The organism is Kitasatospora sp. NPDC023385 (assembly GCF_055664045.1).
On sequence record NZ_JBVOOL010000017.1, the window covers coordinates 54,921 to 168,839 of the forward strand.

A 113,919-nucleotide genomic window follows, 5' to 3' on the forward strand; every position below is an offset into this window, starting at 1 on the left:
GGCATCTACCTGCTGCCGCACGGCCTGCTGTTCGCCCTGATCGCCCTGATGGCCAGCGCCGCCTGGGCCGGCCGGGCCCCCAGGACGCCGCCCGCCCCGCCCACGCCGGACGTCGCCGACGTCAAGTTGAGCGCCCTCTACGCCGCGCTCACCCCGTACCTGTGCGGCCCCGAGGACGTCAACCCGCTGTACCGCTTCGAGGGCAGCTACCAGGACGCCTTCGGCGCCTGGGAGTTCGACGGCGAGGGCCGGCTCTCCCGGCTGGAGCTGACCTACCCCGCGTACTTCACCGACACCGAGCCGGCCGCCCGGGCCCGGATCGAGCAGGTCGTCCAGGGCAAGGCCGGCCGGGCCCGGGAGTACCGCTTCGACTGGGACGAGGAGTCCAACCGGCTGCGGATCGCCTCGCTCGCCCCGCTGCCCACCGACATCGTCGCCCAGCGCTTCGTCGCCGCCCCCGGCGAGATCGTGCTGGGCTTCACCGACGAGGACGGCAGCGCCCGCACCATCCCGGTCAGCCAGGGCGGTACGACCGTGCAGCAGCCGCCGGTGGTCTGGCGCACCGGCCCGCGCTCCTCCGAGCCGCACCTGCTGGCCCTCGGCGTCACCGGCTACGGCACCTCCAGCCTGCTCCGCTCGGTCGCCCTGCAGGCCCTCCCGTACGGCGACCTGGTGGTGGTCGACGGCGCGGGCACCGGCGAGCACGCCTGCCTGGTGAACCGGCCCGGCGTGCACACCGTGGAGACCAGCCTGCACGGCGCGCTGGCCGCGCTGGAGTGGGCCGCCCAGGAGACCCACCGGCGGCTCACCGCGCTCAACGCCGCCCGGCACGCGGGCAGCGCCCCGCCCGAGGACGCCGTCCGGCCGCTGTGGCTGCTGCTGGACCATCCGACCGAGCTGAGCGAGCTCGCCCAGGCCGAGGGCCGCCCCGACCCCCAGGACCTGCTGGAACTCCCGCTGCGGCACGGCCGGGCCGCCCGCGTCACCGTGGTGATCGCCGACGACATCGAGGCCAGGGACCGGATCACCCCGACCGTCCGCGCCACCACCCGGGCCCGCGTGGTGCTCGGCCCGGCCGGCCCGGACGAGGGCCGCGCCGCGCTCGGCGCGCCGCTGGACATCGTGCCCGCCGCCCACGCCCCGGTCGGCCGCGGCTACGCCCGGATCGGCACCGGCACCCCGGTCCGACTGCAGGTGCCCGCCACCGTCGACCCGCTGGACGACGAGGCCGCCGCCCAGCTGCGGGACGCGGTGATCGCCCTGCTGCCGCACCGGGACACCCGCACCGAGGCGGCGGCCGGTGCGCCGCCCCGCCCGGAGCGCCCCCCGGTGGTCGCGCCCGGCGAGCCGGCCCCGCCGGCCCGCCCGGTCGACCTCGCCAAGGGCGAGCCGATGATCCGCTCGCGTCCGATCTCCTGACCGCGCGCTCCCGCTCTCCTCGGCGCCCCTGCGGCGGCCTCCCGGGGCGCTCCCCGGCGGAACACCGGCCGGGGACCGGGGTCGGCGACCGCTGTCGAAAGCCGTCCCGGTACGCTCGTCACAGAAAGTCCGCACGATCACCAGATGTGAAATAGGTGACACCTAGGGTGATATCACCGGTCAGATGTGACAAATCGGGCGCAGGTGGGTACAAACAGGGGCGGCACAACAAGACGACGCATGTCCCGGGACGGGAATCTTCGTCGGAAGCCGAGCGTTGACCGAACGACGAAGAACAGCGACCACTAGTCCTGTGGGCCATAAGCCCGGGAGGCACGATTCATGAGCGAGCGAGCTCTCCGCGGCACGCGACTCGGGGCCACTAGCTACGAGACCGACCGTGGTATCGATCTGGCTCCCCGCCAGACCGTCGAGTACGCATGTCAGAACGGACACCGATTCGAGGTTCCTTTCTCGGTCGAGGCAGAGATCCCCGCCACCTGGGAATGCCGCTTCTGCGGCCAGGAGGCGGCACTTCTCGACGGCGACGAGCCGGAGGAGAAGAAGGTCAAGCCGACGCGCACCCATTGGGACATGCTGATGGAGCGCCGGACGCGCGAGGAGTTGGAGGAGGTGCTGGCCGAACGGCTGGCCGTGCTCCGCTCCGGTGGGATGAACCTCGCGGTGCACCCGCGGGACACCCGTAAGAGCGCCTGATTTCGCTCCCGCTCCGAGCGGGAGACACGAAAAGGAACCCTGGTCTCCAGGGTTCCTTTCGCGTTGTCGGGGGCGGCCGGATCGGCCGGGCCGGTCGGGCCGGTCGCCCGGCCCGCCGGCCCGCGTCAGCCGTTGAGCGGCGGGCGGTAGGTGGTGTCCGGGCCCTGCGGGCCGCTCGGGCCGGCCTCCGGGTCGACGACCTCGCCCTGGACCACCTTGCCGTCCGGGCGGTGGATCCGCAGCTGCTCCTGCAGCCGCATCGCGTCCGCGAACGGGTCGGCGCCGGCGGGGGAGGCACTGCGCAGCGCCTTGTCCGCGACCCTGCGCCCGCCCATCCGCCACAGCGCCCGGGTGGGCGGGAACAGCAGGGTCAGGGCCACCAGGTCCGACACGAAGCCGGGGACGATCAGCAGCAGGCCGGCCAGCACCGTCATGCTGGTGCCGGTCTGCGGCTGCTGGGACTGAGGGTTCCTGCTCTGCTCGATCGCCGCCGACAAGGCCTTCAGCCCGGCCCGCTTGATCAGCGAACTGCCGATCACGGCGCCCGCGACGAGCAGCAGCAGGACGACCAGGCCGCCCAGCCACGAGCCGACCTGGACCAGCAGCCAGATCTCCAGCACCAGCCAGGCGGTCATCAGCAGCGGCAGCACTCGGCGGAGCTTTCCGCGCGGGGCCGGACGGGTGGGGGTCGCTTGCTGGGTCACGGTACGAATCCACTCCAGGCGGTGCTCTGCGCGCCGCACGGGAGGTCCGGGCCGGCTACGGCACCAACTGGTCCAACGATTCCTGCTCGGCGGGTGTTCCGGCGGCCGGTCGGTCTGCGGCCTTGCGACGCCGTCCGACCAGCACCGCAGCGCCGCAGGCCAGCAGGCCTCCGATCGCCAGCGTCCACTCCGGGACGGCGCCGACCCGGTCGGCCACCGTGGTGCCGTCGCGCAGCGGGACGGTCGCCGACAGCTCTGCCGCCGTCAGCTCCCGGGTGCGCTGCTGGACGGTGCCGTCCGGGGCGATCACCGCGCTGATGCCGCTGGTGGCGGCGATCAGCACCGCCCGGCCGTGCTCGACGGCCCGCAGCCGGCTCATCGCGAGCTGCTGCTCGGGCTGGCCGGTCTTCGCGTAGGTCGCGTTGTTCGTCTGGACGACCAGGACGCGGGCGCCGCTGTCCATGGTGTCGCGGACGATCTCGTCGTACGCCACCTCGAAGCAGATCACGTCGCCGATCCGGGCCGGGCCCAGCTGCATCACGCCGTTGTGGTCGCCCGGGTAGAAGTCGCGGGCGACCCGCTGGAGGCGGGTGATCACCTTCATCAGCTGGGCGCGGAACGGCACGTACTCGCCGAACGGGACGGGGTGCTGCTTGGTGTAGGAGGCGCCGGGGCCGGTCTGCGGATCCCAGACGATGCCCTCGTTCTGGACGTGCTGCGCGTCCGGGCCGTCCACCAGGGTGCCGACCAGGGTGGGCACGCCGACCGCCCGCACGGCCTCGTCGATGCGCTCGCGGGCCAGCGGATCGCTGAACGGGTCGAGGTCGGAGGAGTTCTCCGGCCAGATCACGACGTCCGGGCGCGGGACCTTGCCCGCCTCGATGTCGGCGGCCAGGCGCTCGGTGGCCGAGGCGTGGTTGTTGAGGACCATCATCGGGCGGCCGAGGAAGTCCATGCCCGGGTTGGGCACGTTGCCCTGGACGATGGCGACCTTCAGGGTGTCGGCCGCGGCGGTGGGCACCGGGACGAGGTAGCCGGCGAGCAGCGCGGCCACCGCGCTCAGCGCCGCCAGCGCGGCGGTCTTCGGGGCCCGGCCCGGCCCGCGCAGGCGCAGCGCCGCCCAGGCGAGCAGGCCGCCGGAGAGGGCGACCGCGAACGTCACCAGCGGCGCGCCGCCGAGCGCGGCGAGCGGGGTGTACGGGGTGGCGGTGTTGGCGAACGCGAGCCGGCCCCAGGGGAAGCCGCCGAGGGGCAGCCGGTCGCGGGCCCACTCCTGGGTGATCCACAGGCAGGCCCCCCAGAGCGGCCAGCCGGGCAGCCGGGAGGTCATGGCCAGGCCGCCGCCGAGCAGGGCCAGGAACAGCGCCTCGATGACGGACAGGCCGACCGTGGCGTCCCAGCCGACCACCCGGAGCCAGCTGAGCAGCATCAGGAAGAACGGCAGACCGAAGGCGAAGCCCGTCCACAGGCCCTGGCGGAAGGTGCGGCCCCGGGTGAGCAGCGCGAGCGCGGCGACGCCGAGCAGCGACAGCGGCCACAGGTCGTACGGCGGGAAGGCGAGGGCGAGCAGCAGGCCGGCCAGGGCCGCGAGGCCGGTCCGGGGCAGTCCGGCGCGGACCTTGGTGAGCCCCCGGGCGCCCCGACCGGGCCGGGGCACCGGCTCCTGCGGATCGGGAGTGACGGGAATGGCCACCGGCGCACCATCTTCCTGAAGCTTGCTGTTCGGACGCTGTGCGAAGAAGGTACCCCGGAACGCCGGTGGGGCGTGAGGTGAGGGTGGTGGGGCGTCCCGGCTGGTCAGCGCTCCGAATAGCGGACCCGGCCGAGCGGCCAGTCCTCGGAGAGCCAGGTGGAGACGGCGCGGTACAGCGGGGCGTCCAGGTGGGCGCGGTCGGCCCGGACCCAGGAGCTGACCGAGACCACCGACGGGTCCTCACGGTCCGGGTAGATGTAGACGCAGCCGATCACCTCGTCCCCCTCCGGCTCCAGGACGGTGTAGGTGAAGCCGGTGCGCTCGGCGAAGTCGGCGGCGTGGCGGCGCAGGTCGGCGAGGTTCTTCTCCGGCGGCATGCCGTCGGTGGGCGGCCAGTGCCGGCCGACGAAGCCGGGGGTGGCGCGGATGTGGTCGATGCTGCCCGTCCAGGCGGCGTGGTCGGAGGCGTTGTGCTGCTCGCCCAGGGGCTCCAGGCGGAACTCCGGGGCGAGCAGCTCACGCGGGACGGCGAAGTCGGCGGGTACCAGCGGATCGGTCATGGTGGTCAACCTACGGTCCGGTGGCCCGCCGCTTCATCCGGTTTAGCGCTGGTGCACGGTGCGGCCCCGGACGACGGTGCGCAGGCAGGTCGGCAGCGGGGTGCCCGGGGTGAGGTCGGGCAGGCCGGGGGTGCCGGAGCGCGGATCGGTGGACCAGCCGGCCACCCGGGAGTCGGGGGCCTGGACGACCAGTTCGCCGGCCGCCCAGATCGCGTAGCTGGCGACCGCGCCGGGCACCAGCACGCCGTCCTGGTCGCGGCCGATCGCGCGCCAGCCGCCGCGGGTGTGGGCGGTGAAGGCGGCCCGGACGGAGATCCGGTGCTCCAGGGTGCGGTGGAAGGCCGCCGCGCGGACGGTGCCCCACGGGTCGAGCGGGGTGACCGGGGCGTCCGAGCCGAAGGCCAGCGGGACACCCGCGCGCAGCAGGGCGGCGAACGGGTTGAGGGCGGCGGCCCGCTCGGCACCCAGGCGCTGGACGTACATGCCCTCCGGGCCGCCCCAGGCGGCGTCGAAGGCGGGCTGGACGGAGGCGGTGAGGCCGAGCTCGGCGAAGGCGGCGATGGACTTGTCGTCCAGGGCCTCGGCGTGCTCGACGCGGTGGCGCAGGGCCTTGACCCGGCCGGCGCCGACCCGCTCGCCCGCGGCCCGGACGCCGTCGATCACGGCGGTCACGGCCGCGTCGCCGATGGCGTGGAAGCCGGCCTGCAGCCCGGCCTCGGTGCAGGCGGCGACGTGGTCGGCGACCTGACCGGCGGTCAGGTAGGCGGTGCCGGTGTGCCCGGCGTCGGCGTACGGGGTGTGCAGGCAGGCGGTGCGGGAGCCGATCGCGCCGTCCACGAAGAGGTCGCCGCCGGCGCCCACCGCGCCGAGCCGGCGGGCCGTCTCGACGCCGCCCGACTCGCCCCAGTAGCCGAAGACTTCGGGGCCCTCGCCCTCGGCGGCCAGGGCCAGCAGGGCGGCCAGGTCCTGCTCGGAGGAGATCTCCGGGCCGGCGCACTCGTGCAGGGCGCCGATGCCGAGTTCGGCGGCGCGGGCCAGGGTGGCGCGCTGGGCGCGGCGGCGCTGCTCGGCGGTGAGGCGGGCGAGCGCCGCCCGCCGTACGGCGTGGTGGGCGTCCTTGGTGAGCGGGCCCTCGGGGTCGTACCCGGGCCGCTCGGCGAGGCCTTCGGTGCGGGTGCGCAGCGCGGTGGTGGCGAGCGCGGAGTGCACGTCGGTGCGGGAGAGGTAGAGCGCGGCGCCGCGGGCGGCGTCGTCGAGTTCGGCGAGCGTGGGCGGGCGGCCCTCGGGCCAGCCGCTCTCGTCCCAGCCGTGGCCGATCAGCACCCCGCCGGGCTCGCTCCGGGCGTCGACGAAGGCGGTGACGGCCGCCAGGGTGGCGGCCAGTGAGGGGCTGCCGGTGAGGTCGAGGCCGGTGAGTGCCAGGCCGGTCGCGGTGGCGTGCACGTGGGCGTCCACGAAGGCGGGGGTGACCAGCGCACCGTCCAGCTCGACGACCTCGTCGGCGGTCGCGGCGTACGCCTCGGCGGCACCGTCGCTGCCGACCCAGGCGATGTGTTCGCCCTCCACGAGCATCGCGGTGGCGAAGGGGTCGGCGGGGCTGTAGACGGCGCCGCCGCGCAGCAGGACGGTCCGGGGGCCGCTCCGGCCCGGGGGCGGGCAGGAAGGGAGGGTGCGTTCGGTCATGCCGCCAAGTCTGCACCGTGCCCCGTGCGCCGCTGCGCGCCGCCCTGACCTCAGAGCTTCGGGGGGCGTGCCTCGTACGGGGTGGAGAGGACGACGGTGGTGCGGGTGGAGACCCCGGCGGCGCTGCGGATGCGGGCGAGCAGGTCCTCCAGGTCGCCGGGGGCGCCGACCCGGACCTTGAGGATGTAGTTCTCGTCGCCGGCCACGCTGTGGCAGGCCTCGATCTCGGGCAGGCCGGCCAGGCGGTCGGGGGTGTCGTCGGGGGCGCTGGGGTCGAACGGCTTGACCGAGATGAACGCGGTCAGCGCCAGGTCGACGGCGTCGGGGTCGATGATCGCGGTGTAGCCGCGGATCACCCCGCGCTGTTCGAGGCGGCGCACTCGCTGGTGCACCGCCGAGGTGGACAGGCCGGTGGCCTTGCCCAGGTCCGTGTAGCTCATCCGGCCGTCCTCAAGGAGCAGCTGGACGATGCGTTGGTCGAGATCCTCCACGGTCCGCAAACCTACCCGGTCGGGAGCACGGGGGGCGCACGAGGTGGCACGGGAAGGGATCGCAGGTGTCAGGAGGCACGTGCCGGGTGAATGTGGCAGTGGATGTGGCCAAGGACACACCCGGTGCATCACGGTGCGGAACGGCGCAGGATTATGAGTCCGGATCACAGGGAAGTGCTGGTTGTGGCCCTGGATGACCACGCCGGGCCCGATCCTAGGGGGATCCTCATGCCTGCTACTGACCAGCGTGTGCTGGGCGCCGACGAGACCGACGATATGACCGGCCGCGACGACTTCGCGGTCGCCCCCACGCCGGGCACCGATCCTGGCGAGGCCGAGACCTGGGACATCTTCCGGGTCCACTGCCCCGAGTGCCGCCGCCCGATCGCCCTGGTGGCGGACGAGGAGCGGCTGCCGCAGCACGCCGTGCTGCCGACCGCCTGGAACCCCTTCACCCCCGCGGTCTGCCCCGGATCGGGCACGCCGACCGACGACCTCGCGGAGGTGGAGGCCCCGGCGGACGCCGAGTCGACCGCGCTCGAGGCGCTGTTCAAGCTCCCGACCGGACTGGACTGGCGCACCCAGCCGTTCTCGCACATGGTCGCGCACTGCCCGGTGCGGATCACCACCGTCGGCCTGGCCGGGCCCGTCATCCCCTCGGCCCCGACGGTCTCCGCGCTCCGTGCCATTCCGGAGCAGCGCCGCCGCCTCGTCCGGCGCTGACCGCCCGGCCGGCACCGGCCCTCGTCCCGCACCGACCCCTCGTCCGCCTGCGGCCGCCCGCCCCGCGCGGGCGGGACCGCACACCGCCAGGAACGCCTCCGGCCGTCACTCCGCACCCTGGAGTGACGGCCGGAGGCCGTGTAGGGGGAAGGCGTCAGGACGGCGCGGCGCGTCCGGCCCTCCCGGGGCGTCAGCCGTTCGTGAGGTGGCGGCCGATCACCAGGCGCTGGATCTGGTTGGTGCCCTCGACGATCTGCAGCACCTTGGCCTCGCGCATGAACCGCTCGGCCGGGAAGTCCTGGGTGTAGCCGTAGCCGCCGAGCACCTGGACGGCGTCGGTGGTCACCCGCATCACCGTGTCGGTGCAGAACAGCTTGGCCATCGCCGCCTCCTTGGAGAACGGCCGGCCCGCGTCCTTCAGGCGCGCGGCGGACAGGTAGAGCGAGCGCCCGGCCTCGATCTGGGTGGCCATGTCGGCGAGCATGAAGGACAGGCCCTGGAACTCGGCGATCGGGCGGCCGAACTGGCGCCGGGTGCGGGCGTAGTCGACCGCGAGGTCGAGCGCGGCCTGGGCGACGCCGATCGCACAGGCGGCGATGCCGAGGCGGCCGGAGTCCAGCGCGCCGAGCGCGATCTGGAAGCCCTGCCCCTCCTCGCCGATCAGCCGCTCGCGGGGCACGCGGACGCCGTCGAAGTGCAGCTGCGCGGTCGGCGAGGAGTTCATGCCCATCTTGTGCTCCGGCGGGGCCGCGGACAGGCCCTCCTGGGTGCCGGGGACGAGCAGGCAGCTGATGCCCCTGGGGCCCTGCTCGCCGGTGCGCACCAGCGCGCTGTAGAAGTCGGCCCGGCCGCCGTGGGTGATCCACGCCTTGGTGCCGTTCACCACGTACGCGTCGCCGTCGAGGTCGGCGCGGGTGCGCAGGGCGGCGGCGTCCGAGCCGGACTGCGGCTCGGAGAGGCAGTAGGCGCCGAGCTGCTCGCCGGAGAGTATGCCGGGCAGCCACGCGTCGCGCTGCCCGTCGGTGCCGAAGGTGGCCAGCGCGTGGCAGGACAGGGTGTGCACGCTGACGCCGAGGCCGATCGCCAGCCAGCCGGCCGCGAGCTCCTCCAGCACCTGCAGGTACACCTCGTAGGGCTGGGCGCCGCCGCCGTACTCCTCGTCGTACGGGAGGGAGAGCAGGCCGGCCTCGCCGAGGGTGCGGAAGACCTCCCGGGGGAAGCGGCCGGCGGCCTCGTCCTGCGCGGCGCGGGGCCGGAGCTCGCGCTGGACCAGGTCCCGGGTGAGGTTCAGCAGCTCGCGGGCCTCCTCACTGGGCAGCTGGCGCTCCACGGCTTTCACAGGGGAGGGGGTCATGGCGGCGGTCGCCTCCTCGATCGGGCGCAGGACCGAGATGGTGGCCGGTCCGGCGCGGGTGTGGCAGGTCGGCCCGACCGGCACCGGATTGCGGTGAACGGCCGTTCACAGTCGTGGCGAAGGCGAGTATGCCCGAAACCCGCGCCGCCGTCACGACCTGCACAGATGAACTGGCCGCAGTGGTGGGCTACGGGACCGTAGGGTTGACGTTGTGGCTGCTTCCGGAACCCTCCGCTCCCCCGCTCGGCACACCCCCGACGACGGGCTGGACACGCTCGCCGCGGAGCTGCGCGCACTGCCGCCCTCCTGCGGGCCGGTGCGACTGGTCGCGGTGGACGGGCACGCGGGCTCCGGCAAGACGACCTTCGCCGGGCGGCTGGCGGCGGCGCTCGGCGGGGCGCCGGTGGTCCACCTCGACGACCTGGCCACCCACACCGAGCCCTTCGAGTGGACCGGGCGGCTGCGCGAGCAGGTGCTGGAGCCGCTGGCGGCCGGCCGGGACGCCGCGTACCGGGTGTACGACTGGACGCTGCGCCGCTTCGCGGGCACGGCCGGGGTGCCGGCCGCCCCGGTGGTGCTGGTCGAGGGGGTCGGCTCTGGGCGTCGGGCGGTGCGGCCGTGGCTGGCCCGGGTGATCTGGATGGAGTTGGACGCCGATTCGGCCCGCCGGCGCGGCGAGGAGCGGGACGGTCCGGATCTGGCCGGGTTCTGGGCGGGCTGGGCCCGGGCCGAATCGGCGCATTTCGCCGTCGACCCGAGCCGCCCGTACGCCGCGACCCGGGTCGACGGGGTGACCGGCCGGATCGTGCCGGGCACGGTGGGTGAACCTTCAACAAGCGCCTTGACCTGCGACATCACCAGGATTTAGGTTTTCCTCAGCCGCCGGAACGAAAACGTCCGGCCGCCTCGGACCCGACGTCCCCGGCTTGTTCCCCCGTGAGCCGGGGGCGTCGTCCGGTCCCCTTCCGAATCTCGCTCCCGCGCCGCCCGTTTCGGCACCCGGCCGCTCAACAGCCGCCCGCGCGATCGCATTTGACCCCCTGAGGCACCCTTCCGGATCAGCCGGGCGCCGGTACGATTCCTGGTGGGCGCATATGCGCCGCAGGGGCTCGACGACCACCGGCCAGGCTGCGCGCAGGCGACCGCCGGCCGAGCCCCGGGCCACACCGCGGGGGGCGTGAGTGACGACGGTGGACAGTTCGGACAGCACGGCGGGCGGCCCGGACCAGCTCGCCGACCGGGCCTGGCTGCGCGCCATGGACGCCTACACGGCCGGCGCGTACGCCCGGGCCGAGGAGGAGTTCCGGGCAGCCGTCCGGCTCGACCCCGGCATGGCCGACGCCTGGCTCGGCCTGCACGCGCTGCGCAGCGACACCTCGGCGGCGCTGCTGGCGATGTACCGCCACCAGAAACGGTTCGGCGAGCAACGGCGGCTGCACCGACGGTCGCTCAGCTCCTGGTACTGGCTCGGCTGGTGGGTGCAGCCCGTGCTCGAGGACGCCCGCGACCTCGCGCTGGCGCACGCCTCGCACTGGCTCGACGGCCGCCACCTGGCCGAACTGGACCGGGCGTTGGAGCAGTGCCCGGCACCCAGCGAGGACCCGTCCGCCCGGTTCCTGTACGCCTGCCGCTCCTACCTGCTCAAGGACTGGGAGCAACTGATCCGGGACACCGACCGCCTGCTGGACGACCCCGCGCTCGGCATCGAGGCCGGACTGTTCGCCGGCATGGCCCGGGTGCGGCTGGACATGTGCGCGCAGGCGCAGGCACCACTGGCCGCCTCACTGGCCCGCTGCCGCTCCGAGCAGCCGCAGCGCAAGGAGCTGCGGTACTGGCTGGCGCGGGCGTACGAGGGCGCCGGGCGCAGCGCGGCGGCGCTGCCGCTGTACCGGGCGGTGCACCGGGCGGATCCGGCGTTCATGGACACCGCGGCGCGGCTGGCGGCCATCTCGGCCGAGGACGGGCTGGCGGACGGGCTGGCGGACGGAGTGGTTGACGGACTGGCCGACGGGGCCGCGGACGGGCTCGTGGACGGCCTCGTCGACGGGCTGCTGACGGGCGGGCGCTCGGGCGGGGCGGAGAACGCCGGGCCGGGGCCGGAGAGCGAGTTCCCGAACGGCGGCGGCTACGACGAGGAGTTCGCGGACGTGGCCGGACAGGGCGGCGCGACCGTCTCCGGTGACGGGGTGCTGAGCGACGGGGTACTGAGCGACGTCGCGCCGAATGGCGGCGTGCTGAGCGGCGGGCCCTCGGTGGACGCGGGTCCGGTGGATGCCGGCCCGGTGGACGGCGCCCCGGTGGACGACATTGCGCCGCAGGCCGCCGGGGAGCGCTCCGGCTCGGGCGCCCCGGCCGGGCCCACCGTGCCCCCGCCGCTACCCGTTCGCGGCCGGGCGCAGCCCCGGACGGCCGCCGCACCCGCCCCCCGGCCGGACCGCGACGAGCGCGAGCTGGACGCCGCCCTGGCCGAACTCTCGCTGATGGTCGGCATGGAGCCGGTCAAGCGCCAAGTGCGGGCGCTCTCCGCTCAGTTGAGAATGTCGCGGCTACGGGCCGAGCAGGGCCTGCCGGTCCAGCCGCCCAAGCGCCACTTCGTCTTCTCCGGCCCCTCCGGCACCGGCAAGACCACCGTGGCCCGCATCCTCGGCCGGGTCTTCCACGCCCTCGGCCTGCTCTCCGGCGACCACCTGGTGGAGGCCCAACGAGCCGACCTGGTCGGCGAGTTCCTCGGCCAGACCGCCGTCAAGGCGAACGAGCTGATCGACTCCGCCCTGGACGGCGTGCTGTTCATCGACGAGGCGTACAGCCTCTCCAACTCCGGCTACGCCAAGGGCGACGCGTACGGCGACGAGGCGCTCCAGGTGTTGCTCAAGCGCGCCGAGGACAACCGGGACCGGCTGGTGGTGATCCTGGCCGGCTACCCCGAGGGCATGAACCGGCTGCTCGCCACCAACCCCGGCCTCAACTCCCGCTTCACCACCCGCGTCGACTTCCCGAGCTACCGCCCCGGCGAACTGACCGCGATCGGCGCCGCACTGGCCGGCCGGGACGGCGACGGCTGGGACGAGGACGCCGCCGAGGAGCTGGCCAGCATCTGCACCCACGTCGTCCGCGAGGGCTGGATCGACGAACTGGGCAACGGCCGGTTCATCCGCACCCTGTACGAGAAGTCCTGCGCCTACCGGGACCTGCGGCTGTCGCTGCTGCGCGAACCGCCGGGCCGGGACGACCTGGCCACCCTGCGCCTGCCGGACCTCGTCCAGGCGTACGGGGAGTTGATCGACGGCCGCGGCTGAACCCCGGCCCCGGCCCCCGGCCCGCGGCTCCCTGCTCGCGCCGCCCCGCTCGCTGGCCGGAGGGTCAGCCCTTGAGCAGCGCGGCCTCCCGTTCGGGGTCGAGCCCGACCGTGATCCGGTCGGAGCGCTGGGGGGCGACGCCGCCGATCGACCGCAGCCAGGCCCAGGTGTCCTCGACCGTCTCCGCGACCGGACGGCAGCGCAGCCCGGCGCCGACGGCACGATCGACCGAGCCGGTGTGCAGGAAGTCGTACAGCTCGCCGGGTGCCAGCCAGATCGGCAGCTCGGTCCACGGCTCGATGCCCGCCGCGAGGATCCGCTCGGGATCGGTCCAGCGCAGCTCGGCATCCGAACCGGTGACCGTGACGCAGGCCTCCAGGAGTTCGCCCGTCGTGGCGTGGCCGGACGGGCTGACCACGTTGTAGGGGCCGCTGAGACGGGCCACCGCGGCGTCCAGCGTCCACCCGGCGAGGTCGCGGACGTCGATGTACTGCAGCGCCAGCCCGCGCGGCCCGGGGGCGAGCACCGGGCCGCCCCGGGCGATCCGGTTCAGCCACCAGGGCAGCCGACCGATGTCCTCGTGCGGGCCGAGGATCAGCCCGGCGCGGGCCAGCAGGGCCTGCCCGCCGAACTCCGCTTCGAGGGCCAGTTCGGCGCCGCGCTTGGCCTCGGCGTAGGGCACCTCGCCGGTGAGGTCCGGCGAGGAGGCCACCATCGGCGCCGACTCGTCCGCGTGGCCGACCAGCGGGTACTCGTACACCGACCGGCTGGAGATGTACGAGTAGTGGCCGACCCGGCCCTTCAGGGCGCGGGCGCTGTCGCGCACCGCCGCCGGGGCCCAGGACCAGGTGTCCACGACCGCGTCCCACTCGCCCGCGCCCAGCGCCGCGAGTCCGTCCTCGGCCGTGCGGTCGCCCTTCACCACGGTGACGCCCTCGGGAGCGGGCTGTGTGCCCCGGTTGAGGGCCGTCACCTCCCATCCCCTGGCCAACGCCTCCTCGGCGATGACCCGTCCGACGAACTTGGTTCCACCCAGCAGGAGAAGTCTCATGCCGACCACCCTGCTCCGAGGATGGCCGGCATGGAACAGCTGAATGCTCTGGGCAGAATCGCCGGGAGCGAACACGCCCTCAGCGAAAACGGGAACCCCGGGGCCCGGGGTTCCCGGCCAGGCGCTTGTGCGGTCGCGCGGTCGCGCGGTCGCGCGGTCATGCAGTCATGCAGTCATGCAGTCATGCGGCTACGCAGCTAGGCCGTTTCGCGGTCGTGCGGCTATGCGGTCGCGCGGTGGTCCGGGTCGTGCATCTCGCCGACCAGCTCCTCCAGGACGTCCTCCAGCATGACCACGCCGAGCGTGCGCCCGTCCTGGTCCAGCACGGCGGCCAGGTGGCAGGTCGCGCGGCGCATCGCGCCGAGGGCGTCGTCCAGCGGGAGGCCGCCGCGCAGCACCGTGATCGGCCGCCACAGGCCGGCCGGGATCGGCGCCGACGGGTCCTCCACGTCGAGGATGTCCTTGAGGTGCACGTAACCGAGGTAGCCCTGGCCCGCAGGGTCTCCGTCGGTGACCGGGAAGCGCGAGAAGCCGGTGCGCAGGGCGAGCTCCTCGACCTCGGCGGCGGTCGCCTTGGTGTCCACGGTGACCAGTTGCTCGGGCTTGAGCAGCACCTCGGTGACCGGGCGGCGGCCCAGCTCCAGGGCATCCTCCAGGCGCTCCTGGCGCTTCTCGTCGAGCAGGCCGGCGTCCCGGGAGTCGACCAGCAGGTACATCAGCTGCTCGGTGGTGAACACCGACTCCACCTTGTCCTTGGCCTCGACCCGGAACAGCCTGAGGATGCCGTTGGCGAAGGCGTTCAGCAGCCGGATCACCGGGGTGAGCCAGCGGGCCAGCCGGTCCAGCGGCGGGCCGAGCCAGAGCGCGGCCTTCTCGGGGCCGGCCATCGCCATGTTCTTCGGCACCATCTCGCCCATCACCATGTGCAGGAAGACCACGACGGCGAGCGAGATCCCGTACGAGAGCGGGTGCATCAGGCCGGACGGGACGCCGATCGCGTGGAACGGGCCCTCCAGCAGCGCGGCGATCGTCGGCTCGGCGAGGGCACCGAGGCCCAGCGAGCAGACGGTGATGCCGAGTTGGGCGGCGGCCAGCATCGCGGACACGTTGGAGAGCGCGTGCAGCACCGTGCGGGCGCGCTTGTGGCCGGCCTCGGCGAGCGGCTCGATCTGGCTGCGGCGCACGGACACGACGGCGAACTCGGCGCCGACGAAGAAGGCGTTGCCCAGCAGGAGCAGGAGGGCGACGGCGAGTTGGAGGGCGGTCATCGGACGTCGCCCCCGTCCTCGTCGAACATCCCGGGTGCGACGGTGCGCTCCACCCGGACCTGGCTGGTGCGGTGGCGGTCGACGCCGGTCACGGTGAGCCGCCAGCCGGGCAGCTCGGCCTGCTCGCCCACCTCGGGGAGCTTGCCGAGCAGGTCGGCGACCAGGCCGGCCAGCGTCTCGTACGGTCCGTCGGGGGCGTTCAGGCCGATCTTCTCCAACTGGTCGATCCGGGCACGGCCGTCGGCCTCCCAGACCGGCAGGCCGTTGACGGGCGGCAGCGGGAACAGCTCGGGGTGGTCGTCTGGGTCGTGCTCGTCCTGCACCTCGCCGACTATCTCCTCGACGATGTCCTCGACGGTGACGACGCCGGCGGTGCCGCCGTACTCGTCGACCACGATGGCCATCGGCTGGAGGCGGCGCAGCCGGTCGAGCAGCCGCTCGGCGGGCAGGGTCTCGGGCACCAGCAGCGGCGGGGCGGCCAGCTCGCCGACCCGCACCATGCCGCGGCGGGCGGCCGGGACGGCGAGGGCGTCCTTGAGGGTCACGATGCCGGTGACCTCGTCCAGGCTGTCGGCGTAGACCGGGAAGCGGGACAGGCCGGTGGCCCTGGTCAGGTTGATCACGTCGGAGGCGGTGGCGTCGCGCTGGAGCGCGGACACGGCGAGGCGCGGGGTCATCACGGACTCGGCGGTCAGCTCGCTCAGGCCCAGAGTGCGGACGAACAGGGTCGCCGACTCCTCGTCTATCGCGCCGGCCTTGGCCGAGTGCCGGGCCAGCGAGACCAGCTCGGCCGGGGTGCGGGCATGACCCAGCTCCTCCTGCGGCTCGATGCCGAAGGCCCGGACGGTGCGGTCGGCGGCGCCGTTGAGGAAGCTGATCAGCGGGCGGCAGACGAACGAGAAGGCCATGTGCGGGGCCGCGACCGCGCGGGCCACCTGGAGCGGTCGGGAGATCGCCCAGTTCTTCGGGACCAGCTCGCCGATCACCATCTGGACGACGGTGGCCAGCACCATGCCGACGACCACGGCCACGCCGCGGGCAGCCGAGTCGGGCACGCCGAGGCCGGACATGACGGGCTCGAGCAGGGTCGACAGGGCCGGCTCGGCGAGCATGCCGACCACCAGCGAGGTGACGGTGATGCCGAGCTGGGCGCCGGACAGCTCGAAGGAGAGGTGCCGCAGGGCCTTGGAGACGCGGCGGGACTGGGCGTCGCCCGCTTCCGCGGAGCGTTCCACCGAACCGCGCTCGACGGTCACGAAGGCGAATTCGGCAGCCACGAACAGGCCGTTGGCGAGGATCAGGAGAACGGCTGCGAACAACAGCAGCCAGGCGGTGATCACAGAGCCGCCCGCCTTCCGGGGGCCGGAAGTGGGGCGGCGCAGGTACTACCGGACGGATCGTCCATCGAGGGGGAGTGTCACTCCTCAAGTCAGTGCGGTCGGTCGCATGTCGGGCCGGGCGGCTTTGCCCCGCTTTTACCAGCGTAGACCATAGCCGGACGGACCCGGGAAGCCAGTTCGGACCCGCCGGACACCGGAACCCGCAGGTCCGGGGCCGTGCACCCCCGGGTGTCAGACCTTGGCGTGGAGCTCGACCAGGTCGCGCAGCGCACGGGCGTCCGCGATCGCCTGCGCCTTGCCGAGACCGGACTGGATGCCGACCACGGCGAGCGAGGTGCCGTCGGCCAGGTCGAGGCTCGCCCACGGGTCGCCCTGGCGGAAGTTGACCCGGACGATCTGCGCCCAGGCGAGCCGACGGCGGCGGACGAAGTTGACCACCGTCACACCGTCCCGGTCGGCGCTCACCCGGGGGCGGGCCAGCATCAGGCCGACCGCGGCGAACAGCACGCCGCTGCCCGTCATCATGATCCGGTCGTTGAGCTGCCAGTTCTCCGGGAGCAGCACGGCCAGCACGGCGAACAGCACCACCAGCAGGAGGCAGACCGGCAGCAGCAGGGCGCGGGTGCGGCGCGGCGCCCAGGTGACGGGGAACTCGACGGGCGGCGTGGACACGTGGATCTCCGGACGGTTCTGGACGGCTCTGGATGGTTCGGGATGGTGCTGGATGGTTCGGGATGGCGCTGGGTGGTTCTGGATGGCTCTGGGTGCGGCGGCAGCACGATGGGGTGGGGACGCCGGCCGACGTCCCCACCCCATTGAACCGTTCTTTAGCCGCGAGCCCGCGAGCGGGTCAGAGGCGGCAGGCGTGGATGTTGGTGACCAGGATGGCCCGGGCGCCGATGCCCCACAGGTCGTCCATGATCCGCTGGGCCTCCTTGCGGAGCACCATCGCGCGGACCGCGACCCAGCCCTCGGTGTGCAGCGGCGAGACGGTCGGGGACTCCAGGCCGGGGGTGAGCGCCACGGCGGCGCCGACGCTCTCGGCGCGGATGTCGTAGTCCATCAGCACGTAGCGGCGGGCCACCAGCACGCCCTGGAGGCGGCGCAGGAACTGCTCCACCCGCGCGTCCTCGCCCGCGCCCTTGGGGCGGATCACCACGGAGTCGGACACCAGGATCGGCTCGCCGAACACCTCCAGGCCGGCGTTGCGCAGGCTGGTGCCGGTCTCCACGACGTCGGCGATCACGTCGGCGACGCCGAGCTGCACCGCGGTCTCGACCGCGCCGTCCAGCTTGGTGACCGTCGCCTTCACCCCGTGGTCGGCCAGGTGCTGCTCGACCAGGCCGGTGTACGAGGTCGCGATCCGCAGGCCCTCCAGGCCCTTGACGTCCTCCACCGCCACGCCCTCCGGACGCGCGAAGCGGAAGGTCGACCCGGCGAAGCCGAGGGCGAGCACCTCCTCGGCGTTGGAGTGCGAGTCCAGCAGCAGGTCGCGGCCGGTGATGCCGACGTCCAGCCGGCCGGAGCCGACGTAGACGGCGATGTCGCGGGGGCGGAGGAAGAAGAACTCCACGTCGTTGTTGGGATCGACGAGGACGAGCTCCTTGGGGTCCTTCCGCTGGCGGTAGCCGGCCTCATGGAGCATCTCCGCCGCGGGACCCGAGAGCGAACCCTTGTTGGGGACGGCGATGCGCAGCATGGGAGGTTGCTTCCTTACCTGTCGGGAGGGGGGTGCTCCGCGGAGCGGGAGTCGTTCGGGGTGCTCGGAAATCAGAGGTACTTGTAGACGTCGTCGAGCGTCAGCCCACGGGCGATCATCATCACCTGAAGGTGGTAGAGGAGTTGGGAGATCTCCTCCGCGGTCTGCGCGTCCGACTGGAACTCGGCGGCCATCCAGACCTCGGCGGCCTCCTCGACGACCTTCTTGCCGATCGCATGGACGCCCTGCTGGACGAGCTGCGCGGTGCGGGAGGACGAGGGGTCGCCGGCGGCGGCCTTCTGCTGGAGCTCGGCGAAGAGCTCCTCGAATGTCTTCGAAGCCATGATGGGGCCACCTTACGGCGTGCGGGCGGGCGGACGGTAAACGGTCCCGGACCGTGGACAGTCCGGTGGACGTCCACGGTCCGGGACCGTACGGGATGCCGTCAGAGCGCGGCGCGCAGCACCGCGGCGGTGGCGACGGCGGCGGTGACGGCCTCGTGGCCCTTGTCCTCGGCGGAGCCCGGCAGCCCGGCGCGGTCGATCGCCTGCTCCTCGTTGTCGCAGGTCAGCACGCCGAAGCCGACCGGGACGCCGGTGTCGACGCTGACCTGGGTGAGGCCGACGGCGGCGGCCTGGCAGACGTAGTCGAAGTGCGGGGTGCCGCCGCGGATGACCACGCCGAGGGCCACCACCGCGTCGTAGCCGCCGTCGGCGAGGCGCTTGGCGGCGACCGGCAGCTCGAAGGTGCCGGGGACGCGCAGCACGGTCGGCTCGGCGATGCCCAGCTCCTTGAGCGCGCGGTGGGCGCCGTCCAGCAGGCCGTTCATCACCTTGTCGTGCCACTGGGCGGCGATGACGGCGACCTTGAGGTCGGCGGCGCCTTCGATGGTCAGCTCGGGGGCTCCGTGGCCGCTCATGTTCCGGGTCCGTTCTCTCGTGCGGTGTGGGTCGTGCGGGGTGCGGGGTGCGGGTGTGGGTGTGGGTGTGGGTCGTGCCGGTGAGGGGTCGTCGTGCGGGTGTGGGTGTGGGTGTGGGTGTGGGTCGTGCCGGTGAGGGGTCGTCGTGCGGGTGTCGTGGGTTCAGGAGCCGAGGCCGGGCAGGTCGTGGCCCATCCGGTCGCGCTTGGTGCGCAGGTAGCGCAGGTTGTGCTCGCCCGGCGTGATCTCGACCGCCTCGCGCCCCTTGACCTTGAGGCCGTGCTCGGTGAGCGCGGTCAGCTTGTGCGGGTTGTTGGTGAGCAGGTGGAGCGAGCGGACGCCCAGGTCCACCAGCATCTGCGCCGCGATGCTGTAGTCGCGGGCGTCGGCGGGCAGTCCGAGGTCCAGGTTGGCGTCGACGGTGTCGCGCCCCTGCTCCTGCAGCTCGTACGCGCGCAGCTTGTGGGCCAGCCCGATCCCCCGGCCCTCGTGGCCGCGCAGGTAGAGCACCACGCCGCGGCCGGCCTCGGCGATCCGCTCCAGCGAGGCCTCCAGCTGCGGGCCGCAGTCGCAGCGCAGCGAGCCGAAGACGTCGCCGGTCAGGCACTCGGAGTGGACCCGCACCAGGACGTCCTCCCCGTCCGGCAGCCGTCCGGCGGCCTCCAGGCCGCCGGCCACCAGGGCGATGTGCTCGACGCCGTCGATGGTGCCCTGGTAGCCGACGGCGGTGAACTCGCCGTACGCGGTGGGCAGGGCGGTGACGGCGGCCCGGTCGACGTGCAGCTCGGTGCGGCGGCGGTAGGCGATCAGGTCCTCGATGGAGATGATCGCGAGGCCGTGCTCGCGGGCGAAGGCGAGCAGTTCGGGCAGTCGGGCCATGGTGCCGTCGTCGTTGACCACCTCGGCGATCGCGCCGGCCGGCGCCAGCCCGGCGAGCCGGGCCAGGTCGACGGCGGCCTCGGTGTGGCCGGGGCGGACCAGCACGCCGCCCTCGACGGCGCGCAGCGGGAACACGTGCCCGGGGCGGGTGAGGTCGCCGGGCTCGGTGCCCGCCGAGGAGAGCAGCCGGACGGTGCGGGCGCGGTCGGCGGCCGAGATGCCGGTGTCGACCCCCTCCCGGGCGTCCACCGACACGGCGTACGCGGTGCCCTTGCGGTCCTCGTTGACCTGGGTCATCGGCGGGAGCTTGAGGCGGTCCAGCTCCTCGCCGGTCATCGGGGCGCAGATCACGCCGGAGCTGTAGCGGATGGTGAAGGCCATCAGCTCGGGGGTGGCCGCGGAGGCGGCGAAGACGATGTCGCCCTCGTTCTCGCGGTCCTCGTCGTCGACCACGATCACCGCGCGGCCGACGGCGATGTCGGCGATCGCCCGCTCGACCGGGTCGAGGACGAGCTCGGCCTCGGTGGTGCCCTTGTCGGACTGGTTCTCGGTCATGCCGTGGCTCCCTGCGGGACGGTGGCGGACGTGGCGCGCGGCTCCCGGGTGCTCAGCCACCACGAACGCAGGCCGAGCAGCACCAGGACGAAGTACACGGAGTAGGTCAGGCCGGAGAAGGTGTAGCCGCTGTCGAAGGCGAACGGCACGCCGACCACGTCGACGGCGACCCAGGCGAACCAGAACTCCACCCAGCCCCGCGCCTGGGCCACCATCGCGGCCAGCGTGCCGACGAAGATGTAGGCGTCCGACCAGGGGCTCCAGGACAGGCTGGGGAAGGACGTGAAGAGCAGGGCGAGCGCGACCGTGCCGACCGCGGTGCCGGCCGCCAGCGCGAGCCGCTCGGGCCAACGGGCGAACCGTACGGCGATGGTGCCGCCGTCGCGGCGGCCCCGCCGCCACTGCGACCAGCCCCAGGCCGCGGTGACGATCACGATCAGCTGCTTGCCGATCAGGCCGGGGACGTGGCCCCCCAGGTACGCGGCGATCAGCACCGCGCCGGACAGCAGCTGGACCGGCCAGCTCCAGACCGAGCGGCGCCAGCCGAGCGCCAGGCCGGCGAAACCGAGCAGGTTGCCGAACATGTCGGCCCACTTCACGTGTTCACCGAGAACGGTGAACGCCTCTCCACTGAGCCAGCTCACTTGGACTCCCCCGGGGTTCCGTCGATCGTCAGGTCGGGCAGGATGCGGGACTCCAGGAGGCGCTCGACGTACTTCGCGAGCACGTCCACCTCCAGGTTGACGCTCTCGCCGACCGCCTTGGCGCCGAGCGTGGTCAGCGCGAGGGTGGCCGGGATGAGGCTGACCGTGAAGCTGTCCCGGGCGGCCTCCACCACGGTGAGGCTGACGCCGTCGACCGTGATCGAACCCTTCTCCACCAGGTAGCGGGAGATGGTGCCGGGCAGCGAGAACCGCAGCACCTCCCAGCGCAGTTCGCCGTTCGCGTCGCGCTCGCCGGGCTCGCGGCCCAACAGCCGCCCGGTGGCGTCGACATGGCCCTGGACGAGATGGCCACCGAGCCGGGCGCCGAGTGCCATGGCGCGCTCCAGGTTGACCCGGGAGCCGGGCGCCAACTCGCCGAGGCTGGAGCGGTGCAGCGTCTCGGCCATCACGTCGGCGCTGAACTCTCCGGTGCCCGCGGCCAGTTCCTCCGGGGCGTCGACGACGGTCAGGCAGACGCCGTTGACCGCGATGGAGTCCCCGTGACCCGCGTCCGAACAGACCACCGGGCCGCGCAGGCGGATCCGCGAGGAGTCGCCGATCTCCTCGATCGACACGACCTCGCCGAGCTCTTCGATGATGCCGGTGAACACCCGGGTTCTCCTCGCGCTTGGGGCGCGGACTCCGGGGCGGCAGAGGGAGATGACACGGACGGGCAACGGCGCACGGGCCGACGGCACAACCCGTCGCCGGGATGCCGAGGCCGCCGGGAGATTCCTCACCCGGCCGGGAGACACCGCTCCCGTCGTCCACCTGACCGTGGTCCGGTCCGGTAGTGATGGACCACGGGTACTGCTCTTCGTCCGCCCGCGCACGCCTCCCATCCGGACTTTAACCGTCGGTCCAGGAATTTCACCTGGTCAACCGGCCGCTGGCTGCGGACGGGTCGCGGACTGTAACCGCCGGTTCGGATTTTCACCGACCCCGGAGTGCGCTGAACGTCACTGCTGTTGCCGTCATTCTGCCACGGTCGGCGCAAGGGCAGGGAGAGCCTTTCGCTGTGGCCTGTTTCACGGACTTGCGGGGAATGCGCGGCGGAGTGCTGCTGTCCGCTGCCGTCCGCGTAAGGGCGACGGCCGTCCGTCGACGAGCGGCGACCGGGTTCAGAGCGTGGCGGGTGCGGAGACCTGCAGGAAGTGGCTGACCTGCGGGGGATGCGCGAGGTACCGCAGCTCGCCCTCCGACCAGACCGGCCGGATCCGCCACATCGGCCCGGCGTAGCCGAGCAGGGCCTCCTCGTCCCGCCAGCGGCTCACCACCAGCACGTGGTGCCCGTCCTCGGTCACCGAGCGCAGCAGCTCGCCGCCGAGGCAGCCGTCCGTCCGCCCCAGCTGCGGGATCACCTGGTCGCTCAGGTGCGCGCAGAACTCCTCGATGCGGCCTGCCAGGACCTGCCCGGCCCAGATTCTGACGATCACGACCACTACCTCCGCCCGGCTGGAGTCCGGTCCATGGCCCCATTATGAGCGGAAAACTGCTGGTGGCGAGGGGTACGGCGGAGCTTCTGCGGAAGGCTCCGAGTCGGCCGACCGGAGGGGCGCCGAGGGCCCTCCGCTAGATTTCCGGTATGACCACCACACCGGAAACTGTCGTTCCGTCAAGCACCGGCCCGGACCGGCCGGGCCGCCTGTTCGACGCCCTCAGCGCGGGATCCCTGACCGATCCCGCCCAGCTGCGGGAGATCTACGAGCAGCCCGGTGACCACGCGCGCCGCAAGCAGGTCGGCCACCTGCACGAGGTCGCCCAGCGCCTGATCGCCTGCTCCCCGCTGGTGTTCGTCGCCAGCACCGACGCCGCCGGGCGCTGCGACGTCTCACCGCGCGGCGGCCCCGCCGGCCTGGCCTCGGTGCTCGACCAGTACACGCTGGCCATACCGGACGCCACCGGCAACAAGCGCTTGGACACCCTGCACAACATCCTGGAGAACGGCCGGGTCGGCCTGCTCTTCGTCGTCCCCGGCCGGGACACCACGCTGCGCGTCAACGGGCGGGCCTGCGTCTCCACCGACCCGGAGCTGCTGCGGCAGCTGACCGCCGTCGGCAAGCCGCCGCGCAGCGCGATCGTGGTCGCGGTCGAGGAGGTGTACGCGCACTGCCCGAAGTCCTTCCTGCGCTCCTCGGCGTGGAAGCCGGAGAACTGGCTCGCCAAGGACGCGCAGCCGACTTCGGCGGAGGTCACGCTCTCGCACCTGCGGGACGACTCGCTGACCATCGAGATGATCGAGCAGAGCGAGCGGGAGTCCCTGCTGTACCGGTACGAGTGAGGCGGCGGCGCTGAGCGGGTCCTCGGCGTTGCGCGGGTCGGCGGCGCTGGGCAGGGGCCGGCGCTGCGCCGGGGTGCCGGGAGGGCCGCGGGTGGCTTGAATGGACGGGTGGACTGCGTCTTCTGTGCGGTGGTGGCGGGCCGGGAGCCCGCGCACCGGGTGCTGGACGACGAGGCGGCCGTGGCCTTCCTGGACCGCCGGCCACTGTTCCCCGGGCACGTCCTGGTCGTCCCGCGCTCCCACCACCGGACCCTGGCGGACCTGCCGGCGGACCAGGTGGGGCCGTTCTTCCTCCGGGTGCAGCGGGTGGCGGCGGCCGTCGAACGGGGGCTGGGCGCGGCGGGCAGCTTCGTGGCCGCGAACAACCGGATCAGCCAGTCGGTGCCGCACCTGCACGTCCACGTGGTGCCGCGCAATCCCAAGGACGGGCTGCGCGGGTTCTTCTGGCCACGGGGGAAGTACCCGGACGAGGCGGGGGCGGCCGAGGTCGCGGCCCGGCTGCGGGCGGCGCTGGAGGGGTGAGCGGGTGCCCTGCCTCGTCCTCCCGTCCCGTGCCGCCGCCCGAGCCCTGCCCCTCGGGACCTACCGTGCCGGGCGCAGCCGGACGTACTCCTGTGGGAGCATCGGGAGCTGCCGAAATCCTTTTCCAGGCTGACGAACTGGCAGGTCGGAGCGCCTAGGCTCACCGTCATGAACGAACTCGCGCGCGTCGTGCAGGACACGGCCGACCGGCTCGCCGACCGGCACGTCGGCGCGGTGGTCGTCGGGCTGGCCGGCGGTGCCACGGAGATCCACGGTGTCGGGCGGACCGGGCCGGGGGGCGGTGTGCCCGGGCCGGACACGCTGTTCGAAGTCGGTTCCGTCACCAAGGTGTTCACCTCGCTGGCGCTCGCGCGGCTCGCGCTGGACGGCGCGGTCCGGCTCGACGAGCCGCTGGCCGAGGTGCTCGCCGGAGCTCGGAGCCATCCTGCCGTCGTCCCCACCAGGGGCGGGCAGCAGATCACGCTGCGGCACCTGGCCACGCACTCCTCCGGGCTCCCCCGACTGCCCCGGGGCATGCTGGCGAAAGCACTGCTGAGGCCCAACGATCCCGATCCGTACGCCGGTTGCACCGCCGGGTACGTACTGGACGGGCTCGCCCGGACGAAACTGCGGACCGTACCCGGGCGCGGCTTCCGCTACTCCAACCTCGGCGCCGGGCTGCTCGGCTTGGCCCTCGCGCACCGGAGCGGCACCGGGTACGAGGAGTTGGTGGCGCGCGAGGTCTGCGGGCCACTGGCGCTGACGGACACCCACGTGCGGTCGGACGCGGAGCAGTCCGGCCGGCTGGCGCACGGGCACACCACGGGCGGACGGCCGGTGCCGTACTGGGACTTGGCGGCCATACCCGGCATGGGCGCGCTCCGGTCGACGGCCGCCGACCTCGCGATACTCCTGCGGGCGCAGTTGGCCGCCGGCCGCGAGCCGGACGCGCCGCTGGCGCCCGCGATCACACTCACCCGGGAGACCAGGCACCGGGTCAACCCGTTCGCCTGGATGCACCTGGGCTGGCTCGGCCACCGGCTGCACACCCAGCAGGGTGGCCACCTGCAGATCTGGCACAACGGCGGCACCGGCGGGTTCCGATCGTTCGTGGCCTTCGACCCGGAGAAGCAGGTGGGGGTCGTCGTGCTGGCCAACACCCGCCGGTCGGCCGATCCGGCCGGCACGGCGCTGCTGCGCAGGCTGCAGAAGGACTTCGCGACGACGGGGTGAGGGCGGGAAGGGGAAGGGATGCGGGGCGAGGCGGGCGGCGGCGAGCGGTGGTGGTGGAGCCAGCAGTCGGCCTGGCGGGCGGGCGGCGGTCTGCTCTGGTCGCGGTTGCCCCCGGCGACGGCGGAGTCCGGGCGGGGCGCGATGATGGCAGGGTCTTTTCGGGCCAAAACCTGCCGATTGGCACTGTTGCCGAAGGCGGCGGACGGTCGATGCTGAGGTCCGGCAGCTGCGGTTCCGATTGCGGAGTCGCCGAGTGAAAGGGGGCCGACGTGGCGGTGGCGTGGTCGCCGACGCGGGCACGGGCGGTCGACCCGGCCGGACCGAGCAGCCCGGCCCGGCCGGTCGACCGGCTCGGGCCGCCGGTCCGGGTGTACCGGCGGTTCCGGCCAGTGCCCCGACGGGCGCTGGCGTGGCTGGGCGTGTGCACGGCGGCCGTCGCGATGGCGGTCTGTCTGGCGCTCGGCGAGTGGTGGCCCGCGCCCGTGGTGGGGGCCGTCGCGGTGGTCGTCGCGAGCGGGTTCGGCCGGCTGCGGCCGGTGCCCGGACTGCGGGCCGTGCGGGTCCACGAGGGCGGCCTGGTGCTGGTCGCGGCCGGCGGCGGCGAGCGCTCGCTGCCGTGGAGTGCGGTGGAGGCCACCGAGTACTCCCCCGGTGGGCGGCGCGGGGAGGGCGAACAGGGGCGAATATGGCCGGCCGGCGCGGCAGAGCCGGTGGTGCTGCGGCATCTGCGCGGGTCGGGTGGGCTGGGCGGCCTGATCCGGGAGTTGGAGGAGCGCCTGTCCCCCGGGCTGCGGGCCGGCCTCCACGACACGCTGCGCAGCGAGGGTGGCGTCCGGTTCGCCCGGGGGCGGCTCACGGTGACGGCCGGCGGGCTGCTCCACCGGCCGCCGCACCCGCTCGCCGCGACCGAGGCCTACCGGTGGGCGGAGGTGGCGTCGGTCCGGGCGTCCGGCTTCGGCGAGTTGGAGATCCGGACCCATTCGGCGGGTCTGCCGCTCACCCTTCCGGTGTCCAACGCGTCGGCGGCAGCGGACTTCCTGGAGGAACTCCGGGCCGCCACCCCCGGCTGACCGGACGGTGGCCGGCAGACCCCTAAGGGGCGCGGCCGGTCCTTCCCGGAGGGGACCAGTACGCCTCTGAGTGGACGTCAGTTCCGCTGCCCGCGACCTACCGTCGCTGACATGAGCCGACTTCGCACCACCGCTGCCGCGGCCGCCCTGCTGCTCGCACTGCCGCTGTCCGTCGCCGTCGCCGCGCCGGCCCTGGCAGCGCCCTCGTCGACCGGTTCCACCGCACTCGCCAGCGCCTCGACGACCGACCCGACGACCGACCCGACGACCGACCCGACGACCGACCCGACGAGCGACCCGGCCGCCGTCCGCGTCCAGCTCCCGCGCCCGACCGGCCCGTACGCGGTCGGGCAGGAGATCCTGCACCTGGTGGACCGGAACCGGCCGGACCCGTGGGTGCCCTCCGCCGGGCCGCGCCAGCTGATGGTCTCGATGTACTACCCCGCGCACGCCGGAACGGGCCGCCCGGCGCCGTACATGACCGACGGGGCGGCCCGCGCCCTGCTGGACGGGAAGCTGCCGGGCAACACCATCCCGACCGAGGCGGTGGCCGGCACCCGGACCTGGGCGGAGTCCGGCGCGCGCCCCCAGGGCGGCCACTACCCGCTCGTGGTGCTGTCGCCCGGCTTCACCATGCCGCGGACCTCGCTGACCAGCCTCGCCGAGGACCTGACCAGTCGCGGGTACGTCGTCGCGCTGGTCGACCACACGTACGAGAACACCGGTACCACCTTCCCCGACGGGCAGACGCTGCCCTGCGTGATGTGCGGCAGGCCCAAGGACTGGGCCGCCGTGGACGAGAGCCGGGCGAAGGACGTCTCCTTCGTCATCGACCGGCTGACCGACCGCCCGCACCCGGCCTGGCGCTACGCCCGCCTGATCGACCGCGACCGGATCGGCATGGCCGGGCACTCGGCCGGTGGCGCGGCCACCGTCCCGGCGTTGCTGACCGACGGCCGGATCACGGCCGGCGTGGACCTGGACGGCACCATGGACGTCCTGGTGCCCGCCGCCGGGATCGGCGGCAAGCCGCTCCTGATGATGGGCCACCCGTTGGACGACGGCGCCGAGGACAGCAGTTGGGCCAACAGCTGGCCCAACCTCGACGGCTGGAAGCGCTGGCTGACCGTGGACGGCACCAACCACAGCAGCTTCACGGACTTCCCGCTGTTCTTCGACGGGCTCGGCATCCCTCAGGACCCCGAGCCCGCCATCGCGAGCGGGCGCGCCGTCCAGCTCACCCGCCAGTACGTCGGCGCCTTCTTCGACCTGCAGCTGAAGGGCGTCGCGCAGCCGCTGTTCGACGGTCCGACCGCCGCCGATCCGGAGGTTCGGTTCCACGCCTGACCGTCGACCCGCGGGTGCCGTCCGGCCCGTGGGCGAGGCCGCCGACAGCCTGTCGGCGGCCTCGCCGGCGTGCGGGCGCAGGCGCGGGGCGGGGCCGGAGGCGCGGCCGGGTCAGGCGGGCGGGCGCGAGCCGGGTCAGGCGGGCGCGGCCGCCGAGGCGATCGGTTCGAGCAGCGGGTGCGGGCGGACCAGGGCGAGGGAGACCGGGTCCTCGCGGCGGCTGCCGGTGCGGGCCGGGTTGGGACGCATGACCACCTCGGTCGGCGGGACGGGCGTGCCGCCGCACGTCGGGCAGCCGCCGACGAGGTCCAGGTCGGCGCCGCAGGCGGTGTGTGCGAAGAGGTGGTGCGGGCCGTCCTGGGTCGCGTGCCGGCCGCCCCACCGGCTCAACTGGTAGAGCGGGCCCCAGAGTTCGAGTCCCGTTTCGGTGAGCAGGTAGCCGTGGCGCAGCGGCGCCCACTGGTACGGCTCCTTGCGCAGCACCCCGGCCGCGACCAGGGCGTTGAGCCGTGCGGTGAGTACCGCGCGCGGGATGCCGAGGTGGGTGAGGAAGTCGTTGAAGCGCTGCACGCCGTAGAAGGCGTCGCGCACGATCAGCAGGCTCCAGCGCTCGCCGACCACCTCCAGGGCGCGGGCCAATGCGCAGTCCTGCAGTTCGTAGTCGGTTCCCAGGGCCATGGCTGCCAGCCTAGTCGACGCCTCCAGAGGGTTCAATGAACAGACTGATGGTGGTAGCGTGCCACCCGAGCTGAAGGTTCATTCACCAGACCCTTGGTCGGAGGCCGGGCCCCCGAGTCCGGCCCGCCCGGTCGCCCGGTCGCCCGGTCGCCCGGTCCAGTCCCGGAGGGAACACCCATGCCGCCCGCACTACCCGACTCCGCCCCCGTCGCCCCGACCCGGCCTCTCCGCCCAGGTGCCACGCTGGCGACCACCGCGGCCGCCACCGCCCTCACCACCGTGGCCTATACCGCCCCCACCGCCTCACTCGCCGCCACCGCCCAGGCCGCACACCTGGGCGCCACCGGCCGCACCTGGATCCTGACCGGCACCCTCGTCGGAATCTCCGCCCTGCTGCTCACCGCCGGGAGTGCGGCCGACGACCACGGCCGCAAACGCGTCTTCACCTTCGGCGTCGTGCTGTTCGCCGCCGCCGAGGCCCTGGCCGCGCTGGCCCCCGGCGGCGCCGTCTACCTGGCCGCCCGGGTGCTGCTGGGGCTCGCCTCGGCGGCCGTCCTGGCACCGGCACTCGGCCTGATCAGCCACGCCCACCCGCCCGGGCCCGAGCGGATCCGGGCGCTCGGCATCTGGGGCGCCGCCGTCGGCCTCGGCATCGCGATCGGGCCGGTGTACGGCGCGCTGGTCCAGCAGTGGGCCGGGTGGCGCGCGGTCAGTGGCGGGATCGCGGGGGTCTCGGCGGTCATCGCCGTCGCTGCCGCCGTCCTCCTCACCGAGTCGCGGGCCGAGCGGGCGCGAGCACTCGACCCGTACGGGGTGCTCACGCTCGCCGCCGGGACCTCCTGTCTGATCGCCGGGCTGGCCGAGGGCCGCGACGGTTGGGCGCGGCCGACGGTGGTGGCGCTGCTGGGGGGCGGCTTGGTACTGCTCGCGGCGTTCGCCGTGGTGGAGGCGAGGGTGCGGGAGCCGATGCTGGACCTCGCGCTGTTCCGCAGCCCCGGCTTCCTCGCGGCCACCGGCGGGGCGCTGTTCACCGGGCTGTCGCTGGTCGGCTTCATGAGCTACCTGCCCACCCTGCTCCAGGCCGTGCTCGGCCTGTCCGGGCTCGCGGCGGGCGGCGTGCTGGCCCTGTGGTCGGGCCTGTCGGTGGTGTCCGCCCTGCAGGCCCGGCGGCTGGCGGCGCACCTGTCCGCCGCCGGGCAGGTCGCGCTCGGGTTGCTGGTCTGCGGCGTCGGCGAGCTGGGCCTGCACGGGCTGGAGCCCGGCTCGGCCTGGCTGCGGCTGGCGCCGGGGCTCGCCGTCGCGGGCATCGGCAGCGGGGTGCTCAACGCGGCCCTCGCCCGGATGGCGGTCGGCAGCGTCCCGGCGCACCGGGCCGCGATGGGCTCGGGTGCCAACAACACGTTCCGCTACGTCGGTTCGGCGCTCGGCGTGGCGGTCACCGTCGCCGTCGCCGGCTCCGCCCGCCCGGGCGCACCCGGGGCCGAGACGGCCAGGGCGTTGGCGGCGGGCACCGACCGGGCCGTCCTGGTCGCCGCCGCCCTCTGCCTGATCGGCGCCCTGCTCGCCCTCGCCGCCCGCACCGCCGAAGCGCGCACGGAAGCGGCGGCGGAGACGGCTGCGGAAACGGGACCGCAGCCCGGCCAGGAACCCGCCGCCGTACGGTGACGCACGGGAAGCGGTGACGCACGGAAAGCGGTGACGCACGGAAAGCGGTGACGCACGGGAAGTCGGCCCGATCGACTACCCACGCACCGCGCACCGGCCCCACACCTCCCAACCGGCAGGCCTGGCTGGACGAGACGCACGGGGACGTGCTGGGGCTGAGCGGGGAGCCGCTGCTGGTCGGGTGGCCGGCCGAGAAGCGGAAATTCCTCCGGCCGCCGGTGCTGATCGTCGAGCTGCCGCGGGCGGTACCCGGTGCAGTCCCGGCGGGTCGAGCCCGGCCGGTCGGCGGAGTTCTGCCTGGAGCGGCTGCTGCCACGGTGAGCGGCCGCCCGGGGCCGCGTGCGAAGATGGCAGGGCTGGTGGGAACGATCTCCGGACGCATCTGGGACGGTTCTCTGGCCATGGTGAACCACAACGCGCAGCGCGAGGGGCAGCCGCGGCAGGACGCCCTGCTGATGGTGCCGATCGCGACGGCGCTGATCGCCGCCGACGGGCGGATCCTGCACTGGAGCAGCGACGCGGAGGCACTGCTCGGTCACCGTGCGGAAGACGCGGTCGGGGCCAAGGCGGCCAAGCTGCTGACGTCCGACGACGAGCGGCCCGAGGTGCTGCAGCTGTTCCAGCAGATCCTGGAGGGCCTGCCGTGGACGGGCGTGTTCCCGGTGCGCCACCGCGACGGGCACCTGGTGAACCTGGAGTTCCGCACCCACCCGATCCAGGGTCCGGACGGCGCTCCGATGGTGCTGGCCGTCGCCTCCGAGGTGACCACGCTGCGCCGGATCCAGGCGGACCTGGCCGTCCTGGACGGGTTCTTCACGCAGTCCCCGGTCGGCATGGCGGTGTACGACACCGACCTGCGCTTCGTCCGGCTGAACGAGGCGCTGGCGCGGGCGAACGGCCTGACCGCCGAGCAGCACCTGGGCCACCGGCTCACCGAGGTGCTGCCCGGGCTCAACGGCGCCGAGTCGGAGGCGGTGATGCGCCAGGTGCTGGCGAGCGGCGAGCCGGTGGTGGACACCCGCTCGCACGGCCGCACCCCGGGCGATCCGCAGCACGACCACGCCTGGTCGGCCTCCTACTTCCGGTTGGAGGACCGCAGCGGCCGGGTCCTCGGGGTGAGCGCGACCGTCATCGACATCACCGAGCGCTTCCGGGCCGACGCCCGGGCGGCCCGCGCCCAGGAGCGGCTGGCCCTGCTGGTCGACGCGACCGCCTCGATCGGCACCACGCTCGACCTGCGGCAGACCGCCCGGGAGCTGGCCGACGCCATGGTGCCCAGCGTCGCGGACATCAGCGGGGTGTTCGCGCTGGAGGCGCTGGTGGCCGGCCGCACTGTCGAGCCGCCCGCTCCGGACGCCCCGCAGCTGGTGCGCCGTCTGGCGCTGGCCACCGACGACCCGCTCTACCCGGCCGACGCGCTGCCGGTCGACGCCGTGTACGAGCTGCCGGCGGATTCGCCGTACGGCCGCGCGCTGAGCACCGGGCGGACGGTGGTGGTGCCGTCCTGGGAGCTGCCGATGCTGAGCGAGGGACTCAACGAGAGCCGCCGGCAGGCCTACCTGGGCGACCGGCCGCGCTCGGTGCGGATCACCCCGCTGGTGGCGCGCGGCACCACGCTCGGCATGGTGGTGTACTCGCGGCGCGGCGAGCGCGAGTCCTTCGCGGAGGCCGACATCACGCTCGGCGACGAGCTGGCCTCCCGGGCCGCCGTCGCGATCGACAACGCCCGGCTGTACCTGCGCCAGCACCAGACCGTACTGGCCCGCCAGCAGGCGCTGCGCGAGGCGAAGGCGGCGCAGGAGCGCCTGGCGCTGGTCAACGTGGCGTCCACCCGGATCGGCACGACGCTCGATCTCGCCCAGACCGCGAAGGAGTTGGCCGAGGTGGCGACGCCCAGGCTGGCCGACACGGTGGTGGTGGAGGTGCTGGAGGAGCTGGTCCGCGGCGAGCGCGAGGCCCGCGCGCCGGCGGACGGTTCGGCGCTGCTGCGGCGGATGGCCTTCCACTCGGTGCACGGCTCGACCCTGGAGCCGATCGCCCGCACCGGCAACGTGCACCGCTTCCGGCCCGGTTCGCCGTACGCGTGGAGCCTGGCGCACCGCAAGCCGGTGCTGGTGCCGCGGATGGACGAGCAGGGCTTGGCCTGGTTCGCCGACGACCCGGTGCGCACCGCCGCCGTCCGGGAGCAGAACGTGCGCTCGTTCATGGTGGTCCCGCTGATCGCGCGCGGCACCCCGGTCGGCGTCGCGGGTTTCTACCGCACGCTCGCCGAGCACCCGTACGAGGACGACGACGTCGCGCTGGCCGGGGAGTTGGCGGTGCGGGCGGCCGTCTCGATCGACAACGCGCTGCTGTTCACCCGGGAGCGCGACGCGGCCGCCGCCCGGCAGCGGGCACTGGACGAGGCCTGGGAGGCCCAGCAGCGGCTGTCGCTGCTGAACGAAGCCAGCAACCGGATCGGCACCACGCTCGATCTGCACCGCACCGCACGGGAGTTGGTGGAGGTGGTGATCCCGCGCTTCGCCGACTTCGTCACCGTGGACCTGCGCGACGCGGTGCTCAGCGGCGAGGAGCCCGGGCCCGTCCCGGCCGAGGGGCCGGTGCTGATGCGGGCGGTGGCGGTCGGCGAGGCGGCCTCGGACGGCAGCATGACGGGCGCGGCCGACCAGATGGGGGAGACCTCCCAGTCCGCCGAGGTGTACGCGCAGAGCCTGCGCACCCGGCGCTCGATCCTGGTGTCCGAGGTGACGGAGGAGAAGCTGCGCCGGATCGTCGCGGCTCCCGACCGGGTGGAGCCCAGCCTCGCCGCCGGGGTGCACTCCTACCTGATGGTGCCGCTGGTCGCGCGCGGACACGTGCTCGGCGGGGCGGAGTTCGTCCGTACCCGCAACCCGGCGCCGTTCGGCCCGGCGGACCGCTCACTCGCCGAGGAACTGGCCGCCCGCACCGCGCTCGCGATCGACAACGGCCGGCTCTACCGCCGCGAGCGGGACACCGCGCTCATGCTGCAGCGCAGCCTGCTGCCGCAGGAGGTGCACCGCACCCTCGGCCTGGAGATCGCCTACCGCTACCAGCCCAGCAGCGTCGTCAGCGAGGTCGGCGGCGACTGGTTCGACGTCGTCCCGCTGTCCTCCGGGCGAGTCGCCCTGATCGTCGGCGACGTGATGGGCCACGGCATCCGCGCCGCCGCGACCATGGGGCAACTGCGCACGGCGGCGCGGACGTTGATTACCCTCGACCTGGACCCGGCCCGCGTCCTGTACCGGCTGGACGAGGCCACCACCGCCGTCGGCGAGGGCCAGTTCGCGACCTGCGTCTGCGTGGTCTACGACCCGGTGGACCGCCGCTGCACCGCGGCCAGCGCCGGCCACCTGCCGCCCGTGGTCGCCGACACCGAAGGGCACGCCCGGCTGATCGAACTGCCCACCGGCACACCGCTCGGCGTCGGCGGAGTCCCCTTCGAGAGCGCGGAGTTCACCCTCCCCGAGGAGGGCATCCTGACGCTCTACACCGACGGGCTGGTCGAGCGCCGGGGCCACGACCTCGACGAGGGGCTGCAGTTGCTCTGCCAGACGGTCGCCGACCGGCGCGGCTCGCTGGAGCAGACCTGCGACGCCGTCCTGGCCCGGCTCACCGGCCGCACCAGCGAGGACGACATCGCCGTCATCATGGCGCAGGTGCGCCCGTACGGCGCGGACCGGATCGCCACCCTGCCGCTCACCGGTGACCGCGCGATGGTCGCGCACTCGCGCCGCTTCACCCGCGAGACCCTGGACTCCTGGGGGCTCGACGCGCTCGCCGACTGGGCCGAACTGCTCACCAGCGAGCTGATCACCAACGCCCTCGTGCACGCCGGATCCCCCACCCAGCTGCGGCTGTTCTGCAACCGGGTGCTCACCGTCGAGGTCGCCGACCAGGAGTCCGAGGCGCCCCGGATCCGCCGTGCCCGCACCGAGGACGAGGGCGGGCGCGGCATCCACCTCGTCAACGAGCTCGCGCACCGCTGGGGCAGCCGCCGGACCGGCGACGGCAAGGTGGTCTGGTTCGAGCTGGAGCTGCCCCCGGGAGTCTCGCCGACCGCATGAACGGCCACCTGAACGGCCATGTGAACAGCTGAGCAGCGACAGCCCCGATCAGTCCGGCAGGAGGAGGTTGACGTCGCCGAACTCGTGCCAGAGATAGCGGTGCCGGACGGCGGCGCGGTAGCAGGCGGCCAGGAGGGGACGGCCGGCGACGGCGGCGAGCATCAGGAGGTGGGAGGCGCGGGGTTCGTGCCAGCCGGTGAGCAGGCCGTCCACGGCGCGCACGCCGCGCTCCGGGGTGATGACCAACTCCGTCCAGCCGTCGGCCTCCTGGAGGGTGCCGTCCGGGGCGACGGCGGACTCCAGGGCGCGGACCACGGTGGTGCCGACGGCGATCACCCGGCCGCCCTCGGCCCGGACGTGTCCGGCCAGGCGCGCCGTGGCAGCCGGGACGTGGAAGCGCTCGGCGTACGGCGCCTCGTGCACCTCGGGCGAGGCCACCCCGGTGTGCAGGGTGACCGGTGCGACGAGCACGCCCCGGCCAGCCAGCCGGGCCACCACCTCGGCGCTGAACGGGCGTGCCGCGCTGGGCATTTCGCTGCTTCCCGGAACGGTGGCGAAGACCGTCTGGTAGGCCTCGATCGGCCACTCGCGGTCCACGTAGCCGTACCGGATCGCCCGGCCGTACCGCGCCAGGTACGGGAACAGCGGTGAAGGCAGGTTGAGTTCGGCGCACCAGAGCCGCGCGGTGAAGGCCCGGGTCAGCACCGCGGAGCCGCCGGCGGGCAGCGAGACCCGCAGTCCCGCGCGGGCCGGGGACTCCTCCGGCGGGTAGTACGCCGCCGCCTCCCCCGGCACCACCCGGCGCAACTCGACCAGGTGAGAGCCGTGTTGGTCCGGCTGGGCGGAGGAGAGGTGCAGCGCGACGGGCGTGCCGTCGGGCAGCGCGCCGGGCAGCGCGGCCGGGAGGGTGGCCGAGTTGTTGACCACCAGGAGGTCTCCCGGTCGGAGCACCCCGGGCAGGTCGGTGAAGCGGCGGTGTTCGACACCGCCGGTGGCGCGGCGCCCGACCAGCATCCGTACGCCGTCCCGGGCGGTGCCGCGGGCCTCCGCCGGTGCGCGGGCGGAGAGTTCGGGCGGGACGGTGGGGTCGAGGCCGAGCTCGGTGAGTGCGGTCATCGGCCACCCCCGTCCACGGCGGGGACGGTCGAGGCGGTTGGGACGGTCGAGGCGGTCGGGACGGTCGGGTCCGCGGCCCGGTCGGCCCGGTCGGCACGGTCGGACCGGTCGACGGCCCGGGCGGCCAGGTCCCCGGCCCGGTAGCGGCCGGACGGGGCGCCGTCCCGCAGCAGGCCGAGCAGGACGGGCGCCACCTGCTCGGGCAGCGGCTCCCCGGAGATGTCCTCACCGGGGCAGGCCTCCTGCAGCATCCGGGTGCGCATGCTGCCCGGGTCGACCGCCCAGATCCGCAGCTCCGGCTCCTCCCGGGCGAGGACGGCGGTGGCGAGGTCGAGCGCGGCCTTGCTGGCGCCGTAGCCGCCCCAGCCGACGTAGGGCACCACGGCGGCGTCGGAGCTGATGTTGAGGACGGCGCCGGCGTGGGCGCGCAACTGCGGCAGGATGAGCTGGGTGAGGGCGATCGGGGCGAGCGCGTTGACCTCGAAGGTCTCCAGCAGGTCCGGCAGCGGGTGGTCGGCCAGCCGGGGCAGCGGCGGCGAGCCGGGGGCGGGGGCGCCGTTGAGCGTGCCGGCGTTGTTGACCAGCAGGCTCGCGCCGCCGAGGCGCTCGGCGGCCTCGGCCAGGCGGGCGCGGTGGTCGTCGTCGACGATGCTGCCGGGCAGGGCGACGACCTTGGCGGTGGCGGCCCTGGCGGTGGCGGCCTTGGCGGTGGCGGCCAGCTCCGCCTCGGCGGCGGCGAGGTCGGCGGCGCCGCGGGCGGTGATCACCAGTTGCCAGCCGTCGGCGGCGAGGGCGTGCGCGAGGGCGAGGCCGAGGCCCCGGGAGGCGCCGGTGACCAGGGCGACGGGGGCGGAGTGCGGTGCGGGGTGCGGTACGGCGGTGCGCTGTGCTGCGTTCATGCCGCAACGATCGCGCCGCCGGGGCGGGCGGCGGATCGGCCGCCGGGACCAGGACCGGCTGGGACGTTCGTCCTGGACCGGCGGACCGTCCTAGGACCCGGCGCCGGAGCCTTCGGCCCAGCTCTGCGGGTCGCTCCAGGAGGCCAGGGTGCGGCGGGTCTCGAAGCGGCGGTCGCGGCCGGTCAGCGGGTCGGTGAACTCGACCACCGAGGCGAGCAGTTGCAGCGGGCGGCGGAAGTCGTCCGGGGCGGGCTCGGGCAGTACCACCGGGTACAGCGGGTCGCCGAGGATCGGCAGCCCGAGGCCGCTCATGTGCAGCCGCAGCTGGTGGGTGCGTCCGCTCAGCGGGCGCAGCCGGTAGCGGCCGTGGCCGTCGCGGCGCTCCAGCAGCTCGATCCGGCTCTCGCTGTTCGGGGGCGCGTCGAGCTCCTGCGCGGCGATCACGCCGCGTTCCTTGACGATGTGGCTGCGCACGGTGCGCGGCAGGCTCAGCTCCGGGTCGTACCCGGCGACCGCCTGGTACTCCTTGCGCACCAGGCGGTCCCGGAAGAGCGTCTGGTAGGCCCCGCGCTCCTCGGGGCGCACCACGAACATGGCCAGGCCCGCGGTGAGCCGGTCCAGGCGGTGCGCGGGGCTCAGGGCGGGCAGGTCGAGGGCGTGCCGCAGCCGGGAGAGGGCCGTCTCGGTGACGTGCTTGCCGCGCGGGGTGGTGGCCAGGAAGTGCGGCTTGTCGACGACCACCAGGTGCTCGTCGCGGTGCAGCACGACCAGCTCGAACGGGACGCGCACCTCGTCCGGGAGGTCCCGGTGGAACCACAGGTGCGCGCCGGGGCGGAACGGTTCGTCCGGAGCGATCGGGCCTTGCTCGCCGACGATCTCGCGGTCGCGCAGCGCCGCGTCGATCCGCTCGGCCGGGACGGCGGGCAGCCGTTCGAGCAGGTGGTCCCGGACGGTCAGCCAGGGGCCTTCGGGCGGCAGCCGCAGGTGCACCGGGTCCACGCCGTGGCGCTGCGGGAGGGGGGAGGCCGGACGGCGGCTCTTGCGTCTCATGTCCCGGCCCAGCGTAGTGCGCGCCGCCGCCGGTCCCGCGGGCGGCCGAGGTGCTGACCCGGGGCGGGGCGGGGAGAGTGGGTCGAAGGCCCTCGCTCCGCCGGGGGCATCCGACCATCTCGCCGGACACCAGTCGGGCTCGGACGATCCGGGGCCGACGGACCACTGGAGGACGCGTGACCGCCGACGGCCCGGACGGGGTGCCGCCGCTGCACCTGCCCCGACGGACCCGGATGCTGCTGTACGGCTCGCTCCTGCTGCTGGTCGCCGCCGTGGTGGCCGCGCTGGCCATCGGCCCGGGGGCCACGCTGGCGCCGCTGCTGGCGGTGGCCCCCGTCCTCGCCGGGGCGACCACCCGGCAGGCCCGGGTGCCGCTGCTGGTCGGCGCGGCGGCGCTGATCGCGGTCGGGCTGCTGGAGTCGGCCAACGCGCAGCTGCCGCTCTCCGTCCGGATCAGCGTGCCGGTGACCGTCCTGGCCGCGACCCTGGCCAGCGCCGCCAGCGTCGTCCTGGTGGCGGCCCGCGAGCGGCAGCTGTTCCAGGTCCGGACGGTGGCCGAGGCGGCGCAGCGTGCGCTGCTGCGTCCGCTGCCCGAGCGGATCGGCCCGCTGCGGGTGGCGGTGCGCTACGTCGCGGCGGCGGCCGAGGCGCGGATCGGCGGGGACCTGTACGCCGTGGTCGAGACCCGCTTCGGGGTGCGGATCCTGCTGGGGGACGTCCAGGGGCACGGGCTGCCCGCGGTGGAGACGGCGGCGGACGTCCTCGGGGTGTTCCGGGAGGCGGCGCGGACCGAGCCCGATCCCGGCCGGCTCGCGGAGCGGCTGGACGCGGCGCTCACGGCCCGCCCCGACGAGGACCGGTTCGCCACCGCGCTGCTGCTCGACGTGGCACCGGACCGGGGCCCGGTGCGGGTGGTGAACTGCGGCCACCCGCCCCCGCTGCTGCGCCGGGCGGGCCGGGTGAGCGAGCTGGAGCCCCCGTTCGCGGCACCGCCGCTGGGGCTGCTCGGGCTGACCGGCGACCAGTACCCGGCGCGGGCGTTCGACCCGGAGCCGGGCGACCTGCTGCTCCTGCACACCGACGGCGTCTCGGAGGCCCGGGACGCCGGGGGCCGGTTCTACCCGCTGGCGGAGCGGCTGCCCGGCCTGCACGGCGGGAGCCCGGCGGACCTGCTGGACGCGGTGCTGACGGACGTCGGCGCCTGGGTCGGGGACGACGGGCTGGCCGACGACGCGGCGGTGCTGGCGGTGCGCTGGGAGCTGTGACCGAGCGGCCCGGGCCAGCTGCCCAGGCAAGCCGGGAGGCCGGTCGGGCGAGCTGTCCCAGTCCGGGTGTGTCAGTGGCGTGTGCAAGGCTCGGTCTGCGGTCGGCGGGGAGCCTGCCGCCGGAGCACGGCCGACGATCGACGAGGGGACAGTGCCATGGGGAGCATGGCAAGCGGATCATTCGAGCTCACGGCGTTCGAGCCGGTGGAGGCGGAGGAGCGGGCGGGCGCGTCCTTCGGGCGGGTCCGGATCGCCAAGACCTTCGCGGGCGGCCTGAGCGGCACGAGCGAGGTGCGGATGCTCTCCGTCGCCGGCCCGTCCGGCAGCCCGGCGTCATACGTCGCAGTGGAGCACGTGACGGGTGAAGTGGACGGGCGCAAGGGCTCGTTCGTCCTCCAGCACGCGGCCTGGGACTCGACCGGCACGACGATACGCGTGGTGCCGGGCACCGGGGCGGGCGAGCTGGCCGGGATCACCGGGGAGTTCCGTCTGGCCGTCGACGAGTCCGGCGCCCACTCCTACGTCCTGGAGTACGAGCTGGATTCCGAGCCGGACCACGAGCCGGAGCACGAGCTGGAGCACGAGCTGAAGGACGAGCTGAAGGACGAGCTGGGCTGACGGCCCGCGCCCGCCGTCTCCCCGTCACCTCCTCGGCCGTGTGCCGGACCCGCCGGGCGTCCGGCGGCGCTGTCACGATGATGCGATCAGTGCACAGGCAATCAGTGCACGACCGGCATCGGAGGGTGGCGCATGCCCGACACCGCGGTGGGTCGTCCCCAGTCCACGGCCGCTGACGCGGCGACGGTCGAGGAGGTGGTCGGCCGGCTGCGGGAGATCGGGGCGGCGCTGCCCCCGGCCGACGGGGTGGCGGTCTTCAACCGGCTCTACCTCGGCGTGACGGAGGCCGTCCGCGACCGGCTGGGCGCCGGGTACTTCGCGGACCCGCCCGCGATGGCCGAGCTGGACGCGGTGTTCGCCGGGCGGTACCTGCGGGCCGTGGCCGCCGACGCGGCCGGGCGGGAGCCGCCCGCCTGCTGGCGGCCGCTGTTCGCCCTGCGCGCCCACCCGGGCGTGCACCCGCTGCAGTTCGCGCTGGCCGGGATGAGCGCCCACATCCAGCACGACCTGCCGCTCGCCGTCGTGGACACCTGTCATCACCGGGGCTGCGGCCCGGCCGACGTCGAGGAGGACTACCACCGGATCAACGGGGTGCTGGCCGACGTGGAGACGGCCGTCCGCGAGCAGCTGATGCCCGGTCCCGACCTGCTGGAGTACGCCGAACCGCTCACCCACCTGCTCGGCGCCTGGTCGGTCGAGGCCGCCCGCGAGGGCGCCTGGTCCGCCGTCGGGGCGCTCTGGGAGCTGCGGCACCTGCCGGGCGCGGCCCGGGCCTTCGCCGCCGCGCTGGACTGCTCGGTCGGGCTGCTCGGCCGCGCCCTGCTGCTCCCGCTCGGGCCGGGTGGCGCGCCGGTGGGCCCCGGAACGGCACCGGCCGGCCGGCTCCCCGAGGCGAGGAACCGGCCGGCCGGTGGATCCGCCGGAGCGCCGACGGACGGTCGGGCCAGGGCGGGCGGTCGGGCCAGGGAGGGCGGTCAGACCACCAGGAATGGCCAGGCCACGACGGGCGATCAGCCCCGACCCGGGACCGACCCGGGCGGTCAGGCCCAGCTGGAGTGCAGCGGCTTGCCCTCGGCGTAGCCGGCCGCGCTCTGGACGCCCACGATCGCCTTCTCCCGGAACTCCTCCAGGGTGTTGGCGCCCGCGTAGGTGCACGAGCTGCGCACACCGGCCACGATCGAGTCGATCAGGTCCTCGACGCCCGGGCGGGCGGAGTCGAGGAACATCCGGGAGTGCGAGATGCCCTCCTCGAACAGCGCCTTGCGGGCCCGGTCGTACGAGGAGTCCTGGGCGGTGCGGTTGCTCACCGCGCGGGCCGAGGCCATGCCGAAGCTCTCCTTGTACTGGCGGCCGTCGGCGGCGGTGTGGAGGTCGCCCGGGGACTCGTAGGTCCCGGCGAACCAGGAGCCGATCATCACGTTGGAGGCGCCGGCGGCCAGCGCCATCGCGACGTCGCGCGGGTGCCGCACGCCACCGTCGGCCCACACGTGCTTGCCGAGCCGGCGCGCCTCGGCGGCGCACTCCAGGACGGCGGAGAACTGCGGGCGGCCGACGCCGGTCATCATCCGGGTGGTGCACATGGCGCCCGGGCCGACACCGACCTTGAGGATGTCGGCGCCCGCCTCGACCAGGTCGCGGACACCGGCGGCGGCGACCACGTTGCCGGCCACGATGGGGATCTGCGGGTCCAGGCCGCGCACCGCGCGGAGCGCGGTGATCATGCTCTCCTGGTGGCCGTGCGCGGTGTCCACCACCAGCACGTCGGCGCCGGCCTCGATCAGGGCCTTGGCCTTGCCCGCGACGTCGCCGTTGATGCCGACGGTGGCGGCGATCCGCAGCTTGCCGTCCGCGTCGACGGCGGGGGTGTACAGGGTGGCGCGCAGGGCGCCCTTGCGGGTGAGGATGCCGACCAGGCGGCCCTCGGCGTCGACCACCGGGGCGAGCTTGCGGTGCGCCTCGGTGAGCTTGTCGAACGCGGCACGCGGCTCGATGCCCTCGTCCAGCGTCAGCAGGTCGCGGGACATGATGTCGGCCAGGCTGGTGAAGCGGTCCACGCCCTGGCAGTCGGATTCGGTGACCACGCCGACCGGCTTGCCGTCCTCCACGACGACGAGGGCGCCGTGCGCGCGCTTGGGGATCAGCGAGAGCGCCTCGGCGACGGTGTCGCCCGGGGCGAGGGTGATCGGGGTGTCGAACACCAGGTGGCGCCGCTTGACCCAGGAGACGACCTCGGCGATGACCTCGGTGGGGATGTCCTGCGGGATGGCGACCAGGCCGCCGCGGCGGGCGACGGTCTCGGCCATCCGGCGGCCGGCGATGGCGGTCATGTTGGCCACGACCAGCGGGATGGTGGTGCCGGTGCCGTCGTTCGAGGAGAGGTCCACGCCCTGCCGGGAGCCCACGGCGGAACGGCTGGGGACCATGAAGACGTCGTCGTACGTGAGGTCGTACGAGGGCTTGAGGTCGTTCAGGAAGCGCATGAAGGGGGCTCTCTGGCTGGGAGAAATTACACCTCGGGTGCGGTTGCGGCGATGCCGCCGGGGCGCACTCGGGCGCCCGGCACCCAACGTTCGATTCTCCGTGAGGGTGGCGGCAAAAGCCAGTTCGAGGGGTTTCGCTGGGGCTGTCCACAAACCGTGATCAATGCTCCGCGCGTAGACATGGAGGATCATCCAAGGGCTCTCCCCCACGTCCGTCTTTCGCCCCGGTCGTGGCCGCTCCCGTAGCATTCACGCGGTAACGGCGAGGCGAGCGGGAAGCGGCACCAGGCGTGGGCATCGGGCAGACGGACATCGAGCAGGGTCAGGACGAGGGCATCGAGGAGCAGATCGACTACGGTCCGGGCCTCGACCCCGAGCGCCTGGAGCTCTGCCTGGCGGTACTCGCCGAGCTGGACGAGCTGCACGTCGACCACCCGGACGCGATCACCGTCCGCAAGGCCGTCGGCGGCATATTCCGGACGCTCAAGCAGCGCCGCCGCCAGGAGACCCGGGCCCGCAAGACCGCCAATGACCGCGCGGTCACCGCCCGCACCGCCACCGGTGCGCCCACCCGGATCGACGACGAGACGGCGGGCGCCTTCGGCCTGACCACCGTCACCACCGCCGAGATCGCCGGCATCCTGGAGCGGCCGCGCTCCTGCTACACCTGCAAGGGCCGGTACACCGAGGTCGACGCGTTCTACCACAACCTCTGCCAGGCCTGCGCGGCCCTGAACCGGGGCCGCCGGGACGCCCGCGCCGACCTCACCGGCAAGCGCGCGCTGCTCACCGGCGGCCGGGCGAAGATCGGGATGTACATCGCGCTGATGCTGCTGCGCGACGGCGCCCACACCACCATCACCACCCGCTTCCCGGGCGACGCGATCCGCCGCTTCAAGGCGATGCCGGACAGCGCCGAGTGGATCCACCGCCTCAAGATCATCGGCATCGACCTGCGCGACCCGGCCCAGGTGATGGCCCTCGCCGACGAGGTCGCCGCCGACGGCCCGCTGGACATCCTGATCAACAACGCCGCGCAGACGGTGCGCCGCCCGCCGGAGTCCTACCGCGAGCTGGTCAACGCCGAGTCCGCGCCGCTGCCGGCCGGTGAGCTGCCGCAGTCCACCACCATCGGCCGCTTTAACAGCGGCAGCGTCGACCTGCCCGCGCTGCCCCACCAGGCGAGCGGCGAGGAGCGGCGGATCGCCGCCGAGGACGTCACCTCGCTCGCCCTGGTCACCGGCTCCGCCACGCCCGCCCGGATCGCGGCCGGCACCGCCATCGACGCCGGCGGCCTGGTACCTGACCTCGCGCCCACCAACAGCTGGGTGCAGACCGTCAGCGAGGTCGGCCCGGTCGAGCTGCTGGAGGTCCAACTCTGCAACTCCACCGCGCCGTTCATCCTGATCAGCCGGCTGCGCCCGGCGATGGCCGCCTCGGCGTCCCGCCGCAAGTACGTGGTCAACGTCTCCGCCATGGAGGGCGTGTTCCAGCGCGGCTACAAGGGCGCCGGCCACCCGCACACCAACATGGCCAAGGCCGCGCTGAACATGCTCACCCGCACCAGCGCGCAGGAGATGTTCGAGTCCGACGGCATCCTGATGACCGCCGTCGACACCGGCTGGATCACCGACGAGCGGCCGCACCCCGACAAGATGCGCCTCGCCGACGAGGGCTTCCACGCCCCGCTCGACCTGGTCGACGGCGCGGCCCGGGTGTACGACCCGATCGTGCGCGGCGAGGCCGGCGAGGACCTGTACGGCTGCTTCCTCAAGGACTACAAGCCCGCCAACTGGTGAGCCACCGGAGCGGATCCGGCGCAGATGCGACGGACCGGACGTGACGGCCACGGAACGGAGATGACGGCGAAGTGACCACCGCCCCCGTGCTCGGCGCCGGGATCATCGTGCCCACCGGGGACGGCCGGGTGCTGATCGGGCGGCGCACCACCGCCGGTGAGCCGCCGACCTGGAGCCTGCCCGGCGGCAAGGTCGACCCGGGCGAGTCCTTCGAGCAGACCGCGGCCCGCGAACTCGCCGAGGAGACCGGCATCGTGCTGCCGGCCGAGGCGATGCGGGTGCTCGCCGTGCACCTCGACCACGAGCTCGGACGGCCGAGGCTGACCGCCGCCGTCCTCACGCCGTTCAGCCTGGCCGAGGCGGTGGTCACCGAGCCGCACGCCTGCGCCGGCTGGGAGCGCTTCCCGGTGGACGCGCTGCCGGAGCCGATGTTCTACCCGTCCGCGCTGGTGCTCGGCAGCTGGCGGCCACACCTCGCCCCGGTGGTCCGGGCCGGGACGCACGGCTACCCCGTCGGGCACGGCTACCCCGTCGCACCCGGCTACCCCGTCGCCCGCTGACGTGCGGACGGCGGGCTAGCCGACGAGTGCTCCGAGCGCGCACGACTCTTGTGCGCGGGGGCCCGCCGGGTGGAAATTGGTGGCGCAACCGCCTTGTGCCCCCGCGCCCCTGAGGAGCCCTCAACGTGTCCAGCACACGTCGCCCGGCCCGGCCCGCGTCGCTCCCGCGGCGAACCGGCCGCCGGCTGCGGTGGGCCCTCGGTGCCCGGCACGAACCGCTCGTCCGCCCCCTCGACCGCTCCCGGGCCCGCGCCTGGCTGCTCGCCGGGCTCGGCGCGGTGCTCGCCGTCGCCGTCGCCGCGGGCGGCGCCGTGCTGCTCTACCGCGGCACCGCGCCCAGGGCCGCCGCCGAGCGGGCCCGGCTGCACCGGGTCGAGGCGGTGATCAGCAGCACCCCGGACCGCGCCGCCGGCTCCGGCGGCCGGTTCGCCGGGGGCTACAGCGACCGGATCGACGTCGAGGCCGCCTGGACGGCTCCCGACGGCACCCGGCGCTTCGGCACCGTCCAGGCCCCGCGCTCCGCCGTCGCCGGCTCGCGCGTGCCGGTCTGGACCGACCCGTCCGGCGCCGCCTCCGCTCCCCCGGTCGAGCGCGCGGCCCTCGCCGTCTCCGCCGCGTGCACCGGCACCGGCGCCCTCCTGGTCCTGCTCGCCCTCCTCACCCTCGGCCTGCGGCTGCGCCTCCAGCTGCTCGACCGCCGCGCCGAAGCCGCCTGGACCGACGGCTGGGCCCGCCTCGAACCGCTCTGGAGCGGCCGCGCGGGGCACCGCCGCGAGGACTGAGCCACCGGCTCAGCGGGGCCGGGTCCAGGCGGGCGCGGGGGTGGGCTTGGCGGCGTGGTGGGTGAGGGCGGCGACGGCGAGGAGGAGGACCAGGGCCAGGGCGAGCGCGGTGGAGACGTGTGCGTGGACGACGAGGACGGCTCCGACGAGGGCGCCGGCGAACATCCAGACCGCGGAGGCGAGACGGCGGGGGCCGGTGCGGTCCGCGGCGAGGGCGGTGATGGTCATGGTGAGCACCGTGGTGGTCAGGTCGGGGACCTTCAGGGCGCGGACCACCGCGTTCTGGCCGCCCATGGCGAAGCCGAGCAGCGCGATCAGGGTGTAGCGGGCCGGGTCGCCGGTGTGGCCGACGGCCGCGGCCAGGACGGTGCTCGCGGCGACGAGCACCGCCTGGACGGCGACGACGGCGGTCAGCAGGCGCCCCCGGTGGCCGGGCAGGCGGCGGGCGAGGTGGCCACCGGCCAGGGCGCCGAACAGGAAGGCGGCGAGCGCGGTCAGCGAGGCGGTGGCGGAGAGGTTGGCCGCGCCGGCCAGGGCGAAGCCGAGGAACACCACGTTGCCGGTCATGTTGGCGACGAAGACGTGGCCGAGTGCGAGGTAGCTGACCGCGTCCACCACTCCGGTGACCACGGTCAGCACCAGCAGCATGGGCACCAGCGGACCGTGCTCGGGGTCGGGGGTCAGCATGGGGCCTCCCAGGCGGTTCGTGTGACGGACCTTCCGTTCTACTCCCTCAGGCGAGCGCCGGGCCGCCCGGGTCCTCCGGGTCCTCGTCCAGGTGCCAGTGCAGGTCGCGGACGCCCGGTTCCAGGGACAGCCGCGAGACGACCGGTTCGAGCGCGGGGGCGACCTGCCCGGTGATCGCGACGGTGGCCCGCAGGCTGGTGGCGTCGCCGTCCTCGGTGCGGCGGGCGCGCAGGCCGGTCGGGGCGAGGCCGGAGCCGGCCAGGGCCTGGAGCAGCAGGGCCCGGATGTGGGTCTCGGACCTGCGGTCGCACTCCAGGTGGACGGTGGCGCGGCAGGTGGAGTCCGGGTCGCTGCCGGACTGCGGGGCCCGGTCGAGCAGCCGCCCGGCCGGCCGCAGCACCACGTGGACGGCGAGCACCATGAGCGTGCCGAGGACGGCCAGCTCCAGCTTGCCGGCGGCGGCCAGCACCCCGACGGCGGCCGAACACCACAGGGTGGCAGCGGTGTTGAGGCCTCGGACGCCGGCGCCGTCGCGCAGGATGACGCCACCGCCGAGGAAGCCGATGCCGGAGACGACGTAGGAGGCGACCCGGGTGGGGCTGCCGGTGTCACCGACGGCCTCGCTGTACAGGACGAACAGGGTGGCGCCCGCGGCGACCAGGGCGTTGGTGCGCAGGCCGGCCATCCGGGCCCGCCACTGGCGCTCGACGCCGATCAGTGCGCCGCAGGCGACGCCGGTGGCGAGCCGGACCAGGAAGTCGGCGGTGGTCAGGGTGTGCACGACGGCACCTCCTTCACGGGGAGGGGTACGGGCTTCACGGGGGAAGGGGTACGGGCGGGTGGCGGGCCGCTGCCCGTCCGCCCGCCCGTACGGGCTGGGGTCGGCGGGTCAGTGGCCCAGGGCGGTCTGGACGACCTTGATGATGACCATCACCATCGCCACGAGCAGGTAGGCGCGCAGGGCGCCCATGCCGGCCTTGCGGCTGGCGGACATGGCCGGCTTGTCGAGGGTCTCCAGCGGGGGCATCCGCCAGTTCTCGCGGCCGGTGCGGTCGACGGGGTCCTCCTTGGTGGCCGTGCGGCCGGCGGTGAAGGAGTACCCGGCGACCAGGACGCCCGTGACGCCGCAGCCGGCCATGATCCACAGGATCGCCTCGGAGCTGATGTCCGGCCAGACGACGGCGGCGGTCAGGATCATCGAGAGCATCACCAGGACGCCGACCACGGCCGAGGTGAAGGCGTTGGTCCTGGGCCCGTTCACCCACGGCCCGAGCACCGCCCGGTCGTTGCAGAGCAGCAGCAGGAAGACGGTCGCGGAGGGCAGCAGCACCCCGGCCAGCACCTGCACGAACTGCGTCATCAGCCCTTGCATGTGGTCGGTGGACAGCAGCGTGATCGCGGCGGCCAGGGCCACCAGGCCCGCGTAGACGGCGTAGAAGCCCTTGGCGCCCTTCACCCCGCGGTGCAGCGAGTGCTTGATGCCGAAGACGTCGCCGACCGCGTACGCGGTGGACAGCGAGACGGCGAACGCGCCGATGATGGAGGCGTCCAGCAGCGCGATCGCGAACAGCACGCCGGCGACGTGCCCGGCCTTGGCCTCGATGCCCCGGGCCACCGCGCCCGCGTCGGAGAACTGCCCGGCGCCGCCGGTGCCCGCGAAGGCCGCCGCCGTCAGGCCGATCAGCGCCGCCGCGCCGACGATGACCACGACGATGCCGATCCACAGGTCGACCTTCTCGTACCGCATGAAGCGCGGGGTGATCCGCTTGTCGATGACGTACGACTGCTGGAAGAACAGCTGCCACGGGGCGACGGTGGTGCCGACGATCGAGATGATCACCAGCATCACGGCGGCGAGCTGCCCGGATCCGCCCGGCATGGTGGGCGTCACGAAGTCATGGGCCAGCTGCGAGGTCTTCGGGTGCACCAGGAAGTAGACGGGCACCAGCAGCAGCGACCCCAGGCACAGCGTCACCGCGACCCGCTCGAAGCGCTGGAACGAGCCGGTGAACGCCGAGGCGATGATGATCGCCGCCGCGAGCACGACCGCGGCCGCCTTCGGCAGCCCGAGGTAGCCGGCCGCGAGCGTCACGCCGATGAACTCCGTGACCAGCGTCAGGGCGTTCAGCAGGAACAGGTCGATCACGCTGAACGCGCCCCAGAACTTCCCGAAGCGCTCCAGGATGAGCCGGGCGTGGCCGACCCCGGTGACGGCGCCGAGGCGCAGCACCATCTCCTGGTTCACGTACAGGACCGGGACCAGCATCAGGAGCGTCCACAGCAGCTTGGTGCCGTAGTTCTGCCCGGCCTGCCCGTACGTCGAGAACGCGCCGGCGTCGTTGTCGCCGACCATCACGATCAGGCCGGGCCCGACGATCGCGAGCAGCGTCTTCAGCCGGGCCGAGAGGCCGTGCCGGGGGGCGGTGTCGTCGAGGCGGACGGTTCCGAACGCGCCCTTGATGTCGCCGACATGGGCGTCGTCGAGGACGGCGGCGGGGGCGGCGGCAGGGGCGGCGGCGCGGGCGGGGGAAGGGGCGGCCGAGCGGGCGGCGGGGATCTTCGGGTCGAGCGTCACGTGAGTCATGGGTGGGGCCTCCCTGCCCCCTACCTTGAGGGGGCGTCAGGGGGCACGCGGCGACAACCCCCTGCGGGCGCACGGCACCGGTCCGTACGGCGGCGCTGAGCGGCGGCGGCCGGCCGTACGGGCATGACGGTGCGTCAGGACGCTCGGCTCCGGGCAGGGTTGAGTGCCGGACGGAGCGCCTGGTGGGACGCGCAGGGGGAGTTGTTACCGCGTGCCGGAGGTGATCGAGAGCATGCGGGGATGGGGGCAACTGTGGCCCGGACTACTGCAGTCCATGGTTCTCGCCTCCTCCCGGCCGGGGGCGCACCGACTGTGCGCCGCTTCACGACACGGCAAGGAGCACACCGGCCCGCGGGGGACCGGCACACCCCAACTCGTCAGAGCTTTGGCACTCCACGGCGTGTCCGGCCGACCGGCCGGAAGCCACTTGGGGTCAACCCTTAGGTCGGGAAGACCTGTCCTGAACCTGGGCGTCTCTCGACGTCGTCGGGTCAGTGGCCTGTGTCCGTGAAGACGCCTCACCGAACGAGGTGCCCTTTCACACGTTCAAAGCACGTCCACAGCGCGTTCAAAGCCGCGAACTCGAACAGCATAGCCCCCGGTTCGGGCTCCCCGGGCCGCTTTCCGACTGAACTTCGACACCTTTGTAGAAGTTTGACCGAGCCCGACGGACTTGAGCATTCCTCTCCGGCATATATAGTTCACCGACATATGCAGTCGAGTAGCTCACGAGGGGGAAGTGTGTCCCACACCGATCCGACCCGATCCGCGCCCGTCCTGTGCCTGGCCGACGTCTCCCGGGTGCACGGGCACGGCGCCGCCGAGGTGCACGCCCTGCGCGGGATCGACCTGGCCGTCCACCCGGGCGAGTTCGTCGCCGTCATGGGGCCGTCCGGTTCCGGCAAGTCCACCCTGCTGACCCTGGCCGGTGGCCTCGACCAGCCCACCGGCGGCGAGGTGCTGGTCGAAGGGGTCTCACTCGGCGGCCTCCGCCGGGGCAAGCTCGCCGACCTGCGGCGGCGGTCCATCGGGTACGTCTTCCAGGACTACAACCTGATCCCGGCGCTCACCGCCGCCGAGAACATCGCCCTGCCGCGCGAACTCGACGGCGTCCCGGGCCGCCGCGCCCGCCGGGAGGCGCTGGCCGCGCTGGAGGAACTGGGCATCGGCGAACTCGCCGACCGCTTCCCCGACGACATGTCCGGCGGCCAGCAGCAGCGCGTCGCCATCGCCCGCGCGCTCATCGGCGAGCGCCGGCTGGTGCTCGCCGACGAACCCACCGGCGCCCTGGACTCCACCACCGGTGAAGCCGTCCTCGCCGTCCTGCGCGCCCGCTGCGACGCCGGGGCAGCCGCGATGATGGTCACCCACGAGGCCTCGCACGCCCGCTGGGCGGACCGGATCGTCCACCTGCGGGACGGCGCGGTCGACTCGGAGACCCCCGGGTACCGCTCCGCCCCCTGCCCGGCCGCGGTCCACCGCCCCAACGCGACGGGCCAGGTGACGCAGTGAGGCTCGGAGCCTGGCGGGTCGCCCTGCGCATCGCCCGCCGCGACGCCCTGCGCGCCAAGGGCCGCAGCGCGCTGATCGTCGCCATGATCGCCCTGCCCGTCCTCGGCGTCACCGGCGCCGACGTGGTCCACCGCAGCGGGCAGCTCACCCCGGCCGAACGAGTCGAACGGGTGGTCGGCGGCGCGGACGCCCTGGTCACCGCGCTCAACCCGGGCCAGGCCGTCGAACAGGCCCCGGTCGCCGAGGACGGCGCCTTCGCCGTCACGCCCCGCCCGGAGCAGCAGCCCACCGCCGAGCAGCAGAAGGGCGCGAGCACCGACCCGGTCACCCTGGTCGGCTCGCTGCTGCCGCCCGGCAGCGCGCTCACCCCGGCCCGGCCCGGGCCGGAGACCGGCGCGACCTCCCCGGAAGGCCTGGTCCGCACCCTCACCACCGAGGCCGACCTCGGCGACCCGATCTGGCGCGGCCGGATCGACCTGGTCGAGGGCCGCGCCCCGGCCGCCCCGCACGAAGTGGCCGTCACCCGGGCCTTCCTGGACCACGCCGGCCTGAAGATCGGCGGCACCACCACCGTCCAGGAGCTGGACCGGACCACGTTCACCATCACCGGCGTCGTGGAACATCCGGACGAGCTCGGACGGGTCGAACTCGTCGGCCGGCCGGGTCAGTTGCTCGACCCGATGGCCGCCGCCGCGATGCCCGGCCAAGCCGCCGCCGCGCGGACGTCCACCGAACGCGCCTCCTGGCTGGTCCGGCTCCCGGCAGGGGCCGCGCTCGACTGGGCCAAGGTCCAGGCGTTCAACGCGTACGGCTACACGCTCACCGCGCGCTCCGTCGCACTCTCCCCGCCGCCGCACGCCGCCGTCCCGTACTACCGCGACGCGTACCGCTACCACGACCCGGCGGCCGACAACTCCACCAAGGTGGTCGCCGCCACCGTGACCGGCATGGCGCTGCTGGAGGTCGCCCTGCTCGCCGGGCCCGCCTTCGCGGTCGGCGCCCGCCGCTCGCGCCGCCAGCTCGCCCTGCTCGGCGCGGCCGGCGGCCGCCGGGCCCACGTCGGCGCGGTCGTGCTCGGCGGCGGCCTGGTCCTCGGCACGGCCGGGGCACTGACCGGCGTAGCGCTCGGCACCGGACTGGTCGCCGCGCTCCGGACACAGATCGAACAGGTCGGCGGCACCCGCTTCGGGCACTTCGCCCTGCCCCCGCTGGACCTGCTCGCGATCGCCGGGATCGGCCTGGTCACCGCCCTGCTGGCAGCGGCCCTGCCCGCGCTGCAGGCCGCCCGCCGCAGCGTCACCGCCGGGCTCACCGGCCGGGACACCGTCCGCGGCCCCAGCCGCTCGATCACCGTGACCGGCCTGCTCCTGGTCGTCTTCGGCGCCGTGGTCGCGATGTACGGCGCGAGCGCGGTCGAACGCGGCCAACCCGCCGTCAGCACCTACGACACCCGCACCCTCACCGTGCTCGGCGGCTCGGTGACCGCCGAACTCGGGCTGCTGCTCTGCACCCCGATGCTGGTCGCCGCGATCGGCCGGGCCGCCGGAAAGCTCCCGCTCGGACCCCGGCTCGCCCTGCGCGACTCGGCCCGGCACCGCTCGCGCACCTCCCCGGCGATCGCCGCGGTGATGGCCGCGGTCGCCGGCGCCGTCGCCATCGGGGTGTTCAGCACCAGCACCGACGCCGAGAACCGGCGCGACTACCGGCCGTCCGCCCCGTACGGCGCCGTCCGGCTCACCAGCTACGGCGAAGGGCCCCGACTCGACCAGCTGCGCGCAGAGGTGGAGAAGCAGCTGGCCGGCCTCGGCCCGCGCGGCGACCTCGCCCAGGTGGTGTACCGCTTCTGCCCCAACTGCTCCAGCACCGTCCAGCTCAAGGGGCAGGTCAACTGGCGCACCCTCGCCGACACGCCGCACCTGGCCGCCGCCGACGCCACCGTGCTGCACAACCTGTTCGGCATCCACGACCCGGCCGCCGACCAGGCACTGGCCGCCGGACAGCTCCTCGTCTTCGACCGGAACCTGATCGGCGCCGACGGGAAGGCCGTGCTCCAGATGCGCGGCGGCGGGGCACCCGTCCAGCCGGGCGAGACCCCCAAGCCCGACCTCCAGGAGGTCCCGGTCGACGCGGTACTGGTCGACAACCCGACCGCCGCCCGCTTCGCCCAGGGCATGATCCTGCCCTCCGCGCTCGCCAGGCTCGGGCTCGCCGCCCAGCCCACCGGCTCGGTCTGGCTGCCCGCCACCCCGCCCGACCGCAAGCAGCAGCAGCGCGCCGAGGCCGCCGCGATCCGGCTCGACCGCGTCGCCCAACTGGACGTCGAACGCGGCTACCAGCCCAAGAGCGACGCCCTCACCCTGGCGCTCACCGGCTTCGCCGGCCTGGTCGTGCTCGGCGCGGCCGGGATCGCCACCGGCCTCGCCGCCGCCGACTCCCGACAGGACCAGGCCACCCTGGCCGCCGTCGGCGCACCGCCGCGGATCCGCCGGACCATGGCTGGCCTGCAGTGCGCGCTGATCGCCGTGCTGGGAGCACTGCTCGGGGCGGCCAACGGGTTCGTCCCTGCGGTGGGGCTGCTGAAGTCCCGGGCGAGCGGGTTCGGGGGCCAGCCGGCGCTGATCACCGCGCCGTGGGGCGAGCTCCTGCTGGTCGTCCTCGTGCTGCCGGTGGTGGCTGGACTGCTCGCGGCACTGTTCACCAAGTCCCGGATCCCGCTCGGGCGGCGGCTGTCCTGAACCCGCACCGCCCGGTCCGACCACGGGCCGAGCACCACCCGGGCACGCCGGGCGCCCGCCTCCGCCAGCCGGGGGCGGGCGCCCGGCCCTCGCCGTACCATGGGCCGCGCTCCGGCGGCTGACGGCGTCGGGGACGATCCGTACCGGTTGGGTACGGATCGGTGCTGTTGGGTACGGTTCGGTGCTTGCGGCACGGCTCGGTGCCTGAGGTACGGCTCGGTGAGGGGGACACGGCGGTGCTACGGGGGTTCGGCGACCTGGAGGCCGAGATCATGGACCGGCTGTGGTCCTGGCACCGGCCGGCCACGGTCCGCGAGGTCGTCGACGACCTGCGGCAACAGCGGGAGGTCGCATACACCACCGTCACGACGGTCGCCGACATCCTGCACACCAAGGGCTGGCTGCGCCGCGACAAGATCGGCCGCGCCTGGGTGTACGAGCCGACCTGCACCCGCGAGGAGTACACCGCCGGGCTGATGCACCAGGCACTGGAGACCACCCCCGACCGGGCCGGCGCACTGCTCCACTTCATCGACCGGATCAGCGGGGACGAGGCCGCCGCCCTGCTCGCGGCCCTCGCCCAGGTGAAACGCCGGGACGCGGAGTGACCCTCGCGCTGCTCGGCCTCTACCTGGTGACGGTCGGCGTCCTGCTCCCCCGCCGACTGGCCGGCTCCGCCCGGCTCCAGGACCGCCCGGCGACCGGCGCGGCGCTCTGGCTCGCCCTGATGGCCTCGTTCACGGTGGCCGCGGCGCTCACGGCGCACCACCTGGCGCAGCCCCTCGCCCACGAGCCGGCGGGGCTACTCGGCCTGCTCGGCCTGCTCCCCGACGGCCTGCTCCCCGACGGCCTGCTTCCCCACGCCTTGCTCCCGCACGCCGAACACGCCGGGCCTGTCCTCCCGCACACCCACGACTGGTGGCTGCCGGCCGCCGCCGGCGCGCTGGTCGCCACCCTGGTGACCGCCGTCGGCCTGCGCACCGGCCGGGCCCGGCGGCGGCACCGGGCCCTGCTGGACGTGGTCGCCGTACGGGACGGGCGCTGGGGCGCGCTGGTCCTGGAGCACGCGCACCCGACCGTCTACTGCCTGCCCGGGCGGCAGTCCCGGATCGTGCTGTCGCGCGGGGCCCTGCGGCTGCTGGACGAGCGTCAGCTCACCGCGGCCGTCGCCCACGAGCACGGGCACATCCGGGGCCGCCACCACCTGTTCCGGCTGCCGGCGGACACCTTCGCGCTGCTCCTCGGGCCACTGCCGCTGGCCCGGGTGGGACGCTCGGAGGTGGCGCTGCTGCTGGAGATGGCGGCGGACGACGCGGCGCTGGCGCAGGTGTCGCGGACTGAACTGGCCTCGGCGCTCTGCGCGTTGGCGACCGCCGGCGCCCAGGTCTCGGGGCCGGCGCCGGGAGGGGGCCCTGATGGTGATCCGGGCGGCGGCTCGATGGGCGTGGCCTCGACCGGCGTGCTGGCCCGGGTCCGCCGACTGGCCCGGCCGGGCATCGGGCGACCGCGGCAACTGGCGTGGCGACTGGTCGAGTTGGCCCTGTCGGGACTGCCGGTGCTGCCGTACCTGCTGACCTGCGCCCCACCTCCGTAGCGAGCCTGCACGCAGAGCAGGCCGCACGCAGAGCGAGCCATACGCGCAGCAGGGCGCACGCGCGGCAGGGCCGCTGGGGAGCGGCGACGGCCCGCCCCCGCCGGAGCGGGAGCGGGCCGTCGCGGGCGCGGTCAGGCCGGGCGGACGGCGCCCATGTACTTCATCGCGGAGATCGGGAGCACCTCGATGTTCTTGCCGGTGCGCGGCGAGTGGATCATCTTGCCGTCGCCGATGTACAGGCCGACGTGGTGCAGGTCGTCGTAGAAGAAGACCAGGTCGCCGGGCTGGAGGTTGGCGCGGTCGACGTGCGGGCCGGAGTTCCACTGGTCCTGGGACATCCGGGGGATCGTCACGCCGGCCGCGCGGTAGGCCATGCTGGTGAGGCCGGAGCAGTCGAAGCTGTCGGGCCCGGTCCGGCTCCAGCCGTACGGCTTGCCGAGCTGCGCCTGGGCGAACCCGATGATGGTGGCGGCCCGGCCGCTGGCGGCCGGCACCGGGGCGTTCAGGTCGGGGCGCTCGGCGGAGCGGGAGGCGCGGTCGGCCGCGGCGGCGGTGGCGGCGGTGGCGGCCTGCTTGGCTTCGGCCTTGGCGTTCTCGGCGGACTGCTGGGCGTTGATCTTGGCGCGGTCCTCGGCGCTGAGCTTGTTGAGCGTCGCCTGGGCCTGGGCCAGCTTGGTCTGGATCTCCTTCTTCTGCTCCGCCAGCTGGGTGCCGACGGAGTCGAGCTCGGCGAGGGTGGCGGTGGCCTCGGTGCGGTCCTGGTCGAGCTTGCGCTGCTCGTCCTGGGCCTGCTTGAGCAGGTTCGCCTGGGAGTCGGAGACCTGGTTCTGCACCGAGGCGCGCTCCAGGTAGCCGGCCGGGTCGGAGTCGAGCATCAACTGGACCGCCGGGTCCATGCCGTTGGTCCGGTACTGGTCGGCGGCGACCGCGCCGAGCCGGGTGCGCAGCTCGTTCATCGCGTCCTGACCGCGGGCGACCTTCTCCTGGATCAGGTTGGCCTCGCCCTGCAGCTTCTGCTGCTTCGCCTGGAAGCCGTTGTGGCGCTCGATCGCCTGCTCGGCCTGCTCGTTGAGCTGGTCGACCTGCTCCTTGACGGAGGCGAGGGTCGGCGCGGGCTCGGCGTGGGCGGTGCCGGAGGCGAGGACCGCGCCGCCGGCCGCCATGGCCGTGGTGAGGACCGCCATGCGGGCCCGGCTGGGGGGGCTGGGCTTGCGACGCTTTCCCATGGGCGGTCGGCTCTCCTTCGGGGGAATCCGCGGAATCCGGGGGCGGCTTCGCGGGGGCCGGGGACGGGCGAAGGCGGACAGGACGAGCAACGGGGGGGTACTGCCCCACCCGCCTTCTTCTAAGTAACTTAATAGATGACTGGCGGGGTTCCGCAATCGCCCTGATCATGGCCTCACGAGGCCACGCCAGGACGCCGATCGCGTTCTGTGCCATCGACGTTGACTACGGACGCCACCGGCCCGCCGGTTCACTCGCCGCCGCCGCAGCGACACCGGCACCGACGCCCGCAGCGACATCCGTAGCGGCCCGTACGCCGCGCGCCTCCGGACGTGACACCCCGGCCGTGGCACTCCTCGCCCCCAGGAGTGCTGAGAACCCGCCAAATCGAGGCAAACGTCACAGGCGGCGCCCCTCCTGCGGCTCTGCGAACGGGCGCTAACCTGCGGACATGAAGGTCCCGCCCGAAGGGCTCCCCCTCGCTGCCGAGTTCCCGGCCGCGCACCGTGAGCAGTGGCAGCAGCTCGTCCAGGGCGTGCTCCGCAAGTCCGGTGCCCAGCCCGAGGACGGCGCCGCCGCCGAGCAGGCACTCACCACCCACCTCCAGGACCGGCTGAGCGCGCGCCCCCTGTACACCGCCGACGACACCGCGGTCGACCCCGGCTACCCGGGCTTCCCGCCGTTCGTCCGCGGCGCCCGGCCGCAGGGCTCGGCGGTCGCCGGGTGGGACGTCCGGCAGCGGCACGCCGACCCGGACCGGCGGCGCACCAACGAGGCCGTGCTCGCCGACCTGGAGAACGGCGTCGGCTCGCTCTGGCTGGAACTGGGCGGCGCGGGCCTGCCCGTGGACGCCCTGCCCGAGGCGCTGACCGGGGTGTACCTGGACCTGGCCGCCGTGGCACTCGACGCCGGCCCCGACTTCACCGAGGCCGCCGAGCAGCTGTTCGAGCTCTACGAGCGGCGCGAGGTCTCCCCCGCCGCCGCCTCCGGCAACCTCGGCGCCGACCCGCTGGGCCTGCAGGCCCGCACCGGCGACACCGCCCGCACCGACGCGCTGCTCGCCGGCGCCACCGCGCTGGCCGCCCGCTGCGCCGCCGACTACCCGGGCGTACGGGCGCTGACCGTCGACGCCCTGCCGTACCACGAGGCCGGTGCCTCGCCCGCCCAGGAGCTGGGCTGCTCGCTCGCCACCGGCGTCGCCTACCTGCGCGCGCTGACCGCGGCCGGGCTGTCGGTCGACGCCGCGCTCGGCCAGCTCGAGTTCCGCTACGCGGCGGACGCCGACCAGTTCCTGACGATCGCCAAGTTCCGCGCCGCGCGCCGTCTCTGGGCCCGGATCGCCGAGGTGTCCGGCGCCGGCCCCGAATCCGGCGCGCAGCGCCAGCACGCCGTCACCTCGCGGGTGATGATGACCGCCCGCGACCCGTGGGTGAACATGCTGCGCACCACCGTGGCCTGCCTGGCCGCCGGAGTCGCCGGCGCCGACGCCGTCACCGTGCTGCCCTTCGACAGCGCGCTCGGCCTGCCGGACGCCTTCGCCCGCCGGATCGCCCGCAACACCCAGTCGATCCTGCTGGAGGAGTCCCACCTGGCCCGGGTGATCGACCCGGCCGGCGGCTCCTGGTACGTCGAGCAGCTGGGCGAGGAACTCGCGCAGGCCGCCTGGGCCTGGTTCCAGGAGATCGAGCGGGCCGGCGGCCAGCAGGCCGCCCTCACCGACGGACTCGTCGGCGAGCGGATCGCCGCGACCTGGGCGGAGCGCTCGACCCGCCTCGCCAAGCGGCGCGAACCGATCACCGGCGTCAGCGAGTTCCCGCACCTGGACGAGCAGCCCGTGGTCCGCGAGCCGGCCCCGGCCGCGCTCTCCGGCGGCCTGCCGCGGGTGCGCCGCGCCGAGGCGTACGAGGCGCTGCGGGACCGCTCGGACGCCCACGCCGCCGCGAACGGCGCCCGCCCGACGCTGTTCCTCGCCTCCATCGGCACCGCCGCCGCACACACCGCGCGCACCACCTTCGCGGCCAACCTGTTCCAGGCGGGCGGGATCGCGACGACCTCCGTCGAGTCCGTCGACCCGGCCGCGTTCGCCGAGGCCTTCCGGGCCTCCGGCGCGAGCGTCGCCTGCCTGTGCTCCAGCGACGCCCTGTACGGCGAGCACGCCCCGCAGGTGGCCGCCGCCCTGAAGGCCGCCGGCGCCGCCAAGGTGCTGCTGGCCGGGCGGCCCGGCGAAGTGCCCGACGGAGTGGACGAGTTCATCCATGCGGGCGGGGACGCGGTCGCCGTCCTGACCGCCCTGCTCGACCTGATCGGAGTGGCCCGATGATCCCTGACTTCACCGGAATCGGGCTGGACGGCGGCGCCCCCGCGGCCGCCACCGCGGATGCCCCTGCGGACACCCCTGCGGACGCCCGCGCGGATGCTCCTGCGGCCACCACCGCGGCCGCCGCTGACGAGCGCTGGCAGGCCGCCTGGCGGCAGGCCACCGGCAAGGACGTCGACGAACTGCTCTGGGACACCCCCGAAGGCATCGCCGTCAAGCCGCTGTACACCCCGGCCGACCTGGCCGGGCTGGACTTCCTGGACACCTACCCTGGCATCGCCCCGTACCTGCGCGGGCCGTACCCGACCATGTACGTCAACCAGCCGTGGACGGTCCGCCAGTACGCGGGCTTCTCCACCGCCGAGGAGTCCAACGCCTTCTACCGCCGCAACCTCGCGGCCGGCCAGAAGGGCCTGTCGGTCGCCTTCGACCTGCCCACCCACCGCGGCTACGACAGCGACCACCCGCGCGTCACCGGCGACGTCGGCATGGCGGGCGTCGCCATCGACTCGATCTACGACATGCGCCAACTGTTCAACGGCATCCCGCTCGACAGGATGTCGGTGTCGATGACCATGAACGGCGCCGTGCTGCCCGTCCTGGCGCTGTACATCGTCGCCGCCGAGGAGCAGGGCGTACCGCCGGAGAAGCTGGCCGGGACCATCCAGAACGACATCCTCAAGGAGTTCATGGTCCGCAACACCTACATCTACCCGCCGCAGCCGTCGATGCGGATCATCTCGGACATCTTCGCGTACACCTCGCAGAAGATGCCCCGGTACAACTCGATCTCCATCTCCGGCTACCACATCCAGGAAGCGGGCGCGACAGCCGACCTGGAGCTCGCCTACACCCTCGCCGACGGCGTCGAGTACCTGCGCGCGGGCCTCGACGTGGGACTGGACGTGGACGCCTTCGCGCCCCGGCTCTCGTTCTTCTGGGCGATCGGCATGAACTTCTTCATGGAGGTCGCCAAACTGCGCGCGGCCCGGCTGCTCTGGGCCAAGCTCGTCCGGCAGTTCGACCCGAAGAACGCCAAGTCCCTTTCGCTGCGCACCCATTCGCAGACCTCGGGGTGGTCCCTGACCGCTCAGGACGTGTTCAACAACGTCACGCGCACGTGCGTCGAGGCGATGGCCGCCACCCAGGGCCACACCCAGTCGCTGCACACCAACGCCCTCGACGAAGCACTCGCCCTGCCCACCGACTTCTCCGCGCGCATCGCCCGCAACACCCAGCTGCTGCTGCAGCAGGAGTCCGGCACCTGCCGGGTCATCGACCCGTGGGGCGGCTCCGCGTACGTCGAGAAGCTCACCAACGACCTCGCCGCCAGAGCCTGGCAGCACATCCAGGAAGTCGAGGCCGCCGGCGGCATGGCCAAGGCGATCGACGCCGGCATCCCCAAGATGCGCGTCGAGGAAGCCGCCGCCCGCACCCAGGCACGCATCGACTCCGGCCGCCAGCCCGTGATCGGCGTCAACAAGTACCGGGTGGACAGCGACGAGCAGATCGACGTCCTCAAGGTCGACAACTCCGCGGTGCGGACCGCGCAGATCGAGAAGCTGCGGCGGCTGCGCGCCGAACGCGACGAAGCCGCGTGCCAGGACGCGCTGCGCGCGCTGACGGCGGCCGCCGAGGCCGGACCGCAGCGCGACGGCTCACTCGACGGCAACCTGCTGCACCTGGCCGTCAACGCCGCCCGCGCCAAGGCCACCGTCGGCGAGATCTCGGACGCCCTGGAGAAGGTGTACGGCCGCCACTCCGGCCAGATCCGTACCATCTCCGGTGTGTACCGAGACGAAGCGGGCCCCTCGGCCCCCCTCCAGCGCACCCGCGACCTGGTCGAGCGGTTCGAGCAGGCCGAAGGCCGGCGGCCGCGCATCCTGGTCGCCAAGATGGGCCAGGACGGCCACGACCGCGGCCAGAAGGTCATCGCCACCGCCTTCGCCGACCTCGGCTTCACCGTCGACGTCGGCCCGCTCTTCCAGACCCCGGCCGAGGTCGCCCGCCAGGCCGTCGAGGCCGACGTCCACATCGTCGGCGTGTCGTCTCTGGCCGCCGGCCACCTCACCCTGGTGCCCGCACTGCGCGCCGAACTCGCCGCGGCGGGGCGCGAGGACATCACCATCGTCGTCGGCGGGGTCATCCCCCCACAGGACTTCGACGCGCTCTACGAGGCCGGCGCGGCAGCGGTCTTCCCGCCCGGCACGGTCATCCCCGAAGCGGCGTACGACCTGCTGGAGTCCCTGGCCGCCGACCTCGGCCACGAGCTGTGAGCCGGGATCTGTGAGCCGGGACCTCTGAGCCATGCCACCGAGGACGATCGATCTCGACGCCTACGTGACGGGCGTCCTGGACGGCTCGCGCGCCTGGATCGCGCGAGCCGTCACCCTCGTCGAGTCCACCCGGCCCGACCACCGCACGCTCGCCCAGCAGCTGCTCCAACGGCTGCTGCCGCACGCGGGCGGCGCGGTCCGGGTCGGCATCACCGGGGTGCCGGGCGTCGGCAAGTCGACCTTCATCGACTCCTTCGGGTCGATGCTGACGGCCGCGGGCCACCGGGTCGCGGTGCTCGCCGTCGACCCGACCTCCAGCCGGACCGGCGGCTCCATCCTGGGCGACAAGACCAGGATGGAACGCCTCGCCGTCGACCCCGCCGCCTTCGTCCGACCCTCCCCGACCTCGGGCACGCTCGGCGGGGTCGCCAAGGCCACTCGGGAATCCATGGTGGTGATGGAGGCCGCCGGATACGACGTGGTGCTCATCGAGACGGTCGGCGTCGGCCAGTCCGAGACGGCGGTGGCCGGGATGGTCGACACCTTCCTGCTCCTCAGCCTCGCCCGGACCGGCGACCAGCTGCAGGGCATCAAGAAGGGCGTCCTGGAACTGGCGGACGTCATCGCCGTCAACAAGGCCGACGGCCCGCACGAGCCGGACGCGAAGGCTGCAGCCCGCGAACTCGCGGGCGCAATGCGGCTGTTGCAGCCCCCGGACGCCGCGTGGACCCCGCCGGTACTCACCTGCAGCGGGCTCGACGGCGCCGGCCTCGACGTCCTCTGGGAGCGGCTGCAGCAACACCGCAAGGTGCTGGACGCCACCGGGGCCCTGGCCGCCAAGCGCCGCGACCAGCAGGTGGAGTGGACGTGGGCCATGGTCCACGACCAGCTCTACGCGCGACTGCACGAGAGCCCCGAAGTACGGCGCCTCGCCGATGAGTTGGAAACTCGGGTCCGCGCCGGCACCCTCCCGGCAGGACTGGCCGCCCAACAGATCCTGGACGCCTTCTTCGGCTGACCGAGAACCCGAAGGCCGGGCGCCGTGCCCCACCCATGCGTGGGGCACGGCGCTTCGACGGTTTCGGAGTACTCGAACCACACCACCTTGCCTGCCCCCGCCGAGTACCACCCCCACGCGTGCGCCAGCGCCTCCACGAGCAGGAGGCCGCGCCCGCCGGTCGATTCGGCATCACACTCCCGAACCGGCAACTCACCACACTGGTCGGCGACTTCGACACGAACCCGCCCGGCCATCCACCGAACCGTCACGGTACAGCGCGCCCTGGCATGCAGCAGCGCGTTGGCGATCACCTCGCTCGCACACAGCTCCAGTTCCCGCAACGCGTCGTCCGACAGCGGCACGCCCCACTCCCGTACGATCGCCACCACCAACCGCCGCGCCGCCGGCACGGCGCCGGCCCCCGGCGGCTCATCCCACTCCAGCGGAACCGGGAATCGCGCATTGTTGAGCGGGCTGACGACCACGTTCCACCCCATTGCTCCTCCATCACCGCAGATGGACAGTTGCCGCCGACGAACGGCAGCGAAAGGGACTCCACCCATAGCTCTCCGCAATGGTGGCAGCACCGAAAGTAGTCGCAGGAAAACTGTGAGTCAAGTGAATCTGCTACTCGCAGACCTTCACCGAGTCATGCGAGACTCAACCGATTCAGGAAGGGGAGAACCATGGGATTCGGTCTGGTTGTGCGCTTCGTCGCCCACGACGCGGCAGCTGCCCACGACTTCGACACCCTGGCGGCGCAGGCCCTCAAAGGCATCCGCACCCAGGAGCCCGGAACGCTCGTCTACGTCAACCACGCCGTGCCAGACGAACCTCGCGTCCGGATCTTCTACGAGCTGTACGCGGACCGTGCGGCGTTCGAGGAACACGAACGCCAGCCGCATGTCCGCCGGTTCCTGGCCGAACGTGGCCAGTACCTCGAATCATTCGAGGTCACGTTCCTCGATGAGATCTCCGGCAAGGGCTCATCGGGCGACAAGGCCGCCCGATGAGCCCTGAGGAGCAGCAGGCGTTCGGCGCCCGAGTCGCCCAGCTCCGCAAGAGCCGAGGCATGAGGCAGGATCAGCTCGCCGCCGCCATCAACCGAACCGCCAGCTGGGTGTCGCAGGTCGAGCGCGGTGTCCAGCCCGTGGTCCGCCTCGACGTGCTCCAGTTGCTGGCGAACGGCCTCGGCGTGTCAGTCCAGACGCTGCGGGCCGATGCGCCATCGCCCGCAGCACCCGCACCGCAAGCAGGAGAACGGACCAACGACCTTGACCTGGTTCGGCTCTCCCTCTCGGGCCATCCGGCCCTCGATGCGCTGCTCGATGAGCAGCGCCAGACAGCCACACCCGAGATTGCCGAGCTGACCGCTGCCGTCGAGCAACTCTGGCATCTGACACACGACGCGCGATTCGCCGAGCTGGGCACGGCCATCACCGGCGTTCTGCCGCGTTTGGAGAAAGCAGCTCGGACCGCCACCGCGAACGAACGTCCCGAGGTCCACCTGCTGCTCAGCCAGGCCTACCAGGCAGTCGCAGCAGCCTTCGTGCGCCAGGACGAGGCCGATGCTGCCTGGGTGGCCGCTGATCGCGCCATCCGCGCCGCCGAGCAGTCCGGACAACCACTGCACGTCTTCGCCGGCGTCTACCGTCTCGCTCACGCGTTCGTCCGGCTCCAACGGCTGGACCAGGCAGAACATTCGGCAGGAAGTGCGGTGGCAGCCCTGCGGGCATACACCTCGAAGGCCGACCCGCTGCCTGAAGCACTTTCCGTTCTCGGCGCGCTCCACCTTGTCCTCGCGCTGGCCGCCGCCCGCGCCGGCCAGCGCGAACGAGCCCACCAGGAACTCGCGAACGCACGAGGCGTCGCGGAGCAACTCGGCGAGGACCGCAACGACTTCAACCTGGAGTTCGGCCCTACGAACGTCGAGATCCAAACCGTCTCCTTGGCCGTCGACCTCGGCGACGCAGGTGAGGCCCTGGACCTGGGTCTCCGAATCGACGCCGGCCGGCTCTCGACCGAGCGGAGGTCCAGGCTGCTGATCGACCTTGGCCGCGCTCACGCCCAGCGTCGACACCTCGGGGAGGCCATCGATTGCCTCCTCCGAGCAGAGGAGTTGGCACCGGAAAGCGTCCGAGGTCACGTGGGCGCTCGGGCCACGATCCGCGAGCTCATCCTAATCGCCGGCCGGAGCGCACCATCGGCGCTGGTGAAGCTCGCCAAACGCGCCAACGCAACGGGGTGACGAGGTGCGGATCGGGATCACGGGGCATCGCGGATCGACGGCCGACACCGAGGACTAGGTCCTGGGCATCGATCTAGCAGAAACGGTGAGCAGCCAGCCAACCGGTCAGGACGAGAGCGGAGCTGGCGAAGCCACCTCGCCGTCCGCTACCTCCATGACGACGTCGCCCCTTGGCTGGACGGTACCTGGAGTGAAGCCGTCGGCCGGGAGCTGTTCGCAGCCACCGCGCACGGACCCGATGCAGCCCGCCGGTGCCGCGCTCCTGCGACTCGCGTGGCAGCACCGAGGGTCGCTGTTGCCCGGGTGGTAGGGCGTCTCACGGGGTGGTTTGGACCGGGAAGCCGGTGGGGCGGCCCTGGGCCTTCAGCCAGGTGAGGACCTGGTCGAGGGCGTCGACGGTCTGCTGGCGGTCGCCGCCGCCGTCGTGGAACAGGAGGGTCGGGCCGTTGTGGATCTCCTTCTTCACCGTGTCCACGATGGTGGCGGTGCCGGGCTTGCTGAAGTCCTTGGAGTCGACGTTCCAGCCGAGCGGGCGCATGCCGTTCGCGGCGGCGATGCGCCGGCTGTCGGGGGTGAACGAGCCGCCGGGGGCCCGGTAGTAAAGCACCTTGGCGCCGCCCGCGGCGTCCTCGATCATCTTCTTCGCGTCCAGGATCTCCTTCTCCTGGTAGGCGACGGGCTTCTTGTCCATCGTGGTGTCGTGGTGCACGGTGTGGTCGCAGAGCCGGTGGCCGGCCGCGACGACCTGCTTGACGAGGTCGGGGTGGGCCTTGGCCTGAGGTCCGATCATGCAGAACGTCGCCGTCACGCCGTGCCGCTTGAGGACGTCGAGGACCTTCGGGGTCCACGTGGGATCGGGTCCGTCGTCGATGGTGATGTTGACGGCGTTGCCTCCGCTCTCGGAGGCGTGGGCTATGCCGTCGGGTATGCCACCCGGCTGCTGCGTCCCGCCGTCTCCGCCGTTGGTGCCCGCCCCGTCGCCACCGTTGGCGCTCTCGCCGCCGCTGCCGTCGCCGGACTCGCCCTGCTCCTGTGCGCTGTTCTGCCGGGGGGTGGCGTCCGAGTCGGTGAGCGTCGCGACCCCCCAGGCGCCCACCGTCAGAGCGACGGCCGCCGCCGCGAGGGCCACTCGGCTGCCGGCCAGATTCTTCATACGTGCTTTGGCGTCCATCGGTTGACTGCTCCCCCACCCGTCTTCGAGCTTTCCGAGGTTGATGACGTGAACCGGATCGGTGGGGTTCCCCGTTTTTCACTTCGTCGCAGGTGGCGGCCTTGGCCGTCGGCCTCACGCATGAGGCCCCGGGCCGCGCGCGCGGTCCGGGGCCGTTCGGCCGGCGAGGGTCAGGCGCTCTTGACGGCCGTGAAGCGGGCGGACACGTCCTGCCAGTTGACGACGTCCCACAGGCGGGTGACGTAGTCGGGGCGGACGTTGCGGTACTGCAGGTAGTAGGCGTGCTCCCAGGCGTCGAAGGCCAGCAGCGGGGTGGTGCCCTGGCCGACGTTGCCGTGGTGGTCGTAGACCTGCTCGACGATCAGGCGCTTGGCCAGCGGCTCCCAGGAGAGGATGCCCCAGCCGGAGCCCTGGACGCCGGTGGTGGCGGTGGTGAGCTGCTTCTTGAAGGCCTCGAAGCTGCCGAAGTGCTCGGTGATGGCGTCGGCCAGTTCGCCTTCGGGGCGGTCGCCGCCCTCCGGGGAGAGGTTCTGCCAGAACAGCGAGTGGAGGACGTGGCCGGACAGGTGGAAGGCGAACGTCTTCTGCAGGCCGACCAGGCCGCCGAGCTGCTCCTTGTCGCGCGCCTCGGCGAGCTGCTCCAGGGTGTCGTTGGCGCCCTTGACGTAGGCGGCGTGGTGCTTGGAGTGGTGCAGCTCCAGGATCTCGGCGGACATCGCCCGCTCGAGCGCGGAGTAGTCGTACGGCAGGTCGGGAAGCGTGTAGGCGCCCATGGTGGGACACAGCCCTTTCGACGGATGGTGATGATCGTGCCGGGACAACACTATTGCGTATGAGTTGCAAGAACGCTGCATGGGCTCCTGCTTATTCCCGTCGAAAGCTCAACAGGGCGACCTCCGTCAGGGTCTGACAAGTTTTCCGCTCCCGGGCCTTCCCGCAGCCATCGCGGGTGTGCCATTTTACATGTCACACATTGGAGCGCCCGCGTCCCCAACCACGCGGCCACTACCGGCCCCACCGGCCCGGAGGCCCCCACCCATGCGTCCCTTCCGCATAGCGAAGGCGAACGCGCGCAGAGTCCCTGCGCTCGGCGCCGCCTTCTTCCTCGCCCTCGGACTCTTCGCCCCCCAGGCCCACGCCGCGGACAAGCCGTCGGCCCCCGCCCCCGCCCCCGCCGCCAAGGCGGCCGCGCCCCGCGCGATCCCCGTGCCCAAGTCCCCCGACACGCCCAAGGACGCCCGGCCGCTGGCCGCGGACCCGCAGGCCAAACCCGACGCCCCGACGGCGGGCAGCACCGTCGGTGCGAACGCCGGCAAGCCCAAGCAGCTCACCGCCAACGCCTGCGACGTCTCCGCCTTCACCGGCAACTCCGGTGCCGCGCTGGTCCAGCAGGTCAAGTCGGCCGGGCTCGACTGCATCAACACGCTGTACAACCTCACCGGCAACAACGCCAAGGGCGCCTTCGACGAGGCCCAGATGACCACCGTCGCCAACGCCCTGCGCGACGTCTCCGCCGCCTACCCCGGCGACGACTCCACCTCCGCCGGGCAGTTGGTGGTCTACCTCCGCGCCGGCTACTACGTGCAGTGGAACCAGCCCGACGTCGTCGGCTCGTACGGCAGCAACCTGCAGACCGCGATCCGCGGCGCGCTGGACGGCTTCTTCGCCGCCCCGCACAGCAAGGACGTCACCGAGGCCAACGGCCAGACCCTCGCCGAGGCCGTCACCCTGATCGACAGCGCCCGGGAGAACGCCCGCTACACCGGCGTCGTCAAGCGGCTGCTGAACGACTACACCGGCGCCTGGACCGGCTCGATGGCCGCCGCCGTCGGCAACACCGAGACCGTCATCCGCCGCGGCCTCGAACTGCCGGCCTTCACCACCGCCCTGCAGGCCGACCCGTCCTTCGCCACCACCATGGCGTCCTTCGTCACCCGCAACGGCTCCCAGCTCAACGGCTCGGACCTGGTGACGAACGTCGGCATGCAGATCGGCAACCTGCTCTCCCAGGACGCGCTCAAGCCCCAGGCCCGGCCACTGGTCAAGGACCTGATCAACCGCTACCCGCTGGTCGGCGCCACCGGCCCGCTCACCATGAACCTGGTCTGGTTCGCGGAGAACAAGGACGCGGGCAACTGCGCCTACTACGGCACGTGCGACCTGCCCACCCGGCTCGTCCCGCTCGTGCTCACCGTCGACCACACCTGCAACGCCCACCTGCGCATCCGCGCCCAGGACATGACCGCGCAGCAGCTCGCCGACACCTGTACCAGCCTCATCAACGAGGACACGTTCTTCCACGGCGTGGTCAAGGACAACGGCCCGGTCGCGAACGACAACAACACCAGCCTCGAGGTCGTCGTCTTCGACGACTACTACAACTACAGCCTCTACGCCTGGGAGATGTACCACATCGCCGTGGACAACGGCGGCATGTACGAGGAGGGTGATCCGGCCAAGGTCGGCAACCAGGCCCGCTTCATCGCCCACGAGGCCTCCTGGCTGCGCCCCCAGTTCCAGATCTGGAACCTCAACCACGAGTACACCCACTACCTCGACGGCCGCTACGACTTCTACGGCGACTTCGAGGCCGGCATGACCACCCCGACCGTCTGGTGGGTCGAGGGCCTCGCCGAGTACATCTCGTACAGCTACCGGGGCGTCCACTACGACGACGCGGTCGCCCAGGCCGGCAAGGGCACCTACGCGCTGAGCACGCTCTTCGACAACACCTACGCCAACTCCGACTCCACCAAGGTCTACAACTGGGGCTACCTCGCGGTGCGTTACATGCTGCAGTCGCACCCGCAGGACGTGACCGCGCTGCTCGGCAAGTACCGCGTGGGCGACTGGAACGGCGCCCGCGCCCTGCTCAAGACCACCATCGGCACCGCGTACGACGCCGACTTCGCCACCTGGCTCAAGGCCTGCGCCGCCGACAACTGCGGCTCGCTGCCCACCAGCCAGGCCCCCCTGTGCACCGCCGCCGACGCCCGGCAGTTCGACAAGAACTGCCGCCGCGACGGCGTGGCCGCCACCACCGGGAACTACAGCTACAGCTTCCTGAACCTGCCCGCCGGGGTGAAGCAGCTGACCATCACCACCAGCGGCGGCACCGGCAACGCCGACCTCTACTACAACGGCGGCGCCTGGGCCACCACCGGCTCGTACCAGGCCAAGTCGGCCAACAGCGGCAACGGCGAGACCCTGACCATCGCCAACCCGCCGTCCGGCTGGGTGTACTTCAGCCTCTACGGCCAGCAGGGCTTCAACGGCGTCACCGTCACCACGACCTACAACTGACCTACAACTGACCGACCCGGCAACCCGGCACTCCCGTACCTACCGAGGGCCCCGCGGCGACGCGGGGCCCTCCGCCGTTTCCGCCCACGCCGCGCCCACCACCCATGTCACCCGGCCTGGAGTGGGGTTATAACGATCCGCCCAGCAAATGCGCCGTTAATGTTGCGCAGAGATTAAATCCACGATGTCCAAGGGGTGTCAGGGACGGCGGCCTTCGGTTAGGGTCCAGAACCAGATGAAGCGGTCCGGATTCCATTGCCGGAATACCGGATTCGCCGAACGCCCAGGGCGTGCCCGCCTGGCGTGCCCGCTATCACGGAATGGAGAACACCCATGAAGATGATCAAGGCGATCGCCAAGAAGTTCAAGCGCAACGAGGACCTCTCCGCCCACGCGTGGGTCCTGCACGTCATCTGACGCACCATCACCGGCGGGGGGCGCGGCCGAGCCGCCGCCCCCCGCCGGTACCGGGCGGAACCCGCATTTCACCGCCATTCCGATAAGGCTGGATTCCCGTGGGAGAAGTGGAAGAAGTGGAAGAAACGGCGCCGGCCCCGCTGTGCCCCCATTCCGTCGTCTACGCCCCGAGGATCCGGGGCCTACTGGCCCGGAATGAAAAGGTATTCCGGATCGACGCGACCACGGTCGGAATCTCCGACCGCGACCTGATGGCCGAGGTCGTCGCGGCGCGCCCCGTGCTGTCCACCGAACGCTCCGTCTACAAGCCCGCCGCCGGCGCCGACATCCACCACGACAGCGCGACCCGGACCATCCGCGCGCTGGGCCAGGACGTGCTGGCGGGCATCCGGACGCCACCGCCCCCGATCCGCGGACTGTCCGGCCGCTGGCCGTACGCGGCCACCTCCCACCTGCGCCGGTGGCTCTACTCGTCCGACCCCCTGCCGGTCTCCCTGCTGTCGAGACGCGGCGTCACGCGCTCCGACACGCTCTCCCGGATCGTCGACCGCGCCGTCACCGTCTGGCCGGGATCCGAGGCCGAAGGCAGGTCGACCGCACTGGCCGAGCTGATCCGCGGTGCGTCCGACCCGCTGGACCGAAGACAAGCCATCGCGATGTACCGGCGCGCGACGGCCACCCTCTGCGACGGCGTGGCCGCACTGGCCGGCAACGCGCTGTGGCTCCTGCGACAGGAACAGGAACAGGAACGAGGCGGGGAGCGGGCACCGGACGGGGAGGCGGCCCGCACCGACCTCACCGCGGTCCTGTGGGAGACGCTGCGGCTGCTCCCGCCCGCATGGATGCTGTGGCGCAACGGCGGAGAGGCGTACACCGGCCTGCACCCCGAGATCCGCGCCGAGGACAACGTGGCGCTGCTCCCGCTCCTGATGCACCGCCACCCCGACTACTGGCCGGACCCACTGGAGTTCCGGCCCGAACGGTGGACCGGGGTGGCCGACCCGGAGAAGACGCCCGCGTTCATGCCGTTCGGGTTCGACGGCGCCCGCTGCTGGGCCAAGCACCTGGTCGTGCCCCTGGCCGCGCGCCTGCTGACCACCGCCCTCGACGACGGAATCGTCATCCGCAGACCGCGGCAGGACGCGCCCGTTCCCCTGCGCTCCCTGCTCTCGGTGCGGTTCGAGGCATCCGTCGGCGCGTGAGCGCACCGAGCGTGCGCACCGCGCAGCCCGACACCGCCGGACCCTCGCCGGACACCCCACCGGCTGCCGCGCAGGACACTTCGCCGGACACCCCCACCGGACACCCCCACAGGACACGCCATGGAATCGCCCACGCTCGCCGCCTGGGTAGGCGACCTCGACAGCTTCGCCCGCCGCCAGTGGCAGCGCGAACCCGCCGTCTTCACGCCGGGGCGGCCCGCCTCCCCGTTCGACCTCGACGCGTTGGACGCCGCCTTCGACGGGGGGCTGCTGCGCGCCCCCTACCTGGAGATGGTCCGCTCCGACAAGGTCGTCGTCCCGCCCGACGCCTACACCACGTCCCGCGTGGTCAACGGCGTGCCGCACGACGGCTTCGCCGACCGCGCCAAGGTCATCGCCCGCCTGCGCGCCGGGGCGACGCTGCTGCTGCGGTGCGTCGACCAGTGGCACCGGCCGACGAGCGAGCTGGTGACCCGACTGTCCGAGGAACTCGACCGGCGCGTGGAGGCGTTCTTCTTCCTCACGCCCGCCGGCGGCCAGGGGCTCGCGGTGCACCGCGACGACGCCGACGTGTTCGTCCTCCAGGCGGCCGGCCGCAAGACCTGGTACGTGCACGACGCACCGGCGGTGGCGGACTGGTCGCTGGGAGAACTCCCGGACGACGAGCGCTCGCCCCGGCTCCTGCACAGCGTCCTCGAACCCGGCGACGTGCTCTACGTCCCGCGCGGCTTCGCGCACCGCGCGGTGGGCGCGGCCGGGCTGTCCGCCCATCTGTCGCTGACGGTCCGCGACCTCTCCCTGCAGGACCTGCGGACGGCCCTCGGACAGCGGCTGGCCGAAGGGCTGGACGTCCCCGCGCGCCCGCTGGGCGAGGCCGCGATCGCCGACGCCTGCGCCGCGCTGCTCGGCCACGCCCGGGCGGAGCTCGACACGGTCGAACCGGCGGACCTGCTGGCGGAGGCACGCGCGGCCGAGGCGCGGCGGCGGGCCACGCCCGCACCGGCGGAGACCTTCGCCGAGGCGGCCCGCACCTGGGCGGCCGCCGAGCCCGGCGCCAGGCGCAAAAGGCACGCCGGGCGCGCCGGGCTGGAGGCCGCCGGCCGCACCTGGCGCAGGCTGCGCGACGCGGCACGCCCGGCGGACTGACGCACTCCTGGTGGGCGTGGCGGGGGCGGCAGCGGTGCCGGTGGGCACTCTGCGGGGGCGGGCTGCCGGTGCGGACCCCGATCCTGGCAGCGGTCCGCGCCGGTGTCCGGCGTGTCTCGGCCGGTCTCACTCGATCCGGTCGATTCCGTGTCAGGGACGGCGGGTTGGTGGCAGTCGATCACTGCGAGGGTTCGCGATGTTCGATTCCACGGGATGCCCGAAGGCGGACCGAGCACCAGATGATCCGGTGATCGGAAGGGCTTACCGACCAAGTCGCCCGATCGGCGGGGTCGGGCGGGCAGGAGTGGTCGGGCGGGCAGACGGGGTCGGGCGGGGCGCGGGCGGTCAGACCGTCACCGGAGGGTGGAGGGCGAGGAGGGACGGCACCCGGTCCGGGGCGGCCAGGCGGAGGAGGCCGTGGCCGATGCCCGCGAGGCCGACCATGAGGGAGGGGCTGTGGACGCCGTGGGGAAGGCCGCAGACCCAGCCGCGGGTGTCGAGGGCGTCGAGGGTGGCGTGGGCCTGGGCGTGCCAGGGGGCGCCGGCGAGGTGGAGGGGTTCGAGGTTGCCGAGGTCGCCGTGGCAGAGGGAGAAGTTGAGGCCGAAGCCCTCGCGGCGCACGGTGTCGAGCGCGGTGTCCCGTTCCTTGCGCAGCAACTCGCCGCCGCCCGGGAGGAGTTCGGCGAGTTCGATCCTGGCGAGGGCGATGCCGGAGGCGCCGTGGCACCAGAGGGTGGGGAAGGACGGAGCGTGCGGGCCGCCGTCCTCGCGGACGTCGCGCCAGTTGGCGGCGGCCGGGTCGAACAGGGTGCGCTCGTACTTCAGCGCGGCGAGGGCGAGTTCGGGCGGCTCCGGATCGCCGAGGCGGCGGCCCGCGCGGGCGAGGGCCCAGGCGATGCCGGAGCCGCCGTGGGCGAAACCGGCCAGCGGGCGGCGCGCCGTCCCGGCGAGGGAGGCGGGGAGCCAGCCGACGCCGCCGTCGGGGTGCGGGGTGGCAGTCCGGGCGAGGCGGTCGGCGCAGGCGACGAGGGCGGCGGTGACGGCCCTGCCCGGCCGGACGGCCTCCCACGCGAGCAGGCCGGCGATGGTGCCCGCGTTGCCGGAGAGCAGGTCGTGGAGGGTGTCGTCGGGCGCGGTGGCCGCAATGCGGTCGATCACCAGCCCGGCGAGGACGTCCAGTTCGGCGTCGGGGCGGGCGGCGTCGGGGCTGGCGGCGCCGGGCCGGTCGGCGGCGAGGTGGGCGAGGGCGTAGAGCAGGCCGCCGGCGCCGGACAGTCCGCCGCCGAGCCGGTCCGCACGTCGACGGATCTGGTGATGCAACGTCAGTTCCGCTGCAGCGGCTGCAGATCCGTGATCCCGGTCGCCGGTGACGACGGCGAGCTGGTGCAGGAAGAGGACGATGCCTGCGGTGCCGCTGTACAGGTCGGGGCCGAGCTCGGCGGAGGCCCAGCGGCCGGGCGGGGTCCAGTTGGGGCCGGCCCAGGCGAGGTCAGCGCCGCCCCGGTAGGCCTCGCGGAGCAGCTGCTCGCCCGCTTCCACCGCCTTGGCGAGCGCGCGGACCGCAACGTCCTCTCCCCCTTCGGACGGCAGGTCGCCCGCCACCGCGAGCACCGCCCGGCGCGGTTCGCGCGCGCCGTCCGCCGTCGTCACCGAGAGCCGCAGCAGCTGGAGTTGCCGTGCGAGGTCGTCCTCGCCGAGACCTTCCGCCTTGGCGAGCGCGAGGTCGAGGGCGGGCCGGTCGGCGGCCTCCGGGATGACGGCGCCGGTGGCGGAGCGGGCGTCGACGCCGTCCGGGCGGATGGTGAAGACCGGCACGTCGCCGCGCCACAGGTCGGCGCGCTCGTGCTCGACGAAGGCGAGCGCGTGCTCCTCCCACCCGGCGAGCGCCCAGAGCCGGTCGAGGTGGCGGTCCTGGTCGAGGGCGTCGCGCAGCAGGTCCGGGTGGCAGGCGGTGTTGAGGAGGCTGCGGTACTCGAAGGTGTCGCGGCGCAGCATCCGCGTCTCGTCGGCCGCGAACGCGTGCAGCAGCATGCGGAGCCGGTCCTTGCCGGCGGCGAGCAGCCGGTAGGCCTCGGTGAAGCCGGCTTCCAGCTCGGCGAGGTGGTCGGCCGGTCGGAGCGGCTGCCCGGCGGGTACGGGCCGGCTGCCGGGCGCTTCGACGGGCAACCGCCGGTACTCCAGCCGGAGTTCGTCCGTCCCCTGGCCGACCAGGACGGGCACGGGCCGGGGCGGGAGGGCGGCCGGATCCCAGCCGAGGGCGGAGAGGTCGGTGCCGCCGTTGCCCTCGTCCCACAGGCGTTCGGGCAGCAGGCCGGAGCGCAGCACCGAGTGCCGGGCCTGGCGGCGGGCGAGGCGTTCGGACTCGGAGAGGTCCTTGGCGGGTTCGTGCAGGTCGGGGTGGAGGAGCGCCTCCAGGTCGATGAGGACGGGCTGGTCGCGGACGGCGAGCAGGTTCTGGGCGTGGCAGTCGACCGCGTCCAGGACGTACAGCAGCGCGGCGAGGGTGCCCGCGCGGTGGTAGAAGGCGCTCAACTCGGCGTCGCCGCGAGCGGGTTCGGCGGTGAGGTGGGCGACCCAACCGTAGCCGTCGCCGGGCAGGTGGGCGAGGTCGTGCAGGGGCAGCCGCAACTGGGGGTTGAGCCACCGCAGGAGCTGCTGGAAGTGGGTCTCGGCGCCGAGCGGGCGCGGCTTGTAGACGATCCGGACGCCGTGCTCGAAGCGCAGTGAGCTGACCGTGGCGCCGCCGCGGTGCGGGTCGCCGAGGCCGGTGGCGAGGCCGGTGAGGCGACCGAGCGGGCGGCCGTCGGCGAAGGTGGCGCGGAGGGCGGGCAGGTCGGCGGCGAGGCGGCGGAGGAGGGTGAGGGTGCTGCTCGTCCACTGCTCGGCGGCGGTGGCGAGGCGGTGCGCCAGGACCGGGTACTCGGCGAGGAGTCGCAGGGCCCGCTCGGGCCGGGCGAGCCGGCCGAGGAAGTCGCGGTACCGCCGTTCGGGGGTGTCGCCGGTCAACTCCCCGGCGAGGCGGGCGACATGGAGTTCGGTGATGACGGTCCGGGTGGCCAGTCCGTGGGCGGCGGCGGTGAGCGCGGGGAGGGCGAGCGCGGTCAGCTCGGCGGGGGCGCCGAGGACGGGGGCGTCCAGGGCGGCGATCCCGGCGCACAGGCGGTCCCGGGCGTCGGCGAGCAGCGGGGCGACGAGCCGGGCGAAGGCATGCCCCTCAGGGACGTCCAGGACGGGCGGCACCTCCAGGGCCGGCGAGCTGCCCGGTGCGGCCGGGGCAGCCGGGGCGGTCTCCCTGCGGAACGCCTCGGCGAGGCGTTCGGCCCACGGGGGCGGCCCGAGGCGGTCGGCGAGCGCGTCCGGATGCTCGGCGAGGAGGCTGTGCAGGGCCTCCGGGGTGAGGCCGTCGGCGGCGAGGCGGCGCTCGAACCAGCCGTCCCGGTCGAACGGCGCCTGGGCCCGCCAGCGCTCCAGCTTCCGGGTGGCGCGAGCAGCCCGTTCGGCGAACTCAGCAGACTGGGGGTGGAGGCGAGGGCCGTCCGACGCCGCCCGGCCGCGGGCGTGCAGCGGGACGGCGCGGGCGGCAGCCCGCAGGAATTCGGACGCGTCGACCACGGGGCGCTGCTGCCTCTCTCGTCTACTCGGCTCTGTTCGCTCGGTACCCCTCGCCCGCTCGGCACCCCTCGACGGCTCGGCACCCCTCGACGGCGGTCGGGAGGCGCACCCGGCCGGCTGTGCCTCCCGGCCGGGTGCGCCTCCCGCGAAGTCGGCTCACATGCTGCACATGCGCCAACAACTCGACGGGTTTTCGCAGGTGTTGAGCTGTACGGCGGCTGTGACGTACAGCTCGCTCGCCGGGTCGCCCGCCGGGTGCGGGCGGTTGGTCGGGTCGAGGGTGAGCCGGTAGTCCTCGTCCTTGAGTGCGCGGAGTTGGTCGGTGACGGGCAGCATGGGTGGGTGCCTCCCCGGAGGGGCCGGTCCGGCGACGGTCGCGCCGGTCGTCCGGATCCTGTCAGGACCCCTGCGGGCGCACCAGGGCCGTTGGGCGCCCGGTGCCGTTTTCCGGCCACGGTCGAACTGCGGCCGGACGTCCGGGGAGCCCGGCGCCCGTCGGCGTCAGAAGCTGCAGACGCTCCCACAGCTCGACCAGCCGCCGCAGGTGCTGGCCTGCACCGCGCCGGTCACGTAGACCTCGTCCGCCGGCTGGCCGGCCGGGTGGACCTGGTGGCCCTGGCCGAGGGTGAGCCGGAAGTCCTCGTCCTTGAGTGCGCGAACCTGCTCAGCCGTGGGCTGCATGGGGCCTCCTCCAAGCGTTCGGTCTGGCACGGGCGTGCCGGGTCGGGATCCTGGCAGTGTCTCGCCCGTCACACCAGGGTCTGCGCAGCGGCGGTCGGGATTTCGGCCAGGATCGAACTAGCGCCCCGCCGGGTCGTCCGGTAGCCCTCCCCCAGGCCACGCCCCACCCCTGCGCACCGCCCGGCCCGGCAGGCCGCCGTACACCTGTCCGAAATCCGGGCGGTGGCGGCCGGGTGGGCCCCGGGCCAGGTTTGGAGGTTCCGTTCCTGTGGCAGGCCCCGGCACCGGGGATCAGGATGGAAGCCCGGCCACCCGCCGGACCCGCCCCGATCGGAGTGCGATGAGCGACCAGCACAACGTCGTCCTGCTGACCTTCCCCGACACCGCCGGCTGGCACCCGGCCTTCGACGAGGCCCAGCACCTGCCCGGCCTACGGGTGGCGGCCGCGGTGGAGCGCAGCGCCGACGGACTGCTCGCGGTGAAGGACACCTTCACCCGGGGCGCGGGCGTGGCCACTGTCGGCTCCGGGCTGCTGGGCGGACTGGTGGGGCTGCTCGGCGGGCCGGTCGGCGTGCTGCTGGGCTTCGCGGCGGGTGCGGCGCTCGGCAACGCGGCGGAGGAGCGCCTGGCGTCGGAGACCGGCGCCGCGATGATCGTGCTCTCGCCCCGGGTGCCGGACGGCGGCGCGCTGCTCGCCCTGGACGTCCGCGAGTCCTCGCCCGGCCCGGCCGACGAGCTGGCCGCCCGGCACGGCGCGACGGTCGAGCGGATCGATGCCCACACCTTCACCGAGCAGGTCCGGGCGGAGGAGGAGAAGGCCGAGGAGCAGCCGGCGGACGAGCCGTAGGCCGACGCCGGCCGCCCCGGGGACGGTGACGTCCTCGGGCCCGTTGCCGAAGTCCCGTACCCCGCCCGTACCCGGCCCCGCACCCCGTCCGTACCCGGCCCCGTACCCCGTCCGGCGGACCGGGCGCGGCGTCATCCCTGCGAGGTAGTCACCGGGTGTACCGGTGGCAGCCACTCGTGGGGCTGTCCGCGGGGGCGCCCGGGCCCCACAATGTCCCGGTGATCAACCATCCGACGGTGCGACGGCTGCAGGCGGCTCTCCGCCGGGCCGACGGTCCGAGCGTCGCGCCGCCACCCCGGCCCACCCGGCGCGGCCAGGCCTTCGACGTGGCCCTGGCCCTTCTCCTCACGCTCGTCTGCGGCCGCTACGCCGCCCTCGCGGGCAACCCGAGTACGCCGACGGTGACCGGGCTAATGCCGCTGGTACCGCTCGTGCCGCTGCCGCTCGCGCTGCGCCGCCGCTTCCCGCTGGCGGTGCTGTGGACGGTGCTGCCGGCCGCGCTGCTGGTCCGCCACCAGTCGCAGGACATCGCGTACGCGGCGGGCGTGGCGGTGATCGTCGCCGCGTACAGCGCCGCCGCGTACGGGCGCCGTCGGACGGCGCTCCTGCTCGGCCTGCCGGCCTCGGCCGCCGCGCTGGTGGTGCTGTTCGCCGAGGCCAAGTTGCCGCACTTCCCCAACGGGGTGATCGCCGTGCTGGTCCTGGTGCCGGTGTTCGCGGTCGCGTACGAGCTGCGGATGTGGCGGCGCCGGGTCGACGAGGGGCGCGAGCGGCTCACCGCCCTGGAGCGCGAGCAGTTGGCCGCGCTGCGCCGCGTGGTGGAGCTCGAACGGGCGCGCATCGCCCGGGAGTTGCACGACGTCGTCACCCACAACGTGAGCATGATGACGATCCAGGCCGGGGCCGCTCGCAAGATCCTGGACAGCGCCCCGGACAGGGCCCGCGAGGCGATGGCCGCGGTGGAGTCCGGCGGACGTGCCGCGATGACCGAACTGCGGCACGTCATGGGCCTGTTGACGATCGATTCGGACAGCGGCGGCGATCCGGCCGCGGACGCCGACCTCAGCCCCCAGCCCGGTCTCGGCCGCCTGGACGCCCTCGTCGAGGGTGTCCGGCGGGCCGGGCTGCCGGTCGAACTCGCCGTCCACGGTGAGCACCGCGCCGTCCCGCCGGGGGTCGAACTGGCCGCCTACCGGGTCGTCCAGGAGGCCCTGACCAACACCGTCAAGCATGCGGGCGGCGGCGCCGCCGCGGTCACCGTCGAGTACGCCTCCGCCCACCTGAAGGTGGACGTCACCGACACCGGCGGCCGGCCCACCGGCGCCGCCGCCACCGGCAACGGACGCGGCCTGCTCGGCCTGCGCGAACGCCTCGCCGTCTACGGCGGCACCCTGCACACCGGCCCCGGGCCGCGCGGCGGCTACCGCGTCACGGCCCTGATCCCCCTGGAGAGTTCATGAGTGCGCAGCCCCTGCGTGTGGTGGTCGCCGACGACCAGGCCCTGGTCCGCACGGGGTTCCGGCTGATCCTGGAGTCGGAGGGGATCGAGGTGGTCGCCGAGGCCGAGGACGGCGAGCAGGCCGTCGCCGCCGTCCGCCGGACCGGTCCGGACGTCGTCCTGATGGACATCCGGATGCCCGGACTGGACGGGCTCGAGGCGACCCGCCGGATCCTCGCCGACCCGGCGCGGGAACCTTCGCGGATCATCATGCTGACCACCTTCGACCTCGACCACTACGTCTACGCGGCGATGGCCGCCGGGGCGAGCGGCTTCCTGCTGAAGGACGTCACCCCGGAGCACCTGACCGCCGCCGTCCGGCTGGTCCGCACCGGGGACGCCCTGCTGGCCCCCGCCATCACCCGCCGCCTGGTCGAGCGCTTCGCCCGCCCGGACGCCCCTGCGGCCGCCGCACCGCACCGCGAGCTGGGCACGCTCACTCCGCGCGAGCTGGAGGTGACGGCGCTGCTCGCGCGCGGTCTCAGCAACGCCGAACTCGCCGCCGAGCTACAGCTGTCCGAGGCGACGGTGAAGACGCACGTGGCCCGGATCCTCGGCAAGCTGGGCCTGCGGGACCGCGCCCAGGTGGTGGTCGCGGCGTACGAGACGGGGCTGGTCAGCGTGGGCTCCGCCGGCCGGCCGCGGTGACCGCGGTGAGGTAACGCGTCGACGGCAGAACACACCGGCAGCAACGCGCCGCGGGAGCCCGGGGGTTGACGCCCCCGGGCTCCCGCGGTCGGTCGCCGTGCGGATCAGACGAGGTCGAAGCGGTCCGCGTTCATGACCTTGACCCAGGCCGCGACGAAGTCCGTCACGAACTTCTCCTTGGCGTCGTCGCTCGCGTACACCTCGGCGACGGCCCGCAGTTCGGCGTTCGAGCCGAAGACCAGGTCGGCCCGGGTGCCGGTCCACTTGACCCGGCCGACGGCGTCCCGCGCCTCGAAGGTGTGCGAGTCCTCCGAGGTGGCCGCCCAACGGGTGTCCAGGTCCAGCAGGTTGACGAAGAAGTCGTTCGTCAGCACGCCGACCGTCTCGGTGAGCACACCGTGCGCGGACTGGCCGTGGTTGGCGCCCAGCACGCGCAGGCCGCCGACCAGCACGGTCAGCTCCGGGGCGCTCAGGCCCAGCAGGTTCGCCTTGTCGAGCAGCAGGTGCTCGGCCGGCAGCCGGTTGCCCTTGCCGACCCAGTTGCGGAAGCCGTCCGCCTTGGGCTCCAGCGCGGCGAAGGACTCGGTGTCGGTGAGCTCCTGCGACGCGTCGACCCGGCCGGGCGCGAACGGCACCTCGACGGCGAGGCCGGCCGCCCTGGCCGCCTGCTCGACGCCGACCCCGCCGGCCAGGACCACCAGGTCGGCGAGCGAGACCTGCTTGTCGCCGGCCTGCGCGTTGAACTCCTGCTGCACGCCCTCCAGGGTGCGCAGCACCGACGCCAGCCGGTCGGGCTCGTTGACCTCCCAGCCGATCTGCGGCTGCAGCCGGATCCGGCCGCCGTTGGCGCCGCCGCGCTTGTCGCTGGAGCGGTAGGAGGAGGCCGCCGCCCAGGCGGTGGAGACCAGCTCGGCCACCGACAGGCCGGTGGCGTTGATCCGCCGCTTGAGGTCGGCGACGTCGGCCGGCTCGACCTGCTCGTACGAGGCCTCGGGCAGCGGGTCCTGCCAGAGCAGCTGCTCGGTCGGGACCTCGGGGCCGCGGTAGCGGACGACCGGGCCCATGTCGCGGTGGGTGAGCTTGTACCAGGCGCGGGCGAAGGCGTCCGCGAACTCGTGCGGGTTCTCCAGGAAGCGCCGGGAGATCGGCTCGTAGACCGGGTCGAAGCGCAGCGACAGGTCCGTGGTGAGCATGATCGGGACGTGGCGCTTGGCCGGGTCGTGGGCGTCGGGGACGGTGCCCTCGCCGGCGCCGTCCTTCGGCTTCCACTGGTGGGCACCGGCCGGGCTCTTGGTGAGCTCCCACTCGTAGCCGAACAGCGTCTCGAAGAAGCTGTTGTCCCAGGTGATGGGGGTCGGCGTCCAGGCGCCCTCGAGGCCGCTGGTGATCGCGTCGCCACCCACGCCGGTGCCGAAGGCGCTCTTCCAGCCGAGGCCCTGCTGCTCCATCGGGGCGTCCTCGGGGTCCGGGCCGACGTTGTCCGCCGGGCCGGCGCCGTGGGTCTTGCCGAAGGTGTGGCCGCCGGCGATCAGCGCGACGGTCTCCTCGTCGTTCATCGCCATCCGGTGGAAGGTCTCGCGGATGTCGCGGGCGGCGGCGATCGGGTCCGGGTTGCCGTTGGGGCCCTCGGGGTTGACGTAGATCAGACCCATCTGGACGGCGGCCAGCGGGCTCTCCAGCTCGCGGTCGCCGGTGTAGCGCTGGTCGGCCAGCCAGGTGGTCTCGGGGCCCCAGTAGACGTCCTCGTCGGGCTCCCACTCGTCCACCCGGCCGCCGCCGAATCCGAAGGTCCGGAAGCCCATCTCCTCCAGGGCGACGTTGCCGGTCAGGACGATCAGGTCGGCCCAGGACAGGCTGCGGCCGTACTTCTTCTTCACCGGCCACAGCAGGCGGCGGGCCTTGTCCAGGCTGGCGTTGTCCGGCCAGCTGTTCAGCGGGGCGAAGCGCTGCTGGCCGCCGCCGGCGCCGCCGCGGCCGTCGCTGATCCGGTAGGTGCCGGCGCTGTGCCAGGCCATCCGGATCATGAACGGGCCGTAGTTGCCGTAGTCGGCCGGCCACCAGTCCTGGGAGGTCGTGAGGACCTCCTGGATGTCCCGCTTGACGGCGGGGAGGTCGAGCGCGTCGAAGGCCGCCGCGTAGTCGAACTCCGCACCGAGCGGGTTGGCGACGGCGGGGTTCTTGGCAAGGATCTTCAGGTTGAGCCGTTCCGGCCACCACTGGCGGTTCCCGCCGCCCTGGGTGGGGTGCGGCGCGCGCCCGTGGTTCACCGGGCAGCCCTCCGCCTTCGCCTCTACGCCGGTTGCATCGTGGATGTCAGACATGGGAATCCTTCCCTCACAAGGCGGATCGCTGTCTTTCTAGCTACCTTCGGCACCTACCGGTGCTGGCTGGAGCCGCGCGCCACGTGTTGCCGCTGCGTCGTGCAACAACGGGAGCCACGTGCTGCTGCTACCCAGGCTAGCGCCGGAGCCGATCCTACGATGGACTGAATCCAAGTCAAGAAAGACACCAAACCCATATCCCATCGGGATCCGGACGGCACCGGATGTGCATTGGTAAACTCCGGTCTTCCCCTTGACCTGAATAGGTGAACCGATATGAGTGATCTGCTGGAGCGGCTGCGCGGGCGCGGCTGGCGCCTGACCTCCCAGCGGAGAGTCGTGGCCGAGGTCCTGGACGGCGAACACGTGCACCTGACCGCGGACGAGGTGCACGCCCGGGCGGCGGACCGCCTCCCGGAGATCTCCCGTGCGACGGTCTACAACACCCTCGGCGAGCTGGTCACCCTCGGCGAGGTCCTCGAGGTCTCCACCGACGGGCGCGCCAAGCGCTACGACCCCAACGCCCACCACCCGCACCAGCACCTGGTCTGCACCGGCTGCGGCACCATCCGCGACGTCCACCCCCGCGGCAACCCGCTCGCCGACCTCCCGGCGGAGCAGCGCTTCGGATTCGCCGTCTCGCAGGCCGAGGTCACCTACCGGGGGCTCTGCCCGACCTGCTCGGGCTGACCGGCCGGGCGTCCGGCGTCAGCTCCGGCGGGCAGCGGCCGCGAGCCGGTCGGCCAGCGCGACGACGAGGTCGCGCAGCTCGTCCGGCCGCTCGAGGACGAACGGCCGGTCGAGGGACGCGAGCAGGGGAGGCAGCCAGTCCAGCCGCTCCGCCCGCACCTCGACGCGGAGCCAACGCTCGGCGTGCGGGTCCGCGGTGTGCGCGGACTCGGGCCCGTTCACGCTCCCGGTCTCGGCTTCCGCCACGCTCTCGGCTTCCTCGACGGTCGCGATGTCGGCGGGGAGCCGGGCGCGGATCTGCTCGACCGTCCCGTGGATCCGCAGCGTGACCTCGTGCCGGTACGCCGCCGTGGCCAGCCCGGACAGGACGCGCTGCGCCGGATCGACCCCGGCGGGCGGCTCGAACGAGCCCGGCAGGGCCCTCGCGTCCTCGATCCGGTCGAGCCGGAAGGTCCGGTCCTGGCCGATCCCGGGGTCGGCGCCCGTGACGTACCACCGCCCCCTGTGCGTGACGATCCCGTACGGGTGCAGCGTGCGTTCGCTCCGCCGGCCGTCCCGGCCGGTGTACCGGATCGAGATCGGGCGGCAGTGGCGCACCGCGTCGGCGACGGCGAGCAGGACCCCGGTCTCCGGGGTGGCCGACTCGCCGGGCGCGGCCGTGAAGGCGAGGGATTCCATGACGGCGTCGAGCCGGTGGGCGAGTCGCTCGGGCAGCGCCCGGCGGATCTTGGCCGCCGCCGTCTCGCCCGCGGTCTCGGCCGCCGTCAGCAGTCCCGTCCGGCGGCCGGCGGCGAGGCCGAGCAGCACGGCGAGCGCCTCGTCGTCGTTGAGCATGAGCGGTGGCAGGCGGTACCCGGGGGCGAGCCGGTACCCGCCGTAGCGGCCGCGGACCGACTCGACGGGGATGTCGAGGTCGACGAGGTGGTCCACGTACCGCCGCACGGTGCGCCCGTCGACGCCGAGCCGGTCGGCGAGTTCGGCCACCGTTCTGATCCCGCCCGACTGCAGGAGTTCGAGGAGGGTGAGCACGCGGCCGGTGGGTCGAGCCATGGCCACGAGCCTAGCGGCGATGCCTGAGGAATACCGGACCGATTCTGTCCACTATTTGGCCTAGCGTCCGAAGGGCAACGACAACGGCATCACCCACCCGAGCGGAGAGCACCATGGACCTCGTTTCGATCCGGATCATCACCGGCGACATCGCACGCCTCGTCGCCTTCTACGAGCGGGCCACCGGCGTGCGGGCGCAGTGGTCCACCGAGGACTTCGCCGAACTGCGGACCCCCCGCGGAACCCTCGCGATCGGCAGCACCCGCACCGTGGCACTGTTCGCGCCCGGCTGCGCCCGTCCGGCCGACAACAGCACCGTGATCATCGAATTCCTCGTCGCCGACGTGGACGGCGTCCACCGGAACCTGGCCGATTCCGTCGCCGACTTCGTGACGGAGCCCACCACCATGCCCTGGGGCAACCGCTCGCTCCTGCTCCGCGACCCCGACGGCAACCTCGTCAACTTCTTCACCCCCGTCACCCCGGCGGCGATCGAGAAGTTCGCCCGCTGACGGCACCACGGCCACCGGGGCGGTGGCCCGGGTCGAGGGGGTCGCCGTTGGTACCGGGTGACCGTGGTCGAGGTGGTTCCGCAACGCCATAATGGGAGCCATTCGACACACCGGGCGGCGGGGGCGGGCAGGTGCGGGGCTGGCAGGTCAGGAACGACATCGGCGGCGGCACGGTCAACGGCAGCGTCTTCCAGGCCGGCGAGCTGACGGTCAACCAGTACGCGGCGCCTGCCGACGAGGTGCGGTGGCCGCTGGTGATCGGCCGGATCCCGCCGAGGGCGACGGCTTTCCAGCCGCGCGAGGGACTGCGGCGGGCCATCGACGAGGCCCGGGGGCGGCACGGGACGGTGGTGCTCAGCCAGGTGCTGGCGGGTGGTGGCGGCGTCGGGAAGTCCCAACTCGCCGCCCACTGCGCGCGCGAGGCCGTCGAGGCCGGTACGGACCTGGTGCTGTGGGCGGACGCGACCGAGGCCGCCGCCGTGACGGACGTCTACGCGCGGGCCGCCGCGGCGGTTCGGGTCGCGGGACCGGGCGGTGCGGCCGAGCAGGACGCCGAGCGCTTCCTGGAGTGGCTGGCCACCACCGATCGCAGCTGGCTGGTCGTCCTCGACAACGCCACCGACCAGACGCCGGAGGGCCTTTGGCCGGTCACGAGCCGCGGCGGGCGCGGGCGGGTGGTCGCCACCACCCGCCACCGGGGCGCGGCCAGCACGGGGAGCGACCGGACGCTCGTCGACATCGGCACCTACTCCCCCGCCGAATCCGCCGCCTACCTGTACCACAGCCTCCTCGACGCCGGTTCGTACACCGCTGCCGTCCGGCACTGGAGCCTCGTCGCCGCCGTCCTGGAACGGGCCTTCGGCTCCGATCACCCCGACACCCTCACGAGCCGCGACAACCTCGCCGCCGCCCACCACCACGCCGGACACCCCGACGAGGCCGTCGACCTGCAGGAGCGTGTCCTCGCCGACCGCGAACGCACCCTCGGTACCGACGACCCGAGCACCCTGGCCACCCACGGCAGCCTCGCGGATTACTACCGGCGGGCCGGGCGGGTCACCGAAGCCGTCGACCTCCAGGAACGCCTCCTCGCGGCCTGCGAGCGCGTCCTCGGCCCCGACCACCCCGTCACGCTCGTCAACCGCAACAACCTCGCCGCCTCCCACCAGCAGGCCGGACACACCGACAAGGCCATCGGCCTCCAGGAACGCGTCCTCGGTGCGGACCACCCCACGACGGTGACGGTACGGGAGAACGTGCTCACGACGGCCGGGCCCGAGGCTCCGACATCACTCGACGGGGACTGACGGGGGCCGGCCGGGGCTGACGAGGGTTTGGGCGGAGTCGTCGGAGCGGCGCAGGCTGTCGCGCGGGAGGCCGGGACGACCCTGGGTCCGGAAAACCACCCGGCCCGGGAATCGGCACGATCACCGCGTGGTTGGGCCAAGGCGACGGGTCAGTACGGCACTCCCAGACGAGGGGATTCCCATGAAGATCGGCATCATCGGCGCGGGCAACATCGGCGGCAACCTGACGCGGCGGCTGACCGCGCTCGGCCACGAGGTGGCGGTGGCCAACTCGCGCGGCCCGGAGACGCTGAAGGCCCTGGTCGACGAGACCGGCGCGAAGGCGGTGACGGTCGCCGAGGCGGCGCGCGGCGCGCAGGTCGTGGTCGTCACCGTCCCGCTGAAGAACGTTCCGGACCTGCCCGCCGGGCTGTTCGACGAGGCCGCCGACGGGGTGGCCGTGATCGACACCGGCAACTACTACCCCAAGGAGCGCGACGGCCGGATCGACGCGATCGAGGACGGCGGCCTCACCGAGAGCCGCTGGACGGAGCAGCACCTGGGCCACCCGGTGGTGAAGGTGTTCAACGGCACGTACGCGCAGGACCTGCTGGAGCGTCCGCTCCCGGCGGGCGACCCGGAGCGGATCGCCGTGCCGGTCGCCGGGGACGACGAGGCGGCCAAGCGCGTCGTCCGGGCCCTGGTCGACGAGTTGGGCTTCGACACGGTGGACGCGGGCGGCATCGACGAGTCCTGGCGCCAGCAGCCGGCCACCCCGGTGTACGGGCTGCGCGCCGGGGTCGAAGCCGTGTCCCGGGCGCTCGCGGAGGCGTCCCCGGAGCGCCCGGCGGCCCACCGGGCGTGACGGTGGCCCACCGGGTGTGACGGCCGGTCAGCAGGCGTGTCGGCCGGTCAGCCGAGTCGGCGCGCCCCCGCGGCCGGGACGGCCGTGAGGGTGTGCGGCTCGGCGTACCCGGCGGCGCGGAAGGCGGCGGTGACCCGGGCGGCGACGTGTCCGGCCGCGGCCTCGTCGACCAGGGCGATGACGGAGCCGCCGAAGCCGCCGCCGGTCATCCGCGCGCCGTGGGCGCCCGCGGTCACGGCTGCCTCGACGGCGAGGTCGGTCTCCGGGCAGGAGACCCGGTAGTCGTCGCGCAGTGAGGCGTGGCCGGCGGTGAGGACCGGGCCGAGTGCGGCGAGGTCGCCGGCGTCCAGGTGGGCGACGGCGGCCTCGACGCGCGCGTTCTCGGTGACCACGTGGCGCACCAGCGGGCGCAGCTCCGCGGGGAGCCGGGCGAGCGCGGCCGAGAGCCCGGAGTCCGGCAGCGAGCGCAGCGCGGGCAGCCCGAGCAGGGCGGCCGCCCGTTCGCAGCCGGCCCGCAGGGCGGCGTACGCGCCGTCCCCGAGGTCGTGCTTGACCCTGGTGTCCAGGACCAGCAGGGCGAGGCCCGCGCCCGCGAGGTCGAACGGCACCTGGCGAATCGTCAGATCCTCGGTGTCCAGGAACAGGGCAGCGCCCCGGCGGCAGCAGATCGAGGCCATCTGGTCCATGATCCCGCAGGGCACGCCGACGAAGTCGTTCTCGGCGCGCTGCGCGAGCAGGGCGAGCTCGGGCGCCGAAAGGCCCAGCCCGTACAGGTCGTTGTAGGCGGCGGCGACGACGCATTCCAGGGCGGCCGAGGAGGAGAGTCCGGCGCCGCTGGGGACGTCGCTGTCCAGCCGGATCTCCGCGCCGCCGATCCTGTGCCCGGCCTCGCGCAGGGCCCAGACCACGCCGGCGGGGTAGCCGGCCCAGCCGGCGACGGCGCCCGGGGCGAGGTCGGCGACCCGCAGTTCGGTGACCGGCCCGCCGCCCTGGGCGGACCACAGCCGCAGCAGCCCGTCGTCCCGGCGGCCCACCTGGGCGCGGACGGTCTGCGGGAGGGCGATCGGCAGCACGAACCCGAGGTTGTAGTCGGTGTGCTCGCCGATCAGGTTGACCCGGCCGGGCGCGGCCCACTCACCCTCGTGCGGACGGCCGTAGAGCTCCGGGAACGTGCTCGGGGTGCTCATGATGCGACCTCCCGCAGCCGACGGGCCGCGTCCTCGGGGGTGATGTCGTTGACGAAGGCGTCCATGCCGGACTCCACGCCGGCCAGGTACTTGAGCTTGTCGGCGGCCCGCCGGATGGTGAACAGCTCCAGGTGCAGGGCGAGTTCGTCCCGCCGCCCGGCGGGCGCCTGGTGCCAGGCGGAGATGTACGGGGTGCGGCCGGTGCCGAAGAGCCGGTCGAAGCGGCGCAGCAACTCCAGGTAGAGGCCGGGGAATTCGGCGCGCTGCGGCTCGTCCAGGGCGGTCAGGTCCGGCACCCGGCGGTGCGGGTACAGGTGCACCTCGTACGGCCAGCGGGCGGCGAAGGGGACGAAGGCCGTCCAGTGCTCGCCGGCGAGGACGATCCGGTCGCCGTGGGCGCGTTCGGCGGCGAGGAGGTCGTCGAAGAGGTTGCGGCCGGTGGCGGCGCGGTGTTCGGCGGCGCGGGCGGCCGTCCGGGCGGTGCGCGGGGTGGTGAAGGGGAACGCGTAGACCTGGCCGTGCGGGTGGGCGAGGGTGACGCCGATCTCGGCGCCCCGGTTCTCGAAGCAGTAGACCTGCTCCACGCCCGGCTGGGCGGAGAGTTCGGCGGTGCGGTCGGTCCAGGCGGCCAGGACCAGCCGGGCCCGCTCGGGGGTGAGGTCGGCGAACGAGGCGTCGTGGTCGGCGGTGAAGCAGACCACCTCGCAGCGGCCGGCGCCGGGGCCGCGGGCCCACAAGCTGTCGGCTTCCCCGAGCGGCGCCCCCGGCGGGCCGGCCAGCGACGGGAAGCGGTTCTCGAAGACGGCCACCTGGTAGTCCTCGGCGGGGATCTCGCTGAGCCGCCCGTCGCGGGACGGGCAGAGCGGGCACTCCTCGGCCGGGGGCTGGTAGGTGCGGGCCTGCCGGTGGGCGGCGATGGTGACCCAGTCGCCGGTGACCGGGTCGAGCCGGACCTCGGAGCCGGGGGCCTGCGGGTCGAGCGGGCGCCGGTCGACGGCGTTCCGGGCGCCGGCGGGGCCGCTGTCGTAGTAGATCAGCTGCCGGCCGTCCGCGAGGGCGGTCACGGTCCTGGTGGTGGGCTGGGTCAGGGTTGTCCCGGCCATGGCCTCATTCTTCCGTTCGGTCCGACAGGAGTCCGACATACACCGGAGCTGAATCCGACATGATTCAACAATCTCGAACACTATCCAACAGAACCGGTGTCCGGAAGTGCTCGCCGCCTGCCATGATGGCGGGGGCCGCGGCCCGTGGACCGCACCACGCCGACCGGCACCGCACCGCCGACGGCACCGACCAACGTCGACCGACGCCGACACGGACACCGACACCGACACCGACACCGACACCGAGGAGCCTCCCGATGGCTGACAGCGCCCAACCGCTCGCCGGACAGCGCCGCGTGCTGATCCTGGAGCAGGTCCGCGCGCGCGGCGGCGTCCGGGTGACCGAACTGGTCCGGGACCTCGGGGTGTCCGACATGACCATCCGCCGCGACCTGGACTCGCTGGCCCGCCGCGGCCTGGTGCACAAGGTGCACGGCGGCGCGGTACGGGTCGAGGCGCCGTCCAGCGGCGAACCCGGCTTCGAGACCAAGGCGCACTGGGAGCTGCCCGCCAAGGAGGCGATCGCCCGGGCGGCCGCCGCGCTGGTGCCGCCCGGCTCGGCGGTCGGGCTGGCCGCCGGGACGACCACCTTCGCGGTCGCCCGGCACCTGCGCGCCGTCGAGGGCCTGACCGTGGTGACCAACTCGCTGCGGATCGCCGAACTGCTCGAACAGCCCGACGAGGACGGCACACCCACCACCGCCACGGTGATCCGCACCGGCGGCGTCCGGACGCCCTCGGACGCCCTGGTCGGGCCGGTGGCCGACCAGGCGATCCGCTCGCTGCACGTGAACCTGCTGCTCCTGGGCTGCCACGGCCTCTCCCCCGAAGCCGGGCTCACCACCCCCAACCTGGCCGAGGCGGAGACCAACCGCACCTTCCTCCAGTCGGCCCGCCGGGTGGTCGTGGTGGCCGACCACACCAAGTGGAACGCGGTCGGCCTGGCCTCCTTCGCCGCCCTGGAGCAGCTGGACGTCCTGGTCACCGACGACGCGCTGCCCGCCGACCAGCGGGCGGCGGCGGCCACACTGGTCGGCGAACTGATCGTCGCACCCACCGCGGACCGTTCCGCCTAGCCGAACCAGCCCGACCAGACAGGCCCCCCACCTTCACCGGACCCGGCGGGACGGCCGGTCCGGCCCGAACTACCCCGCACCACCAGCTCGGTGGGCAGCTCCAGCCCCGCCGCCGGCGCCGCCTCCCCGCGCACCTGGGCGAGCAGCCGCTCGACCAGCGCGGTGGCGATCGCCCGCAGCGGCAGCCGGACGGAGGTCAGCGCCGGGTGCAGGTGGCGGCAGAGCGGTGTGTCGTGGAAGCCGGTGACGGCCACCCCGCCGGGACCGACCACCAGCCCCTCCGCCCGCACCGCCTCGTACACGTCCAGCGCCAGCAGGTCGCTGCCCGTCACGAACGCGGTCGGCCGGTCGGGCCCGCGCAGCAGCGCCCGGACGGCGGCGACCGCGGAGCCCTCCGCCGCCGGGCCGTCGAGCTGGCGGCAGGCCACCACCGGGCCGACCGCCGTCACCGCGGACAGCCCCGACCGGCGCGCCTGTGCGAGGAAGCCCGCCCGCCGTGCCGCCATCCAGGGCAGCTCCTCGGCGGCCCCGAGGTAGCCGATCCGGCGGTGGCCCAGCTCGGCGAGGTGCCGCACCACCGCGGCCGTCGCCGCGTCGTTGGCGATGTCCACCCAGTGCTGCGGCTCGCCCGGCCCGGTCCGGCCGAAGCTGACGAAGGGGACGCCGAGCCGGGCGGCGTGCGCGATCCGGGCGTCCCCGGCCAGCACGTCCGCCAGCACCAGCCCGTCCACCTGGCGGGCCGCCACCAGTTCGTCGATCGCGGCCGTCGGGCTCCCGGCCGGCGGGGTGGGCCGGAACAGCAGCACCCGCTGGCCCTCGGCCCCGGCCGCGTCGACCAGGGCTTCCAGGAAGCCGGCCATCAGCGGGTTGGGGTCGAGCGGGTCGTCCACCGGGGCGAGGTAGCCGAGGGTGCGCCGGGCTCCGCTGCGCAGTGAGCGGGCCGACTGGTCGGGCTGGTAGCCGAGTTCGCGGATCGCGGCGGTGACGCGGTCCCGGGTCTCCGGGCGGAGCCGCTGCGGGGCGTTGAGCGCGTTGGAGACGGTCTGTCGGGAGACTCCGGCCGCGCGGGCGACCTCCTCGATCGTGGTGGCGCCGCGGCGCGGTCGCTGCGGTCCCTCTGCCTCGGGCATGCGGCGGTCTCCTCCGGGCACGGTCAGGGTCGGCTCAGGTCAGAGTCATGGTCGGCGCAGGGTCAGGATCGGCGCAGGGTCAGCAGCCCGCCGCGCGGCACGGGGATCGCGTCCGCGTGGTCCAACTCGACCTCGCCCTGCCGGACGATACGCCCCCGGGCGTCGCGCACGGTCAGCGCGGCCGTCCCGCCGCCGCCGGTGAGCCGGACGTCCGGGTCGGCGTCGGCGTTGGCCACCAGCAGGGTGCGCCAGCCGTCGCCGGAGGCGTCGACCGGCAGTGCGGCGTAGCGGGCCACGGCGACGGTGTCGCCGCCGCGCGCGGTGACCATCGGGTAGCCGAGGTCCGGCCGGGCCGGCAGCAGTTCGCCGAGCTGCAGGGTGGCGGCGTGCTCGCGGAAGACGCCGAGCCAGAAGGCGATCGCCTCACGCTGCCCCTCGCTCTGCGCGGCGAGGTCGACGGAGACCTGCGGGACCGCGAACAGCACGTTGATCAGGTGGCAGGCGACCTGCTCCGGCGGCTCGGCGGGGTGCCACATCAGCATGTCGGCGTGGACCGGCACGGGCCCGGCGACGAGGCGCACGTCGATCGTCCGCTGCCGGTTCTCCTGCGGGCTGAGCGGGCAGTCGGTGGCGCGGACCATGGTGACGTACGGCCACAGGCCCGGGCTGACGTACGGCTGGCGGTGCTCGACCATCGCTTCCGGGTTCGCGGCGGTGATCCGGTGGCGGATCGCGGCGAGCAGCCGTTCCACGCCCTCGTCCACGCTCGCACAGTCCGCCCCGGGGCCGGCCGCCGGGGCGTCGGCGGCGTCGGCCGCGCGGGCGAACTGCTCGATGAAGTCGACCTTGAGACCGTCCATGCCCCACTCCTCGACGGCACGGGCCAGCCGGTCGGTGAGGAAGGCGCGGACCTCGGGGTAGCGCGGGTCGGCGACGACCGCCCCCAGGTGGGCGGCGTCGGCGAGCGCGTAGCGGCCGATCCGCTCGTACGCGGCGCTGTCCTTGCCGACGAACGGCAGCGCGTACCAGAGCAGGTACCGGACGCCGAGGTCGTGGACGCGCCGCACGTGGGCGGCGGTGTCGGGCAGCGAGACCGGCTCCCAGTCGCCGCAGTGGGCGTAGCCGCGGGTGCGGTCGGCGGTCATCCAGCCGTCGTCCACGATGATCACGTCCAGGCCGAGCGCCTTGCCGAGCGCGGCCTGGGTCTCGACGCCCTCGGGCGAGATCTCCTGGTGCATCGAGTACCAGGTGGAGTACGCGGGGCGGCGGGCGGCCTCGGGGATGTCGGCCGTACGGCCCGTGCCCCACCAGTCGGCGAGGTCGGCCAGGGAGCGGGCGAAGTGCCGCCCCGAGGTGTCGATCCGGACGGTGAGCCGGTCCTCGGCCTGGGCCCAGAACCGGAATTCGCCGGTCTCCTCGACCACTCCGGCCCCGGCCAGCACGTCGGGGCGCCCGGCGGCGAAGGCGCACAGGGTGGTGTCGCCGGTGCCGACCAGGGCGGCGACCGGGGCGCCGGCGGCGAGGCCGGTGCGGCGCGGGGCGCTCCACGCGGCGGGGAGCCAGCCGGTGCCGCGCGGCTCGGGGGTCCAGAAGGAGGTGGCGTCGACGCAGGGCACCCGCCATTCGATCCGGACCGGTCCGGGGGCTTCGGCGGTCACCTCCACGACGCCGTCGGCGATCCCCCGCGCGGTGCCGGTGCCGCTGACCCGCAGGTCCAGCCCGTCGGCGTACAGCGGGCGCAGGCCGCCGGCGGCGGCGGGGGCGTGCGGCTCCCAGATGTCGGCCGCACTCACGGAGGTGGTCGCACTCTCGGAGGTGGTCGCACTCCCGGAGGTGGTCGCGCTCTCGGCCTGGGTGTCGGTCATGGTCAGCCCTTCGTGGCGCCGGCCAGCAGGCCGGAGATGAACTGCCGTTGCAGGACCAGGAAGAGGACCATCATCGGCAGGGTGGACAGCGCGGTGCCGGAGAGGATCGCGCCGTAGTCGGTGTTGGACTTGTTGCCGTGCAGGGTCGCCAGCGCGACCGGCAGGGTGTGCATCCCGGGGCTCCGCAGGGCGATCAGCGGCCAGACGAACTGGTTCCAGGAGCCCAGGAAGAGGAAGATCGACAGGGCCGCCAGTACCGGCCGCATGACCGGTACGACGACGCTCCACAGCACCCGGACCTCGCCGGCGCCGTCGACCCGGGCGGCGTCCAGCAGTTCGTCCGGCAGGCTGGCGAGGGACTGGCGCATCAGGAAGATGGCGAACGGCACGCACAGGCCGGGCAGGATCAGCGCCTGGTACGTGTCGAGCAGGCCGAAGCTCGTCATCATCTCGAACAGCGGGACCAGCATGACCTGTTCGGGCACCACGAGGGTGGAGAACAGCAGCGCGAACAGCACGGTCCGGCCGCGGAAGCGGAACTTGGCGAAGGCGTAGCCGGCCAGCAGTGCGACGACGAGCGCGCCGAGTGTCTGGATCCCGGCCACCAGCAGCGAGTTGCCGACCACCCGGAGCAGGCCGATCTTGGCCTGGAGGTGGTCGAGGTTCTCGCCCAGGTGGCCGCCGGGCAGCAGTCTGGGCGGCCAGTCGAAGATCTCGGTGTCCTTGCTGGTGGCGGCGATCACCAGCCAGTAGAACGGTCCGATCGACAGCCCGGTGATGCCGGCGAGGGCGAAGGTCAGCGGCCAGCCCCGCAGTCTCTTCAGGGTCACTTGTCCTTCTCCCCCATCAGGCGCATCTGGACCGCTCCGAGCACCGACACCAGCAGGGTGAGCGCGTAGGCGATGGCGGAGGCGTAGCCGAAGTCGAAGAACCGGAAGCCGTTCTGGTACAGGTACATGGAGACGGTGAGGGTGGCGTTGTCCGGGCCGCCGCCGGTCAGCACGTAGGGCTCGTCGAAGAGTTGGAGCGTGCCGATGGTGGACAGGACGACGGTGAACAGCAGCACCGGCCGCAGCGCGGGGACGGTGATGGCGGTGAACCGGCGGATCGGCCCGGCACCGTCGACCATCGCGGCCTCGTACAGCTCCTTGGGGATGCCCTGCAGGCCGGCCAGGTAGATGACGGCGTTGTAGCCGGTGTAGTGCCAGGTGAGCACGAGGACGACGGCCATCCGGGCCCAGAACGAGTCGCCCAGCCAGTCGACGGCGGGCAGGCCGACGGCGGTCAGTACCTGGTTGATCGCGCCGTCGTCGGTCTTGAGCAGGAAGGCGAAGATCACGCCGGTGGCGACGAGCCCGGTGACGGAGGGCATGAAGACGCCGAGCCGCCACACGGTACGCCAGCGCACCAGCGCCGAGTTGATGCCGACCGCCATCAGCAGGGCCAGGCCGAGCATCAGCGGGACCTGGACGACGAGGATCTCGGCGGTGTTGCGCAGGGCCGTCCAGAACAGCGGATCGTCCAGCAGCCGGCGGTAGTTGGCGAGTCCGGCGGCGCGGGTGGCGGCGCCGGATCCGGTGGTGAAGGAGAGCAGCAGCGAGTCGATGACCGGGTAGGCCTTGAACACGCCGAAGGTGAGCAGGGCGGGCGCGAGCAGCAGGTACGGCAGTGCGGTGCGGCGCCGGCGGGCGGTGCGGTGGGTGCGCGCGGCGTTCTTGGCGAGGGTGACGGGCGGGGCGGTGGCGGTCATGCGATCGTGCGTCCGGTCTGCTGGGCGAGCTGCTTGGCGGCGTCCTGGAGGACGGCGGCCGGGTCGCCGCCCTTGAGCAGGACCTTGGTCTGGGCGTCGCTGACGAGCTTGAGGGCGCGGGCGTAGTCGCCGGAGTAGTTGGTGGGGTCGCCGCCGTCGGTGGCGAGGTCGGCGAAGGTCCTGAGCACGGGCTGGCCGCCGTAGTAGGCGCTCGGCTCGGCGTACAGCGGGTCGGCGTAGGCGGCGGTGAGGGCGGGGAAGACGCCGCCCGCGTTGAACATGGAGTTCACCGAGGCGGTGCGGGTGAGCGCGTACTCGACGAACTTCCAGGCGGCGCGGCGGCGCGGGCTGGAGGCGGCGACGGCCAGGTGGGTGGAGTTCACCAGGGCGGTGCGCCGGCCGCCGGGGGTGACCGCCGGCGGCTTGGTGAGGCGCCAGGCGCCGCTCTGGTCGGTGAACTTCTTCTCCAGGTAGTGCGCGACCCAGGCGGGCATCGCGGCCACCGCGAGCTTGCCGGTCTTCATCACGGGCGGCCAGCCCTGGACGCCGGGGGTGTCGGCGATCAGCCCGGCCTCCTCCAGCCGCTTGACGATGGTGAGGGCGCGCACGGCCGGCTCCGAACCGACGGTGATCTTGCCCTGGAGGTCGAAGTAGAAGGCGCCCTGGAGCTGCATCAGGCCCTGGAGGAAGTCCAGGTCGGGGGTGGGGTTGGCGGCCTTGTTGAGGCCGATCACGGCGACGCCGGGGTTGGCGGCCTTGAAGCGGTCGGCGACGGCTATCAGGTCGTCCCAGGTGGCGAAGGACTCGGGGTCGATGCCCGCCTTGTCGAAGTAGTCCTTGCGGTAGAAGAAGCCGAGCGGGTTGACCTCCCAGGGCAGCGCGTAGGCGTGGCCGTCCTTGCCCGTGACGACCGGCCACAGGCCCTTGGCGAACTCGTCCTTGTGCGCGTCGGCGCCCAGTTCGGAGAGGTTGGCCAGGCCGCCGGGGAACTTCTCCTGGTAGCCGGGCAGGTAGTCACAGCCGATGTGCAGGACGTCGCCGAGGCCCTGGCCGCCGGCCGCCAGGCCGACGGTGATCTTGTCCCAGATGGCGGGCTCGCCGATGTCCTGGACGTCGACCTTGATCCCGGGGTTGTCCTTCTCGAAGGCCGGGACGATCCCGCGCAGGGCGTCGGCGGCGGTGGCCCAGGACCAGACGGTGATCGTGCCGGTGTCGGCGTCCCCGCCCGAGGCGCTGCCCGAGCCGGCGCCCGTGCAGGCCGCGAGGGTGCCGCCGGCGGTGAGGGCCAGCAGGCCCGCTCCTGAGGCGCGGAGCAGATCGCGTCGAGAAAGGTGTGACATTGCATTCCTCTCGGTGGGGCGGCGCTGGAAGGTAGGGGGATGAGGGAGGGAGGAGGGTGGTGAAGGTGGCGAGGGCGCTCGCTTGAGCTGTTTTGAACGTTCAAACACACAAAACAAACCAGAACCAAACAGGTTCCAACGAGCGGGTCACAGCAAACGCCCACCCTCCCCACGCCGTCAAGACCCGGACGCGAGGAGGGCGGGCTCCGAAACCGTTCCGTTATCCGGCCGGCACGACGGGCGCGACCGGCACGACCCGCGCGCCGCCCGCCTTCCTCCTCAGCGACCGACTTCGCGCAGCCGGAAGTCCTCCACCGTCTCCCGGCGGATCAGCAGCCGGGCCCGGCCGTCCCGCACGGCGACGACGGCCGGGCGCCCCACCAGGTTGTAGCCGGACGCCATCGACAGCTGGTACGCGCCGGCCGCGGGCATCGCCAGCAGGTCCCCCGCGCGCAGGTCCACGGGCAGGGCGGCGTCCCGGACCAGCACGTCCCCGGCTTCGCAGTGGCGGCCGACCACGTCCGCCCGCATCGTGCCCGCCTCCGGGCCGCGGCCGACCGACCGCACGCTGTACGGCGACCCGTACAGGGCCGGGCGCGGGTTGTCGCTCATCCCGCCGTCCACCGCGACGAAGCAGTGGCCGTCGGCCCCGTGCTTCACGGACAGCACCCGGTAGACCGCCACGGCCGCCGGTCCGGCGATCGCGCGGCCGGGCTCGACCACCAGGCGCGGCACCTCCAGCCCCGCCTCCGCACAGCGCACCGCCAGCCGGTCCGTCACCCGGACCGCGAACTCGGCGAGGTCGAATCCGGCGTCCTCCGGCAGGTAGCGGATGCCGTGGCCACCGCCGAGGTCCACCTCGTCCAGCTCCACGCCGTGCCGCTCCCGCACCTCGGCGAGCAGCCGCACCAGCGCGTCCACCGCCCGCAGGTACGGCTCGACCTCGGTGATCTGTGATCCCAAGTGGCAGTGCAGACCGACCAGTTCGAGACCCGGCTGGCCGAGCACCCGGGCGATCGCGTCGGCCGCCTCACCGCCCTCGACCGGGAAGCCGAACTTCTGCCCGCCGACGCCCGTCCGCACCGCCGCGTGGTGCCCGGCCTCGATCCCCGGGACGACCCGCACCAGCACCCGCTGCGGCGCGTCGGCGGCCACCAGCGCGGCCAGCCTCGCGATCTCCGCCGGGCCGTCGATGACGATCCGCCCGACCCGCAGCCGCCGCGCCAGCCGCAGCTCCTCCGGGGACTTCGCGTTGCCGTGCAGCAGGATCCGCTGCGCCGGGAACCCGGCCGCGACCGCCAGCCACAGCTCGCCCGCCGAGCAGACGTCCAGGCCCAGGCCCTCGTCGGCCACCCAGTCCGCCATCGCGCTGCACAGGAACGCCTTGGCCGCGTACAGCACTTCGGCGTGCGGCAGCGCCCGCCGGTAGGCCCGGGCGCGGGACCGGACCTCGCCCTCGTCCACCACGTACAGCGGGGTGCCGAACCGCTCGGCGGCCTCGGCCAGGCCGACCCCGCCGACCAGCACGTCGGCTCCCCGACCGAGCCGCGCCGAGGCCGGCCAGGGGCCGCCGAGCGCGTCGGCGGGGGCTTCGGCGGTTACGGGGGCTGCGGGGGCAGTGTCGGGGGCGGCGGGAGCACCGGCGGTGAGTGGGGCGATGAGCTGGGTCATGGTGGCGCTCCTTGGATTCAGTCTTCGAACTGCATCGCGACGCGGCAGTGGGCGGGGCGGGTCCGGTCGTGGGCGGGCCCCGGCTCCGAGGCCGTCCGCACCGGCGGCTCCGGGGCGGCCGGGCGGTCGATCAGCCGGACCACCCGTCGTAGCGGCGGCTCGACGGCGAGGGCGGTGTCGGTCATGGCGTGGTCCCTTCGAGGGGTGGTGGCCGTACGGCCGTTCACCACCAGTGGAGACCCTCCGCACACCGACCGCACCCGTCCTTGACGCAGGCCCTACGGCCCCGCCGCCGTCCCTGACGCCCTCCTGACGGCAGTCCGGCGGCAGTGCCGGGGAGTCGTCAAGGACGGCCGGCCCGGCCCGAGGACCGCCGCCGGGTGCGCCCGTCAGAAGATCGTCAAGATGGGGGTGCCCGGCGTCATGGCGGCGTCATGGAGGTGTCAGCGCCGGTACGGAGGAGGCCGTTCCGGGGTTCACTGGAGTCATCCGAAGCGAGGAGCGGCGCCCGGCGAACTCCACGGGACAGACCACGGGGCAGACCACCGGAGCGGATCCGGAGAGACGGAGGCGAACGGCCATGACCGGGACCACCCGAGTGATCGTCGGCCTGAGCGGATCACTGAGCAGTCTGGCCGCCCTCTACCACGCCGTCGGCGAGGCGGCTCGACAGCAGGCGGTGCTGGTGCCCGTCGCGGCGTGGACCGCCGACGAGCGGGACGGCCTGCGCCCACGCTCCGAACTGGAGCACGCCGCCCGTCGGCGCCTCGACATCGCCTTCGAGCAGGCCTACGGCGGCTACCCCTCCGGGCTGGTCATCCACCCGCTGGTGGTCGACGCCGCCCCCGGGCCCGCGCTGGTCGGCGCCGTCACCGGACCGGCCGACCTGCTCGTCCTCGGCTCCGCCACCCGCCGCCGCCTCGACCGGCTGCGCCACGGCTCCGTCGCCCGCCACTGCCGCCACCGGGCCGGCTGCCGCGTGGTCGAGGTCTCCCCCTCCGCGCTCCTCACCCGGCTGGAACTCCCCGCCCGCACCGGCGCCCCGCTGCCGCTCCTAGCCCGCTGACACTCACAGGCCGCCGTCGCTCCGGCCCGCGCCCCCACGCCCATGCGTGGGGGCGCGCGGCCGTTGCGCTGGCCGCCGTCGCCCTCGCCGGTTGAGCAGTCGCCAGCAGTCGTCAGCAGTTCTCAGAGGTTCTCAGCAGTCGGCCCGCAACTTCGACAGCTCTGTCGAAGTTGACATGCGCGGGCTATGCTGGCCGGAGCCCGACGCCGAACTCCCCACCCCCGTCGTTGAACGCGCCCCCGCCGCGCGACCGACCGGATCGAGGTGAGAACCATGGCCCCCGGACGAGCCAAGCTCCCCAGCACACAAGCCACCTGACGGCACGTCAACACCGATCCGGTGTTTCACCGCCCGGCCCGTCAGAGCGTGCCCCGGGCCGCCCGCCGCCGTTGTACGGAAGGTGAATCGCCGCACCCGCCCGAACGCCCCGGCCACCGTGCCGAGGAAGAGGTTCCGCATGACGACGTCCCGGCCCTACCCGCGCCCCGGCGAAGCCGCGGTCCTGCTCACCGTGCTCGGCCTGCTCGTCCTGGAGGAGATCGCCCTGGGCATGGCCGAGGAGCGGGACCGCCCGGTCATCGGCGGCATTCTCATCGGGGCCTCCGGCACCGGCCTGCTGATGGTCGGCGCCGTACTGTTCAGCCGCTGGCTCGACGCCCGCCGCCCGCTCCCGCTGCCGCCGGTCGGGCCCAACGGCCGCGAGTACAGCGCCCGCGCCCTCGAAGGCTTTCCGATGGAGGCCGTGCGCCCTCTGCTGCTCGCCGAGAACGCGCCCCAGCTCGGCCAGTTGTACTCGGCCTGGATGCTGGCCCGGGCCGGCCGCACCGCGCCGTGGATCGCCCGTCGGCTCGCCATCCCCCTCGACGCCACCCAGCTCCTGGTCGACGCCGCCCGCGCACCGAGGCTCGATCAACAGGGTTGACCCGGTGCCGCGTTCGCCTGCGCCACCAGGTACGGCACCAGCCCGCGCTCCGCCAGCGACACCCGCCAGGCGTTCCGCGCCGCCAGCAACTCGCCCGGCCCGTCCGCTCCTTCGGCTGCGACCGGCACCGCCGACCGGGCCGCGGTGCCCAACAGCCCCAATCCGCCGACCAGCAGGCTCGCGGCCGCCACTCCGGCCGCCACCCATCCGGCGACCAGCAGCGCGTGCGCCGGCACCGCCAGGTCCTCGGACAGCTCCACCACGTAGCCGAGCAGCAGGAAGACCAGGGCCGCCGTCACCGCGAAGATCGGCACGATCACCCCCAGCACTCCCCACCACCCCGACGCCCGCTCCCGCGCCGGCGCGTCCACCGGGAGCCGCGCCACGGCATCGGCGTCCGCCCGCAGCGCCGCGTACCGCTCGTACTCCGGCGCCGCCGCGGCCAGCACGAACTCCGCGTTCTCCCGCGCCGCCCGTCGCAGCCGCTCCACCCCGCGCGCCTCTTCTCCCCTCGCCGACAGCGCCGCCCGCACCTCCGGCGCACCGAGCGCCCGCCCGAGCGCCGTCTCGAAGTCGGCCCGATCCTGCTGCGGCAGTCCTAGCGGCCTGTCCATGTCGCGTCCCCGTTCACCCGATCGCCCTGTTCTACAGCACTGTAGAACAAGGGGCAGGGTTGCAGCAGCCCTGTTCAGGGCCGGATTCACACCTCCGTGGGGTCGGCCATCGGCACCCGGGCGAGCGCGGAGCGGACCATCTCGGCGGCATCGGGGACGGGGATGCCCCATTCGCGGTACCACTCGACGACCTGAGCCATCGGGTGTCCCGTTCTCAGCGACAGCCTCAGCAGGTCGGCCAGGCCGCCGTCGGCGATCCACATCAACCCTCTCGACCGGCCGCGCGTGAGGAGTTCCGACGCCTGGTCCGTCGTGAGCCCGGCAGGCAAGGAGTCGCAGGTCGGAACGATCCCACGAGTCCTCAGGTGCCGCGCCAGGTCAGCAGGACTCCGCTGGAGCAGCCGAGCTGCCATGATCAGCCGGGCGAACGGCACCGGGCGACCCACCTGCAGGTCACTCCAGTCCATCGCACCACCGGGCGAGAAGAGCTCCTTGTCCAGCCGGGTAGGCCTGTCCGGAAAAGACATCGAGAGCTCCAAGCCGTAGGCCCGGAATCGCTCGACCACCTCACGCAGTGAGGAGTTAGTCGATTTCACCAGCTCGAAGAGGTGCTCGAAGGTCACCTCGGCCACGTCATCCCACCGTTTTCCTGGCATCTCGAAGATCCCCAGATCCGCCACACAGGCATTCTCCGGAACACGCGGAACGCGGAATCCAACCGCTTCGAGCACTTCAGTGGACCGCGCGACGGGGATTCCCAGATCTCGCAGAGCACGCAGGAGATGACTGGCCGGCACCGGCTTCGATCGTTTCAACCACGGACCAGAGCCGTTGGGATACAGGCTCAGCAGCGCCAGGATTTCGTCGGTGGGAAACGGCGGCAGACCGCTCGCATCCGCCTCAAGGCCGTAGCTCGCCACCCTCGCACAGACCTCGTCGACCGGAATTCCCAGCACCCGGCCGGCTTTGGCCAGATGGCCAGGCTCAATGGTTCCGCCTGGCTGCTGAGGCCCGGCCCAGAAGGTTCCCCTGCCCGACCGGTTCCAGAGGAAAACCGGGTCAGTGTCCACGGCAATGGCGAGGTCCACGACCTCGCGAGCGACCTCTCGACCCGAGGCGGCCCAGACAGCAGCCGCTTCGGCTGCGCTGATTCCGTTCCGATCGGCCACGACCAGCACGGTGTTGACGTCGGCGAGCAAATGATCAGGCGCTTTCCGGACCTCGACCCTACGACGAGGAGCCAGGCCGAGCCCGGCGGCCCGGGCACGGACGCACTCGGGTGGAGCCCCGAGGTCCGTCGAAGCCCCGGGAATCCAGGTGTCATCCAGTTCCGCCCGGGTCCACGACCTGCCGGTGAAGTGCCGGTCGCGCGGCGCCAGCAAAGCGATGTCCGACGGCATCGCCGGCCGCACGTTCCAGGATCCGCGCAGCTCCGGACAGAGGAAGAGGAGCTCCGGGAAGAACCGTTCCACGCCATGAGCCATCATCCGCCACAGCAGGATGTGGTCGGGTGGGCTACCCGTGACATCTCCCGCGATGTAATCGTCGGGAGTCTGAAACAATTTGAGGATTCCCTCATCCGCCAGAAGACACCCGGTCCGGCGGGTGTCGTACTCGATGCCGGACAATTCGAGCCGGCGTCCCTGCCGAACGACCTCGGCGGCCACCAGGTCGGCGACCTGGTAATTGGCTTCCGTCACGCGATGGATCCACGCCATGGTCAACACGGCCGAGTCGCATTCCACGAACTCTCGTGCCGCTGCTTCCAGCAGATCCCGGAGCAGCTGGGACAGGTCACTGATGACCCGCCGGCGATCGACCGACATCTTCGCCGGCGCCAGTCGTCCGGTGAGGTTCACCACGACCCCGGACAACCCGCCGCGCTCGGACGAGAGCGCCCCTCGGGCAGCATCCGGTTCCACCACCAGGCCGTCCGCCAACAGCGCTCCGCCGTGCTCGCACCACGTCACCTGCGCGCCGTCCGGGGCCGCCGACCATGGCGTCAGATGCCCCGTGGCGTTGAACCCGAAGGTCTCCCCCTGGTGCGCTGCCCGGGGTCGGAGGACTCCGGCCTCCCAGTCCGTCCGCCGATCACCGTGCACCACCGAGGTGCCGAACTCCGCGACGGCCAGGAGGCGTTCGAGGACATCCAGACAGGACCACGACGCCCCGAGCTCGATGTCGTCCCGCAGGTACAGGCGGACCGTGGTGCCGGGACCGCAGGGCTTCTCCTTGCGTTCGACGATGCGGAAGAGGTGGCTCGGTCCGTAGATGGAGACCTCCAGCTTCGGGCCCAGCTCACCGGAGGCGGCCATGCGGCAGGTGGTCACCTGGATCTCGTCGGCGAGCATGAAGTAGCTCAGGACGCCGATGCCGAAGCGGCTGTTGGGGTACAGCTCGACGGGCGGGGAGGCCTTTCGCCACTCGGCGCGTTCGAGTTTGAAATCCAACTGCTCGGCGAAGCGGGCGCCGGCGTTGGAGAAGACGCCGCGCAACTCGGCCTCGCCCATGCCGACGCCGTTGTCCTGGCATTCCAGGTAGGCGCGGCCGTGCTCGTCCACACCCTGGCGGAACGCGATGCGGCCGTCGTAGGAGAAGCTTGCGCCCAGGGTGTTGGTGCGGTCCAGGTACTCGGCCCGGGCCCGGCGGTAGCGGCAGGCGTCGAGGGCGTTCTGGTAGAGCTCGCGGACGGCCAGGTCGCGGTCGCGGTACAGCTCGACGCCCATCAGCAGGCTGCGGACGCGGCGTTCGTCGAGGCGGAACCGCGCCCAGCCGGTGAAGGCTCCGGCGGCGGGGGCGGCCTCGTCGGAGGTGAGGCGGGTGGGCAGGGGGTGCGACGTGAGGACGCGGCGGACCGCGTGGAGGAGCTCGTCGGCCCTGGCCGTGTACTCGCGAAGGCCTTCGACCACCGCCTCGTGGTGGCACTCGGCGCGCAGCACGGGCAGGTCGTACGATCCGCCCCACACCGCCTCGTCCAGCGTCCGGCGCAGGGCGGCCAGGTCGACCTCGTGCGGAATGCCGAGGTGTTCGGCGACGATGTCGGGCAGGGCGGTGGTCTCGATGGCGGTGCCGAAGGCGAGGGCGAGCAGCAGCGCCAACCTCACCTCGCGGACGTGCTGTTCGCCCGGGGCCCGCAGGTGGTCGTCGGTGCTGAGGCCCGCGAGGTAGTCCCGGTTGGTGACGTCCGGGCCTCGGCGGAGGCCGTGCAGGAGGGAGCTGATCCGCTTCGGCGAGAAGGTCTCGCCGAGGGACGACAGCGCGGGCAGCCGGTCGAGGAGCTCGCCCACGCCGTCGGGGTCGGCGAGGTCCTCGTGCTGGTCGAGCCAGCGGTGGTAGAGCCACCAGCCGAGGGGCGCGGCGGACTCGGGCCGGGTCCGGGCCCGGTGGGTGAGCAGGTCGTGGGACTCGATGAACTGCTCGTACGCCGCCCGGTCGCCGTCGGGTGCCGGGGACGGCTGGAGGTCGGTCGGGCGGACACCGGCCCGTGCGGCGGCCAGGTGCAGGGAGCGGACCCGGTAGAGGAAGGGCAGCACTGCCAGCAGTGCGGCCTCGGCCGGGTAGAGGTCGAGGCGGTCGTCGCCGAGCAGCCAGCCGACCCGCGAGGCGAAGCGGACCGCGATCCCCGGGTCCTGCCAGGGGTCGTCCGCCAGGTCGACCAGGTCCCGTAGTCGGGCGAGTTCGCGGACGGCTTCGAGTGCCGCTCCCCGGTAGGGTTCAGCGTCCCGGTCGGCCCGTACGTGCTGCCAGGCTCGGGAGTCGGCGGCGCTGTGCACCCAGAGGTCGTCCGTGTCGGTGACGGCCGGGCGCGGCCCGCCCAGGTACAGGTTCTCGATGTGCGCGGCCTGGACGGGCACCCCGTGCACCGTGCCGTTGATCGTGGTCACGTTGGTCGTGTTCAAGGTGTCGGCCACCGTTCGCGCCCCTCCCCGAGTGCAGGGAACGAGCGTAGGGCAAGCGCGGTTCAGGTCGCGGTGCCGAGGGTGACGCGCTTGGCGTCCGCCGCTGCCGGTGGGGTGGCGCCGATGTCGGAGACGGTGGCGGTGAGGACGGCGGCGGCGCCGGGGATCCAGTTGACGGTCTTGGACTGGACGACGAGCTGGCGGTGCTGCGGCGTCCCGTCGCAGATCACGTCGGCTTCGGCGGTCCGGCTGGAGCCGAAGGCGATGGCGGAGGAGTCCTCGGGGTCCTTCTGGTCCACCGAGACGGTGAGCGAGCGGGCTTCGGCCGCGATGGTGCAGAGGTAGTCGACGTCGACGCGGAGGCGGCCGGGCAGTTTCGGGTCGATCGTGGCGCTGCCGAGGGTCACCGCCGTGGCAGCCGTGACAGGCGGCACGGCCGTGGCAGTCGGGGCCGGATCGTCGGCCCGGGCGGGCGCGGTGAGGCCGGTGAGGGCCGTGGTGATTACCGTCAGGGCGATCCACCGTTGCACTGCAACCTCCCGGGGCCGAGAACGTGTTGCGGCCGACGCTAACCGTCCGGCCGGGGGGCCGCGCGCCGAGGCCGTCCGATCGTCGTACGGACGGCCTCGGCGCTGCGCTCACCGCCGCCGGAGCCAGACCGCCCAGGTCAGCCCCGAGCAGAGCACGTACGCCGCCAGGAAGCCCAGGTACGCCGTGTCCCCGTTGTGGCTGGTGAGGAAGGACTGGCGGAACGCCAGGTTCACCAGCACACCGCCGAAGGCCCCGATCGCCCCGGCCAGCCCGATCAGTGCCGCGGAGCGGCGTCTGGAGTCGGCCTCGGCGGCGGCCGGATCGGCGCCGGCCGCGACCGCCGACCGGGCGACGCCCTGGTAGTGCGCCGGGATCAGCTTGTACGTCGAGCCGTTTCCGATGCCGCTGAGCACGAACAGCGCGATGAACCCGGTCAGGAACAGCGGCAGCGAGCCCGCCCGCGACGCGCCCAGGACGACCGCCGTCCCGGCGCCCATCCCGAGGAAGGTGCACAGCGTGACCACCGCCCCGCCGTACCGGTCGGCGAGCCGTCCGCCGACCGGCCGCAGCAGCGAGCCGAGCAGCGGCCCGAGGAAGGTGAGCGCGGCCGCCTTGGCCGGGGTGTCGAAGCGCTCGTGGAACTGCACCTGCAGGACCTGCCCGAAGGCGAAGCCGAAGCCGATGAACGAGCCGAACGTCCCGACGTACAGCGTCGAGACGGCCCAGCCGTACGGATCCCGGGCCACCTCCCGCAGGGCCCGCCCTTCGCCGGCGCCGGACACCGCCAGGTTGTCCATCCGCCACCACGCGCCCGCCGCCGCGAGCACGATCAGCGGCAGGTAGAGCAGCGGCAGCAGGCGGGGGTGGGCGGCGCCGGCGGTGGACAGCACCAGCAGTCCGAGCAGTTGCACGGCCGGTACGCCGAGGTTGCCGCCGCCCGCGTTGATGCCGAGCGCCCAGCCCTTGAGCCGGTGCGGGTAGAAGGCGTTGATGTTGGCCATCGACGAGGCGAAGTTGCCGCCGCCGACGCCGGCCACGCAGGCGACCGCCAGCAGCGTGCCGTAGCCGACTCCGGGTTCCAGCACGGCGGCCGCGAGCCCGGTGGGCACGAGCAGCAGCAGGGCGCTGACCACCGTCCAGTTGCGGCCGCCGAAGCGGGCCACGGCGAAGGTGTAGGGCAGCCGCAGCAGGGCGCCGAGTGCGGTCGGGAGGGCGGTGAGCGTGAACTTCCCCGCGGTGTCGATGTGGTACTCGGGCCCGAGGAAGAGGACGAGCACCGACCAGAGGCTCCACACCGAGAAGCCGATGTGCTCGGAGAGCACGGAGAAGACCAGGTTGCGGCGGGCGATCCGGGCGCCTGCGCGCTGCCAGAACTCCTCGTCCTCCGGATCCCAGCCGGCCGCCGGGGCGGGCGATCCGGTGGCCAGGACGGCCGTCATGCCGCGGCCTCCTCGGGGGCGACCCGCACCGGCCAGCGCCGCAGCACGGCGGGGGCGCCGTCGGGTGCGGTGTCCTCGTCCAGGCAGCGCCCGTCGGTGAGGTCGTAGACCTGCTTGTACATCGGCGAGATGAGCGTCGGCCGGTCGCCGCGGCTGCCGAGCAGGCCCCGGGAGAGGACCGGGGCGCCGCTGAACGGGTCGAGGTTGTCGACGGCGTGGAGCCGCCCGGCGCGGTCCCGGAAGAGGGCGACCTGCGCCGCCTCCGGCAGCAACACGGCGACGCCGCGGCCGGGTTGAAGGTCGGCGAGGGTGCAGACGGTCTGCCAGCGGGTACCGTCGTGGATCTGTACGGTCACGGGGTGAGCACCTCCAGTCGGGCCCCGGCGACGAGCACCGGGGCAGCGAGGGTGTGGCCGGCCTCGCCGGGACGGGCGGGGCGGATCTGGCCGCGTTCGGGGACGAAGGTCACGGCGGGGTCGGGGGCGCCGGGCGCGTTGACGAAGGAGGCGAAGCGCCGCAGCCGCTCGGGGTCGGCCAGGGTCTCGGCCCATTCGTCCCGGTAACCGTTGATGTGACGAGCCATCAGTTCGTCCAGCTCGGCGGCGATGCCGAGCGAGTCGTCCAGCACGACGGCCCGCAGGTGGTCCAGGCCGCCCGCCAGCCGCTCCAGCCAGACCGAGGTGCGTTCGAGCCGGTCGGCGGTGCGGATGTAGAACATCAGGTAGCGGTCGATGGTGCGGATGAGCGTCTCGCGGTCGAGGTCGGCGGCGAGCAGGTCGGCGTGGCGCGGGGTCATGCCGCCGTTGCCGCCGACGTACAGGTTCCAGCCGGCCGAGGTGGCGATGATGCCGAAGTCCTTGCTCTGCGCCTCCGCGCACTCGCGGGCGCAGCCGGAGACGGCGGCCTTGAGCTTGTGCGGCGAGCGCAACCCCCGGTAGCGCAGCTCCAGTTCGATGGCGAGGGTGGTGGAGTCCTGGACGCCGAAGCGGCACCAGGTCTCGCCGACGCAGGACTTCACGGTGCGCAACGACTTGCCGTAGGCGTGCCCGGACTCGAACCCGGCTTTGACCAACTTGCTCCAGATGACGGGCAGTTGGTCGACGGTCGCGCCGAACATGTCGATCCGCTGGCCGCCGGTGATCTTGGTGTAGAGCCCGTGGTCGCGGGCGATCTCGCCGATCGTGATCAGGCCCTCGGGGGTGATCTCGCCGCCGGGCACCCGGGGGACGACCGAGTACGAGCCGTTGCGCTGCAGGTTGGCGAGGAAGTGGTCGTTGGAGTCCTGCAGCGCGGCCTGCTCGCCGTCCAGGATGTGGCCGTTGCCGAGGCTGGCCAGGATGGAGGCGACGGTCGGCTTGCAGACCTCGCAGCCCTCACCGCCGCTGCCGTGTCGGGTGAGCAGTTCGGAGAAGCTTGCGATCCCCGTCACCCGGACGATCTCGTACAACTCGGCGCGGGTGTGCGCGAAGTGCTCGCACAGGCCCTTGACCGTGCTGACCCCGGCGGCCTCCAGTTCCTCGGTGACGACGGTGCCGAGCTGCTTGAGGCAGCTGCCGCAGCCGGTGCCGGCCCGGGTGCACTTCTTGACGGCGGCGACGCTGTCGCAGCCCTGGTCGCGGACGGCGGCGCGCACCGCGCCCTGGGTGACGTTGTGGCAGGAGCAGAGCACCGCGTCGTCGGGCAGGGCGACCGGGCCGGCGGCGCCCGCGAACCCGGCGGGCAGGACGAGCTGTTCGGGGGCGACAGTGAGCGGCTTTCCGCCGACGGCGAGCGGGCGCAGGGTGCCGTAGCCGTCGGTGTCGCCGACCAGCACGCCGCCGAGCAGCGCGCCGTCGGCTCCGATGACGAGCTTGCGGTAGACGCCGCTGCGGCTGTCGCTGTAGAGCACGTCGAGCGCGCCGTCGACGGTGCCGTGCGGATCGCCGAAGCTGGCGACGTCGACGCCGAGCAGTTTGAGCTTGGTGGAGGTGTCGGCGCCGGTGAAGCCCGCGCCGGCGGGGCCGGAGCCTTCGCCGTCGAGCGCGGCGAGGGTGCGGGCCGCCGTCTCCGCCATCTGGTAGCCGGGGGCGACGAGGCCGTAGACCCGGCCGTCGGCGGCCTGGGCGCACTCGCCGATGGCGAGGATCGCCGGATCCTCGGTGCGGCAGTGCGCGTCGACGACGACGCCGCCGCGCCCGCCGACCGGCAGGCCGCAGTCACGGGCGAGCTGGTCGCGGGCGCGCACGCCGGCCGAGAACACCACGAGGTCGGCGGCCAGTTCGCGCCCGTCGGAGAGGGCGAGGCCGCGGACCCGGCCGTCCGGGCCGGTCAGCACGCCGCTCGCGCCGGCGCTGGTGTGGACGGTGACGCCGAGGTCCTCGATCTTGCGGCGCAGCGTAGCGCCGCCGCCGTCGTCCACCTGGACGGCCATCAGCCGGGGCGCGAACTCCACGACGTGGGTGTCCAGTCCGCCGGCCCGCAGCGCGCCGGCCGCCTCCAGCCCGAGCAGGCCGCCGCCGACGACCACGCCCACCGCGGCGGCCTCGGCCCCGGCGCGGATGGCGTCGACGTCCTCGATGGTGCGGTAGACGTGGCAGCCGTTGGCGTCCGTGCCGGGCACCGGCGGTACGAAGGGCACCGAGCCGGTGGCCAACACCAGGGCGTCGTAGTGGACTTCGGTGCCGGAGCGGGTGTGCACCAGGTGCCGGCGCCGGTCGATCGCGGTGGCCGGGTCGGCCAGGCGCAGGTCGATGCCGTGCTCGGCGAGGAAGCCGGCCGGGCAGAGGGTGAGGTCCTCGGCGGTGCTCCCGGCGAACAGCGAGCCGAGGTGAACCCGGTCGTACGCGGGCCGGGGCTCCTCGGCGAGCACGGTGACCCGCCAGGCGCGCGCGGCCGGCTGCTCGGCCCAGGCTTCCAGGAAGCGCTGGCCGACCATGCCGTGGCCGACCAGGACGAGGTCCCGGATCCGGTCGTGGGGGCGTGTCGTCATCGCGTTTCTCCTCGGGTGAGCAGGTGCAGGGGGTGGCCGGCGAGTGCGGTGTCGTCGGCGAAGGCGCCGGCCAGCGCGTCCACGGTGGCCAGGTCGCCGAGCAGGATGGCGCCGACCAGGCGGTCGCCGCGCAGGACGAGCTTCTTGTAGCTGCCGCGGGTGGCGTCGGTGAGCCGCAGCACGTCGAGGCCCGGGTCGAGGGTCTCGTCGACGGTGCCGAAGGCCGCGTACTCCAGTCCGCCGGTGCTGAGCCGGGCGCGCGGGCGGGTGCCGGGGTAGCGGGCGTCGGGTTCGGCGCCGGAGAGCCGGCGGGCGAGCACGTCGGCCTGCTCCCAGGCGGGGCCGGCCAGGCCGTGGACGGTGCCGCGGTGTTCGGCGCAGTCGCCGATGGCGTGGACGTGCGGGGCGGCGGTGAGGCGGTCGTCCACCAGCACGCCGGTGGCGACGGGCAGTCCGGCGGCGTGCGCGAGGGCGGTGCGCGGGCGGGTGCCGCAGGCCAGGACGACCAGGTCGCAGTCGAGCCGGTAGCCACTGGCCAGTTCGACGGCGCCGACCCGCTCCCGGGCGCCGGCCGGGGCCCCCGGGCCGCCGTGCACGGCCCGGGCGCGGTTGCCGGTGTAGCACTCGACGCCGAGTGCCCGCAGCCGCTCCCGCAGCACCGTGGCCGCCTCGTGGTCGAGTTGACGTTCGATCAGATGCGGTGCCTGGTGGACGATCTCGGTCCGGACGCCGAGCGCGGCCAGCGCCCGGGCGGCGCTCACCCCGAGCACCCCGCCGCCGATCACCACGGCCCGCCGGGCGCCGACGGCCTCCTCGGCCAGCCGGGCGCAGTCCTCCAGGGTGCGCAGCGTGTGCACGCCCTCGACCAGGCCGTGCCCGTCGGCCCGGCGCAGTCCGCGGACGGGCGGCAGCACCGGGTTGGCGCCGGTGGCGAGGACCAGTTCGTCCCAGCCCTCGACGCCGCCGTCCGCGAGCCGCAACGTCCGGGCGGCGGGATCGACCGCCACCACCTCGCAGCCGGGCCGCGCCCGGGCCCCGCCGAGCGGCAGCGCGATCGCCTCCGCGTCGTACCGCCCGGTCAGCACCTCGGCGAGCAGCACCCGGTTGTACGGGCCGCGCGGCTCGGCGCCGTACACCGTGACGGTGCCGGGCCCGCCGAGCGCGCCGTAGCGCTCGGCGAAGCGGGCGGCCGCCATGCCGCCGCCGACCACGGCGATCCTGGGGCTCATCGGGAGGCCGCCCGGTGCGCGGGCTCCACCCGGACGGCGCAGAGCTTGAACTCCGGCATCCGCGACACCGGGTCGAGCGCCGGATTGGTGAGGCTGTTGGCCCGGCCGGCGCCGGCCCAGTGGAAGGGCATGAAGACGGTGTCCGGCCGGATCGCGTCGGTGATCCGCGCCGGGGCGACGGCCCGGCCGCGCCGGCTGGTGACCGCGACGGGCTCGCCGTCCGCGATCCCGAGCCGCTCGGCGAGCCGCGGGTGGAGTTCGACGTACGGGCCGGGCGCCGCCGCGTTGAGCTCGGCGACCCGGCGGGTCTGCGCGCCGCTCTGGTACTGGGCGAGCACCCGGCCGGTGGTCAGGTACAGCGGGTACGCGTCATCCGGCTCCTCGCCGGCCGGGCGGTGGGTGACGGCGGCGAAGCGGGCCCGGCCGTCCGGGGTGGCGAAGCGGTCCAGGAAGAGCCGCCGGGTGCCCGGGTGGTCCTCGGCCGGGCAGGGCCAGAACACGCCGTCCTCGGCGGCGATCCGGGCGTAGCTGATGCCCGCGTAGTCGGCGTCGCCGCCGGCCGAGGCGCGCCGCAGCTCGTCGAAGGCCTGCTCGGCCTCGACCGGGAAGCCGTCCGCCACGCCGAGCCGGGCGGCCAGTTCGCGGAGCACCCACAGTTCGCTGCGGACGCCCTCGGGCGGGTCGACGGCGCGGCGGCGCAGGATCACCCGGCCCTCCAGGTTGGTGGTGGTGCCGTCCTCCTCGGCCCACTGGGTGACCGGCAGCACGACGTCGGCGAGCCGGGCCGTCTCGGAGAGCACCAGGTCGGCGACGACCAGCAGGTCCAGGGCGCGCAGCCGTTCGGTGACGTGCCCGGCGTGGGGCGCGGACACCGCCGGGTTGGAGCCGGCCAGCAGCAGCGCCCGGACGCCGCCGGGGCGGCCGAGGCCGTCCAGCAGCTCGTACGCGGACGTGCCCGGGCCGGGGATCGTCGCCGGGTCGACGCCCCAGACGGCGGCGACGTGGGCGCGGGCCGCCGGGTCCTCGATCGAGCGGTAGCCCGGCAGTTGGTCGGCCTTCTGGCCGTGCTCGCGCCCGCCCTGGCCGTTGCCCTGGCCGGTCAGGCAGCCGTAGCCGCTGTACGGGCGGCCGGCGTTGCCGGTGGCCAGGCAGAGGTCGATCCAGGCGCCGACGGTGTCGGTGCCCTTGCTGTGCTGTTCCGGGCCCCGCGCGGTGAGCACCATGCCGGTCTCCGCCGTGCCGAACAGCCGTGCCGCCTCCTGGAGTCGGTGGACGGCCACACCGGTGATCCGCTCCACCCGGTCCGGCCAGTGGGCCATCGCCGAGGCCCGCGCCCCGTCGAAGCCGGTGGTCCGCTCGGCGACGAACCCCTCGTCGACCAGGCCGTCCGCGATCACCAGGTGCAGCAGGCCGAGGGCCAGCGCCAGGTCCCCGCCGGGTCGGGGCTGCAGGTGCAGGTCGGCCAGTTCGGCGGTCCGGGTGCGGCGCGGGTCGACCACGATCAACGTGCCGCCGTTCTCCCGCAGTTCGCGGAGGTAGCGGACGGCCGGCGGCATCGTCTCGGCCGGGTTGCCGCCGACCAGGATCAGGCAGCCGGTGTGCGGGATGTCCTCGAGCGGGAACGGCAGCCCCCGGTCCAGGCCGAACGCCCGGCGGTGCGCGGCGGCGGCCGAGGACATGCAGAACCGGCCGTTGTAGTCGATGTTGGCGGTGCCCAGCACCACCCGGGCGAACTTGCCCAGCAGGTAGGCCTTCTCGTTGGTCAGGCCGCCGCCGCCGAACACGCCCACGGCGTCCGGCCCGTGCTCGGCCCGCGTCCTCGCCAGCCCGTCGGCCACCCGGTCCAGCGCCTCCGGCCACCCGGCCGAGCGCAGCGGCCCGCCCGGGCGGTCGCGCAGCAGCGGTCCGGTCAGCCGGACGTTCCGGGCGAGCAGCGCGGGCGCCGAGCGGCCCTTGCCACAGAGCGCGCCGCGGTTCACCGGGAAGTCCGGGCGCTCCAGCACCGTGACCGGGGCGTCCGCCGTCGGGCCGGCCAGCCGCATGCCGCACTGCAGCGAGCAGTACGGGCAGTGCGTGTCGGTGGCGGCCGCGCCGGTCGCGCCGGCCGGGTGGGCCGGGTCGCTCAAGCCGGTCAGGCCGCTCGGGGCGGCCACACCGGCGGTGGGGCTGGTCAACGTCATGCCGAGAAAGGTCGCCGCCCGCTGTTTCGCGGCCGGGTCACGGATGTTGCGGCAGCGGAACGCGTCGCTCACGGCGCCCGGGCACCGGGGTGCACGGCCGGACATCTGCCGTCATCGCGGCGGCACTTTCGCTTACCCGCAGGTGACGGCCGGGCAACGCCGCCGTAACACGCACGCCCCAGGCTGACCGGCATGGCAACCCTCCCCCAGCCCGGACCGCTCACCGGCTTCACCGTCGGGGTCACCGCGGCCCGCCGCCGCGAGGAGCTCACCGCCCTGCTCGCCCGGCGCGGCGCGCAGGTCGTCGAGGCACCGGTGCTGCGCATCCTGCCGCTCGCCGACGACCTCGCCCTGCGCGAGGCCACCGACCGCTGCCTGGCCGCCCCGCTCGACTACGTGGTGGCCACCACCGGCGTCGGCTGGCGCGGCTGGATGAGCGCCGCCGAGGGCTGGGGCCGGGGCGCCGCGCTCGCCGATGCCTGCCGGGGCGCGGTGGTGCTCAGCCGCGGGCCCAAGGCCACCGGCGCGGTCCGCGCCAGCGGGCTGGACGAGGGGTACTCCCCCGACAGCGAAGCCACCGGCGAACTCCTCACCTGGCTGCTCGCCCGCCCGCTCACCGGGCGCCGGATCGCCGTCCAGGAACACGGCGTGCGCCTCGACGCCTTCGCGGCGGCGCTGCGCGAACGCGGCGCCGAGGTGATCTCCGTCCCGGTGTACCGCTGGGCGCCCCCGGAGGACCCGGGTGCCGTCCGCCGGCTGCTCGACCAGACGGTACGCCGCCAACTGCACGCGCTCACCTTCACCAGCGCCCCCGCCATCACCGCCCTCCTCACCGCCGCCGAGGCCGAGGGCCGGTACGAGGCGCTGCTCGACGCCCTGCGCGCGGACGTCCTGCCGGTCTGCGTCGGCACCCTGTGCGCCCGCCCGCTCACCGACCTCGGACTGCCCGCCGTCCACCCCGAACGCGGCCGGCTCGGCGCGCTGGTCCGGCTGCTCGCGGACGTCCTCCCGGGCCGCGGCAAGCGCGAAGTCACCGTCGCCGGGCAGCTGTTGACCCTCCAGGGGAACGCCGCACTGGTCGACGGGCAGAGCCACCTGCTCAGCCCGCTCGGCGCCGCCGTCCTGCGCGCCCTCGCCGAACGCCCCGGCCGGGTCCTCAGCCGCGCCGAACTCCTCCGCGCCGCCTGGCCGGACGTCTCCGCCGACGAGCACGCCGTCGAAGCCGCCATCGGCCGCCTGCGGGCCGCGCTCGGGCCGCACGCCGCACTGATCCGCACCGTCCCCAAACGCGGCTACCGGCTGGCGGCGGGCTGATGCTGCTCGCCGTCGCGCACGGCAGTCGGGACGCGGCGGCATCCGCCGCAACGCACGCCCTGCTGAGGGTGGTTCGCTCGCTCCGCCCCGAACTGGCCGTCCGCTGCTGCTTCCTGGACCTCGCCCGACCGTCGCTCGACGAGGCGATCGCCCAACTCGCCGACCGGCAACCGATCCTGGTTCCACTCCTCCTCGGCACCGGCTACCACCTGCGGGTCGACCTCCCGGCCGCCCTCGCCGCCGCCGGCCTTCCCCGCTCCCGGCTCGCCCCCTCCCTCGGCCCGCACCCGCTGCTCTCCGACGCCCTCGCCGACCGCCTCGCCGAAGCCGGCGCCCCGCCCGACGCCCCCGTGGTCCTCGCCGGAGCCGGCTCCTCCGACCCCACCGCGCTCGCCGACACCACCCGCATGGCCCACCTCCTGGCCACCCGCCTCGACCGCCCCGTCACCGCCGCCCACCTCTCGGCAGCCACCCCCACCCCCCACCAGGCCGTCACCGCCCTCCACACCGCCGGCCACCCGCACGTGGCGCTCGCCACCTACCTCCTCGCCCCGGGCTTCTTCGCCCGCCGCGCGGCCACCACGGCGGCGGCGTGGACCAGCGCCCCACTCGCGGCCCACCCGGCCGTGGCACGGCTGGTGCTCCACCGCTACGACGAGGCGCGCGCGTACTCCGAACTCCGTACGGCCGCCTGACCGGCTCCGCCGCCACGGGGTGCACACGAACCGGCCGGTGGTGAGAATGGCGGCGGCGGGGCGGACGGAGAACGGAGTCGCTGGTGAAGGCATTACCGCGTGGCCTGGCCGCGCTTCTCGCCGCGCTCGCCGTCGTCACCACGGGCGTCCTCACCACGGGCGCGAGCCCCTCGCCGTCGGACTCGGCGTCGCCCACGCCCGCGCCCACGCCGTCGCCTACGCCTTCTTCGCCGACGGGAAGCACCAGCACCCCAGCGGAACGGGCCATCTCCCTGAAACCGGCCGCCGGGCCCCGGGACGGGACGGTTCAGGTGACGTTGTCCGGCTTCCAGAGCTGCCGATCGCCCGGGGAGATCTCCTACCCCCTTGCTGTCCAGCTGACCTGGGACGATCCGAGCACGGTCCTCACGACCCTCCAGCCCAGCGGCGATCAGCCCCCGACGACCGGGGCCTTCACGGTGCCCGACGGGGCCAAGGACGGCCCGCACACCGTCACGGCGACGTGCGGGGCCACCGGCCGCGCGGTGTCCACCACGTTCACCGTCGCGCCGGCCACTCTGACGGCGGATCCGTCCCAGGGGACGCCGGGGTCCGCCACGACCCTGTCCGGGAGCGGCTTCGCCTGCCCCCCGAACGACACCGTCGCCCTGACCTGGGACACGGCCGCACCCCCCGGCTCCGGCAGGCCCGACGCCGACGGATACTTCAGCACCAGCCTCACCGTGCCCCCGAACGCCACCGACGGTGACCACGTCATCGGGGCGTACTGCGCGGCGGAACCGCGGATCAAAGCCGAAACCCGTCTCCGTGTCCAGGCCGCCCCCGGGCCCACCACTCCCTCCCCGACGCCGATCCGGCCCTCACCGGTCCACACCATGACCGCGGCGCCCGGCGCCTCCGTGCGCGTCTCCGGCCGGCCGGACGCCTGCCCCGCGAACGCCGGGCCGCGCCAGGTCGTGCTCTCCTGGGACGACGGGCCGAGGACGCGCCCGCTCACGGTCGACGCCTCAGGAGAGTTCCAGGCGACCGCCACCATCCCGCCGGGCACGCCCACGGGCCCTCACCGGGTCACCGTGGAATGCGCGGACACCCACGCGGTGACCGAGACCGTCCCGGTCATGGTCGCCCGACAGACCCCAGCGAAGACCAACAGCCTGCTCTGGATCGTCCTCGGGGTGGTCCTGGCGGTCGCACTGGCGGCCTTCGGGCTGCGCCGCGTCCTGCGGGCGGGTGCGGCGGCGGGTGTGGGCGGCGCCTCGGAGGCGGGAAGTACCTCGGGGGCGGGAAGCACCTCGGCTGCAGGAGGCCCGTCACCTGCCGTGACGGCTCAGGCGGGCGTGTGGGGCCCGGCCCGTGTGGAACTGACCGACCAGGGAGATCCCGCCACGCCCGGGCGCAGCGTCCGGCTGGAGCCGCATGTGGACAAGGGCCGGCAGAACATCGAGGAGGTACGCGATGACGATGGTCGCGACGGATGACCCGTACAGTCTGGGGACGTTCCTGGGAGCCGCCGAACCGCTCACCGACGCCCTCCGCCGGCAGGACGCGATCACGGCCCTGAGCGGCCTCGACAAGGCCCTGTTCCGGGCGGCCACGCAGCAGGCGGCGAGTGTCGTCCACGGGTTCCTGGGCCTGGACATGGTCGACCTGGTGGCCGGCGGCTGGCGCACCCACGCGGGACTCACGGCGGCCGCGCGGAGCACCTGCGCCGCCCCGGGCAGCGAGGAGGTGGTCGCACTGCTGGAGCACCGGGTCAAGTCCGTGCACCACCCGACGGTGAACGTGCTGGTCGACGGCGCTTCGGTGGGCACCCTCGCGGTGGACATCGAGGTGGTGTTCGACCTCAACGGGATCGTGGCCGTCGTACGCGGGGGCCGGCTGGTGGCGGTGCGGGCGGGTTACTGCAAGGCCAAGGCCACGCTGGCCGTCGAGAAGATCCCGGTGGCGAGCCGTCAGGGGCAGTTCGACCTCCCGGGCGGCGTCCGGTGGCGCCGGGGCGTGACGCTCCA

General features: G+C 73.8%; 93 protein-coding genes, 2 pseudogenes and 2 riboswitches (2 of these 97 running past the window's edge). Of the genes and pseudogenes, 44 read left to right on the plus strand and 51 right to left on the minus strand.

What is annotated here, in order from left to right; translation table 11 throughout:
* Window positions 1-1,419 carry the 3' portion of a hypothetical protein gene (locus tag AC0B61_RS24925; protein ID WP_471742954.1) on the plus strand. 198 nt of this gene lie to the left of the window's left edge, so only the last 1,419 of its 1,617 coding nucleotides appear in the window; its start codon lies beyond the left edge, outside the window; it ends in the stop codon at window positions 1,417-1,419.
* Window positions 1,420-1,761: 342 nt separating this feature from the next.
* On the plus strand, window positions 1,762-2,136 hold the full coding sequence (locus tag AC0B61_RS24930) for an RNA polymerase-binding protein RbpA (protein WP_355365562.1): 375 nt from the start codon (window positions 1,762-1,764) through the stop codon (window positions 2,134-2,136).
* 125 nt (window positions 2,137-2,261) lie between these two features.
* On the opposite strand, the gene fxsA is transcribed toward AC0B61_RS24930, so the two are convergent.
* The 5 genes from fxsA to AC0B61_RS24955 form a co-directional block, all read right to left on the minus strand.
* Complete coding sequence (gene fxsA, locus AC0B61_RS24935; RefSeq protein ID WP_471742955.1) at window positions 2,262-2,840, minus strand: FxsA family membrane protein; 579 nt, start codon at window positions 2,838-2,840, stop codon at window positions 2,262-2,264.
* Between the two features lie 55 nt (window positions 2,841-2,895).
* The gene (lnt, locus tag AC0B61_RS24940) at window positions 2,896-4,527 is read right to left on the minus strand and encodes an apolipoprotein N-acyltransferase (protein WP_471743047.1); all 1,632 of its coding nucleotides are present in this window, start codon (window positions 4,525-4,527) and stop codon (window positions 2,896-2,898) included.
* Between the two features lie 110 nt (window positions 4,528-4,637).
* Window positions 4,638-5,093, minus strand: coding sequence for an N-acetyltransferase (locus tag AC0B61_RS24945; RefSeq protein WP_471742956.1), 456 nt, complete (start codon window positions 5,091-5,093; stop codon window positions 4,638-4,640).
* A 42-nt stretch (window positions 5,094-5,135) separates the two neighbouring features.
* A complete protein-coding gene (locus tag AC0B61_RS24950) occupies window positions 5,136-6,776 on the minus strand; it encodes an amidohydrolase (protein WP_471742957.1) in 1,641 nt (546 codons plus the stop codon).
* Between the two features lie 50 nt (window positions 6,777-6,826).
* Window positions 6,827-7,267, minus strand: a complete 441-nt coding sequence (locus AC0B61_RS24955) for an Lrp/AsnC family transcriptional regulator (protein ID WP_030058365.1) — start codon at window positions 7,265-7,267, stop codon at window positions 6,827-6,829.
* Between the two features lie 228 nt (window positions 7,268-7,495).
* Between AC0B61_RS24955 and AC0B61_RS24960 the strand changes: the two genes are divergently transcribed.
* Window positions 7,496-7,990 carry a hypothetical protein gene (locus tag AC0B61_RS24960; RefSeq protein ID WP_471742958.1) on the plus strand — a complete coding sequence of 165 codons (495 nt, stop codon included), beginning with the start codon at window positions 7,496-7,498 and terminating at the stop codon, window positions 7,988-7,990.
* 190 nt (window positions 7,991-8,180) lie between these two features.
* Here the strand turns inward: AC0B61_RS24960 and AC0B61_RS24965 are convergent, their stop codons facing one another.
* A complete protein-coding gene (locus tag AC0B61_RS24965) occupies window positions 8,181-9,344 on the minus strand; it encodes an acyl-CoA dehydrogenase family protein (RefSeq protein ID WP_471742959.1) in 1,164 nt (387 codons plus the stop codon).
* Between the two features lie 211 nt (window positions 9,345-9,555).
* Between AC0B61_RS24965 and AC0B61_RS24970 the strand changes: the two genes are divergently transcribed.
* Both AC0B61_RS24970 and AC0B61_RS24975 read left to right on the plus strand, forming a co-directional pair.
* Window positions 9,556-10,212, plus strand: a complete 657-nt coding sequence (locus AC0B61_RS24970) for a uridine kinase family protein (RefSeq protein ID WP_471742960.1) — start codon at window positions 9,556-9,558, stop codon at window positions 10,210-10,212.
* A 388-nt stretch (window positions 10,213-10,600) separates the two neighbouring features.
* Entirely contained in the window at window positions 10,601-12,640 is a 2,040-nt protein-coding gene (locus AC0B61_RS24975; RefSeq protein WP_471743048.1) for an AAA family ATPase, read from the plus strand.
* Between the two features lie 64 nt (window positions 12,641-12,704).
* Here AC0B61_RS24975 and AC0B61_RS24980 read toward each other — a convergent pair whose 3' ends face one another.
* The 11 genes from AC0B61_RS24980 to AC0B61_RS25030 form a co-directional block, all read right to left on the minus strand.
* Entirely contained in the window at window positions 12,705-13,691 is a 987-nt protein-coding gene (locus tag AC0B61_RS24980; RefSeq protein ID WP_471742961.1) for an NAD-dependent epimerase/dehydratase family protein, read from the minus strand.
* Between the two features lie 221 nt (window positions 13,692-13,912).
* Window positions 13,913-14,959, minus strand: a complete 1,047-nt coding sequence (locus AC0B61_RS24985; RefSeq protein WP_471742962.1) for a hemolysin family protein — start codon at window positions 14,957-14,959, stop codon at window positions 13,913-13,915.
* Entirely contained in the window at window positions 14,956-16,299 is a 1,344-nt protein-coding gene (locus AC0B61_RS24990; RefSeq protein ID WP_471742963.1) for a hemolysin family protein, read from the minus strand. The genes AC0B61_RS24985 and AC0B61_RS24990 overlap by 4 nt, the downstream gene beginning before the upstream one ends.
* A gap of 231 nt (window positions 16,300-16,530) precedes the next feature.
* Window positions 16,531-16,971: a PH domain-containing protein gene (locus AC0B61_RS24995; protein WP_471742964.1), complete on the minus strand. Its 441-nt coding sequence runs from the start codon at window positions 16,969-16,971 to the stop codon at window positions 16,531-16,533.
* 178 nt (window positions 16,972-17,149) lie between these two features.
* Window positions 17,150-17,998: an ATP phosphoribosyltransferase gene (gene hisG, locus AC0B61_RS25000; RefSeq protein WP_030242546.1), complete on the minus strand. Its 849-nt coding sequence runs from the start codon at window positions 17,996-17,998 to the stop codon at window positions 17,150-17,152.
* 71 nt (window positions 17,999-18,069) lie between these two features.
* Window positions 18,070-18,342, minus strand: coding sequence for a phosphoribosyl-ATP diphosphatase (locus AC0B61_RS25005; protein WP_471742965.1), 273 nt, complete (start codon window positions 18,340-18,342; stop codon window positions 18,070-18,072).
* 101 nt (window positions 18,343-18,443) lie between these two features.
* Window positions 18,444-18,917, minus strand: coding sequence for a 6,7-dimethyl-8-ribityllumazine synthase (gene ribH / locus AC0B61_RS25010; RefSeq protein WP_471742966.1), 474 nt, complete (start codon window positions 18,915-18,917; stop codon window positions 18,444-18,446).
* Between the two features lie 162 nt (window positions 18,918-19,079).
* Window positions 19,080-20,351 carry a bifunctional 3,4-dihydroxy-2-butanone-4-phosphate synthase/GTP cyclohydrolase II gene (locus tag AC0B61_RS25015; RefSeq protein WP_471742967.1) on the minus strand — a complete coding sequence of 424 codons (1,272 nt, stop codon included), beginning with the start codon at window positions 20,349-20,351 and terminating at the stop codon, window positions 19,080-19,082.
* Window positions 20,348-20,995 (minus strand): nicotinamide mononucleotide transporter family protein, encoded by a 648-nt coding sequence (locus AC0B61_RS25020; RefSeq protein WP_471742968.1) that lies wholly within the window; start codon window positions 20,993-20,995, stop codon window positions 20,348-20,350. The genes AC0B61_RS25015 and AC0B61_RS25020 overlap by 4 nt, the downstream gene beginning before the upstream one ends.
* Complete coding sequence (locus AC0B61_RS25025) at window positions 20,992-21,666, minus strand: riboflavin synthase (protein ID WP_471742969.1); 675 nt, start codon at window positions 21,664-21,666, stop codon at window positions 20,992-20,994. Before AC0B61_RS25025 ends, AC0B61_RS25020 begins: the two co-directional genes overlap by 4 nt.
* A gap of 215 nt (window positions 21,667-21,881) precedes the next feature.
* Window positions 21,882-22,009: riboswitch (FMN riboswitch) on the minus strand.
* A 167-nt stretch (window positions 22,010-22,176) separates the two neighbouring features.
* Window positions 22,177-22,491 (minus strand): antibiotic biosynthesis monooxygenase family protein, encoded by a 315-nt coding sequence (locus tag AC0B61_RS25030; protein WP_471742970.1) that lies wholly within the window; start codon window positions 22,489-22,491, stop codon window positions 22,177-22,179.
* A gap of 149 nt (window positions 22,492-22,640) precedes the next feature.
* Here AC0B61_RS25030 and AC0B61_RS25035 point away from each other — a divergent pair, with 149 nt between their 5' ends.
* The 5 genes from AC0B61_RS25035 (at window position 22,641) to AC0B61_RS25055 (ending at window position 27,508) form a co-directional block, all read left to right on the plus strand.
* Window positions 22,641-23,336 (plus strand): MSMEG_1061 family FMN-dependent PPOX-type flavoprotein, encoded by a 696-nt coding sequence (locus AC0B61_RS25035; protein WP_471742971.1) that lies wholly within the window; start codon window positions 22,641-22,643, stop codon window positions 23,334-23,336.
* Window positions 23,337-23,444: 108 nt separating this feature from the next.
* Window positions 23,445-23,858: an HIT family protein gene (locus tag AC0B61_RS25040; RefSeq protein WP_471742972.1), complete on the plus strand. Its 414-nt coding sequence runs from the start codon at window positions 23,445-23,447 to the stop codon at window positions 23,856-23,858.
* 168 nt (window positions 23,859-24,026) lie between these two features.
* Window positions 24,027-25,091, plus strand: coding sequence for a serine hydrolase domain-containing protein (locus tag AC0B61_RS25045; protein WP_471742973.1), 1,065 nt, complete (start codon window positions 24,027-24,029; stop codon window positions 25,089-25,091).
* Between the two features lie 269 nt (window positions 25,092-25,360).
* Window positions 25,361-26,161 carry a hypothetical protein gene (locus AC0B61_RS25050; RefSeq protein ID WP_471742974.1) on the plus strand — a complete coding sequence of 267 codons (801 nt, stop codon included), beginning with the start codon at window positions 25,361-25,363 and terminating at the stop codon, window positions 26,159-26,161.
* 111 nt (window positions 26,162-26,272) lie between these two features.
* The gene (locus AC0B61_RS25055; RefSeq protein WP_471742975.1) at window positions 26,273-27,508 is read left to right on the plus strand and encodes an alpha/beta hydrolase family protein; all 1,236 of its coding nucleotides are present in this window, start codon (window positions 26,273-26,275) and stop codon (window positions 27,506-27,508) included.
* 135 nt (window positions 27,509-27,643) lie between these two features.
* Here AC0B61_RS25055 and AC0B61_RS25060 read toward each other — a convergent pair whose 3' ends face one another.
* Window positions 27,644-28,186 carry a winged helix-turn-helix transcriptional regulator gene (locus AC0B61_RS25060; protein WP_471742976.1) on the minus strand — a complete coding sequence of 181 codons (543 nt, stop codon included), beginning with the start codon at window positions 28,184-28,186 and terminating at the stop codon, window positions 27,644-27,646.
* A gap of 177 nt (window positions 28,187-28,363) precedes the next feature.
* Here AC0B61_RS25060 and AC0B61_RS25065 point away from each other — a divergent pair, with 177 nt between their 5' ends.
* The gene (locus AC0B61_RS25065; RefSeq protein WP_471742977.1) at window positions 28,364-29,851 is read left to right on the plus strand and encodes an MFS transporter; all 1,488 of its coding nucleotides are present in this window, start codon (window positions 28,364-28,366) and stop codon (window positions 29,849-29,851) included.
* Window positions 29,852-30,252: 401 nt separating this feature from the next.
* A complete protein-coding gene (locus tag AC0B61_RS25070; protein ID WP_471742978.1) occupies window positions 30,253-33,936 on the plus strand; it encodes a SpoIIE family protein phosphatase in 3,684 nt (1,227 codons plus the stop codon).
* Between the two features lie 48 nt (window positions 33,937-33,984).
* Here AC0B61_RS25070 and AC0B61_RS25075 read toward each other — a convergent pair whose 3' ends face one another.
* The 3 genes from AC0B61_RS25075 to AC0B61_RS25085 form a co-directional block, all read right to left on the minus strand.
* Window positions 33,985-35,052, minus strand: coding sequence for an S-adenosylmethionine:tRNA ribosyltransferase-isomerase (locus AC0B61_RS25075; protein ID WP_471742979.1), 1,068 nt, complete (start codon window positions 35,050-35,052; stop codon window positions 33,985-33,987).
* On the minus strand, window positions 35,049-35,951 hold the full coding sequence (locus tag AC0B61_RS25080) for an SDR family NAD(P)-dependent oxidoreductase (protein ID WP_471742980.1): 903 nt from the start codon (window positions 35,949-35,951) through the stop codon (window positions 35,049-35,051). Before AC0B61_RS25080 ends, AC0B61_RS25075 begins: the two co-directional genes overlap by 4 nt.
* Window positions 35,952-36,041: 90 nt before the next feature.
* Window positions 36,042-37,001, minus strand: a complete 960-nt coding sequence (locus AC0B61_RS25085) for a pseudouridine synthase (RefSeq protein ID WP_471742981.1) — start codon at window positions 36,999-37,001, stop codon at window positions 36,042-36,044.
* 176 nt (window positions 37,002-37,177) lie between these two features.
* On the opposite strand from AC0B61_RS25085, the gene AC0B61_RS25090 reads away from it, so the two are divergent.
* From AC0B61_RS25090 to AC0B61_RS25100, 3 genes and pseudogenes are all read left to right on the plus strand, one after another.
* A complete protein-coding gene (locus AC0B61_RS25090) occupies window positions 37,178-38,266 on the plus strand; it encodes a PP2C family protein-serine/threonine phosphatase (protein ID WP_471742982.1) in 1,089 nt (362 codons plus the stop codon).
* Window positions 38,267-38,431: 165 nt separating this feature from the next.
* Window positions 38,432-38,884: a DUF3224 domain-containing protein gene (locus AC0B61_RS25095; RefSeq protein WP_471742983.1), complete on the plus strand. Its 453-nt coding sequence runs from the start codon at window positions 38,432-38,434 to the stop codon at window positions 38,882-38,884.
* 132 nt (window positions 38,885-39,016) lie between these two features.
* Window positions 39,017-39,718 (plus strand): annotated as a pseudogene (locus AC0B61_RS25100) (DUF5995 family protein); the annotation flags it as partial.
* Between the two features lie 206 nt (window positions 39,719-39,924).
* On the opposite strand, the gene AC0B61_RS25105 reads toward AC0B61_RS25100, so the two are convergent.
* Entirely contained in the window at window positions 39,925-41,364 is a 1,440-nt protein-coding gene (locus tag AC0B61_RS25105) for a GuaB1 family IMP dehydrogenase-related protein (protein WP_471742984.1), read from the minus strand.
* A 296-nt stretch (window positions 41,365-41,660) separates the two neighbouring features.
* Between AC0B61_RS25105 and AC0B61_RS25110 the strand changes: the two genes are divergently transcribed.
* The 3 genes from AC0B61_RS25110 (at window position 41,661) to AC0B61_RS25120 (ending at window position 44,505) form a co-directional block, all read left to right on the plus strand.
* A complete protein-coding gene (locus tag AC0B61_RS25110; RefSeq protein WP_471743049.1) occupies window positions 41,661-43,163 on the plus strand; it encodes an SDR family NAD(P)-dependent oxidoreductase in 1,503 nt (500 codons plus the stop codon).
* 71 nt (window positions 43,164-43,234) lie between these two features.
* Window positions 43,235-43,723 (plus strand): nucleotide triphosphate diphosphatase NUDT15, encoded by a 489-nt coding sequence (locus AC0B61_RS25115; RefSeq protein ID WP_471742985.1) that lies wholly within the window; start codon window positions 43,235-43,237, stop codon window positions 43,721-43,723.
* 125 nt (window positions 43,724-43,848) lie between these two features.
* On the plus strand, window positions 43,849-44,505 hold the full coding sequence (locus AC0B61_RS25120; protein WP_471742986.1) for an Rv1733c family protein: 657 nt from the start codon (window positions 43,849-43,851) through the stop codon (window positions 44,503-44,505).
* Window positions 44,506-44,514: 9 nt separating this feature from the next.
* Here AC0B61_RS25120 and AC0B61_RS25125 read toward each other — a convergent pair whose 3' ends face one another.
* The 3 genes from AC0B61_RS25125 to AC0B61_RS25135 all read right to left on the minus strand — a co-directional run bounded on the left by AC0B61_RS25125 (window position 44,515) and on the right by AC0B61_RS25135 (window position 47,776).
* Window positions 44,515-45,192 (minus strand): YoaK family protein, encoded by a 678-nt coding sequence (locus AC0B61_RS25125; RefSeq protein ID WP_471742987.1) that lies wholly within the window; start codon window positions 45,190-45,192, stop codon window positions 44,515-44,517.
* Window positions 45,193-45,238: 46 nt separating this feature from the next.
* Window positions 45,239-45,973: an MgtC/SapB family protein gene (locus AC0B61_RS25130; protein ID WP_471742988.1), complete on the minus strand. Its 735-nt coding sequence runs from the start codon at window positions 45,971-45,973 to the stop codon at window positions 45,239-45,241.
* A 108-nt stretch (window positions 45,974-46,081) separates the two neighbouring features.
* Window positions 46,082-47,776 carry an NRAMP family divalent metal transporter gene (locus AC0B61_RS25135; protein WP_471742989.1) on the minus strand — a complete coding sequence of 565 codons (1,695 nt, stop codon included), beginning with the start codon at window positions 47,774-47,776 and terminating at the stop codon, window positions 46,082-46,084.
* A gap of 361 nt (window positions 47,777-48,137) precedes the next feature.
* Window positions 48,138-48,313: riboswitch (M-box (ykoK) riboswitch) on the minus strand.
* A gap of 174 nt (window positions 48,314-48,487) precedes the next feature.
* Between AC0B61_RS25135 and AC0B61_RS25140 the strand changes: the two genes are divergently transcribed.
* From AC0B61_RS25140 to AC0B61_RS25155, 4 genes are all read left to right on the plus strand, one after another.
* On the plus strand, window positions 48,488-49,288 hold the full coding sequence (locus AC0B61_RS25140; RefSeq protein ID WP_471742990.1) for an ABC transporter ATP-binding protein: 801 nt from the start codon (window positions 48,488-48,490) through the stop codon (window positions 49,286-49,288).
* Entirely contained in the window at window positions 49,285-52,023 is a 2,739-nt protein-coding gene (locus AC0B61_RS25145) for an FtsX-like permease family protein (RefSeq protein WP_471742991.1), read from the plus strand. The genes AC0B61_RS25140 and AC0B61_RS25145 overlap by 4 nt, the downstream gene beginning before the upstream one ends.
* Before the next feature lie 185 nt (window positions 52,024-52,208).
* A complete protein-coding gene (locus tag AC0B61_RS25150) occupies window positions 52,209-52,631 on the plus strand; it encodes a BlaI/MecI/CopY family transcriptional regulator (protein WP_471742992.1) in 423 nt (140 codons plus the stop codon).
* A complete protein-coding gene (locus tag AC0B61_RS25155; RefSeq protein WP_471742993.1) occupies window positions 52,628-53,617 on the plus strand; it encodes a M56 family metallopeptidase in 990 nt (329 codons plus the stop codon). Before AC0B61_RS25150 ends, AC0B61_RS25155 begins: the two co-directional genes overlap by 4 nt.
* 131 nt (window positions 53,618-53,748) lie before the next feature.
* Here AC0B61_RS25155 and AC0B61_RS25160 read toward each other — a convergent pair whose 3' ends face one another.
* Complete coding sequence (locus AC0B61_RS25160; RefSeq protein ID WP_471742994.1) at window positions 53,749-54,843, minus strand: C40 family peptidase; 1,095 nt, start codon at window positions 54,841-54,843, stop codon at window positions 53,749-53,751.
* A 449-nt stretch (window positions 54,844-55,292) separates the two neighbouring features.
* On the opposite strand from AC0B61_RS25160, the gene AC0B61_RS25165 reads away from it, so the two are divergent.
* Genes AC0B61_RS25165 through meaB form a run of 3 tightly spaced genes read left to right on the plus strand, consistent with a single transcriptional unit; the run spans window position 55,293 to window position 60,452 of the window.
* Complete coding sequence (locus AC0B61_RS25165; protein WP_471742995.1) at window positions 55,293-57,161, plus strand: methylmalonyl-CoA mutase family protein; 1,869 nt, start codon at window positions 55,293-55,295, stop codon at window positions 57,159-57,161.
* Window positions 57,158-59,434, plus strand: coding sequence for a methylmalonyl-CoA mutase (scpA, locus tag AC0B61_RS25170; RefSeq protein WP_471742996.1), 2,277 nt, complete (start codon window positions 57,158-57,160; stop codon window positions 59,432-59,434). The genes AC0B61_RS25165 and scpA overlap by 4 nt, the downstream gene beginning before the upstream one ends.
* Before the next feature lie 31 nt (window positions 59,435-59,465).
* Window positions 59,466-60,452, plus strand: coding sequence for a methylmalonyl Co-A mutase-associated GTPase MeaB (gene meaB, locus AC0B61_RS25175; protein WP_471742997.1), 987 nt, complete (start codon window positions 59,466-59,468; stop codon window positions 60,450-60,452).
* A gap of 86 nt (window positions 60,453-60,538) precedes the next feature.
* Here meaB and AC0B61_RS25180 read toward each other — a convergent pair.
* A pseudogene (locus AC0B61_RS25180) lies at window positions 60,539-60,997 on the minus strand (ATP-binding protein); the annotation flags it as partial.
* Between the two features lie 123 nt (window positions 60,998-61,120).
* Between AC0B61_RS25180 and AC0B61_RS25185 the strand changes: the two are divergent.
* On the plus strand, window positions 61,121-61,447 hold the full coding sequence (locus AC0B61_RS25185) for a putative quinol monooxygenase (RefSeq protein WP_471742998.1): 327 nt from the start codon (window positions 61,121-61,123) through the stop codon (window positions 61,445-61,447).
* A complete protein-coding gene (locus tag AC0B61_RS25190) occupies window positions 61,444-62,682 on the plus strand; it encodes a helix-turn-helix domain-containing protein (protein WP_471742999.1) in 1,239 nt (412 codons plus the stop codon). The genes AC0B61_RS25185 and AC0B61_RS25190 overlap by 4 nt, the downstream gene beginning before the upstream one ends.
* 316 nt (window positions 62,683-62,998) lie before the next feature.
* Here the strand turns inward: AC0B61_RS25190 and AC0B61_RS25195 are convergent, their stop codons facing one another.
* Window positions 62,999-63,853 carry a polysaccharide deacetylase family protein gene (locus tag AC0B61_RS25195; protein WP_471743000.1) on the minus strand — a complete coding sequence of 285 codons (855 nt, stop codon included), beginning with the start codon at window positions 63,851-63,853 and terminating at the stop codon, window positions 62,999-63,001.
* A 170-nt stretch (window positions 63,854-64,023) separates the two neighbouring features.
* Window positions 64,024-64,626 carry a superoxide dismutase gene (locus tag AC0B61_RS25200; RefSeq protein WP_471743001.1) on the minus strand — a complete coding sequence of 201 codons (603 nt, stop codon included), beginning with the start codon at window positions 64,624-64,626 and terminating at the stop codon, window positions 64,024-64,026.
* Between the two features lie 265 nt (window positions 64,627-64,891).
* On the opposite strand from AC0B61_RS25200, the gene AC0B61_RS25205 reads away from it, so the two are divergent.
* From AC0B61_RS25205 to AC0B61_RS25215, 3 genes are all read left to right on the plus strand, one after another.
* The gene (locus AC0B61_RS25205; RefSeq protein WP_471743002.1) at window positions 64,892-67,156 is read left to right on the plus strand and encodes a M9 family metallopeptidase; all 2,265 of its coding nucleotides are present in this window, start codon (window positions 64,892-64,894) and stop codon (window positions 67,154-67,156) included.
* A 668-nt stretch (window positions 67,157-67,824) separates the two neighbouring features.
* Window positions 67,825-68,775, plus strand: a complete 951-nt coding sequence (locus AC0B61_RS25210) for a cytochrome P450 (protein WP_471743003.1) — start codon at window positions 67,825-67,827, stop codon at window positions 68,773-68,775.
* A 120-nt stretch (window positions 68,776-68,895) separates the two neighbouring features.
* Complete coding sequence (locus AC0B61_RS25215) at window positions 68,896-69,921, plus strand: JmjC domain-containing protein (RefSeq protein ID WP_471743004.1); 1,026 nt, start codon at window positions 68,896-68,898, stop codon at window positions 69,919-69,921.
* 345 nt (window positions 69,922-70,266) lie between these two features.
* Here AC0B61_RS25215 and AC0B61_RS25220 read toward each other — a convergent pair whose 3' ends face one another.
* The 3 genes from AC0B61_RS25220 to AC0B61_RS25230 form a co-directional block, all read right to left on the minus strand.
* Entirely contained in the window at window positions 70,267-73,533 is a 3,267-nt protein-coding gene (locus AC0B61_RS25220) for a type 2 lanthipeptide synthetase LanM family protein (RefSeq protein WP_471743005.1), read from the minus strand.
* 156 nt (window positions 73,534-73,689) lie between these two features.
* Window positions 73,690-73,869 (minus strand): hypothetical protein, encoded by a 180-nt coding sequence (locus AC0B61_RS25225; RefSeq protein ID WP_471743006.1) that lies wholly within the window; start codon window positions 73,867-73,869, stop codon window positions 73,690-73,692.
* A gap of 165 nt (window positions 73,870-74,034) precedes the next feature.
* Entirely contained in the window at window positions 74,035-74,214 is a 180-nt protein-coding gene (locus AC0B61_RS25230) for a hypothetical protein (protein ID WP_471743007.1), read from the minus strand.
* A gap of 340 nt (window positions 74,215-74,554) precedes the next feature.
* Between AC0B61_RS25230 and AC0B61_RS25235 the strand changes: the two genes are divergently transcribed.
* The 3 genes from AC0B61_RS25235 to AC0B61_RS25245 all read left to right on the plus strand — a co-directional run bounded on the left by AC0B61_RS25235 (window position 74,555) and on the right by AC0B61_RS25245 (window position 77,207).
* On the plus strand, window positions 74,555-75,061 hold the full coding sequence (locus AC0B61_RS25235) for a histidine kinase (protein ID WP_471743008.1): 507 nt from the start codon (window positions 74,555-74,557) through the stop codon (window positions 75,059-75,061).
* 218 nt (window positions 75,062-75,279) lie between these two features.
* Entirely contained in the window at window positions 75,280-76,521 is a 1,242-nt protein-coding gene (locus AC0B61_RS25240; RefSeq protein ID WP_471743009.1) for a sensor histidine kinase, read from the plus strand.
* On the plus strand, window positions 76,518-77,207 hold the full coding sequence (locus tag AC0B61_RS25245) for a response regulator transcription factor (RefSeq protein ID WP_471743010.1): 690 nt from the start codon (window positions 76,518-76,520) through the stop codon (window positions 77,205-77,207). Before AC0B61_RS25240 ends, AC0B61_RS25245 begins: the two co-directional genes overlap by 4 nt.
* A gap of 104 nt (window positions 77,208-77,311) precedes the next feature.
* Here AC0B61_RS25245 and katG read toward each other — a convergent pair whose 3' ends face one another.
* Window positions 77,312-79,528, minus strand: coding sequence for a catalase/peroxidase HPI (gene katG / locus AC0B61_RS25250; RefSeq protein ID WP_471743011.1), 2,217 nt, complete (start codon window positions 79,526-79,528; stop codon window positions 77,312-77,314).
* 276 nt (window positions 79,529-79,804) lie between these two features.
* Between katG and AC0B61_RS25255 the strand changes: the two genes are divergently transcribed.
* Entirely contained in the window at window positions 79,805-80,218 is a 414-nt protein-coding gene (locus tag AC0B61_RS25255) for a Fur family transcriptional regulator (RefSeq protein ID WP_471743012.1), read from the plus strand.
* Between the two features lie 18 nt (window positions 80,219-80,236).
* Here AC0B61_RS25255 and AC0B61_RS25260 read toward each other — a convergent pair whose 3' ends face one another.
* The gene (locus tag AC0B61_RS25260) at window positions 80,237-81,268 is read right to left on the minus strand and encodes a helix-turn-helix transcriptional regulator (protein WP_471743013.1); all 1,032 of its coding nucleotides are present in this window, start codon (window positions 81,266-81,268) and stop codon (window positions 80,237-80,239) included.
* 113 nt (window positions 81,269-81,381) lie between these two features.
* On the opposite strand from AC0B61_RS25260, the gene AC0B61_RS25265 reads away from it, so the two are divergent.
* The 3 genes from AC0B61_RS25265 (at window position 81,382) to AC0B61_RS25275 (ending at window position 83,931) form a co-directional block, all read left to right on the plus strand.
* Window positions 81,382-81,780, plus strand: coding sequence for a VOC family protein (locus AC0B61_RS25265; protein ID WP_471743014.1), 399 nt, complete (start codon window positions 81,382-81,384; stop codon window positions 81,778-81,780).
* Between the two features lie 131 nt (window positions 81,781-81,911).
* Window positions 81,912-83,087 (plus strand): tetratricopeptide repeat protein, encoded by a 1,176-nt coding sequence (locus tag AC0B61_RS25270; protein WP_471743015.1) that lies wholly within the window; start codon window positions 81,912-81,914, stop codon window positions 83,085-83,087.
* Between the two features lie 181 nt (window positions 83,088-83,268).
* Entirely contained in the window at window positions 83,269-83,931 is a 663-nt protein-coding gene (locus AC0B61_RS25275) for an NADPH-dependent F420 reductase (RefSeq protein WP_471743016.1), read from the plus strand.
* Window positions 83,932-83,978: 47 nt separating this feature from the next.
* On the opposite strand, the gene galK is transcribed toward AC0B61_RS25275, so the two are convergent.
* Both galK and galT read right to left on the minus strand, forming a co-directional pair.
* A complete protein-coding gene (galK, locus tag AC0B61_RS25280; protein ID WP_471743017.1) occupies window positions 83,979-85,118 on the minus strand; it encodes a galactokinase in 1,140 nt (379 codons plus the stop codon).
* A complete protein-coding gene (gene galT, locus AC0B61_RS25285; protein WP_471743018.1) occupies window positions 85,115-86,221 on the minus strand; it encodes a galactose-1-phosphate uridylyltransferase in 1,107 nt (368 codons plus the stop codon). The genes galK and galT overlap by 4 nt, the downstream gene beginning before the upstream one ends.
* 257 nt (window positions 86,222-86,478) lie before the next feature.
* On the opposite strand from galT, the gene AC0B61_RS25290 reads away from it, so the two are divergent.
* Entirely contained in the window at window positions 86,479-87,297 is an 819-nt protein-coding gene (locus AC0B61_RS25290) for a DeoR/GlpR family DNA-binding transcription regulator (protein ID WP_471743019.1), read from the plus strand.
* Here AC0B61_RS25290 and AC0B61_RS25295 read toward each other — a convergent pair.
* The 7 genes from AC0B61_RS25295 to AC0B61_RS25325 form a co-directional block, all read right to left on the minus strand.
* Window positions 87,294-88,427, minus strand: coding sequence for a LacI family DNA-binding transcriptional regulator (locus AC0B61_RS25295; RefSeq protein WP_471743020.1), 1,134 nt, complete (start codon window positions 88,425-88,427; stop codon window positions 87,294-87,296). The genes AC0B61_RS25290 and AC0B61_RS25295 overlap by 4 nt on opposite strands.
* Before the next feature lie 62 nt (window positions 88,428-88,489).
* Window positions 88,490-90,292, minus strand: coding sequence for a glycoside hydrolase family 36 protein (locus tag AC0B61_RS25300; RefSeq protein ID WP_471743021.1), 1,803 nt, complete (start codon window positions 90,290-90,292; stop codon window positions 88,490-88,492).
* A gap of 2 nt (window positions 90,293-90,294) precedes the next feature.
* Window positions 90,295-91,122 carry a carbohydrate ABC transporter permease gene (locus AC0B61_RS25305; protein WP_471743022.1) on the minus strand — a complete coding sequence of 276 codons (828 nt, stop codon included), beginning with the start codon at window positions 91,120-91,122 and terminating at the stop codon, window positions 90,295-90,297.
* Window positions 91,119-92,042 (minus strand): carbohydrate ABC transporter permease, encoded by a 924-nt coding sequence (locus AC0B61_RS25310; RefSeq protein WP_471743023.1) that lies wholly within the window; start codon window positions 92,040-92,042, stop codon window positions 91,119-91,121. Before AC0B61_RS25310 ends, AC0B61_RS25305 begins: the two co-directional genes overlap by 4 nt.
* On the minus strand, window positions 92,039-93,382 hold the full coding sequence (locus AC0B61_RS25315; RefSeq protein WP_471743024.1) for an extracellular solute-binding protein: 1,344 nt from the start codon (window positions 93,380-93,382) through the stop codon (window positions 92,039-92,041). Before AC0B61_RS25315 ends, AC0B61_RS25310 begins: the two co-directional genes overlap by 4 nt.
* Window positions 93,383-93,661: 279 nt before the next feature.
* The gene (lysA, locus tag AC0B61_RS25320) at window positions 93,662-95,053 is read right to left on the minus strand and encodes a diaminopimelate decarboxylase (protein ID WP_471743025.1); all 1,392 of its coding nucleotides are present in this window, start codon (window positions 95,051-95,053) and stop codon (window positions 93,662-93,664) included.
* Window positions 95,054-95,070: 17 nt separating this feature from the next.
* On the minus strand, window positions 95,071-95,238 hold the full coding sequence (locus AC0B61_RS25325; protein WP_471743026.1) for a hypothetical protein: 168 nt from the start codon (window positions 95,236-95,238) through the stop codon (window positions 95,071-95,073).
* Between the two features lie 395 nt (window positions 95,239-95,633).
* Between AC0B61_RS25325 and AC0B61_RS25330 the strand changes: the two genes are divergently transcribed.
* Both AC0B61_RS25330 and AC0B61_RS25335 read left to right on the plus strand, forming a co-directional pair.
* Window positions 95,634-96,119 carry a universal stress protein gene (locus AC0B61_RS25330; protein ID WP_471743027.1) on the plus strand — a complete coding sequence of 162 codons (486 nt, stop codon included), beginning with the start codon at window positions 95,634-95,636 and terminating at the stop codon, window positions 96,117-96,119.
* 457 nt (window positions 96,120-96,576) lie between these two features.
* On the plus strand, window positions 96,577-97,041 hold the full coding sequence (locus AC0B61_RS25335) for a hypothetical protein (protein WP_471743028.1): 465 nt from the start codon (window positions 96,577-96,579) through the stop codon (window positions 97,039-97,041).
* Here the strand turns inward: AC0B61_RS25335 and AC0B61_RS25340 are convergent.
* The 8 genes from AC0B61_RS25340 to AC0B61_RS25375 form a co-directional block, all read right to left on the minus strand.
* Complete coding sequence (locus AC0B61_RS25340) at window positions 97,029-97,655, minus strand: hypothetical protein (RefSeq protein WP_471743029.1); 627 nt, start codon at window positions 97,653-97,655, stop codon at window positions 97,029-97,031. The genes AC0B61_RS25335 and AC0B61_RS25340 overlap by 13 nt on opposite strands.
* 86 nt (window positions 97,656-97,741) lie before the next feature.
* Window positions 97,742-101,566 (minus strand): wHTH domain-containing protein, encoded by a 3,825-nt coding sequence (locus AC0B61_RS25345; protein ID WP_471743030.1) that lies wholly within the window; start codon window positions 101,564-101,566, stop codon window positions 97,742-97,744.
* A gap of 50 nt (window positions 101,567-101,616) precedes the next feature.
* Complete coding sequence (locus AC0B61_RS25350; RefSeq protein WP_471743031.1) at window positions 101,617-102,084, minus strand: hypothetical protein; 468 nt, start codon at window positions 102,082-102,084, stop codon at window positions 101,617-101,619.
* A 108-nt stretch (window positions 102,085-102,192) separates the two neighbouring features.
* Window positions 102,193-103,524, minus strand: coding sequence for a nitrate/nitrite transporter (locus AC0B61_RS25355; protein WP_471743032.1), 1,332 nt, complete (start codon window positions 103,522-103,524; stop codon window positions 102,193-102,195).
* A complete protein-coding gene (nirD, locus tag AC0B61_RS25360) occupies window positions 103,521-103,880 on the minus strand; it encodes a nitrite reductase small subunit NirD (protein WP_471743033.1) in 360 nt (119 codons plus the stop codon). The genes AC0B61_RS25355 and nirD overlap by 4 nt, the downstream gene beginning before the upstream one ends.
* Window positions 103,877-106,492: a nitrite reductase large subunit NirB gene (nirB, locus tag AC0B61_RS25365; RefSeq protein ID WP_471743034.1), complete on the minus strand. Its 2,616-nt coding sequence runs from the start codon at window positions 106,490-106,492 to the stop codon at window positions 103,877-103,879. Before nirB ends, nirD begins: the two co-directional genes overlap by 4 nt.
* Window positions 106,489-107,721, minus strand: coding sequence for an NAD(P)/FAD-dependent oxidoreductase (locus tag AC0B61_RS25370; protein WP_471743035.1), 1,233 nt, complete (start codon window positions 107,719-107,721; stop codon window positions 106,489-106,491). The genes nirB and AC0B61_RS25370 overlap by 4 nt, the downstream gene beginning before the upstream one ends.
* Window positions 107,718-109,763 carry a molybdopterin oxidoreductase family protein gene (locus AC0B61_RS25375; protein WP_471743050.1) on the minus strand — a complete coding sequence of 682 codons (2,046 nt, stop codon included), beginning with the start codon at window positions 109,761-109,763 and terminating at the stop codon, window positions 107,718-107,720. The genes AC0B61_RS25370 and AC0B61_RS25375 overlap by 4 nt, the downstream gene beginning before the upstream one ends.
* A 330-nt stretch (window positions 109,764-110,093) precedes the next feature.
* Between AC0B61_RS25375 and AC0B61_RS25380 the strand changes: the two genes are divergently transcribed.
* The 4 genes from AC0B61_RS25380 to AC0B61_RS25395 all read left to right on the plus strand — a co-directional run.
* Window positions 110,094-111,215 (plus strand): uroporphyrinogen-III synthase, encoded by a 1,122-nt coding sequence (locus AC0B61_RS25380; protein ID WP_471743036.1) that lies wholly within the window; start codon window positions 110,094-110,096, stop codon window positions 111,213-111,215.
* Complete coding sequence (locus tag AC0B61_RS25385) at window positions 111,215-111,910, plus strand: sirohydrochlorin chelatase (RefSeq protein ID WP_471743037.1); 696 nt, start codon at window positions 111,215-111,217, stop codon at window positions 111,908-111,910. The genes AC0B61_RS25380 and AC0B61_RS25385 overlap by 1 nt, the downstream gene beginning before the upstream one ends.
* A 311-nt stretch (window positions 111,911-112,221) precedes the next feature.
* Complete coding sequence (locus tag AC0B61_RS25390; protein ID WP_471743038.1) at window positions 112,222-113,388, plus strand: hypothetical protein; 1,167 nt, start codon at window positions 112,222-112,224, stop codon at window positions 113,386-113,388.
* A protein-coding gene (locus tag AC0B61_RS25395) for a hypothetical protein (RefSeq protein WP_471743039.1) crosses the window boundary here: on the plus strand, window positions 113,366-113,919 show its 5' portion. Its footprint extends 49 nt past the window's final position; 554 of the gene's 603 nt are visible here — the first part of the coding sequence; its start codon is at window positions 113,366-113,368; its stop codon lies beyond the right edge, outside the window. Before AC0B61_RS25390 ends, AC0B61_RS25395 begins: the two co-directional genes overlap by 23 nt.

What these genes read in the sequence shown, in the direction of transcription:
- AC0B61_RS24930 (WP_355365562.1), top strand. Translation starts at nt 1,762, where the DNA reads ATGAGCGAGCGAGCTCTCCGCGGCACGCGACTCGGGGCCACTAGCTAC.
- AC0B61_RS24945 (WP_471742956.1), bottom strand. Translation starts at nt 5,093, where the DNA reads ATGACCGATCCGCTGGTACCCGCCGACTTCGCCGTCCCGCGTGAGCTG.
- AC0B61_RS24950 (WP_471742957.1), bottom strand. Translation starts at nt 6,776, where the DNA reads ATGACCGAACGCACCCTCCCTTCCTGCCCGCCCCCGGGCCGGAGCGGC.
- AC0B61_RS24960 (WP_471742958.1), top strand. Translation starts at nt 7,496, where the DNA reads ATGCCTGCTACTGACCAGCGTGTGCTGGGCGCCGACGAGACCGACGAT.
- AC0B61_RS24965 (WP_471742959.1), bottom strand. Translation starts at nt 9,344, where the DNA reads ATGACCCCCTCCCCTGTGAAAGCCGTGGAGCGCCAGCTGCCCAGTGAG.
- AC0B61_RS24975 (WP_471743048.1), top strand. Translation starts at nt 10,601, where the DNA reads ATGGACGCCTACACGGCCGGCGCGTACGCCCGGGCCGAGGAGGAGTTC.
- AC0B61_RS24980 (WP_471742961.1), bottom strand. Translation starts at nt 13,691, where the DNA reads ATGAGACTTCTCCTGCTGGGTGGAACCAAGTTCGTCGGACGGGTCATC.
- AC0B61_RS24985 (WP_471742962.1), bottom strand. Translation starts at nt 14,959, where the DNA reads ATGACCGCCCTCCAACTCGCCGTCGCCCTCCTGCTCCTGCTGGGCAAC.
- hisG (WP_030242546.1), bottom strand. Translation starts at nt 17,998, where the DNA reads ATGCTGCGCATCGCCGTCCCCAACAAGGGTTCGCTCTCGGGTCCCGCG.
- AC0B61_RS25005 (WP_471742965.1), bottom strand. Translation starts at nt 18,342, where the DNA reads ATGGCTTCGAAGACATTCGAGGAGCTCTTCGCCGAGCTCCAGCAGAAG.
- ribH (WP_471742966.1), bottom strand. Translation starts at nt 18,917, where the DNA reads ATGAGCGGCCACGGAGCCCCCGAGCTGACCATCGAAGGCGCCGCCGAC.
- AC0B61_RS25015 (WP_471742967.1), bottom strand. Translation starts at nt 20,351, where the DNA reads ATGACCGAGAACCAGTCCGACAAGGGCACCACCGAGGCCGAGCTCGTC.
- AC0B61_RS25035 (WP_471742971.1), top strand. Translation starts at nt 22,641, where the DNA reads ATGACCACCACACCGGAAACTGTCGTTCCGTCAAGCACCGGCCCGGAC.
- AC0B61_RS25045 (WP_471742973.1), top strand. Translation starts at nt 24,027, where the DNA reads ATGAACGAACTCGCGCGCGTCGTGCAGGACACGGCCGACCGGCTCGCC.
- AC0B61_RS25055 (WP_471742975.1), top strand. Translation starts at nt 26,273, where the DNA reads ATGAGCCGACTTCGCACCACCGCTGCCGCGGCCGCCCTGCTGCTCGCA.
- AC0B61_RS25060 (WP_471742976.1), bottom strand. Translation starts at nt 28,186, where the DNA reads ATGGCCCTGGGAACCGACTACGAACTGCAGGACTGCGCATTGGCCCGC.
- AC0B61_RS25065 (WP_471742977.1), top strand. Translation starts at nt 28,364, where the DNA reads ATGCCGCCCGCACTACCCGACTCCGCCCCCGTCGCCCCGACCCGGCCT.
- AC0B61_RS25070 (WP_471742978.1), top strand. Translation starts at nt 30,253, where the DNA reads ATGGTGAACCACAACGCGCAGCGCGAGGGGCAGCCGCGGCAGGACGCC.
- AC0B61_RS25075 (WP_471742979.1), bottom strand. Translation starts at nt 35,052, where the DNA reads ATGACCGCACTCACCGAGCTCGGCCTCGACCCCACCGTCCCGCCCGAA.
- AC0B61_RS25080 (WP_471742980.1), bottom strand. Translation starts at nt 35,951, where the DNA reads ATGAACGCAGCACAGCGCACCGCCGTACCGCACCCCGCACCGCACTCC.
- AC0B61_RS25085 (WP_471742981.1), bottom strand. Translation starts at nt 37,001, where the DNA reads ATGAGACGCAAGAGCCGCCGTCCGGCCTCCCCCCTCCCGCAGCGCCAC.
- AC0B61_RS25095 (WP_471742983.1), top strand. Translation starts at nt 38,432, where the DNA reads ATGGCAAGCGGATCATTCGAGCTCACGGCGTTCGAGCCGGTGGAGGCG.
- AC0B61_RS25105 (WP_471742984.1), bottom strand. Translation starts at nt 41,364, where the DNA reads ATGCGCTTCCTGAACGACCTCAAGCCCTCGTACGACCTCACGTACGAC.
- AC0B61_RS25125 (WP_471742987.1), bottom strand. Translation starts at nt 45,192, where the DNA reads ATGCTGACCCCCGACCCCGAGCACGGTCCGCTGGTGCCCATGCTGCTG.
- AC0B61_RS25135 (WP_471742989.1), bottom strand. Translation starts at nt 47,776, where the DNA reads ATGACTCACGTGACGCTCGACCCGAAGATCCCCGCCGCCCGCTCGGCC.
- AC0B61_RS25140 (WP_471742990.1), top strand. Translation starts at nt 48,488, where the DNA reads ATGCAGTCGAGTAGCTCACGAGGGGGAAGTGTGTCCCACACCGATCCG.
- AC0B61_RS25160 (WP_471742994.1), bottom strand. Translation starts at nt 54,843, where the DNA reads ATGGGAAAGCGTCGCAAGCCCAGCCCCCCCAGCCGGGCCCGCATGGCG.
- AC0B61_RS25165 (WP_471742995.1), top strand. Translation starts at nt 55,293, where the DNA reads ATGAAGGTCCCGCCCGAAGGGCTCCCCCTCGCTGCCGAGTTCCCGGCC.
- scpA (WP_471742996.1), top strand. Translation starts at nt 57,158, where the DNA reads ATGATCCCTGACTTCACCGGAATCGGGCTGGACGGCGGCGCCCCCGCG.
- meaB (WP_471742997.1), top strand. Translation starts at nt 59,466, where the DNA reads ATGCCACCGAGGACGATCGATCTCGACGCCTACGTGACGGGCGTCCTG.
- AC0B61_RS25185 (WP_471742998.1), top strand. Translation starts at nt 61,121, where the DNA reads ATGGGATTCGGTCTGGTTGTGCGCTTCGTCGCCCACGACGCGGCAGCT.
- AC0B61_RS25190 (WP_471742999.1), top strand. Translation starts at nt 61,444, where the DNA reads ATGAGCCCTGAGGAGCAGCAGGCGTTCGGCGCCCGAGTCGCCCAGCTC.
- AC0B61_RS25195 (WP_471743000.1), bottom strand. Translation starts at nt 63,853, where the DNA reads ATGGACGCCAAAGCACGTATGAAGAATCTGGCCGGCAGCCGAGTGGCC.
- AC0B61_RS25200 (WP_471743001.1), bottom strand. Translation starts at nt 64,626, where the DNA reads ATGGGCGCCTACACGCTTCCCGACCTGCCGTACGACTACTCCGCGCTC.
- AC0B61_RS25205 (WP_471743002.1), top strand. Translation starts at nt 64,892, where the DNA reads ATGCGTCCCTTCCGCATAGCGAAGGCGAACGCGCGCAGAGTCCCTGCG.
- AC0B61_RS25210 (WP_471743003.1), top strand. Translation starts at nt 67,825, where the DNA reads ATGGCCGAGGTCGTCGCGGCGCGCCCCGTGCTGTCCACCGAACGCTCC.
- AC0B61_RS25215 (WP_471743004.1), top strand. Translation starts at nt 68,896, where the DNA reads ATGGAATCGCCCACGCTCGCCGCCTGGGTAGGCGACCTCGACAGCTTC.
- AC0B61_RS25225 (WP_471743006.1), bottom strand. Translation starts at nt 73,869, where the DNA reads ATGCTGCCCGTCACCGACCAACTCCGCGCACTCAAGGACGAGGACTAC.
- AC0B61_RS25230 (WP_471743007.1), bottom strand. Translation starts at nt 74,214, where the DNA reads ATGCAGCCCACGGCTGAGCAGGTTCGCGCACTCAAGGACGAGGACTTC.
- AC0B61_RS25235 (WP_471743008.1), top strand. Translation starts at nt 74,555, where the DNA reads ATGAGCGACCAGCACAACGTCGTCCTGCTGACCTTCCCCGACACCGCC.
- AC0B61_RS25245 (WP_471743010.1), top strand. Translation starts at nt 76,518, where the DNA reads ATGAGTGCGCAGCCCCTGCGTGTGGTGGTCGCCGACGACCAGGCCCTG.
- katG (WP_471743011.1), bottom strand. Translation starts at nt 79,528, where the DNA reads ATGTCTGACATCCACGATGCAACCGGCGTAGAGGCGAAGGCGGAGGGC.
- AC0B61_RS25255 (WP_471743012.1), top strand. Translation starts at nt 79,805, where the DNA reads ATGAGTGATCTGCTGGAGCGGCTGCGCGGGCGCGGCTGGCGCCTGACC.
- AC0B61_RS25260 (WP_471743013.1), bottom strand. Translation starts at nt 81,268, where the DNA reads ATGGCTCGACCCACCGGCCGCGTGCTCACCCTCCTCGAACTCCTGCAG.
- AC0B61_RS25265 (WP_471743014.1), top strand. Translation starts at nt 81,382, where the DNA reads ATGGACCTCGTTTCGATCCGGATCATCACCGGCGACATCGCACGCCTC.
- AC0B61_RS25275 (WP_471743016.1), top strand. Translation starts at nt 83,269, where the DNA reads ATGAAGATCGGCATCATCGGCGCGGGCAACATCGGCGGCAACCTGACG.
- galK (WP_471743017.1), bottom strand. Translation starts at nt 85,118, where the DNA reads ATGAGCACCCCGAGCACGTTCCCGGAGCTCTACGGCCGTCCGCACGAG.
- galT (WP_471743018.1), bottom strand. Translation starts at nt 86,221, where the DNA reads ATGGCCGGGACAACCCTGACCCAGCCCACCACCAGGACCGTGACCGCC.
- AC0B61_RS25290 (WP_471743019.1), top strand. Translation starts at nt 86,479, where the DNA reads ATGGCTGACAGCGCCCAACCGCTCGCCGGACAGCGCCGCGTGCTGATC.
- AC0B61_RS25295 (WP_471743020.1), bottom strand. Translation starts at nt 88,427, where the DNA reads ATGCCCGAGGCAGAGGGACCGCAGCGACCGCGCCGCGGCGCCACCACG.
- AC0B61_RS25300 (WP_471743021.1), bottom strand. Translation starts at nt 90,292, where the DNA reads ATGACCGACACCCAGGCCGAGAGCGCGACCACCTCCGGGAGTGCGACC.
- AC0B61_RS25310 (WP_471743023.1), bottom strand. Translation starts at nt 92,042, where the DNA reads ATGACCGCCACCGCCCCGCCCGTCACCCTCGCCAAGAACGCCGCGCGC.
- AC0B61_RS25315 (WP_471743024.1), bottom strand. Translation starts at nt 93,382, where the DNA reads ATGTCACACCTTTCTCGACGCGATCTGCTCCGCGCCTCAGGAGCGGGC.
- lysA (WP_471743025.1), bottom strand. Translation starts at nt 95,053, where the DNA reads ATGACCCAGCTCATCGCCCCACTCACCGCCGGTGCTCCCGCCGCCCCC.
- AC0B61_RS25325 (WP_471743026.1), bottom strand. Translation starts at nt 95,238, where the DNA reads ATGACCGACACCGCCCTCGCCGTCGAGCCGCCGCTACGACGGGTGGTC.
- AC0B61_RS25330 (WP_471743027.1), top strand. Translation starts at nt 95,634, where the DNA reads ATGACCGGGACCACCCGAGTGATCGTCGGCCTGAGCGGATCACTGAGC.
- AC0B61_RS25335 (WP_471743028.1), top strand. Translation starts at nt 96,577, where the DNA reads ATGACGACGTCCCGGCCCTACCCGCGCCCCGGCGAAGCCGCGGTCCTG.
- AC0B61_RS25340 (WP_471743029.1), bottom strand. Translation starts at nt 97,655, where the DNA reads ATGGACAGGCCGCTAGGACTGCCGCAGCAGGATCGGGCCGACTTCGAG.
- AC0B61_RS25355 (WP_471743032.1), bottom strand. Translation starts at nt 103,524, where the DNA reads ATGACGGCCGTCCTGGCCACCGGATCGCCCGCCCCGGCGGCCGGCTGG.
- nirB (WP_471743034.1), bottom strand. Translation starts at nt 106,492, where the DNA reads ATGACGACACGCCCCCACGACCGGATCCGGGACCTCGTCCTGGTCGGC.
- AC0B61_RS25370 (WP_471743035.1), bottom strand. Translation starts at nt 107,721, where the DNA reads ATGAGCCCCAGGATCGCCGTGGTCGGCGGCGGCATGGCGGCCGCCCGC.
- AC0B61_RS25375 (WP_471743050.1), bottom strand. Translation starts at nt 109,763, where the DNA reads ATGCGGCTGGCCGGCCCGACGGCGGACGCCCCGGTCACGGTGCTGGAG.
- AC0B61_RS25380 (WP_471743036.1), top strand. Translation starts at nt 110,094, where the DNA reads ATGGCAACCCTCCCCCAGCCCGGACCGCTCACCGGCTTCACCGTCGGG.
- AC0B61_RS25385 (WP_471743037.1), top strand. Translation starts at nt 111,215, where the DNA reads ATGCTGCTCGCCGTCGCGCACGGCAGTCGGGACGCGGCGGCATCCGCC.